This is a genomic window from Citrobacter sp. Cu231, from assembly GCF_030332265.1.
GTDB classification, from domain to species: Bacteria; Pseudomonadota; Gammaproteobacteria; order Enterobacterales; family Enterobacteriaceae; genus Citrobacter; species Citrobacter meridianamericanus.
This window is the reverse complement of record NZ_JAOWIE010000027.1, coordinates 1-114,613: the sequence shown is the minus strand read 5'-3', so window position 1 is coordinate 114,613 and position 114,613 is coordinate 1. Positions and strand designations below refer to the sequence as shown.

Below are 114,613 nucleotides of genomic sequence, written 5' to 3'. Positions count from 1 at the left end.
TACGCGCATTTTCCGTGATGACGTGGCGGACGCGTTTGGCGACAATCGGATCCAGCTCGTGGGCGACAGCGTTAAACGCTTCAAGACTGACATCACGCAGCGCCGGTTGCTGGAAGAAACGTGCGCCGGTTTCACACTGTTCGCGACGGGTGTTGTACTCGCTGCCGACCAACGTGCGTTTAAAGTTGCTATTGATGATCACCACCGCCACACCTTCCGGCATGGAGACAGCTTTGGTGCCCAACGTACGGCAGTCGATCAGTAGCGCATGATCTTTCTTGCCAAGCGCGGAGATCAGCTGATCCATAATGCCGCAGTTACAGCCGACAAACTGGTTTTCAGCTTCCTGGCCATTCAGGGCGATTTGTGCGCCGTCGAGCGGCAGGTGATAGAGCTGTTGGAATACCGTACCCACAGCGACTTCCAGCGAGGCGGAAGAGCTAAGACCTGCGCCTTGCGGGACATTACCGCTGATCACCAGATCCGCACCGCCAAAGGCGTTACTGCGTTTTTGTAGATGCTTCACCACGCCACGCACGTAGTTCGACCACTGCTGGCTGTCGTGGGCGATAATCGGCGCATCGAGAGAGAACTCATCAATCTGATTGTCGTAATCAGCGGCGATCACGCGAACTTTTCGATCGTCGCGCGCGGCACAACTGATGACGGTTTGATAGTCGATGGCGCAGGGCAGAACGAAGCCGTCATTATAATCGGTGTGTTCGCCGATCAGGTTTACGCGACCCGGTGCCTGAATAGTATGGGTGGCTGGGTAGCCAAACGTTTCTGCAAACAGAGATTGTGTTTTTTCTTTCAGACTCATTATTTAAACTCCGGATTCGCGAAAATGGATGTCGCTGACCGCACGCAGTCGCTCAGCCGCTTGTTCTGCCGTCAGGTCACGCTGGGTTTCCGCCAGCATTTCATAACCGACCATAAATTTACGCACGGTCGCGGAACGCAGCAGCGGCGGGTAAAAGTGCGCGTGTAACTGCCAGTGTTCGTTTTCTTCACCGTTGAACGGCGCGCCGTGCCAGCCCATAGAGTAGGGGAATGAGCACTGGAACAGGTTGTCGTAACGACTGGTCAGTTTTTTCAGCGCCAGCGCCAGGTCAGCACGCTGTTCATTGGTCAAATCAGTGATACGCAGCACATGCGCTTTCGGCAGCAGCAGCGTTTCGAACGGCCACGCGGCCCAGTAAGGCACAACCGCCAGCCAGTGCTCAGTTTCTACGACCGTACGACTGCCGTCCGCCAGTTCGCGCTGGACGTAATCAACGAGCATCGGTGCGCCCTGTTCAGCGAAGTACGCTTTCTGCAGGCGATCTTCACGTTCGGCTTCGTTGGGCAAAAAGCTGTTGGCCCAAATTTGACCGTGCGGGTGCGGGTTAGAGCAGCCCATCGCCGCGCCTTTATTCTCAAATACCTGCACCCAGGGATAGGTTTTTCCTAACTCTTCAGTCTGTTCCTGCCACGTCTGTACAATTTCTGTCAGCGCAGGGACGCTGAGTTCCGGCAGCGTTTTGCTGTGATCGGGCGAGAAGCAAATCACGCGACTGGTACCGCGTGCGCTCTGGCAACGCATCAACGGATCGTGACTGTCCGGCGCGTCCGGGGTATCTGACATGAGGGCCGCAAAGTCATTAGTGAAGACATAAGTCCCGGTGTAATCCGGGTTTTTGTCGCCGGTAACGCGCGTATTGCCAGCGCACAGAAAGCAGTCCGGGTCATGCGCAGGCAGTACCTGCTTAGAAGGAGTTTCCTGCGCCCCTTGCCACGGACGTTTGGCGCGATGCGGTGAAACAAGGATCCACTGCCCGGTGAGCGGGTTAAAACGGCGATGTGGGTGATCGACAGGATTGAATTGCGTCATGATTGGTCCTTAATCCGAATATCCCTGTGGGTGGCGTGACTGCCAGTGCCATGTGTCTTGTGCCATTTCATCCAGCGTGCGGGTCACGCGCCAGTTGAGCTCGCGATCGGCTTTGCTGGCATCAGCCCAGTAGGCCGGAAGATCGCCATCACGGCGCGGGGCGAAATGGTAATTAATCGGTTTACCGCAGGCTTTGCTGAAGGCATTGACCACGTCCAGCACGCTGCTGCCGATGCCTGCGCCAAGGTTGTAAATATGCACACCCTGTTTGTCCGCCAGTTTTTCCATTGCGACAACGTGACCGTCGGCGAGATCCATCACGTGGATGTAGTCGCGAACGCCGGTGCCATCTTCAGTAGGATAGTCGTTGCCAAATACGGCAAGGGACTCGCGGCGACCCACGGCAACCTGTGCGATGTAAGGCATCAGGTTGTTGGGAATACCCTGAGGATCTTCCCCCATATCCCCTGATGGATGCGCGCCAACCGGGTTAAAGTAGCGCAACAAAGCAATGCTCCAGTCGGGTTGGGCTTTTTGCAGATCGGTCAGGATCTGTTCCACCATCAGCTTACTTTTGCCGTACGGACTTTGCGGCGTGCCGGTGGGGAAGCTCTCAACATAAGGAATTTGCGGCTGATCGCCATAGACGGTCGCGGAGGAGCTGAAAATGAAGTTTTTCACGTTGGCGGCGCGCATGGCGTTTACCAGACGCAGAGTTCCATTGACGTTGTTGTCATAGTACTCCAGCGGCTTGGCCACGGATTCTCCAACGGCTTTTAACCCGGCAAAATGGATGACCGTGTCAATGGCATGATCGTGCAGAATTTCGGTTATCAGCGCTTCGTTACGGATATCTCCTTCCACAAAAGTCGGATGCTTACCACCTAAACGTTCAATGACGGGCAGAACGCTGCGCTTGCTGTTGCAGAGATTATCCAGGATCACCACCTCGTGACCGTTTTTCAACAACTGCACGCAAGTGTGGCTTCCGATGTAACCGCTACCACCTGTAACCAATACTCTCATAATTCGCTCCGTTAAGCCTATGGTATGCAATAACCATAGCATAACAAAGATGCGAAAAGTGTGACATGGAATAAAATAGTGGAATCGTTTACACACTGGTGTTTTCACATATTTGCAGTGGTTATTTTATTTTAAATCATTACGTTAGATTGTTATCTCAGCGTTTGTCTGAAAAAAAAGACAGAAAAAAGGGCGTATTCAAACGCCCTGGTATGAAAATTAACGCAGTGATGTTTGTTGATAGGTGTAGATATCGCCCTCGGGCACAAACTCCAGACGGTGGGTAATGCAGGCTGGGGCATCTTCGGCGTGATGAGAGACGAACAACAGCTGAGTTTCGCCTTGACCGATCAGCACATCTACAAAACGACGAATCAGTTGGCGATTGAGCGGATCTAACCCTTGCAAAGGCTCGTCAAGAATCAACAAGGTAGGGTGTTTAACCAGCGCGCGAACAATCAGCGCCAGCCGCTGTTGACCCCAGGAAAGACTATGGAATGGCGCATCCGCAGTACGTTTATCGATGCCAAGGATATCCAGCCACTGTTGTACCAGTTTGTGCTGCCTGTCGGAGACGGCCTGGTAAATGCCAATTGAATCAAAATAACCGGAGAGAATAACGTTGCGTACGGTCGTACTCACCCGATAATCCAGATGCAGACTGCTGCTGACGTAGCCGATGTGTTTTTTGATATCCCAGATAGTTTCACCGCTACCCCGACGGCGGCCAAACAGCGTCAGATCGTTACTGTAGCCCTGGGGATGATCGCCGGTGATTAAACTGAGCAGGGTTGATTTTCCCGCACCGTTGGGGCCGACGATTTGCCAGTGCTCGCCTGGGTTTACCTGCCAGCTCATATGATGAAGGATAGGGCGATCGTTATACGAGACGATGCCATTGTTAAGTACAATTCGTGGCTCGTTATCTGACAACGTGCGGCGCACCGAAGGCTCATCCGGCTCGGGTAACTGAATACCTTCCAGTCGTTCGCTATGGGCAAGTTGAGCGATTAATGCCTGTTGCAGAAGGTCGGCTTTCGCGCCGGTTTCTGTCAGCGTGCAATCGGCAAGCACGCCGGCAAACTGCACGAACTCGGGAATTTCATCAAAGCGGTTAAGCACCAATATCAACGTAAAGCCAGCCTGGTGCAGGTCAGCGAGCAGTTCTGCTAACTGGCAGCGGGATGCCACATCCAGCCCGTCAAAGGGCTCATCGAGGATCAGTAAATCCGGTGCGGACATTAACGCCTGGCAAAGCAGAGTTTTACGTGTTTCTCCGGTCGAAAGGTATTTGAAACGCCTGTTGAGAAGGGCAGAGATGCCAAACTGCTGAGCCAATGTAGCGCAGCGGGCGGGATCGCTGATCTCATCCTGAATGATTTCTGCGGTGGTGCGCCCGGTGTCATCTTCACTGGGGCTGAGAAGATCGGTGTTGTTTCGCTGCCACTCGTCGCTGACCAGCTTCTGGAGCTGTTCAAAGGAGAGTCGGGTGATACGCGTAAACTGACAGTGGCGCTCGCCTTTCAGCTGCGGTAATTCCCCTGCCAGCGCGCGGGCCAGCGCAGATTTCCCGCTACCGTTAGAGCCAACAAACGCCCAGCAATCACCCGCGTTTAACGTCAACGCATCTAACTGGAGCGTTTTTGTGTCGCTAAGACGAAACGTGCCTTGCGAAATTTGCAACGATGACATTTTGTATCCCATTATTTGCAGCGATTAATAACAGGGATACGTGTTCTTCAAGCTGATGTCAATCACTCAGCATAGTGTGGCGATAATCACCCTGTCAGCATTGAAAAAAGCAGTGACGTTCGCGCCTTCCTGCAGCGTCGCACTATTTTCTGTCGGAATGGTTGCACACAGTGTCTGGCCGTCTGGCAGCGTCATCAATACCTCGCACTGTTCTGCGCCGCGTTCGATATGGCTGATCGTACCCTGCAGCTGGTTGTCGGCAGCCTGAGCGATAGCGTCATCCTGGGTAATTCCGACCCACGGCGCTTTCAGCAGAATCAACACCTCTTTGCCTTCATCAAGGCCCAGACGCTCGCCGCTTTGTGCCGTGATCGCCACCTTCAGGCGCGTTTCGCCATCGGCCAGCAGGACGTCGACATGCTGCTGTACCAGGGAGTGATCGCGGGCGGTAATCGTGCCAAACCACTGGTTACGGGCGCTGGTTTGCAGTGAAAAGCGAGAAATTGCCGCCAGCAGGCTGTTAAGTGGCAGCGCATCATCATCACTCAAAACATCAAAGGCTTTTTGTTGGATTTGCGCCAGCAAATCGTACAGCTGGATTAAACGTTGGCCGTAGCGGGTTAACACCGCGCCGCCGCCGCCTTTACCGCCTGTGGCACGCTCAACCAGCGTCTGCTCGCTGAGCTGGTTCATTTCGTTAATTGCATCCCAGGCACTTTTGTAGCTGATGCCTGCATCCTTCGCGCCCTGACTGATGGAGCCGGAAAGCGCAATGTGCTTCAGCAGAGAAATGCGACGGGGATCGGCAAACAGTTTTTGCTGAAGTTTCAGCGTAAGAAGGATTTCGGCCTGCATCACAAGCTCCTGGCAAAAAAAGGTATTGTGACGGAAAACCGTGCCTGAGCAAAGCCGACCGCACAAAAGGGGAGTGCTTTTCTGCGTTATGGGGTTAGAATACAGCTAAGGACTATATCTGGAGTTGACCATGTTAGAGTTATTGAAAAGTCTGGTATTCGCCGTAATCATGGTACCTGTGGTAATGGCCATTATTCTGGGTCTGATTTACGGACTGGGTGAAGTGTTCAACATTTTCTCCGGTATCGGTCAGAAAGACCAGTCCAGACAGAATCATTGATTCCCCAAACGCCCGCTCAGTCGGGCGTTTCTATTTTTTCGCCTTTCTGTTTGTTTTCTCTGACTGCCGTTTCTCAAGATCCTGCTTTCCCTGCCGATATTTTCTTTGTGTAACCTCTAATTGGTATCAATAACCTCTGGGAAAATCCTGTTTTACTCGTTATATTTGCGACTACATAACGAAACGCAAAGGAGTTACAGATGGCACGTACATGGTTACCCTTGTTTGCAGGGGCAACACTTTCTCTTACCGTTGCCGGGCATGTGCTGGCGGATGAAGGAAAAATTACCGTTTTCGCAGCGGCATCATTGACCAACGCGATGCAGGATATTGCAACGCAATACAAAAAAGAGAAGAACGTTGACGTCGTCTCCTCTTTTGCTTCTTCTTCCACACTGGCGCGCCAGATTGAAGCCGGTGCACCAGCCGATCTATTTATTTCTGCCGATCAGAAGTGGATGGACTATGCGGTGGACAAAAAGTCGATTGATAGCGCAACGCGTGCAACGTTGTTGGGTAACAGCCTGGTGGTTGTGGCACCGAAAGCGAGTGAGCAGAAAGCGTTTGCCATCGACAGCAAAACCAACTGGACCAGTTTGTTGAACGGTGGACGTCTGGCCGTTGGCGATCCAGAACATGTTCCAGCAGGCATTTATGCCAAAGAAGCGCTGCAAAAACTGGGTGCATGGGATACCCTTTCCCCAAAACTGGCGCCTGCTGAAGACGTACGGGGTGCGTTGGCGCTGGTTGAACGTAACGAAGCGCCGCTGGGGATTGTCTATGGTTCCGATGCCGTCGCCAGCAAGGGCGTAAAAGTAGTTGCGACTTTCCCGGAAGATTCGCACAAAAAAGTGGAATACCCTATCGCGATTGTTGATGGCCACTCCAACGCAACGGTTAGCGCGTTCTATGATTACCTGAAAGGACCGCAGGCTGCTGAAATCTTTAAACGTTATGGATTTACGACCAAGTAATGATACTGACCGATCCTGAATGGCAGGCCGTTATATTGAGCCTGAAAGTTTCTTCCCTGGCCGTGTTGTTTAGTCTGCCATTTGGGATCTTCTTTGCCTGGTTACTGGTGCGATGCAAATTCCCGGGCAAAGCGCTGCTCGATAGCGTGCTGCATTTACCGCTGGTACTGCCGCCTGTGGTGGTGGGGTATCTGCTGTTGGTCTCTATGGGACGGCGTGGATTCATCGGCGAATGGCTGTATGACTGGTTTGGCATCACCTTTGCCTTTAGCTGGCGTGGTGCCGTGCTGGCCGCTGCGGTGATGTCCTTCCCGCTCATGGTGCGGGCTATTCGTCTGGCGCTGGAAGGTGTCGACGTCAAGCTGGAGCAGGCCGCTCGTACGCTGGGCGCCGGACGCTGGCGCGTCTTTATGACTATAACGCTACCGCTGATGCTACCCGGCATTATTGTTGGTACGGTGTTGGCGTTCGCCCGCTCGCTTGGCGAGTTCGGTGCAACAATTACCTTTGTTTCCAATATACCTGGCGAAACCCGCACTATCCCTTCGGCGATGTATACCCTGATCCAGACTCCGGGCGGCGAAAGCGCGGCGGCAAGATTATGTATCATATCCATTGTATTAGCGCTGATTTCGCTGCTGATTTCTGAATGGCTGGCGCGTATTAGCCGTGAGCGGACGGGGCGATAATCATGTTGGAACTTAATTTCACCCAGACGCTGGGGACGCACTGTCTGACGCTCAACGAAACGCTGCCCGCCAGTGGGATCACCGCGATTTTTGGCGTTTCAGGCGCGGGGAAAACCTCACTGATTAACGCCATCAGCGGTCTGACACAGCCGCAGTCCGGACGCATCGTGCTCAACGATCGGGTATTAAACGACGTTGAGAAGGGTATCTGCTTAACGCCTGAAAAACGCCGGGTGGGTTATGTTTTTCAGGATGCGCGTCTGTTCCCGCATTATAAGGTGCGCGGCAATCTGCGCTACGGCATGGCGAAAAGCATGGCCGGACAGTTTGATAAGCTGGTGGCGTTGTTGGGCATTGAACCGCTGCTTGATCGTCTGCCCGGCGGGCTTTCCGGTGGTGAAAAGCAGCGTGTCGCCATCGGTCGGGCGCTGCTGACCGCACCTGAGTTATTGCTGCTTGATGAGCCGCTCGCCTCGTTGGATATTCCGCGTAAGCGTGAACTGCTGCCTTATCTGCAACGTCTGGCACGCGAAATTAATATTCCGATGCTGTACGTCAGCCACTCGCTGGATGAAATTTTGCACCTGGCCGACAAAGTAATGGTGCTTGAAAGCGGGCAGGTCAAAGCGTTCGGTTCGCTGGAAGATGTCTGGGGCAGCAGCGTGATGCACCCGTGGCTGCCGAAGGAGCAGCAAAGCAGCATTCTGAAAGTCAGCGTACTGGAACATCATCCACACTACGCGATGACCGCGCTGGCGCTTGGCGATCAGCATTTGTGGGTCAATAAACTGGATCAACCACTGCAAACCGCGCTGCGTATTCGTATTCAGGCCTCTGATGTTTCGCTGGTGCTACAACCGCCGCAGCAGACCAGTATTCGTAACGTGCTGCGGGCGAAGGTCGCGCAGTGCTATGACGATAACGGTCAGGTGGAGGTTCAGCTTGAAGTGGGTGGTAAAACGTTGTGGGCGAGGATCAGCCCATGGGCCAGGGATGAACTGGGGATCAAACCCGGCCAGTGGCTGTATGCCCAAATTAAGAGCGTGTCGATTACTGCCTGATTACAGCAGGTGGGAATAGATAAATTTCGCGATGCTGTCGGTGGTGTTATCACCAATCACGATATTGGCGCGGGCTTTGACCGCGTCGTCCGCATTACCCATAGCCACGCCAGTGCCTGCGGCTTCCAGCATGCTGATATCGTTAAAGTTATCGCCAAAGGCAATGACGTTTTCCATTGACCCCCCCTGGGCTTCAATCCACTGGGTCAGGCGCCGTCCTTTGCTGTTGCCTTTACGGGCAATGTCGACCTGATCGTGCCAGGACCATTCACACTCCAGTCCCAGCTGTTGTTCAACATGCTTACCAAACTGTTGCAGTTTCGGAATATCTTCGTCGGTCAGGGCAAATTTCCAGACGGCGTTGACGTCATGCGCAGCCTTCGCCAGCGAAGGCACCTGGGTGAAGGTTGGGCGCTGCTCCGGCGGCAGGGTTTGCGCCCAGTGAGCGGTACGCACCACATGCCCGGTTGGGCGCTCATACAGCATGGCTTCATCCACATACATCAGCCCGTGGATCTGATGCTCATCCAGCATGTCGATCAGCTGTAATGCCTGGTCTACCGGGAGGGGATCGGATTCCAGTACCTTTTTTGCTTGATAATCATACAAGTAGGTGCCGTTGCAGCAAATTGCAGGTGTATCCAGCTCCAGTGCCTGATAAAAAGGATGAATAGCAACGTGATGGCGACCTGTGACAATGATAAGTTGGTAGCCTGCTTCTCTGGCGCGCGAGAGCGCTTCGAGAGAGGATGGCAGCAAGTTTTTTTTCGGGGTCAGCAACGTACCGTCTAAATCCAGGGCAATCACGCGTGCGGTCATAGGTTTTTCCAGATTAAGGTTGAGAATTTTGTCTGCTGGAATGGTACACCGAGACGGGAGCCGGACAAAATTCTGAGCCTTAATTAAGCATTCACCGTTAAAAGCGTCTACCTTAGGCGTGTGTCAGGCAATTGCTGCCACCTGCCAAAAAGCAAAGGAGTATTCATGAAGCAAACCGTTTATACCGCCAGCCCTGAAAGTCAGCAAATTCATGTCTGGAGCCTGAATCACGAGGGGGCGTTGACGCTGACGCAGGTGGTTGATGTGCCGGGTCAGGTACAACCGATGGTCGTCAGCCCGGATAAGCGCTATCTCTATGTTGGCGTGCGCCCGGAGTTTCGCGTGCTGGCTTATCGTATTGCGCCTGATGACGGTGCGCTAACCTTCGCGGCAGAGTCTGCGCTGCCGGGTAGCCCGACCCATATTTCTACCGATCATCAGGGGCGTTTCGTGTTTGTTGGCTCTTATAACGCGGGCAGCGTAAGTGTTACCCGCCTTGAGGATGGACTGCCGGTAGAGCTGGTTGATGTGGTTGAAGGTCTGGACGGTTGCCACTCGGCCAACATCTCACCGGATAACCGTACCCTGTGGGTTCCGGCGTTGAAACAGGATCGTATTTGCCTGTTTGACGTCAGCGATGATGGCCATCTGGTCGCGCAGGAACCGGCTGAAGTGACTACCGTGGAAGGCGCGGGCCCGCGTCATATGGCGTTCCATCCGAATAAGCAATATGCCTACTGTGTGAACGAGCTGAACAGCTCTGTTGATGTCTGGGAGCTGAAAGATCCGTACGGCAAGATTGAGTGCGTGCAGACGCTGGATATGATGCCTGCTGATTTCTCAGACACCCGTTGGGCGGCAGATATTCACATTACACCAAATGGTCGTCATCTGTACGCTTGCGATCGCACTGCCAGCCTGATTACGATCTTTAGCGTGTCAGAAGACGGTAGCGTGCTGACGAAAGAGGGTTTCCAGCCTACCGAAACTCAGCCGCGTGGTTTTAATATCGATCACAGCGGAAAATACCTGATTGCTGCCGGGCAAAAATCGCACCATATCGCGGTGTATGAGATTGCAGATGAACAAGGACTGTTGACAGAGAAAGGTCGCTACGCGGTAGGGCAAGGTCCAATGTGGGTGGTGATTAACGCGTACTAAAACGCGCTGGCGTTACAAACGATCCGCAATCTGGTAAAGGTTGCGGATTTTTTTTATTTAATGAGCGGTAGATTTTCCTGACATTCAGCAACGGATGTCCAAAGGCTATCTTTGTCATCTGACCATAAATTCAGCAGAAGGGAGAAAAATCGCTCAGCGGGAGGGGAGAGAATAGCGTCCTTACGGCGAATAATCCCCAGCGTACGTCTAATGACAGGCTCAACCAGGGGGATCCCTATCAGCGTTGGATGCGGCGTTTGCGGCATGGCAAGTCCTGGTAACGCGGAAACGCCCAATCCCGCCTCAACCAGGCCCAGCGAGGTGGACAGATGGCGGACCTCGTAAAACCAGTTCAACTTCCACGGTTTATCAGTTAAATATTGTTCAATCAATAATCGGTTACCGCTTGAGGAGCGAACGCCTATCAGTTTGTAATTCAGTAATTCTTGCCACTCCACCAACTGTTTATTGGCGAGTGGATGATCGCGCCGACAGGCCAGAACAAACGGTTCATTAACCAGTGGAGTGAACTCGATAGAGGAATTTGTGATGTTGTTCATGTTTATCCCAAAATCAGCCTCGTTGCAAAGTACGGATTCCATACAATTATTCGTACCTTGTTCAATAATTCGCACTTTGATATTGGGATACAGCTCATTAAATTTCCCGATTGCCAATGGTAAGAAATAGAACACGGCGGTAGGAATACAAGACAATGTCACTATGCCATGATGGTGAGCATTCATTTCACTAATGCTAAAAATGGTTTCATCTAAGGCTCTAATTAATTCTCTGGCTTCAGGTAATAATCTTTTCCCCGCTTTTGTTAATGTAACTTTGCGAGTTGTTCTTTCAAAGAGTTGAGTGTGTAAATACTCTTCCATCTTTTTAATCCTGCGTGTTAATGCAGGTTGCGTAATATTAAGTAACTTGGCGGCATTGTTAAAAGAATCGGACTCTGCCAGCGTGACAAACGCCTTCATGCTTGATAATTCGTGTTTCATTCTGACTCCGGACTAAATCGGGGAAGCCCCTTCCTATGATGAAAGCGTCCAGTGTATCTGCAATTCTTAAATTTCAATTAATAAAAATAAATCATTAATCTCCTAAACAAAGTCATTAGCCACCCTATTCATGACATGCAACCATGTACTCAGTGGAAATAATATTGAGAGCATAATCATGAAAAAAATACCTTGCGTTATGATGCGCGGAGGAACCTCCAGGGGCGCATTTTTATTAGCACAAGATCTACCGCAAGAAGAAAAACTGCGTGATGAAGTATTGATTAAAATTATGGGTTCTGGCAATGCGCTGGAAATAGACGGTATTGGCGGTGGCAATCCGTTAACCAGCAAAGTCGCGATTATTAGTCGTTCAAATGACCCGAAAGCTGATATCGATTATTTATTTGCGCAGGTATTGGTGCATGAGCAACGGGTCGATACCACGCCGAACTGCGGTAATATGCTTTCCGCCGTTGGCGCGTTTGCTATTGAAAAGGGACTAATTAATGCCGCAATGCCGACAACGCGCGTTCGTATTCGCAATGTAAACACCAACACGTTTATCGAAGCTGATATACAGACGCCGAACGGTGTTGTGGAGTATGAAGGAACATCAAAAATTGACGGTGTCCCGGGCACATCTGCCCCGATTGCGCTGACGTTCCTCAATGCCGCAGGTTCTAAAACTGGGCAAATCTTCCCGACAGGTCAGCAGATTGATTATATCGACTCGGTTCCCGTGACCTGTATGGATATGGCGACACCAGTGGTGATTATTCCTGCTGAATACCTGGGGAAAACGGGTTATGAATCCGCGCAAGATTTAGATGCAGACCGCGAATTATTGGCGCGCATCGAGTCTATTCGTTTACAGGCCGGTGAAGCTATGGGCCTGGGAAATGTCAGTAATAAGGTTATCCCTAAACCTATTCTCATCTCGGCACCCCAGCACGGTGGCGCAATTAATGTTCGTTATTTTATGCCGCACTCTTGCCATAAAGCACTGGCAATTACCGGGGCGATAGCGATCGCCAGCAGTTGTGTCATTAACGGTACTGTTACGCTTCAGGTAACACCAGGCACGCATGACGGGAATATCACTATAGAACATCCTGGTGGGGCCCTTGATATTCATTTAACTAATGAAGGGGATGAACCTGCAACCCTCAGAGCTTCGGTTATTCGTACCGCCAGGAAAATATTCACTGGTGACGTTTACCTTCCCTGACAGCATTGACCTCATTTTGCTGTGATTACGGAAAATCGAAAAGAATTCTGTACTTAATATACAGATTATCCAGGACTCAAAAATGAACGTTAAATCATTATGGAAGCTAATATTAATATTAGCCATCCCCTGTATTATCGGTTTCATTCCTGCTCCTGCGGGATTAAGTGAACTGGCATGGGTGCTTTTTGGTATTTATCTTGCTGCGATTGTCGGGCTGGTGATCAAACCGTTTCCTGAACCGGTGGTATTATTGATTGCCGTTGCCGCCTCAATGGTGGTTGTCGGAAATTTAGGCGGCGGCGTACTTAAAACCAGCAGCGTGCTGAGTGGCTATGCTTCCGGTACGACATGGCTGGTTTTCTCTGCGTTTACTTTAAGCGCTGCTTTTGTGACGACGGGGCTGGGTAAGCGCATTGCCTATATTCTGATCGGTAAAATAGGTAACACCACGCTTGGCCTGGGATACGTGGCTGTGTTCCTTGACCTGGTATTAGCCCCGGCAACACCGTCAAATACGGCGCGCGCGGGTGGCATTGTATTACCCATCATCAATAGTGTTGCGGTGGCGTTAGGCTCTGAGCCAGACAAGAGCCCACGTCGCGTCGGTCATTACCTGATGATGACGGTGTATATGGTCACTAAAACAACCAGCTATATGTTTTTTACTGCGATGGCCGGAAACATTCTGGCATTAAAGATGATCAACGATATCTGTCACTTGCAGCTGAGCTGGGGGGGATGGGCGCTCGCGGCTGCGCTGCCTGGATTAATCATGCTGTTATTGACGCCATTAGTTATTTATTTTATGTATCCACCTGAAATTAAAAAGGTAGATAACAAAACTATTGCTAAGGCCGGGCTTGAGGATTTAGGGCCAATGAAAGGGCGCGAAAAAATGCTGCTGGGCATTTTCGTCCTCGCGCTATTAGGATGGATCTTTAGTAAAACTCTCGGTGTTGATGAATCTACGGTAGCGATTGTCGTAATGGGAACAATGCTCTTATTTGGCGTAGTTACCTGGGATGATGTGGTTAAAAATAAGGGCGGTTGGAATACCTTAATCTGGTATGGCGGTATAATCGGTTTGAGTTCTCTGTTATCAAAAGTGAAGTTTTTTGACTGGTTAGCTGAACTTTTCAAAAATAACCTCGACTTTGGTAACCACGGGAATATTGCGTTCTTTGTGATTCTTTTTTTGAGCATTATTGTTCGTTATTTCTTTGCCTCTGGTAGCGCCTATATTGTGGCCATGATGCCGGTATTTGCCATGTTGGCGAATGTATCCGGGGCTCCACTGATGTTAACTGCATTGGCATTGCTCTTTTCTAACTCTTACGGCGGTATGGTTACCCATTATGGCGGTGCTGCGGGACCGGTTATTTTTGGCGTCGGGTATAACGACATCAAATCGTGGTGGTTGGTTGGCGCAATGCTGACGTTTTTGACGTTCCTCGTCCATATTACGCTGGGTCTTTGGTGGTGGAATATGTTGATTGGCTGGAACATGCTCTAACTAAATCACATCGTTCATTGGTTGTCTGTGCTCAGGTGAGAATACAGCAATGTGGAGTATCTAATGATTAAATTATATGAGAAAGGGATTTATCTCTCCGGTAATAATGAAATTATCGCTGAGGATGAGGTGTCTGAGTCTATCTGTAAAGAAGAGGCGAAAAAAGGAACTATCGCGTGGTCGATTCTCTCAGCGCATAATACGTCCGGTGACATGAATAAGCTTAAAATTAAGTTTGATTCATTAGCTTCACACGATATTACCTTTGTCGGGATTATTCAGACCGCTAAAGCATCAGGGATGGAGCGCTTTCCATTACCGTACGTTCTGACCAACTGCCATAACTCATTATGCGCGGTAGGGGGAACCATTAACGGTGACGATCATATGTTTGGCCTGTCGGCGGCACAACGATACGGCGGAATCTTTGTGCCGCCACATATTGCTGTCATCCATCAGTACATGCGCGAAATGATGGCTGGTGGCGGCAAAATGATCCTCGGTTCAGACAGCCATACGCGTTACGGCGCATTAGGTTCGATGGCGGTGGGGGAAGGGGGCGGTGAGCTGGTTAAACAGCTGTTAAACGATACCTGGGATATTGATTATCCTGGCGTTGTGGCCGTTTATCTGACCGGCAAGCCTGTAGCGGGCGTAGGTCCCCAGGATGTGGCCTTAGCTATCATTGGCGCGGTATTTAAAAATGGCTACGTCAAAAATAAGGTCATGGAGTTTGTCGGCCCTGGCATTCGGCATCTTTCAACGGATTTTCGCAACAGCGTTGATGTGATGACCACCGAAACTACCTGTCTAAGCTCCGTCTGGCAAACGGATGATGACACTCGCAGTTGGCTGGCATTACACGGTCGCGAACAGGATTATCGCCCGCTCAAACCGCAGCCGATGGCCTGGTACGATGGGTGCATTTATGTCGATCTGAGTGCGATTAAGCCGATGATTGCGCTGCCATTTCATCCAAGTAATGTCTATGAGATTGCTACACTCAATGAAAATCTGACGGATATTCTCCGGGAGATTGAAGTTGAATCTGCGCGAATCGCGCAAGGTAAAGCCAGCCTGGCGTTACTGGATAAAGTGGAGAATGGACGCTTAAAAGTGCAGCAAGGTATCATTGCCGGATGCTCGGGAGGCAACTATGAAAATGTGATTGCTGCGGCACAGGCATTACGTGGTCAATCCTGTGGCAATGATGCTTTCTCGCTGGCAATCTATCCCTCTTCACAACCAGTGTTTATGGATTTAGCGCAGAAAGGCGTCGTTGCGGATTTGCTGGGGGCGGGAGCCGTCATCAGAACCGCGTTCTGTGGCCCATGCTTTGGTGCGGGCGATACGCCAATCAACAATGGTCTTAGTATCCGCCATACCACGCGTAACTTCCCCAACCGCGAAGGTTCGAAGCCGGGCAACGGGCAAATGTCCGCCGTTGCGCTGATGGATGCACGTTCGATAGCGGCAACGGCCGCCAACGGGGGATACCTCACTGCTGCAACGGAGCTGGACTGCTGGGATGCGTTGCCAGACTATGCGTTTAACCCTGCGCCTTATAAGAGCCGCGTATACCAGGGCTTTGTCAAAGGGGCCACGCAGCAGCCGCTCATTTATGGCCCGAATATTAAAGACTGGCCGGAGCTGGGCGCATTAACGGAAAATATTCTGCTGAAAGTGGCCTCAAAAATCCTTGATGATGTGACAACGACGGATGAGCTTATTCCGTCCGGAGAAACCTCTTCGTATCGTTCCAATCCTTTGGGATTGGCTGAATTTACACTTTCCCGACGCGATCCCGGCTATGTTGGCAGAAGCAAGGCGGTCGCTGAACGGGAAAAACAACGTCAGGCGGGTGACGTTAGCGAACTGGCGTCCGTTTTCGCACGCATCCAGCAGATTACTGGTCAGGAAAATATGCAACCATTGGAGACTGAGATTGGCAGCATGATTTATGCCGTCAAGCCTGGAGATGGTTCTGCACGCGAGCAGGCGGCAAGCTGTCAGCGAGTGATCGGTGGATTGGCAAATATCGCCCAGGAATATGCCACCAAACGTTACCGTTCCAATGTGATCAACTGGGGTATGTTACCGCTACAAATGGCAGAGAAACCCTCTTTTGAGGTCGGGGACTATATCTATATTCCCGGTATTCGCCGTGCGCTGGATGCGTGCAGCCGCGAGATAAAAGCGTACGTTCTTCATGATGATGGCGCAGTGAGTGAAATCAGCTTGTATATGGAAAGCCTGACCGCCGAGGAGCGTGAAATTATTAAAGCGGGGAGTTTGATTAACTTTAATAAATCGCGTTTGGTGTAACACCATAAAAAAGGTCGCCAGCGTCAATATGGCGACCTTTTTTTATTCAGGCATTACTGTTTCGGCTCGGCAACCACTTTGCTACCGATGCCGCGGTTGTTGTATTCCCACATGCGGTTGAAGTTGGTGTCGTTCAGGTTGCGCTGGATTTCACCTTTGTCATTTTCCGCACCGGTATTACCAGCAAATGGACGCTTCGCGATAACACTGTCACCCCATGGTTTAGCCATGTTGAAACCTTCGTTGATCACGCTGTCGCGGATAACGACCTGACCATTAGTGTTCGAATCGACATCCAGCGAACGGCCTAACTGTGCCACGCCATCACCGCTCGCCGTAAAGCGGCTATTTGTACCGAGGAAACCGTAATAGATGTTTGACAGAGTAGCCGGTGCAAACACATAGGCTTCCTTCTGTGTGCGGGAGTTCACTACGCGGAAATCGGTGTTCTCGAACACCACTGCGCCGCGACCGGAAACAATATCCACATCACCTTCAATGTAGCTGTTGGTTACCAGCGTACGTGGTTGACGATCGTTTTCCAGACGGTTTTGTACACCGCTGTTGGTCACGAAAAACGTATTCTGGCGGCCAAGAATGTTGACCTTGTTGATCTGCACTTTATCGCCATCGGTACGCAACGCAACGGCCGGGTGGTTACCCGCATCAACGCTGTCACCCAGATTGTTTTCGATGGTCAGATTCTGCAATTGCAGGCCGTTATTCTGCGACCAGACGACAGCAGAACACATCACGCCAATATTCGCGCCGCGTTTGTTCTGGCAATTATCAAACATATACCACGCCGGTTTGCCTGGCATATATTTACCGCCCGGGTTCACCGTATGGCGCCAGTCTGCAGGACTCATGTCACCGTCAATGGCCAGGCCAATTTTCACATCCAGTGGTTTTTCGCCCATGCCGTACAGCGTCAGGCTACCCGTTGCAGCCGGGATATAAACCGTACCCTGATATTCACCTGGCAAAATCGCGATGTACTGACGTTTGTTAGTACGTTTGATGATTGCCGCATCCACTGCCGCCTGAATGCTGGTATGGGTGACGCCCTGAGTCCCTGCCGGGCCGACAACAAAGTCAGGTTGCGCAGGCAGAGAAATAGCAGAAGGGCTCCACGGCTGAGTATTTGGCGTCAGCGCGGAAAAATAGTGTGCAGCGACGAAATTTTTCGCTTCATTGGCCGACAGAATCGGGCGCGAGGAGGTACCTGGCGCGCTCTGATCGGAAGGAATTTGATCGGGCGGTGTAGAGCTACAGGCGGTCAGCGTCACGCCAAAAGCCATTGCCAGCGCCAGACGGGAAACTGATGAAATATTCACAGGTTGCTCCGGGCTTTGAAAGTTATCCATTGAAGCCTGCTTTTTTATACTAAGTTGAGCGAAACGGAAAGGCGAAAAGGTAAAAAGTTGTTTTTTATAGCAGCAATAGCGGATGTGGAGCGTTCTGAAGTCACAATTAAATAACATTTATCGCCCTTCAGGTTGACAACATCCGCAGGATCTCAATAAATGTCTATACAACCTATGACAAGTGGTGAGTGGAATGCAGCAATTTTTCCCTGATGATGCCATCTGGCGTAATGTCCGTCTGGCGACCATGGATCCTGAACGTAATACCCCGTATGGGCTGGTGGACGATCATGCGCTGATTATTCGTCAGGGCAAAATTCGCGCTATCGTGCCGGAATCCTCATTATACCGTACACATGACAATACCTTTGATATGCAGGGCAGATTGATTACGCCGGGTCTGATTGACTGCCATACGCATCTGGTGTTTGGTGGAAACCGCGCAGGCGAGTGGGAACAACGGCTCAACGGGGCCTCTTACCAGCAGATAAGCGCCCAGGGCGGGGGGATCAATGCCACCGTATCAGCGACTCGCAGCGCCACGGACGAACAACTTTTACACGTTGCCCATCAGCGGATGGACCATCTGATCAACGAAGGCGTTACGTTGCTGGAAATTAAATCCGGTTACGGTCTGGATTTGCAGACAGAAGAGAAGATTTTACGCGTGGCGGCGGGGCTGGCGGCGGAAAATATCGTGGAAATAAGTCCGACGCTGTTGGCTGCGCATGCGACTCCAGCGGAATTCAGGGATGATCCTGACGGCTATATTACGCTGGTGTGCGAGACCATTTTGCCGCAGCTGTGGGAACAAGGTTTGTTTGAGACCGTCGATCTGTTCTGTGAAAGCGTCGGATTTAACCTCGCGCAGAGTGAACGGGTATTTCAGGCCGCACAGGCGTTGGGCATTCCGGTTAAGGGTCACGTTGAACAGTTGTCGCTGCTCGGTGGCGCGCAGTTGGTCAGCCGCTATTACGGGTTATCCGCCGATCATATTGAATATCTGGATGAAGCGGGCGTCGCGGCGATGAGCCAAAGCGGCACGGTCGGCGTGCTGCTGCCCGGCGCGTTCTATTTCCTCAAAGAACAGCAGCGCCCGCCGGTAGAGCTGCTGCGTCAATATCAGGTCCCAATGGCGGTGGCGACGGATTTCAACCCCGGCACCAGCCCATTTATCAGCCTGCACTGGGCGATGAACATGGCCTGCGTCCAGTTTGGTTTAACGCCGGAAGAAGCATGGGCTGGCGTAACTCGCCATGCGGCCCGGGCGCTGGGGCGTCATGCCACTCACGGACAACTGAAGGCCGGGTTTGTGGCCGATTTTGTGGTGTGGGATGCGACTCTTCCTGTCGAGATCCTGTATGAGCCTGGGCGTAACCCACTCTACCAGCGCGTATTCCGAGGACAACCATCATGATGAACTGGCATCCCGCTTCTCCCGCGCTTTGGCAAGGTCGCGATGACCGCGCTGAATCGCCAACTGCGCTGCGCCTGTTTCAGACCATCACGCTCAGTGCAGCGTTTAGCCCTGAAAACTATCGCGAGAAGATAGCGCTATTGGGATTTGCCTGCGATGAAGGCGTGAAACGTAATCAGGGACGCACGGGCGCCGCCGGAGCCCCCGATGCACTGCGCAAAGCGCTGGCAAATTTAGCCAGTCACCACGGTCATGATCGGCTGGTGGATCTGGGTAATATTGTGGCGCAGGCTCCCGATCTCGAAGGCGCGCAGCAGGCGTTACGCCATGCTGTGCAACGCTGCCAGCAGGCTGAAATGCGCACCTTCGTGTTGGGTGGGGGGCATGAAACCGCCTTTGCCCACGGCGCGGGTGTGCTGGATGCTTTCTCGCGCTCAACCGTAGGTATCGTTAACCTCGATGCCCACCTGGATTTACGTCATGCTGACCAGGCGACTTCTGGTACGCCTTTTCGCCAGTTGGCTCAGCTCTGTGATGCACAGCAGCGTGAATTTCATTACGCCTGCTTTGGCGTTAACCGCGCCGCCAACACTCAGGCGTTGTGGGATGAAGCGCAGCAACGCAATGTTACCGTGGTGGAGGATCTGCACTGTCATAACGCGCAGGCGCAGATGGCGCAGTTCATATCAAGCGTCGACGTTATCTATCTGACTATCGATCTCGACGTTTTGCCGGTCTGGGAAATGCCTGCGGTGTCCGCTCCTGCCGCGCTGGGTGTACCGCTGTCTACATTGCTCAGGCTGATTGAGCCGCTTTGTCGCAGTGGTAAATTACAAGCGGTGGACATGGTTGAATTTAATCCCCGTTTTGACGATGATGGCAACGCGGCGCGCGTTGCGGCGCGGCTTGGCTGGCAAATCGCACACTGGTGGCACTGACGTGCCTGATAACGTTACGCTGCCATTTGGCAACTCTTATTCTCAGCTTAAGGAAGGCTTACGCATGCAACCATCCCGTTCTGCTCCGGCGCCTTTTTACGAAAAGGTCAAACAGGAGATCAGCGAAAAGATAGCCAGCGGTATCTGGCAAGCTCACGATCGCATTCCGTCTGAGGCAGAGCTGGTGGCGCAGTATGGTTTCAGCCGCATGACCATCAACCGGGCGCTGCGTGAGCTAACCGATGAAGGTTTACTGGTGCGTTTGCAGGGCGTAGGGACGTTTGTTGCCGAGCCAAAAGGGCAGTCCGCGCTGTTTGAAATTCGCAGCATCGCGGATGAAATCAACGCCCGTAAGCATCAGCACCGATGTGAGGTGCTGACCCTGGAGAGAACCTCGGCAAACGTGCAGCAGGCTTTGGAGTTAAACGTCAAAGAGGGCACCTCCATTTTTCACTCTGTCATGGTGCACTACGAGAACAACCTACCCGTGCAGATTGAAGATCGCTGCGTGAATGCCGAAATTGTGCCCGAGTATCTGGCGCAGGATTACAGCCAGACCACGCCGCACGCATACCTTTCACTGATAGCCCCCTTGACCGAAGGTGAGCATATCGTTGAGGCCGTTCGCGCCAGCGCCGAAGAGTGCGCGCTGCTGAACATCAAAGAACACGATCCCTGCCTGCTGATCCGCCGCAAGACCTGGTCCGCGTCATCCATTGTCTCTCATGCCCGTTTGCTGTTCCCGGGTTCCCGCTATCGTCTGCAGGGGCGTTTCATGTCCTGATCCAGGAGATGAAAACCGTGATTGCTGCCGCAGTATAATAAAATTGTATCTTAATTGTTAAATTTGACCTTGTGATAGCTTGTATAGACAAGTATATGTTACTTATCTGTCCGAACGTTCGCGAGGAGTGCTCTACCATGTCTCATAGCAAGTATCGTCAGCAGGATATTCGTGCCCCACGAGGCACCACCTTAACGGCCAAAAGCTGGCTGACCGAAGCGCCGCTGCGCATGTTAATGAACAATCTTGATCCCGATGTGGCAGAAAATCCGCATGAGCTGGTGGTTTACGGTGGGATCGGTCGTGCGGCGCGGGACTGGGAGTGCTATGACGCCATCGTCAACGCGTTGATCAAACTGGAGACCGATGAGACGCTGCTGGTCCAGTCCGGTAAACCGGTTGGCGTGTTCAAAACCCATGACAACGCGCCGCGCGTGCTGATTGCCAACTCCAACCTGGTGCCACATTGGGCTACCTGGGAACACTTCAACGAGCTGGATGCCAAAGGACTGGCGATGTACGGTCAGATGACCGCCGGGAGCTGGATCTACATCGGCAGCCAGGGCATCGTGCAGGGGACGTATGAAACCTTCGTTGAAGCAGGTCGTCAGCATTATCAGGGTAACCTGAACGGACGCTGGGTACTGACCGCCGGGCTTGGTGGCATGGGCGGGGCGCAACCGTTAGCCGCTACGCTTGCAGGGGCGTGTTCGCTGAACATTGAATGCCAGCAGAGCCGGATCGATTTCCGTCTGCGTACCCGTTACGTGGACGAGCAGGCGACATCACTGGACGATGCGCTGGCGCGTATCGATAAGTACACCCGCGAGGGTAAAGCAGTCTCTATTGCGCTGTGCGCGAACGCCGCCGACGTTGTGCCGGAACTGGTGAAACGTGGTGTGCGCCCGGATATGGTCACCGACCAGACCAGCGCCCACGATCCGCTGCATGGTTATCTGCCGTCCGGCTGGAGCTGGGAAGAGTATCAGGCGAAAGCGGTGTCCGATCCGCAGGGCACGGTGCAGGCGGCGAAACGCTCCATGGCAACACACGTCGAGGCGATGCTGGCGTTTAGCAAAATGGGCGTGCCGACGTTTGATTACGGCAATAACATTCGCCAGATGGCCAAAGAGATGGGCGTGGAAAGCGCTTTTGATTTCCCCGGCTTCGTACCAGCTTACATTCGACCGTTGTTCTGTCGCGGCATTGGCCCGTTCCGTTGGGTGGCGCTTTCCGGCGATCCGCAGGATATTTATAAAACCGATGCCAAAGTGAAAGAGATCGTGGCAGATGATACACATCTGCACCACTGGCTGGATATGGCGCGTGAGCGGATTAATTTTCAGGGTTTACCGGCGCGTATCTGCTGGGTCGGCCTGGAGTGGCGTCAGAAACTGGGGCTGGCGTTTAACGAGATGGTGCGTAGCGGTGAAGTGTCCGCGCCGATTGTTATTGGCCGTGACCATCTGGACTCAGGTTCTGTTGCCAGCCCAAACCGCGAAACTGAAGCCATGCGCGACGGTTCTGACGCGGTATCCGACTGGCCGTTGTTGAATGCACTGCTTAATACAGCCAGTGGCGCGACCTGGGTATCACTGCACCACGGTGGCGGGGTAGGAATGGGCTTCTCCCAGCATGCCGGGATGGTGATTGTGTGTGATGGTACCGATGAAGCCGCTGCGCGTATCGCCCGGGTCTTACACAACGATCCGGCGACCGGGGTGATGCGTCACGCCGACGCCGGGTATGACATTGCGGTGGAATGCGCCGTCGAAGAAGGGCTGAATTTGCCGATGATTGCTGCGACGCAGGAGAAACGCTGATATGAACACCATGACATTAACACCGGGTCATCTGAGCTTTGCGCAACTACGCGACATCTGGCAGCAGCCGGTCAAACTGAGCCTGGATGCTGCCGCGATTGATGCTATCAACGCCAGCGTCGCCTGCGTCAATAATATTGTCACTGAAGGCCGCACGGCGTATGGCATTAATACGGGGTTTGGCTTGCTGGCCCAGACCCGTATCGCCACGGAAGACTTGCAGAATTTGCAGCGCTCGCTGGTGCTTTCCCATGCGGCGGGCGTCGGCGATGCGCTCGATGACGCCATGGTTCGCCTGATTATGGTGTTGAAAATCAACAGTCTGGCGCGCGGTTTTTCCGGTATTCGTCTGAGCGTGATCGATGCGCTGATCGCACTGGTGAATGCCGAAGTGTATCCGCTTATCCCGGCGAAAGGCTCGGTGGGAGCATCGGGCGACCTGGCGCCGCTTGCGCATATGTCTCTGACGCTGCTGGGCGAAGGTAAAGCGCGCTGGCAGGGGGAATGGCTTCCGGCAACTGAAGCGCTGAAAAAGGCCGGGCTGGAGCCAATTACGCTGGAGGCGAAAGAAGGGCTGGCGTTGCTCAATGGTACTCAGGCTTCCACCGCCTTTGCGCTGCGCGGACTAATTGAAGCTCAGGAGCTGTTCGCATCTGCAACGGTGTGCGGGGCGCTGACCACCGAAGCCGTGCTGGGTTCTCGTCGTCCGTTTGATGCCCGTATTCATGCCGCGCGAGGACAGCGTGGGCAGATTGATGCTGCGACGCTGTACCGTTACGTATTGACCGACACCAGCGCACTTTCACAGTCGCATCATAACTGTGAAAAAGTGCAGGATCCGTATTCTCTGCGCTGTCAGCCACAGGTGATGGGGGCATGTCTGACGCAAATGCGCCAGGTGATGGATGTTCTGCTGGTGGAGGCCAATGCGGTTTCAGACAACCCGCTGGTATTTGCCGAAGAGGGGGATGTCATTTCTGGCGGCAACTTCCATGCTGAACCGGTGGCGATGGCGGCAGATAATCTGGCGCTGGCGATCGCGGAAATCGGGTCGTTATCAGAACGACGTATTGCGCTGATGATGGACAAACATATGTCGCAGTTGCCGCCGTTCCTGGTGAAAAACGGCGGGGTGAACTCCGGATTTATGATTGCTCAGGTAACCGCGGCCGCGCTGGCGAGCGAGAACAAAGCGCTGGCGCATCCGCACAGCGTGGACAGCCTGCCGACCTCCGCCAACCAGGAAGATCATGTCTCTATGGCGCCAGCGGCGGGCCGCAGACTATGGGAGATGGCGGCGAATACGCGCGGCGTGATTGCCGTAGAATGGCTGGCGGCGTGTCAGGGGATTGACCTGCGAGAAGGGTTAACCTCAAGCCCGCTGCTGGAGCAGGCGCGCCTGGCTTTGCGCGCGCAGGTTGCCCACTATACGCAGGATCGCTTTTTCGCCCCGGATATCGAGTGCGCGACCGAACTGCTAGCCCAGGGAACCTTGTTGAAACTGTTGCCTGAGTTTCTGTAACACAATGCCGGATACGCTGTCGCTTATCCGGCACAGAGGTTAACTAAACATCGCCGTAATCGAGGCGCTGGCGAGCGAGTGGAAATGGACATTAAATCCGACCATCGCGCCGCTGGCACCCTCATCGACATCAAGATGCTCCACATCCAGCGCATGAACCGTAAAGATATAACGATGGGTTTCACCTTTCGGCGGCGCGGCGCCACCATAACCTGCTTTACCAAAATCCGTGCGTGTTTGCAGTACGCCTTCCGGCAACGCAACCAGCCCTGAGCCGTACCCTTGCGGTAAAACCCGGGTATCTGCAGGCAGGTTAACCACCAGCCAGTGCCACCAGCCGGAGCCGGTTGGCGCATCAGGATCGTAGCAGGTTACGACAAAGCTTTTGGTCCCAGCGGGTACGTCATCCCAGGCCAGATGCGGGGAAATGTTATCCCCGTCATACCCCATGCCGTTAAAGACGTGGCGATGAGGAAGCTTTTCGCCATCGCGCAAATCATTACTGATTAGTTTCATGCTGACTCCTCTCGTTAGCCAAAAAGTGTAGTCAGAAACCGTAGAGCTTACCGCTGATTAATCGCTAAAAAATGTTGCATTGCGCACAGCCTCGTTGACGGCCTGGGTCAAGCGACGCAATTGTTCGGGCTTGATAATGTACGGCGGCATCAGATAAATGAGCTTACCAAACGGTCTTACCCACACGCCCTGTTCGACAAAGAATTTTTGCAACGCGGCCATATTCACCGGGTGCGTGGTTTCGATGACGCCGATGGCACCAAGCACGCGCACGTCGACGACCCAACCGGAGTCTGCCGCCGGGGCGAGTTCTGTCCGAAGCTGCGTTTCTATGGCCGCTACCTGCGAACGCCAATCGCCGGTTTCGAGTAACGACAGGCTGGCGGAGGCGACGGCGCAGGCCAGTGGATTACCCATGAAAGTTGGACCATGCATAAAACATCCGGCTTCACCGTTGCTGATGGTTTCTGCGACCTGACGCGTGGTCAGGGTAGCGGAAAGGGTCATGGTTCCGCCGGTTAACGCTTTGCCAAGGCACAAAATGTCCGGAGTGATATCGGCGTGCTCACAGGCAAACAGCTTGCCCGTGCGACCAAATCCGGTGGCGATTTCATCGGCAATCAGCAAAATGCCTTCCCGGTCACACATTTTACGGATGCGCTTTAACCACTCAGGATGGTACATGCGCATGCCGCCAGCACCCTGCACAATCGGCTCAAGGATCACCGCCGCAATTTCGTGGCGATGTGCGGCCATCAGACGGGCAAAAGGCACCATATCCAGTTCGTCCCATTCGCCGCCCATCCGGCTTTGCGGAGCGGGCGCAAACAGGTTCTCCGGCAGATAACCCTTCCACAGACTGTGCATTGAGTTTTCAGGATCGCAGACCGACATCGCGCCGAAAGTATCGCCGTGATAACCGTTACGAAATGTCAGGAAACGCTGACGGGATTCGCCTTTGGCCTGCCAGTATTGCAGTGCCATTTTCATCGCGACTTCCACGGCGACCGAACCTGAATCCGCGAGAAAAACGCATTCCAGCGCCTCTGGCGTCATCGCCACCAACTGGCGACACAGCGCAATGGCCGGGGCATGGGTAATGCCGCCAAACATCACGTGCGACATAGCATCAATCTGCGTTTTCATCGCGGCATTCAACTGTGGATGGTTGTAACCGTGGATCGCCGCCCACCAGGATGACATACCGTCAATCAGCCTCTCACCGTTGGCTAATATCAGTTCACAACCTTCGGCACGCGCCACCGGATAAACCGGCAGCGGGGAGGTCATGGAGGTGTAAGGGTGCCAGATATGGCGTTGGTCAAACGCAAGATCGTCCGTTGTCATAATCGACTTGTAAACCAAATTAAAAAGATTTAGGTTTACGAGTCTACACCAAACTGACAACGAAACGTATACCAATATGGCTCATTCTTCTCGCTGGACAATGTCGCAAGTCACCGAATTATTTGAAAAACCGCTGCTGGATCTGCTGTTTGAAGCGCAGCAGATTCATCGTCAGCACTTCGATCCGCAGCAGGTTCAGGTCAGTACATTGTTGTCGATAAAGACCGGTGCCTGCCCGGAAGATTGTAAATACTGCCCGCAAAGTTCCCGCTATAAAACCGGCCTGGAAACGGAACGTTTGATGGAAGTTGAACAGGTTCTGGACTCTGCACGTAAGGCGAAACAAGCCGGTTCAACGCGGTTTTGCATGGGTGCGGCGTGGAAGAATCCTCACGAACGCGATATGCCTTACCTGGAACAGATGGTTCAGGGCGTGAAAGAACTGGGGCTGGAAGCCTGTATGACGCTGGGCACGCTGGACGAATCTCAGGCCCAGCGCCTGGCCAATGCGGGTCTGGACTACTACAACCACAACCTCGACACCTCGCCGGAATTTTACGGCAATATCATTACCACCCGTTCGTATCAGGAGCGCCTGGATACGCTGGATAAAGTGCGTGAGGCGGGCATTAAAGTGTGCTCCGGCGGGATTGTGGGACTGGGGGAAACGGTCACCGATCGCGCGGGTCTGCTGCTGCAACTGGCGAACCTACCCACCCCGCCAGAAAGCGTCCCCATCAACATGCTGGTGAAAGTAAAGGGCACGCCGCTCGCCGATAACGACGATGTGGATGCGTTTGATTTTATTCGTACTATCGCCATTGCGCGCATCATGATGCCGACCTCGTACGTGCGTCTTTCTGCCGGACGCGAGCAGATGAACGAACAAACCCAGGCAATGTGCTTTATGGCCGGGGCCAACTCGATTTTCTACGGCTGCAAATTGCTGACCACCCCGAACCCGAACGAAGATAAAGACCTGTTGTTGTTCCGCAAACTTGGTCTGAATCCGCAACAAACGGCGGTGCTGGCGGGCGATAACGAACAGCAGCAACGTCTGGAACAGGCGCTGCGTACTCCGGATACCGACGATTACTACAACGCGGCAACCGTATGACCTGGCAGCAAAAAATAGACGATGCGCTCGCTTTGCGTCGTTCTGCCGATGCCCTGCGTCGGCGCTATGCGGTGACGCAGGGCGCCGGTCGTTGGCTGCAGGCAGACGATCGCCGGTATCTGAATTTCTCCAGCAACGACTACCTTGGCTTAAGCCACCACCCTCAGATTATCCGTGCCTGGCAGCAGGGGGCAGAGCGTTTTGGGGTCGGCAGCGGTGGCTCGGGTCATGTCAGCGGTTATTCGGTTGTGCATCAGGCGCTGGAAGAAGAACTGGCCCACTGGCTGGGCTATTCGCGGGCGCTGTTGTTCATCTCCGGTTTTGCGGCTAATCAGGCGGTCATTACCGCGCTGATGGGCAAAGAGGATCGGATTGTCGCCGACCGACTCAGCCATGCCTCGCTACTGGAGGCTGCGAGCCTTAGCCCCGCCGTGCTACGTCGCTTTACCCACAACGATGCGCAGCATCTGGAACGTCTGCTGGCTGCCTCCTGTCCGGGGCAGCAGTTGGTGGTGACCGAAGGCGTGTTCAGCATGGATGGCGACAGCGCGCCACTGGCTGAAATCCACGCGGCGGCTGAGCGGCAAAGCGCATGGCTGCTGGTGGATGATGCCCACGGTATAGGCGTTACCGGTGAGGAAGGGCGCGGTTCATGCTTCCATCAACAGGTGAAACCTGAGCTGTTAGTGGTGACCTTCGGGAAGGGATTTGGCGTCAGCGGCGCGGCAATCCTGTGTTCAGACAGCGTGGCCGATTATCTGCTGCAGTTTGCCCGTCATCTGATTTACAGCACCAGTATGCCTCCGGCGCAGGCTCAGGCTTTACGCGCTGCGCTGACAGTGATCCGCAGCCGTGAAGGTGACGAGCGCAGAGCAAAACTGACAATGCTTATCCGGCGTTTTCGCGCCGGCATGACGACCCCTGATTTAGTGCTGGCGCATTCAGACAGCGCTATTCAGCCGCTGATCGTTGGCGACAACCATAAAGCCTTGCAACTGGCGCAGGTATTACGGCAACAGGGATGCTGGGTGACGGCAATCCGTCCACCCACCGTGCCGGTCGGCACCGCCAGACTTCGTCTCACGCTAACCCAGGCGCATGAGCCCCAGGACATCGACCGCTTGCTGGAGGTGCTGCATGGCGCAGGTTGATAAGCAAGCCATTGCCGCCGCGTTTGGTCGCGCGGCTTCCCTCTACGAACAACACGCTGAACTCCAGCGCCAGAGCGCCGATGCGTTACTGGCACGACTGGAGGGTCGTCAGTTCGACCACGTGCTGGATGCGGGCTGTGGCCCGGGGCGTATGAGTCGTTACTGGCGGCAGCAGGGGAGCAAAGTCAGCGCCCTGGATCTGTCGGCGCAAATGTTGGCAGAAGCACAGCGTCACGATGTTGCTCATCACTATTTATTGGCGGATATCGAAGCTCTACCGCAGGCGAGCGCCACTTTTGACCTGGCCTGGAGCAATCTGGCCGTGCAGTGGTGTAGCGATTTACGCGGCGCGTTAAGCGAGTTGTACCGGGTGGTACGCCCGGGCGGGATAGTGGCGTTTAGTACCCTGGCACACGGCTCGATGCCAGAACTGCGTCAGGCGTGGCGAGCGGTTGATGACCGGGAGCATGCCAACCGTTTTTTGCCTGTGGAACAGCTGGAAAGCGCCCTGGATGGCTGGAATGTTGACTACCAGTCGCATACCATCACGCTGTGGTTTAACGACGCGCTAAGCGCCATGCGCTCGCTGAAAGGCATCGGCGCGACGCATTTGCATGATGGCCGCGAGCAGCGCTTACTTACCCGTTCACAGTTGCACCAGGTGCAGTTAGCCTGGCCCCAGCAGCAGGGGAAATATCCGCTGACCTATCATCTATTTTTGGGAGTGATTCAACGTGACTAGCACGTATTTTGTCACCGGGACAGACACCGAAGTGGGTAAAACTATTGCCAGCTGCGCGCTGCTCCAGGCGGCGGGGTTGTTGGGATTACGAACCGTCGGCTATAAACCCGTGGCGTCCGGTAGTGAAATAACGGCTGAAGGACTGCGCAACAGCGATGCGCTGGCTCTACAGCGCAATAGCGTTGTAGCCGTGGATTATGCAGCCATCAATCCGTATACCTTCGCGGAACCTACCTCACCGCATATCATCAGTGCTGACGAAGGGCGCCCCATTCAGGCCTCCGTGATGTCTGCGGGATTACGCACGCTGGAAGAGCAGGCTGAATGGGTACTGGTAGAAGGCGCGGGCGGATGGTTTACGCCGCTTTCGCCAACACTGAGTTTTTCTGACTGGGTAAAAGCGGAGCAACTGCCGGTGATTCTGGTGGTTGGCGTTAAGCTTGGTTGCATCAATCACGCCATGCTGACCGCTCAGGCGGTGCAGCAGGCCGGACTGACCCTTGCCGGATGGGTCGCCAATGATGTGACGCCGCCTGGAAAACGTCATGCAGAATATATGGCGACGCTCAGGCGTGTGCTTGCGGCACCGCTGCTGGGGGAAATTCCCTGGCTGGCAGAAAAGCCGGAGCAGGCATCAACAGGGCATTATATCGATCTTAGCGCTTTGTCTGCGTTGTCCCCCAGTCGTTAATTAGCGGGTCGCCGAACGGTGTTATTTGCCCCTGCGCTACGTTACGCCCACGGTGTAACAGGCAATAGCAATCGGCGACCCGTCGAATAAACGGCAGGCTCTGCTCCGCGAGCATAATGGCGATGCCAAGTTCCTGGCTTAGCTTGACAATCAGATTACCCAGCCTGTGGATATAAGCCTGACCACTTCCTCGCGTGGGTTCATCGAGGATCAGCAGGCGCGGGCGTGTGACCAGCGCGCTGGCGAGCGCAAGCTGGTGCTGATTTTCCTCCGACAATGCCACTCCTTTGACCTGACGCAGTTCGAAAAGCTGTGGAAACAGGTGGTAAATATCGCTGCTGTTCATCGTTTCGCTTTCTTCAACCGCCTGACGCGCAATATGCAGATTTTCCTCGACCGTTAGTTGTGAAAAAATCCGTCTCTCTTGTGAAACGTAGTTAATACCCAGCGCAATGCGATTTGCCGTCGGAATCGGACTCAGGTCGCGCGGCGGTGCGCCAGCCTGATGCCAGAACATGGTTCCGCTTTCAATCGGTAAATTGCCGATAATGCAATTGGCAAGCGTAGTCTTTCCCATCCCCGGAAGCCCCAGCACGCCGGTACATTTGCCGGGCAGCAGGTCGAGATCCACATCCCACAATGAGTGTTGATTGCCGTAATAGTGATTCACTGCGCGAAGACTCAACATAGATTTCTCCATCATGATGTTATCGGCCCCACTAACAGGTCGTCGGAAGAAACCTGCAATTCTCTTGCCAGAAGCGGGATTCGTGGTAGAAACAGCGTGATAGCATACTAAAAACGCAAAAAAGTCCGGTTCATCAGATGGGAAGGGCTGTTTTGTGCACATTGCCAGTGCCTGGCGGTATCGTGATGGTGCAGGCAGGAAAATGATGAAAATGCGAGCAAGATCCCGGCCATTCCAGGTTGCTTCGTTAGCTGATAAATATCAAAAAATAGCGATAATTTTTTTTTATGCCTGCGGAAAAGAGAGTCAGGGTGTTTTTGCCAGGCTACAGTCCATACGGGCTGGAGGCAGTTATCCACTATTCCTGTGGATAACCTTGTGTATTAGAGTTAGAAAACACAATGTAAGCGAGAGAAGACGCGGGTTGCGACTAAATTGATGCGAAAGACGGCTTGTGATAATAATCATTAAATTACAGAAAGTTAGATAAAAGCAATGGCTGTCGCCGAAGTGTCATGTGTTGCCACAAAACTTTCATCGGGTAGCTTGACAAATGTTAAAAAAGTCATTGCTTTGGGGATAACACGTTTTTACTGGTGTTTTATCTTGTCTCTGGCCAAATTTTAGCCTGTAGTCACGCTCGTTCAGATGGCGTATCAGAAATATTCTGGCGTGTTACTGTTTTTTCATCCAGTATTTTTTACTGGCAAAATATACCACTGCGAGTAAAATTACACACCTGCCCGCCCATTGCTTCAGGTAGCTGCTCATGAGTAAACCGTTCAAACTTAATTCCGCTTTTAAACCCTCTGGCGATCAGCCTGAGGCAATTCGCCGTCTGGAAGAAGGGCTGGAGGATGGTCTGGCGCATCAGACGCTACTGGGGGTGACGGGGTCTGGGAAAACATTCACCATCGCTAACGTGATTGCGGACTTGCAGCGTCCTACCATGGTGCTGGCCCCCAATAAGACGCTTGCTGCTCAGCTGTACGGTGAGATGAAAGAGTTCTTCCCGGATAACGCGGTGGAGTATTTCGTCTCTTACTACGACTATTATCAGCCGGAAGCCTACGTACCCAGTTCTGACACCTTCATCGAGAAAGATGCTTCGGTCAACGAACATATTGAGCAGATGCGCCTGTCGGCAACTAAAGCGCTGCTGGAGCGTCGGGATGTCGTCGTCGTGGCCTCCGTTTCCGCTATCTATGGTTTGGGCGATCCGGATCTGTACCTGAAGATGATGCTGCACCTGACGGTAGGGATGATTATCGATCAACGCGCGATCCTGCGCCGCCTTGCGGAACTGCAATACACCCGCAACGATCAGGCATTTCAGCGCGGGACCTTCCGTGTGCGCGGTGAAGTGATCGACATTTTCCCGGCTGAATCCGACGACATCGCGCTGCGTGTGGAACTGTTTGATGAAGAAGTTGAACGCTTATCGCTGTTTGACCCGCTCACCGGGCAGGTCGAATCCACGATTTCGCGCTACACCATCTATCCTAAAACGCACTACGTGACGCCGCGCGAACGTATCGTGCAGGCGATGGAAGAAATCAAAGTTGAGCTGGCAGAGCGGCGTAAAATTCTGTTGGCAAATAACAAATTGTTGGAAGAACAGCGGTTAAGCCAGCGTACACAGTTCGATTTGGAAATGATGAATGAGCTGGGTTACTGCTCGGGGATTGAAAACTACTCCCGCTATCTGTCCGGGCGTGGCCCCGGTGAGCCGCCGCCGACGCTGTTTGATTACCTGCCTGCCGACGGTCTGCTGGTGGTGGATGAATCCCACGTCACAATTCCACAAATTGGCGGCATGTATCGCGGAGACCGGGCGCGTAAAGAGACCCTGGTCGAATACGGATTCCGTCTGCCCTCGGCGCTGGATAACCGTCCGCTCAAATTTGAAGAGTTTGAGGCGTTGGCTCCACAAACCATCTACGTTTCAGCGACGCCGGGTAACTATGAGCTGGAGAAATCTGGTGATGAAGTGGTCGATCAGGTAGTACGACCGACCGGCCTGTTGGATCCGGTCATTGAGGTGCGTCCGGTGGCGACGCAGGTTGACGATCTGCTGTCGGAGATCCGCACCCGTGCGGCGATTAACGAACGTGTGCTGGTCACTACGCTCACCAAACGCATGGCGGAGGACCTCACCGAATATCTCGAAGAACACGGTGAGCGGGTGCGCTATCTGCACTCTGACATCGATACCGTGGAACGCATGGAAATCATTCGTGACCTGCGTCTGGGCGAGTTTGACGTGCTGGTGGGTATCAACCTGTTACGTGAGGGGCTGGACATGCCTGAAGTCTCGCTGGTGGCGATTCTGGACGCAGACAAAGAAGGGTTCCTGCGTTCTGAACGTTCGCTGATCCAGACCATTGGTCGTGCGGCGCGTAACATCAACGGTAAGGCTATTCTTTACGGCGACAAAATTACCGCCTCAATGGCCAAAGCGATTGGTGAAACTGAACGTCGTCGTGAGAAACAGCAGCTTTACAACGAAGAACACGGCATTACGCCGCAGGGGCTGAATAAGAAAGTGGTCGATATTCTGGCGCTGGGTCAGAATATTGCGAAGACCAAGGCGAAAGGCAAAGGGAAGTCACGCGCAGGTGCGAAGTCTGAGGTTGTCGAACTGGATATGACGCCAAAAGCGCTGCAGCAGAAGATTCACGAGCTGGAAGGACAAATGATGCAGCATGCGCAGAATCTTGAATTTGAAGAGGCCGCGACGATCCGCGACCAGTTGCATCAGTTGCGCGAGCTGTTTATCGCGGCGTCTTAACGCGATGTTGAAGGTGGGGGAGACCCGTCATCCGGCCTGGAAACGTCAAGGTTGTGTATGCCTGATAAGCGTCAGCGCCATCAGGCAAATTCGCTCAGCCTAACGCCTGTACCGCTTTTTCCAGCGCGCTATGCAATAGCTGGCGATCATGGCGGTAGGGAATATCGCTGGCTTCCAGCACTTCCTGAATGACAACGCGATTGGTAACGGTGGAAACATCCACTTTCGGGCCCACAACTACGGCATCAATCACTTTCTTGCCAACATACTGTTCAATGATTGCCAGCTTATCGTTGAGTGTCAGGCTGGCTGCTGGCAGGCTTAACTCGCGGCCGAGATTACCGATGTAGACCATCGGGGCCGGCGTGCGACGTAACGCCTGCGCCAGATCGTCGAGCAGCAGGATCGGCATCAGACTGGTGTAAAAACTGCCTGGCCCTATCAGAATCAAATCCGCTTCGGCGATAGCTTCAACCGCTTCCCGCGTGGTGGGGACTTTTGGCGACAGCATCAGCTCCTGAGGAGGGATAGTGAGCTGATCGATATTCACTTCGCCATAGACTTCATGCCCCTGATCGTCGATAGCCATCAGATCCACTGGCAGCTCCGACATCGGAATTAAATGCGCATCGACCTTCAGCAGGTTACGAATTAAATTGATGGCTTCTAAAGGCCGCACGCTGAGGTGATCGAGTGCCTTTAACATCAGATTTCCGAGGTTATGCCCGGAAAGTTCGCCATTTCCGCCAAAACGATACTCAAACATAGCGGATGCGACGCTGGGCTGGGTAATTAACTGGTTGAGACAGTTACGCATGTCTCCCCAGGCGATCCCGCCTTCAGAGCGACGAATACGGCCTGTCGAGCCGCCGTTATCGGTCGTGGTGACGATACCCGTCAGGCGTGAGCCTAAAGGGGAAAGTGAGGAAAGAACGCGTCCTAATCCATGCCCTCCGCCGAGAGCGACAACGCGGTCCAAATCTGCCAGGGTGCGAGTGCGCATAGAGTTTCCTGATATCAATTGATCGGCGCTACAGTACCGTAAATAGCGTGTTTTCAGCAATTATCCAGTTGGCATCTGGCGAAATTTATTATCTGCGATCTACCCCTTTCTGACGATATCGACCTGACGGCAAGATGATGTATATCAATGCAAAACTATGGTTTTTGCTTATTCTGTAGCGAAAATGCACGATCGTGTCGCTATATACATATTTATATAGCGAAAGTGTACATGGCAAAAGCGTCATTTACACGCTAGTATCGGCATAACCACAATGTACTCGAAGTATGACGAGTATAAACACTCTAGCCTCTGCACCTGGGTCAAATGATACGGTGCTTTGGCCGTGACAATACTTGAATAAGTTTGTCACCAGGGCGCAGGAAGAAATGACTACGTCTCCCGTATTTGGAAAGGTGTACATGGGCTCTCAACTTACCGATGCTTTCGCGCGTAAGTTTTACTACTTACGTTTGTCGATTACAGATGTGTGTAACTTTCGTTGCACCTACTGCCTGCCGGATGGCTATAAGCCCGGCGGGGTCACCAATAACGGCTTTTTAACCGTTGATGAAATTCGTCGTGTCACGCGTGCGTTCGCCAGTCTGGGAACGGAGAAAGTGCGTCTGACAGGTGGCGAACCTTCATTGCGTCGCGACTTTACCGACATCATCGCCGCCGTGCGTGAAAACGACGCCATCCGTCAGATTGCGGTGACCACCAATGGTTATCGTCTGGCGCGCGATGCCGCCGTCTGGCGCGATGCCGGGCTAACCGCGCTAAACGTCAGCGTCGACAGCCTGGATGCCCGTCAGTTTCATGCCATTACCGGGCAGGACAAGTTTCAGCAGGTGATGGCAGGTATTGACGCCGCCTTTGATGCGGGTTTTGAAAAAGTGAAAGTCAACACCGTGCTGATGCGCGACGTAAACCATCATCAGCTGGACACCTTCCTGGCCTGGATCCAACCACGGCCGATCCAACTGCGTTTTATTGAACTGATGGAAACAGGCGAGGGCAGCTCGCTCTTCCGTAAACACCATATCTCCGGCCAGGTACTGCGCGATGAGCTGCTGCGCCGCGGCTGGATTCATCAGATCCGACAGCGCAGCGACGGCCCGGCTCAGGTTTTCTGCCATCCTGACTATGTTGGCGAAATTGGTCTGATCATGCCTTATGAGAAAGACTTCTGCGCTACCTGCAACCGTCTACGCGTTTCCTCTGTCGGTAAGCTTCATCTGTGTTTATTCGGTGAAGGTGGCGTTAGCCTGCGTGATTTGCTGGAAGATGACGCTCAGCAGTCGGCGCTGGAAGAACGCATTTCAGCTGCGCTGCTGGAGAAAAAACAGACCCATTTCTTACATCAGAACAATACCGGTATTACGCAAAACTTATCTTACATTGGCGGCTGATCGCTAAAAGGAGTTTTTCATGAGTCAGGTAAGCGCTGAATTTATCCCGACACGCATTGCTATTCTTACTGTTTCCAATCGTCGTGGCGAAGAAGATGACACCTCCGGCCATTATCTGCGTGACTCGGCGCAAGAAGCGGGTCATCAAATAGTCGACAAGGCGATTGTCAAAGAGAACCGTTACGCCATCCGCGCCCAGGTTTCAGCCTGGATTGCCAGTGACGACGTGCAGGTTGTGCTCATCACCGGCGGCACCGGGTTAACCGAAGGGGACCAGGCGCCGGAAGCGCTGCAACCGTTGTTCGACAGAGAAGTTGAAGGGTTCGGCGAAGTCTTCCGTATGTTGTCGTTTGAAGAGATTGGCACCGCGACGCTGCAATCCCGGGCGATTGCCGGAGTCGCCAATAAAACGCTGATTTTCGCCATGCCGGGGTCGACCAAAGCGTGTCGTACCGCCTGGGAAAATATTATTGCGCCGCAGCTTGATGCCCGTACGCGTCCGTGTAATTTCCACCCACATTTGAAGAAATAAGTATGTCGCAACTGACTCATATTAACGCCGCTGGCGAAGCGCATATGGTGGATGTCTCCGCCAAAGCGGAAACGGTACGCGAGGCGCGTGCCGAAGCCTTTGTTACCATGCGTAGTGATACGCTGGCGATGATTATCGATGGCAGTCACCATAAGGGCGATGTATTCGCCACGGCGCGTATTGCGGGTATTCAGGCCGCCAAACGGACCTGGGATCTTATCCCGCTGTGTCATCCGCTGATGCTGAGCAAGGTGGAAGTCAATCTGCACGCCGAGCCTGAGCACAACCGCGTACGCATTGAAACGCTGTGTCGCCTGACCGGGAAAACCGGTGTCGAAATGGAAGCGTTAACGGCTGCCTCCGTAGCGGCGTTGACTATCTACGATATGTGTAAAGCGGTGCAAAAGGATATGGTGATTGGTCCGGTGCGTCTGCTGGCAAAAAGCGGCGGCAAATCCGGAGATTTTAAGGTGGATGCGCATGATTAAGGTTCTCTTCTTTGCTCAGGTACGCGAACTGGTAAATACCGATGCGTTAGAGGTCGCCGCCGAGTTTGCAACGGTAGAAGCGCTGCGTAAGCATCTTGCGGCAAAAAGCGATCGCTGGGCGTTGGCGCTGGAAGACGGTAAGCTGCTGGCGGCGGTAAACCAGACGCTGGTCGATTTTGACCATACCCTTAACGCGGGTGACGAAGTGGCTTTCTTCCCACCGGTAACCGGAGGCTAAGATGGCTGAAACGCGAATTGTTGTTGGCCCTGCGGCGTTTCGTGTCGGGGATGAATATCCCTGGCTGGCCGAACGTGACGAGGACGGCGCGGTGGTCACTTTCACCGGGAAAGTCCGCAACCACAATCTCGGCGATAGCGTGCAGGCGTTAACGCTGGAACACTATCCAGGGATGACCGAAAAAGCGCTGGCGGAGATTGTCGACGAAGCGCGTTCGCGCTGGCCGCTGGGACGAGTAACAGTGATTCATCGCATTGGCGAACTGTGGCCGGGTGACGAAATCGTTTTTGTTGGCGTGACCAGCGCGCATCGTAGCAGTGCGTTTGATGCCGGGCAGTTCATTATGGATTACCTGAAAACCCGCGCGCCGTTCTGGAAGCGCGAGGCCACGCCGGAAGGTGAACGTTGGGTTGATGCTCGCGACAGCGATAAGCAGGCGGCAAAACGCTGGTAGAGTAGTACACTTGTGTTAGGCTCATACTGATTCAGGAGATTGTCATGGACCGATTCCCACGATCCGATTCTATTGTGCAGGCGCGTTCCGGTCTGCAAACCTATATGGCGCAGGTCTATGGCTGGATGACTTGCGGGCTGTTGCTGACGGCGTTTATCGCCTGGTATGCGGCAAATACGCCTGCGGTGATGATGTTTGTTTTCTCCAGCAAAATCACCTTCTTTGGCCTGATCATCGCCCAACTGGCGCTGGTGTTTGTCCTGTCTGGCATGGTGCAAAAGCTTAGCGCGGGTGTGGCGACCACGCTATTTATGCTCTACTCGGCGTTAACCGGTCTGACGCTATCAAGCATTTTCATTGTCTATACCTATTCGTCTATCGCCAGTACCTTTGTGGTCACCGGCGGGATGTTCGGTATCATGAGTTTGTACGGCTACACCACCAAGCGCGATCTGAGCGGCTTCGGCAATATGCTGTTTATGGCGCTGATTGGTATTGTGCTGGCCTCGCTGGTTAACTTCTGGCTGAAGAGTGAAGCGTTGATGTGGGCGGTGACGTACATAGGGGTGATTGTGTTTGTCGGCCTGACCGCCTATGACACGCAGAAGCTGAAAAATATCGGTGAGCAGATCGATCTGCGCGACAGTTCCAACTTGCGTAAATACGCTATTCTTGGGGCGTTAACGCTGTATCTGGACTTCATTAACCTGTTCATGATGCTGCTGCGTATCTTCGGCAATCGTCGTTAATTTTCCGCTACCGGATGGCGTAAGCCGCCATCCGGTGAATTATTTCGCCATCGCCTTCTCGTTTTTTACCCGCAACTTTTTTGCCCGACTCTCCAGCAGCAAATAACACACCAGTGCCAGAAGTAGCGGAATAAAATAGTACAACACGCGATACGCCAGCAGAGCGGCAATAATCGTTCCCTGAGACGTTTTCTCTCCTGCCAGCAGCGCCATAAAGACCGCTTCCAGCACGCCGATCCCCGCCGGAATATGCACGATTACGCCGGCAATACTGCTCACCAGCAGCACGCCCAGCACGAAGAAATAATCGATATTCTGACCGAGCAACAACCAGATAATCGCCCCCATTACCATCCAGTTAGCACTGGATATCGCCATTTGCGCGAGGGCAAATTTCCAGGAGGGTAGCACCAGCTTTTGGCCCTTGATGGTGATGTGTCGATGCTTAGCGAAGGCGCAAAACCACAGATAAACGACAATAATCAGCAGCAGCGCTACGCCTAAAATACGCAGCGTACCTTCATCGATATACCAGTGTGCGGGCAGTTCAACGATGCCGAAGGTAAAAATAAAACCGCCCAGCAGAATATAGCCCAACCAGTTGGTGGTAATGCTCAGCGAAAAAATGCGGGTGATTGTGCTCCCCGGTAATCCGAGGCGAGAGTAGAGTCGATAGCGCATCCCAATACCGCCTACCCAGGTGCTTAACGTCAGGTTGAAGGCGTAACAGATAAACGACACCAGCATGACCTGACGTTTTGCCAGCTTATGGCCGCAATAATAGCGTCCGAGCAGGTCATAACAGCCGTAAAGCAAATAACTGACAATCACCAGCCCCACGGCGCTGAGCAGGGCAATCCGGTTGTAATCGCGGATGACCGTCCACACCTCCTGCCAGTTGACTTTGCTGGCATAAACCACCAGCAATACGATGACCGCAATAAAAAACAGCCATGTAAGGATCTTTTTCGCTAATCGCCAGCGTCGGTGGCTTTTTACCATCAGGATTTTCCTCCTGCATCCTCAGTTGGAATACGATCCTGCGTTTCCAGCGTGGGCTGTGCGGGCGGCTCTACCTCAGCCAGATGCGGGGTATGCGCCGGTAGCCAGCCGACCAGAGCCGGGAAGTGGCGTAAAAAGTGGAACGCCAGTACGCTTTTGGTCAGGTTCCACCAGGTGCGCTTGGGCAGCATGGATTCATCAACACGCTTGCAGTCCTGCGCAATGATAGGGTTCAGGTTGTCACGTAAAGTCTGGTTAAACGTGCGGTCATGAATAATCAGATTTGCCTCCAGATTGAGCGACAGGCTCAGGGGGTCGAGATTGCTGGAACCGACCGTTGCCCAGTGGTCATCCATCAGTGCCACTTTGCCGTGCAGAGGCCTACGCCGGTATTCATAAACATGGACGCCGCCTTTAACCAGATAGTTGTACAGCAGGCGGGCGCCAACTTTTACAATCGGCATATCCGGTTCACCCTGGACGATGAGTTTTACCCGCACGCCGCGTCTCGCTGCTTTACGCAGGGCATGCAGCAGGCGATAGCCCGGAAAGAAATAGGCATTGGCAATAATCACTTCCCGCCTTGCCTGGGTTAGCATTTTCAGATAGTGGCGTTCAATATCATCACGATGTTCTTCATTATCACGCCAGACAAACAGTGCCTGTGCTTCGCCGGGATGATGATTATCGACGGCCCGATGATGACGTCGCCACCAGCGTCGTACTGCGCTTTGCCCCGGTAAGTTCTCCAGCACGAATGTCAGGATATCAGCCACAACAGGGCCTTCAACGCGAACGGCGTAATCCTGCTTGGCCTCCGGGCCGTAATCAGACATATGTTCAGCGGAATAATTGATGCCGCCGACAAAAGCAACACGATCGTCAATGACCACTATTTTGCGATGCATTCGGCGAAAGAGATTGGTGCGCATACCGAACAGGCGCGGACGTGGATCGTAGTAGCGGAAGACAACGCCGGCTGTGGTCAGCTCTTCAACAAAACGGTCGCTAAGATCCGGCGAGCCGTAGCCATCCAGCAGCACCTCTGCTTTGATTCCTCGCCGGGCGGCTTCGAGCAACGCGGCATGCAGCTGTTTTCCTACCGCATCTTCAAACCAGATAAAGGTCTCAAGGATAATTTTTTGTTGCGCCTGTTTAATGGCGTCAAAAACGGCGGGGTAGAATTGATCGCCGTTTTCCAGCAGTTGAATTTGATTGCCTTCACGCCAGCCATATTTCATAAATGAATCTCCGCACTCAGAGGGGCATGATCGGACAAATGTCGCCAGTGACGCAGCGCTAGCGTCGTTGGGGTACTGGCATTCGCGTTTTTCACATAGATCCTGTCCAGACGCAGCAGGGGAAACTGCACCGGAAATGTGCGTGCTGGGCGACCGTGGGCGCGGGTAAAAATCTCGTCAAGTCCGGCTCTGGTTTTCAACGGGTGATTGGCCGTTTGCCGCCAGTCGTTGAAATCTCCAGCGATCACCACCGGTTCCGCGTCGGGCAGGGCATTGACCCAATCAGCCAGCATCGCAAGCTGGGCCTGGCGATGAGCTTCGCGTAAACCGAGATGCACACACATGACATGAATGGGGTGGGAGAGCATTGGTGGCGCGATACGGCAGTAAAGCACCCCGCGCTTTTCACTCGCGCCGACCGACACATCACGATTTTCATCATGTTCAATGGGATAACGCGATAGCACCGCATTACCGTGATGCCCCTGCGGGTACACAGCATTACGCCCATAGGCGAAGTCGCTCCACATTGTGTCCGCCAGAAATTCGTAGTGGGTGGTATCCGGCCAGTTCTCAATGCGCAATGAGTGAGCTTCGTGCGCACCCATCACTTCCTGCAGGCATACAATGTCCGCACCAACCGTTCTGACGGCTTCCCTTAGCTCAGGCAAAATAAAACGCCGATTGAAGGCGGTGAACCCTTTGTGAGTATTAATGGTGAGCACATTGAATGAAAATTGAACTCCCGATCCGCTCATGAGCCTCCCGTTGGCGTCACTTCCTAAATAAAATAGTGTAGTCATCGTCACAAAAAGATGCAGTGTTGCGGAATTTTCCGTAAAGTCCGGTACTCTGAACAATTAGTTGAAAATCCTTCAGGAGAAAAGCCATGAGGTGGCAACAACGTGTTCGTGTCGCAACGGGTCTAAGTTGCTGGCAGATTGTGTTGCATTTACTGGTAGTGGCGTTGCTGGTAATGGGCTGGATGAGCGGCACGCTGGTGCGCGTCGGCCTGGGATTATGCGTCGTTTACGGCGTAACAGTTTTATTAATGCTGGCCTTGCAACGTCACCATGAACAGCGCTGGCGCGACGTAGCGGATGTGCTGGAAGAACTCACCACCACGTGGTATTTCGGTGCTGCGATGATCGTGCTGTGGTTACTGTCACGCGTGCTGCAAAACAACGTTTTGCTGGCACTGGCGGGGCTGGTGATCCTGGCCGGACCCGCCGTGGTCTCGCTGCTGGCGAAAGACAAAAAGCTACATCACCTTGCGTCGAAACATCGCATACGCCGCTGAGCCGGTTGTGGCCGCTATCACCAACAGCGGCCACAAACTTCCCCAGACAATCTGCAGACTCGCATCCTTCAGGTAAATCTGTTTCGTAATGTCCGTAAAATGGCGGATTGGGTTAATCCACGTCAGATTCTGTAACCACACCGGCATATTTTCGACCGGCGAGACGTAACCTGAGAGCAAAATCGCCGGCATCATAAACACAAACACGCCGATAAACGCCTGCTGCTGTGTCGCGCACAGCGATGAAATCAGCAAACCAAAGCCGACCAACGACAGCCCGTAAATCACCATCGTGAAATAGAACAGCCCCAGTGAACCGGCAAACGGAATGTCATAAGCCCAAATGCCGATTGCCAGCACAATGGTGGCCTGAAAGGTTGCCACAATTAGCGCGGGAACCGCTTTGCCGATGAAAATCTGCCAGGTGGTAAGCGGAGAGACCAGCAGCTGATCCAGCGTGCCTTGTTCGCGCTCACGGGCAACCGACAGCGAGGTGACGATCATTACGCCGATAGTGGTGATCATCGCGATCAGCGACGGTACTACGAACCATTTGTAATCCAGATTCGGGTTATACCAGTTACGCACGACCAGCTCGCTATTGTTTGGTTTCGGCTTGCCGTCCATCAGCTCCTGCTGATACGTCTTAACGATCTGCTGCAGGTAGTTGGCGGCAATTTGCGCGCTGTTGGAGTTACGCCCATCGAGGATAATTTGCATGGGTGCCTGCTGGAAGGTGTCCAGATTGCGCGAAAAGTTGGCCGGGAAGCGCACCAGCAGCAGGGCTTTTTGCGTGTCGATAGTCGGCTTAATTTCCTGGGGACTTTTAAGCAGCAGAACATGGGTAAAGGCGCTGGCGCGGGCGAAGCGTTGGGTTAACTCCACCGAATGTTTACCGTTGTCTTCGTTATAGATAGCGATCGTGGCGTTGGTCACTTCCAGAGTCGCCGCAAACGGGAACAGGACCACCTGAATCAGTACCGGTAAAATCAGAATGGCTCGCGTCTGCGGTTCGCGTAACAGCGATTGCAGCTCTTTGCGAATTAACGTCCATAAGCGATGAAACATGCCCGTCCCCTTAATCCAGCCGACGTTTGGTTTTAAGCCACGTCAGGCCAATAAACATTACCGCCGAAGCGATTAAAAACAGCACGTTGATAATTAGCACCACAGGAATATTTCCCGCCAGAAACAGGCTTTGCAGGGTGCTGACGAAATAACGCGCCGGAATAATGTAGGTTACCGCCCGGATAATCGCGGGCATGCTGTCTATCTGGAAGATAAAACCTGACAGCATAATCGAGGGCAGGAAAGCGGCGTTCAGCGCCACCTGAGCGGCGTTAAACTGGTTGCGGGTAATAGTCGAAATCAACAGGCCCATGCCGAGCGTACTCAGCAGAAACAGGCTGGTAATGAAAAACAGGATTAGCAGCGAGCCGCGATAGGGCACGCCGAGAATAAATACCGACACCAGCATACACAGCAGCATCGCCAGCATGCCGAGAAAATAATAGGGGATCAGTTTACACAGCAGCAGCTCTACGCGGGTGACTTCGGTAGAAAGCAGCGCCTCCATGGTTCCGCGTTCCCATTCGCGCGCCACTACTAATGAGGTGAGGATCGCGCCAATGACCGTCATTATAATTGTTACCGCTCCGGGAATAATAAAATGCTGGCTGATGGCTGCCGGGTTAAACCAGTAGCGGGTCTGCACGTCGATCAAGGGCTTGAATGATTCTCCACGATCTTCCGCCCGCTGTTGTTGCCAGATCTGCCAAATACCTTCGACATAACCCTGCACAAAGTTGGCAGTATTGGGTTCGCTGCCGTCGGTGATCACCTGGATCGGCGCCACGTCGTTTGGTCGCGCCATCTGCTGGGCGAAATCCACTGGGATCACCACCAGCCCGCGAATGCGCCCGGCCTGCATTTTCTCAATCAATTCCTGACGGTTATCGCTGATAGTGGCGTCAATATACGGCGAGCCGGTCATGGTATGGGTAAAATCCAGCGCCTCTTCGCTTTGCTGTTCGAGCAAAATCCCTACCCGTAGCTTGCTGGAGTCGAGGTTGATCCCGTAGCCGAAAATAAACAGCAGCAGCAACGGGATCACCACCGCAATCAGCCAACTGCTGGGATCGCGGACGATCTGGCGGGTTTCTTTCACGCACAGCGCGCGTACGCGACGCCAGGAGAGAGCGGAATTACTCATGCGCGTGCTCCTTATCCCAGTCATTGATTAGCGTGATAAACGCCTGTTCCATCGTCGGATCCGGCGTGTCGTTGTCGGCAGCCTGAGCTTTCAGGTCGTCCGGCGTACCGCTGGCAATCAGTTTGCCGCGATACACCAGCCCGATGCGATCGCAGTACTCCGCCTCGTCCATAAAGTGGGTAGTCACCATTACCGTGACGCCTTTTTCCACCATGCTGTTGATATGCAGCCAGAACTCGCGGCGAGTGAGAGGATCGACCCCCGAAGTGGGTTCATCGAGGAACAAAATATCGGGTTCATGCATCAGCGAGCAGGCCAGCGCCAGGCGCTGCTTAAAGCCCAGCGGCAGTTCGTCGGTGGCGTGAGACGCGATGCTTTTCAGACCGAATGCCTCGCTCATACGATCGATTTTCTCCTTCTGTGCCCGACCGCGCAGGCCGTAGACGCCGGAGAAAAAGCGCAGGTTCTGCTCAACGGTCAGGTTGCCGTACAGCGAGAATTTTTGCGCCATATAACCCAGATGCTGGCGCGCTTTGCCGGAGCTGACCTTCAGGTCCATGTCCAGCACCAGCGCTTTGCCATACGTGGGAACCAGCAGGCCGCACATCATTTTAAAGGTCGTGGATTTGCCTGCGCCGTTGGGCCCTAGCAGGCCAAAAATCTCGCCGCGCTGCACGGCAAAGTCTACGTGGTCGGTCGCGGCAAAATCGCCAAATTTCTTGGTCAGCGCTTTGGCTTCGATCACCGTTTCGCCAGGCGTGCCTTCTACGGTATGCAGGATAGCGCCCAGTGGGGACTCCGATGTCCCGGCTCCGCCGAGTAAATCGATAAAAGCATCCTCGAAACGGGGGGCGGTTTCGTTGATGGTTACTTCCGGCATGCCGTCAGCGTGTTGAATCTGCTGAACTGTCACGTCCTTTTTCAGGATTAAACGGACGGATTTCCCCTGAATCATCCCGTCGCTGACCAGCGGCAGTTTTAACGCGCGTTGCAGCAGTCGGCGGTTATTTTCCTGCGGACTGCTCATCAGGAAGCTTCGACCCGCCATGGTTTGCGTCAGCTGAGTGGGATCGCCCTGGTACAACAGCTCACCTTCGTTCATCAGCAGTACATCACGACATTGCTCTGCTTCATCCAGGTACGACGTACTCCAGAGGATCAGCATACCGTCCCCGGCCAGCTCATGAACCATTTGCCACAATTCGCGACGGGATATAGGGTCGACACCGACGCCAGGCTCATCCAGCAGCAGCACTTTGGGTTCGCCGACCAGCGTACAGGCCAGCCCGAGCTTTTGTTTCATGCCGCCGGAAAGTTTGCCGGCCAGTCGTCCGGTAAATGGCCCCAGCGAGGTAAATTCCAGTAACCGGGCAAAGGTTTTTTCTCGCGTTTCACCGGTGACGCTGCGCAAATCGGCATAGAGATTGAGGTTCTCCATGACGGTCAAATCTTCATACAGACCAAATTTCTGCGGCATATAGCCCAGCACCGCATGCAGCGCGCTGTCGTCCTTGATGGGATCAAAACCAATCACCGCAGCACTTCCTGCATCGGGTTTTAACAATCCTGCCAGCATGCGCATCAGCGTGGTTTTCCCCGCGCCGTCCGGTCCGACAAGTCCGGTCACGTAGCCCGCATGCACGGTACAGTCGAGCGGGGCGACGGCGGGTTTTTCCATTCCGGCAAAGTTTTTTGTCAGCCCTTTGAGCGTAATAACGGCATCATTCATGCCGTGCCTCGTCACTAAATTTGATCGTTACCGGCATTCCCTGGCGCAGCGCATCGTCCGCGTCGGTCACCACAATACGCAGGCGATAAACCAGATCGGTGCGCAGGTCAGGAGTTTCAACTGTTTTCGGCGTAAACTCGGCAGTAGGCGACACGAAGCCGATTTTACCGTGATACGGTTTGTCCGGACGGCCATCGGTGTAGAGCAGGATTTCGCGTCCCGGTTGGGCCTGGCTCAGATTCCGCTCATCTACGTAGGCGCGAACCCAAACCGGACGCGTAAGCGACAACGTCAGTACCGTGCCCCCTTCGTTCAGCATGCTACCAGGTTCCACCGCACGGGTGAGTAGTGTGCCGTCAGACGGGGAGATTAGCGTGGTGTCGTGTAAATTGAGCTCTGCCTGCGCAAGCTGGGCCTGAGCTTGTTCGAGCGTGGCTTTCGCCTGTTCAATGTCCTGTACACGATTACCGCTGCGATACTGGGTAAGTTTGTCCTGCGCAGATTTCAGCGAAGCCTGCGCCTGATCGCGTGATGAACGGGCATTTTCCAGATCGTTGGCGGAGATGGTGCGGCTTTTCCACAATCCTACCTGCCGATTATAAAAGTTCTGCGCGTAATCATAGGCGGCCTGCGCCTGTTTGACGGCCGCTGCTGCCTGAGCAATCTCTTCTGTGCGATACCCGGCCAGCATCAGATCGTATTGCGCCTGGGCGGCGGCAACATTGGCTTTCGCCTGCATTAACGCGTTTTCATATGGGGCGTGATCCAGTTCACCCAGCACCTGACCGGCTGTAATAGCATCGCCTTCGTCAACCGCCAGTGAGGCCAGCCTGCCGCCAACGCGAAAACTCAGGTTGACGCTACGGATATCGACATTGCCGTACAACGTCAGGCCGTTATCTTGCCGACTTTGATACCACCACGTTCCACCGGCAATCACGGCAACGAGGGCCGCGATAACCAGCCCGAGCACGACAGGTTTTTTCATGACTCCAGACTCCTTTGCGTTAAACCTTGCAGAATAAGATCGATGTGACAGGTGATCGTTTGGTCAATCAGCGCGCTTTTATCTTCATCAAATTGTGACCAACCTGTACGCAACAGAATGGTTTCTTTCCCAAGACGAAAGGCCAGCACCTCGCCGAGGATGGCGTGGGTGTGCAGAATCATTTGGGTATCGTTGGCATCGCCGCCTGTATAAGCAGCAATCAGGCGTGTTAAGTGTGTATGCAGCGGATTGATAACCTGGTCGTGCACCAGTTGATAAGCCGCGGTGGGTGAAAGCTGTTCGCGCGAGATAAATTTGCTCAGATTTACGGTGTCTTCCTGGGTGAGCAGCGTGATCATATTTTTGCAGGCGCGCAGGATCAATTCGCGCATTGCGCCACGATCCGGCTTTGGCTGGGCAAACAAACGCTCAGCTTCTTCAGCGTGCGGGCGAAACTGTGAGCCGATAAAATCCGCAATCCACTGGGCACAGGCGAGATACAAATCCTCTTTTGAGCCAAAATAGTAGGTGATAGCCGCAATATTTTGCCCGGCTTGCGCGGCGATATCGCGCGTGGTGGCATGCAGACCATACTCGCCAAACTGTGCCAACGCGGCGGCAATAAGCTGATTTTTTGCCTGTTCACCTTTGGTTGTCATGGTGGGTGTATTCATGGCACGACTCTGATCTTAATCAATCGATTGATTAAGATTATGACTGATGTGCAACCTTGTCCAGTCCGGGGCGTTATTTTCCTCAGCAGGGATAATTTATGCGGCACATCACAAAAACTGCTACACTCCGCCCCTTCATGACATTGTGGTTTTTGTCATCTCTATTGTATGTATCTCCCTGAAAACGACACCGGTAACGGTCAGGGCGGTTCGGAGTTGTTATGTCTTTTGATTCCCTTGGTTTAAACCCTGATATTTTACGTGCCGTTGCCGAACAGGGTTACCGTGAACCTACCCCTATTCAGCAGCAGGCAATCCCTGCCGTGCTGGAAGGCCGCGATCTGATGGCCAGCGCCCAGACCGGTACGGGGAAAACGGCAGGTTTTACCCTGCCGCTGTTGCAGCACCTGATTACTCATCAGCCGCATGGTAAAAGTCGTCGTCCGGTGCGTGCGCTGATCCTCACGCCAACCCGCGAACTGGCGGCTCAGATTGGCGAAAACGTACGTGATTACAGTAAGTATCTGAACATCCGCTCGCTGGTGGTCTTTGGCGGCGTTAGTATCAACCCGCAGATGATGAAGCTGCGCGGCGGCGTGGATGTGCTGATTGCCACGCCTGGCCGTTTGCTCGATCTGGAACACCAGAATGCGGTGAAACTGGATCATGTTGAGATCCTGGTACTCGATGAAGCTGACCGCATGCTGGATATGGGCTTCATTCACGACATTCGTCGTGTTCTGGCGAAGCTGCCGGCAAAACGCCAGAACCTGCTGTTCTCTGCAACGTTCTCTGACGATATTAAATCGCTGGCCGAAAAGCTGCTGCATAACCCGCTGGAAATTGAAGTGGCGCGTCGTAATACCGCGTCAGAGCAGGTGACTCAGCATGTGCATTTCGTGGATAAAAAACGCAAACGTGAACTGTTGTCGCAGATGATTGGTCAGGGCAACTGGCAGCAGGTGCTGGTATTTACCCGTACCAAACACGGTGCGAACCATCTGGCGGAACAGCTAAATAAAGACGGTATTCGCAGCGCGGCGATCCACGGTAACAAATCTCAGGGGGCGCGTACACGTGCGCTGGCTGATTTCAAATCCGGTGATATTCGCGTGCTGGTGGCGACGGATATCGCCGCGCGTGGCCTGGACATTGAAGAGTTGCCGCACGTAGTGAACTACGAGCTGCCAAACGTCCCGGAAGATTATGTGCACCGTATTGGTCGTACCGGTCGTGCTGCCGCCACTGGCGAAGCGCTGTCTCTGGTGTGCGTCGATGAACACAAGCTGCTGCGTGACATTGAGAAGCTGCTGAAAAAAGAGATCCCGCGTATTGCGACGCCAGGCTACGAGCCGGACCCATCCATCAAAGCCGAGCCGATCCAGAACGGTCGTCAGCAGCGTGGCGGTGGCGGTCGCGGTCAGGGTGGAGCCGGGCGTGGCCAGCAGCCGCGTCGTCAGGATGGCGGTGCGCCAAAAGCGAAACCGCGTAGCGGCGAAGGCAAACCGGCGGGCGATAAGCCTCGTCCACCGCGCCGTCCGCGCAAACCGTCTTCCGCGCAGTAATTGCGAGCCCGGCCGAAAGGTCGGGCTTTTCTTTTTGCGACACGTACCAGAAAGTGCCACAATAGTGGCTGTTTATACAGTATTTCAGGTTTTCTCATGGCACTAACGGCCGCGTTAAAAGCGCAAATCGCCGCCTGGTATAAGGCGCTTCAGGAACAGATCCCCGACTTTATCCCCCGTGCGCCGCAACGGCAGATGATTGCCGACGTCGCGAAAACGCTGGCAGGTGAAGAAGGGCGGCATCTGGCGATTGAAGCGCCGACCGGAGTGGGGAAAACCCTGTCGTACCTGCTCCCCGGTATTGCCATCGCGCGTGAAGAACAAAAAACGCTGGTGGTCAGTACCGCCAATGTTGCTTTGCAGGATCAGATCTACAGCAAAGATTTACCGCTGTTGCGCAAAATTATCCCTGACCTACGTTTTACCGCCGCGTTTGGTCGCGGACGCTATGTTTGCCCGCGTAATTTAGCGGCGCTGGCCAGTACCGAACCCAATCAGCAGGATCTGCTGGCCTTTCTCGACGATGACCTGACGCCCAATAACCAGGAAGAACAAAAGCGCTGCGCCAGGCTAAAAGGCGATCTCGACAGTTACAAGTGGGACGGGCTGCGCGATCACACGGATATCGCCATCGATGACGGACTCTGGCAACGCCTGAGCACCGATAAAGCCAGCTGTCTGAATCGTAACTGTCACTACTATCGTGAGTGCCCCTTTTTTGTCGCCCGCCGCGAGATTCAGGAGGCTGAAGTGGTGGTGGCCAACCACGCGCTGGTGATGGCGGCTATGGAAAGCGAAGCTGTGTTGCCGGAGCCGAAAAATCTGCTGCTGGTCCTTGATGAAGGCCACCACCTGCCGGACGTCGCGCGTGATGCGCTGGAGATGAGCGCAGAAATCAGCGCCCCCTGGTATCGGCTCCAGCTGGATCTGTTCTGCAAATTAGTGGCGACCTGCCTGGAACAGTTTCGCCCGAAAACTACGCCGCCGCTGGCGAACGCCGAGCGTCTGAACGCTCACTGTGAAGAGTTGTATGAACTGATTTCATCGCTTAATAGCATTCTTAATCTGTATATGCCCGCTACTCAGGAGGCGGAACACCGCTTTGCGATGGGCGAACTGCCTGCAGAAGTGATGGAGATTTGTCAGCGTCTGGCAAAGCTTACTGAAATGCTGCGCGGGCTGGCGGAACTGTTCCTCAACGATCTCAGCGAAAAAACTGGCACGCACGATGTTGTGCGTCTGCATCGGGTTATTTTGCAGATGAACCGGGCGCTGGGCATGTTTGAGTCGCAAAGCAAACTGTGGCGGCTGGCATCGATCGCGCAGTCGTCAGGCGCGCCGGTGAGTAAATGGGCGACGCGCGAGGTGCGTGACGGGCAAATCCACGTCTGGTTCCACTGCGTGGGGATCCGTGTGAGCGATCAGCTTGAACGCCTGCTGTGGCGTAGCGTCCCGCATATTATTGTCACTTCCGCAACGCTGCGCTCGCTCAACAGCTTCTCGCGTTTGCAGGAGATGAGTGGGCTGAAGGAAAAAGCAGGGGATCGGTTTGTCGCGCTGGATTCACCGTTTAATCACGTTGAACAGGGCAAAATCGTCATTCCGCAGATGCGCTACGAACCGTTAATTGATAACGAAGAGCAACATATCGCGGAAATGGCCGCCTATTTCCGCGAACAGTTAGAAAGCAAAAAGCATCAGGGGATGCTGGTGCTGTTTGCCAGCGGTCGGGCGATGCAGCGTTTTCTTGAGCACGTCACCGATCTGCGTCTGCTGTTGTTGGTGCAGGGCGATCAGCCGCGCTATCGACTGGTAGAGTTGCACCGCAAACGGGTGACCAACGGCGAGCGCAGCGTGCTGGTTGGGCTGCAATCTTTTGCTGAAGGTCTGGACTTGAAAGGCGACCTGCTGACCCAGGTGCATATTCACAAAATTGCATTTCCGCCGATCGATAGCCCGGTGGTGATCACCGAGGGCGAGTGGTTGAAAAGCCTGAATCGCTATCCTTTCGAGGTTCAAAGCCTGCCTGCGGCGTCATTCAATTTGATCCAGCAGGTTGGGCGACTCATTCGTAGCCACGGCTGCTGGGGAGAAGTGGTTATTTATGACAAACGTTTATTGACCAAAAATTATGGCAAGCGTTTACTGAACGCGTTACCCATATTTCCGATAGAGCAACCTGCTGTGCCAGACGTTATAGTAAAACCAAAAGAAAAAACGAAACCTACGCGTCGCCGTCGGCGTTAACGATGCGAGCAACAGGCAAGGAGTTATCGATGGATTACCGCAAAATCATAAAAGAGATTGGGCGAGGAAAAAATCACGCGCGTGACCTGGATAAGGATACTGCTCGCGGACTGTATACCCATATGTTGAACGGCGACGTACCGGAGCTTGAAATGGGCGGCGTACTGATTGCGCTACGTATTAAAGGCGAAGGCGAAGCGGAGATGCTGGGCTTTTACGAAGCAATGCAAAACCACATCCTTCGCCTGACCCCGCCGGTTGCCAAACCCATGCCGATTGTCATTCCCAGCTACAACGGCGCGCGCAAGCAGGCGAATTTGACGCCGCTGTTGGCGATTTTACTGCATAAGCTGGGCTTCCCGGTGGTGGTGCACGGCGTCAGCGAGGATCCTACCCGCGTGCTGACAGAAACCATTTTCGAGCTGATGGGGATTGCGCCGACGCGGCATGCCGGGCAGGCACAGGCAAAGCTGGATGGTCATCAGCCGGTGTTTATCCCGGTGAGAGCGCTGTGTCCTCCGCTGGAAAAACAGCTGGCGATGCGTTGGCGAATGGGGGTGCGCAACAGTGCGCACACGTTGGCCAAATTAGCGACACCGTTTGCTGAAGACGCCGCGCTGCGTCTTTCCAGCGTGTCACACCCGGAATACGTCTCGCGTGTGGCAAAATTCTTCAGCGATATCGGTGGACGTGGCCTGTTGATGCACGGTACCGAAGGCGAGGTGTACGCCAACCCGCAGCGCTGCCCGCAGATAAGCCTGATCGATTCGTCCGGTGTGCGAGTGCTACAGGACCGACAGAGCGAGATGCCTGACGAGCCGGTACCGCTGCCGGTGGCAAAAGATCCGGAAACCACTGCGCGCTGGATTGAGCGTTGTCTGGCCGGCAGTGAGCCGGTTCCGGCATCGTTGAAAATCCAGATGGCCTGCTGCCTGGTGGCAACCGGTGAATCCGCGACGCTGGCTGAAGGACTTGCTCGCGTCGAACAAAACTTCTGATTTTTTATTCCCCGACGGGCCATTTTCCAGGCCTGTCGGTTCTCTCTTTTCGCCAACGTGAAATTTCTGCACGTTTATTGACCTCCTGAGCGCCGTGGCGCAGCATAGTTTGTTGAAAAATAAGAAACACAATCAACACGCGACACAACAGGAGATAACAATGAACAGTGGACATCGCTTCCCTGCGCCAACGCTGCACGCATTTACCCAGGCCGTTTTTCAGCAGATGGGAAGCAATGAACAGGAGGCGCGACTGGTGGCCGATCATCTGATAGCCTCTAACCTCGCCGGTCATGACTCCCACGGCATCGGCATGATCCCCAGCTATATTCGCTCATTCTCGCAGGGACATCTGCAGATCAATCGTCATGCCAAAGTGGTTAAAGATGCGGGGGCGGTGATTACGCTTGATGGCGATTGTGCCTTTGGTCAGGTGGCGGCGCATGAAGCCATCACGCTGGGGATTGAAAAAGCGCGTCAGCACGGTATTGCCGCCGTGGCATTACATAATTCGCATCATATTGGACGTATTGGCTACTGGGCGGAGCAATGTGCGGCGGCAGGTTTTGTCTCAGTGCATTTTGTGAGTGTGGTCGGGATCCCGATGGTTGCACCGTTTCATGGCCGCGATAGTCGTTTTGGCACTAACCCCTTCTGCGTTGTTTTTCCGCGTAAAAATACCTTCCCGCTGTTGCTGGACTATGCAACCAGTGCCATCGCGTTTGGCAAAACCCGTGTGGCATGGCACAAGGGGGAGCCGGTGGCTCCGGGATGCCTGATTGATACAAACGGGGTGCCTACAACCGATCCTGCGGTAATGCAGGTTTCTCCGCTGGGATCGTTGCTCACGTTTGCCCAACACAAAGGTTATGCGCTGGCCGCGATGTGTGAAATTATGGGTGGTGCGCTTTCAGGGGGTAAAACCACACATGAAGAGAGCCTGCAGACCAGCCCGGACGCCATCATCAACTGTATGACCACTATTATTATGAATCCGGAACTGTTTAGCGCGCCGGACTGTGACAACCAGGTTGCGGCATTTGCCGAATGGGTGAAAGCGTCCCCGCATGCTGAAGATGCCCCGATCCTGTTGCCTGGGGAGTGGGAGGTGAATACTCGCGAGGAACGGCTGGAACACGGTATTCCGCTGGATGCCGGAAGCTGGCAAGCGATTTGTGAGGCGGCACTGCAAATGGGCATGCCAGACGCCGTGTTGCAGGAATTCCGTCAACGACTGGAACACTAAGCAAAAAAAAGCCCGTCCAGTGGCGGACGGGCAAACAAAGGGTAACAAACAGGGTCAATGAGGGTTGGAGCATTGGGTCGTACAGGTAATCTTTCGGTTATTTATAGATAACCGCGGTGCCGCTCATTTTGTCTTTACCGACAGCGGAAGTGATGCTGTAACCAGATGCACCAGCAGCAGCCGCTTTCTCAGCCAGTTTGGCTTCCAGGCCATCCAGTGTGGTGGCCCCATCAGCAGAAACTACACCAATTTTATTCATGCTTTGTGCCTGAGTGGAGGAAACCGGCTCGGCAGCGAAAACGCCAAATGACAGGGTAGACAGGGCGATAGCAGCAACAGCATATTTAATGTTTTTCATGATTAATCTCTCGCAGGTTTGTTCTGTTAGTTAGTGTTCTGTTAAGAAGACGTTGTTTCGTCGATGTGATAAGTATCACGTTTTTTTTGGCGAGAGAAAATCGAATAGAATTGACGACATCAATCAAAAAAATTGAATGACAAATAACTTATTGAATATTAATAAATTCAGATGAGGGATTTACAGTTCTTGTCACTACGCTTTACAGAGAAACCAACAACGGCACATTTTGCCACACAGAGTGCAAAAAAGCGTGCTCGTAAAGGAAATCGTATGCGCTGAAACTTTTGGTAAAGATGAGTCAACGTAGCTGGCTATCTTTCGAACCTCTGCGATTATATCCTGAAAATGCTGCATTATGTGAATCTTTATCCTGTTGGCATGTGATGCACAAGCGTACGCCAGGTACTGCCTCACGCCTGGCCTGTGGGATAGGATTGCCGCATTCTTCGCATTCATACAGACTTTCCCCCGTCGGTAACTCACCACGGGCGCGGGCAACAGCATCTTCAATAGTATTGTTGATCTGTTCGTTAACTGCGTCGTCATTTGCCCATCCGGATGCCATATGTACCTCCTGCTGATGTCTACAGAATAAGTATAGCGAATGTGATGGGCGAAAAACGACCACGCATCAGCGGTATCAGATTTCAGACCATTCGCGCAGCAGGTTATGGTAGAGATTGAGTAACGACAGGATCTCGCTACTTTCCCCATGACGCGCCTTCAGGGACTGAATGTTTTTATCCAGTTCAAAAAGCATGGCGCGATTTTTGTCATCTCGGATCATCGACTGGATCCACATAAAGGATGCCACACGAACCCCACGGGTTACCGGCGTAACGCAGTGCAAGCTGCTGGAAGGGTAAAGCACCAGATCGCCCGCTGGAAGTTTTACCGCGTGCTGGCCGTAGGTATCATTGACCAGCAGTTCTCCTCCCGCATAATCGTCGGGATTACTGAGGAATAAGGTGGCGGAAAGGTCTGTGCGCATCCAGCCGTTTTCCGGATGACTACGTACCGCGCCGTCAACGTGGAAACCGTAGGTTTCATGGTCCTGGTAGCGATTAAACAGCGGTGTGGAGAGCGTTTTCGGTAATGCTGCGGCGAAGAAAAGCGGGCTGTTATTCACCGCAGTTTGTACCGCTTGTTGCAAAACGCCGTAACGCTCGCTTTGCGTATCCACCTGCTGGTTGTTTTTTACCTGCGCGCCCTGGGCGCCGGTGGTTGCTCGGCCATCAATCCAGTCGGCAGCGTCCAGTTGTTCGCGAAACCAGGCGACATCCTGCGCCGACAGAACGCCGGGAATGTGGTACATCATCAGTGTTTCTCCTGAAAGTGGGGCTTTCGCCCCACGAGATGGATCAGAAATGCATATTGGCGGTGAGCAGGAAGGTTCTTGGCTCGCCCGGATGGTAACGGTATCCGCTCTTGTTGATGGAGGATACATAATCGGTGTCGAACAGGTTATAGACGTTCAGCTGGAAATCGAGATTGCGATTCACGCGATAACCCAGCCTGGCGTCGGCGACCCAGTAACCTTCAGTATAAGATGGCGTACCCACTGCGCCGTCCGAACCGCGATGCATGCTGCCCACGTAGCGTGCGCCCGCGCCAACGGAAATATCATCGGTAGCCTGATACTGGCTCCACAGCGTGAAGGCATGTTCTGGCGTATAGGGCAGGGAAGAAGAACCATCCTGAGCAATGTTTTTGCCGCTGTGGATCGTGGCGCGTTGCTGGGTGTATCCTCCAATAACCTGCCATGCGGGGGTGATGTTGCCAGCTACGGAGAGTTCGTAGCCTTCAACGCGTTTCTCCCCGTACTGGGAATATGTTCCGTCGTCGTTCTGCTCTACTTCATTCTCAATATCTGTGCGGAAAATCGCGGCGGTTAACAGCAGGCGCTTATCCAGCACCTCCCATTTGGTGCCGATCTCGCTGGTTTTCGCTTTCTGTGGTTTGAAGTCGGTACGGTTTGCGCTGTTACCGGTTCCTCCCTGCGCAAGGGCAAAGTTGCTGCCGCCCGGCGGTTGCTGAGAAACGGCATAGTTAATGTAGACATTGCCGTTATCGGTCAGGTGATACAGCGCGCCCGCTTTCCAGTTCACCAGATTGCCTGATTTGGCAGTATCCACAGTGGTGACCGGGGAACCTTTGGCGACGCCTGTCGGACATGCAATTGCACCACGGCCGGAAGCGCCGCAAGCGGTGGCGCTGTCATATTCAGTGCGGTAATTGTCGAGGCGAATACCGCCGTTTAGCTCAAACTCACGGGTAATTTGTAGCGTATCAAAAGCGTATACGCCAAAGGTATCGGTTTGCCCGTTAGCGTTGGCACCGCTACGCGATAATCCGCCGATATTCACGTCGCTGTTGGGATGATAAATATTAACCGGCGGCGGGGTGAGCGGGGCTACACCATAGTTGGTTTGTGTTTCGCGCGCCAGTTCCACACCGGTACTGATATCGTGGCCGATGGATCCGGTGTAAAATTTTGAGGTCAGGTTAGTCTGGTTGGTCAGGATTTTGTTACTGACATCTTTGGTATTTGCCAGGCGTGACCATGTCCAGGTGTCGACGCTGCTGGTGGGTTGCGTAATGTTAGACGCACCGCCCATCACCGCCGTCATCAGATAATCCTGTTTAATACGCGACCAGCGGGTGGTGTTGCGAATCGTGGTGCTGTCGCTCAGGTCATGTTCAAAACGCATTGTCGCGGTATCGGTCGTCGAATCGTCGTAATCCGAGTTGGTACCGTAGAAGTTATGCGTATCGACTTTTCCTGAATGATTCAGTGCAGACGTTCCTGCGGAAGGCGCAGAGTAACCCGGCAGGCCGATAGTGGGGATGCCTCCATCCGGCGTGTTGTGCTGAGTCACGTGCAGATAGTTCAGATACAGTCGGTTCTCGGTGCCTAAGCCAAAAGCGAGAGAGGGGGCCACACCGTAACGTTCATTCTTTACGTTGTCGCGACCGGCATCATGTGTTTTTTCGCCCATCAGATTTAAACGTGCGGCTGTGGTGTCGCCGATAGCCTGGTTAATGTCCAGCGTACCACGGCGGAACCAGGCGCTGCCGACGCTGGCCGACGCATCGATCCCGGAGTCGGTGCGCGGCTGTTTACTGATCATATTGATGGAACCTGTCGGTGCGCTACGCCCATAGTCGGTGCCGGAAGGGCCTTTGATCACTTCGACCTGTTCGGTATTGAAGGTATCGCGCGTGACGCTGCCAATATCACGAATACCGTCGATATAAATACTGTTTGAGGTATCCGCACCACGCATATAAACCGCATCACCGGTAGTGGAATTGCCGTTTTCGCCAGCGAAAAACGCGCCAACGCCCGGTACGTTTTTCAGCGCATCGGTCAGATTTGTTGCGCCTTGATCCTTAATCACTTGTTCAGAAATCACCGTCATGGTGCGGGTGGTATCCGCTACCGGGCGGGAGAATTTAGGGTCGGCAGACTGTGTTGGGGCATATAGCGAAGGTTTGGTTGCTTCAACGACCAATGTATCTTCTTGTTTTTTATCCTGATCGCCTGCAGCGACAGCCTGGGCTACCGGAGACAGGCCAATGCACAGACCAGCAAAAAAAGTCAGTGAATGAAAACTACTGGACGGCAAGTTGCGATTTTTATCCATGTTAATAAGTGACTTATTATTTTTGAGTAGACGGTTTCACTCACGCTAAGGGACATCTCTGTGGATGTTGTACCCTGCAGGTCTCGCGAAAATGAATGTGTAATTGATAATGATTTTGATAATCATTTCTAATCAGTGAGGAGTTTTAGCATTCATTAATTCAAAAATAAATACATTTATTTACATTGGATTCAAAATTCCAACATGATGATTACGATTTGAGCTGTGTGTGGCGTGATGAGAGCGCAAAAAACTGCATTCGGGTCGAATGCAGTTGGGATGAGGTGGGGGCTACTTATAAATAGTTGCGGTACCGTACATCTGGTTTTTACCGCCCGCAGAGTTAACAACAAAGCCTTTTGCGCCTTGTTCTTTCGCTTTTTCTGCCAGCTTGTCTTCGAGATCGCTCAGGTTAGTTGCACCGGTAGCAGATACTGTGCCGGAAGCGTGTAACTGACCGGTGGCTGGGCTGGTGTAGGGCTGTGCAGCAAATGACGCAAAGGTCATGCCGGCCAGTACGGTAGCGGCAAGTAATGTGAGGCATTTCTTCATGGTGATATCCTCTGAAAAACAACAGGTGTGCCTGATAAGTTTAGGTCGCCAGCAGATGACATTTACCGCAAAAAATCGATGATGAACCGTCTGTTTTTTGAACAAAGAAATCGGTATGAAGCAGGCATAAAAAAATCAAATTTCCACGAAGTGCGTGTTTACCCCGTGACGTTATGCGGGTATCTTACGCCGCTGTTAAAAGGAGAATGCTATGCCCCCCCAGAAACCGGGATTACACCCACGCAATCGCCACAATGGCCGTTATGATCTTGCGACTTTATGCCAGGTTACCCCAGAGCTGACGCAATTTCTCACCCTCACGCCAGGCGGTGAACAGAGTGTTGATTTCGCCAATCCGCAAGCCGTCAAGGCGCTCAATAAGTCACTGTTGGCGCATTTTTATGCGGTGAAAAACTGGGATATTCCAGACGGTTTTTTGTGTCCTCCTGTTCCTGGCCGCGCTGATTACATTCACCACCTGGCCGACCTGTTGGGGGAAACCAACGGCACCATTCCGGCAAATGCGAGCATCCTGGACATCGGCGTAGGGGCAAACTGTATTTATCCGTTGATCGGCGTGCACGAATACGGCTGGCGATTCACGGGCAGTGAGACCAGTAGCGAAGCGTTTAACAGCGCTCAGGCGATCGTAAACGGCAATCCGGGGTTAACCCGTGCTATTCGTCTGCGTCGCCAGAAAGATGCTACGGCAATCTTCAACGGTATCATTCACAAAAATGAGCAGTATGAAGCCACATTGTGTAACCCGCCATTCCATGATTCTGCGGCCTCAGCCCGCGCAGGAAGCGAGCGTAAACGTCGTAATCTGGGGCAAGATAAAGATGATGCGCTGAACTTTGGCGGACAGCAGCAGGAGCTGTGGTGTGAAGGCGGTGAAGTGGCGTTCATTAAAAAAATGATCGCTGAAAGCCAGGCCTTTGGTCGCCAGGTGATGTGGTTCACCACGCTGGTTTCGCGCGGCGAGAATTTGCCTCCGCTGTATCACGCGTTGACGGACGCGGGCGCGGTGAAAGTGGTCAAGAAAGAGATGGCCCAGGGGCAAAAGCAGAGCCGCTTTATTGCCTGGACCTTTATGGATAACGATCAGCGTCGCCGTTTTATGGCGCGTCAACGTTAAAGCGTTGGCTCGGCTGGCGGCAGCGGTTCGCTTGCCGCAGGCGTTGGGCCATGCACCGGTGCAGGCAAGACCTGATATGTCTGTACCGGCGCGCGTATGTTCGCCAGATCGAAGTATTTCTTCACCTGGCTGTCGAGCGCAAAACGTACCGTCCACTGCTTCAGCGGCAAGGTGGTAAACGAAACCCGCAGCGTGAAGGCCGTATTGGTTAACCCTACAATCCCCGCAAACGACGGCTCGCCGATAATAAGCCCACGGATGTCTTCTTTTTCCATCACCGCAGCAACCGCGTCTTTCAACGCCTGATTCGCTTTATCCGCATCCTCATGGCGGTCTACATCGTAATTGGCGACGACCGATCCTATTCCACGCACAAAGTTGGCGAAGGTCGTTATCGATGACCAGGGAATGATATGGTACGCCCCGGTGTCCTGACGCACGCCCACAGAGCGGATAGACATCCGTTCTACCGTACCGGTGAGAGGACCGATGGTAACCAGGTCGCCGGTGTTCATGCCATTTTCGAACTGAATAAAGATCCCGGTAATAATATCTTTTACCAGCGTTTGCGAACCAAAAGAGATCGCCAACCCCAACGCCCCGGCCCCAGCCAGTAAGGGGGCGATATTGACGCCAATTTCTGACAGCACAATCATGATGGTGATCGTGCTGATGATCACCGCCAGCGCGTTGCGAAACAACGTCAACAGGGTGCGGGTACGCGCGCTGGGTAGCGGGCGGCCGTGAATATCGGAAGCCAGACGATTTTCAATCAGGCTGGCGAGAATCGTCCAACCGATGGCGGAGAAGAATAAAATCAGCGCGATACGGATCAGGATATCCACCGTTTTTTCTCCTGCGCCGTAATGCAGCCAGTTCCAGAAGTCGAACAGTCCCCAGGCATTCAGTAGCAGCATGACCGCGACACACACCGTCAGGATCCTGGCGACGCTTAACGCCGTCGACAACCAACCATTCAGCCGCTTTTGGAGTTCCGGATAGCTGCGCTGGGTATGTGGTGAAAGAGTAATGGTTTTGGCTATCCAGCGGGAAAGCATACCGGAAACAAACGCGGCGATCCCGACGATCACCAGGCTGCGCAGCGTGGCACCCATCATGAATTTCAGGCTGTTGCCTGGATCAAACAGCGAGAAGAAAAACAGCACAATGAAGTAGGCGCTGGCCAGCCAATGCCATACCAACGCAAAAGCGCGAATAAACAGACTGAAAAAAGCGAGGGATCTTTCCGCCAGATTCAACAAATGCTGAGTAATTTCTTTCTTGTTTCTGAAAATCAGGTACAGCGCCCATAGTGTGATACACAACATGATGATGACGTTTGCCATCGCGCCGACCTGCACGTTGACCTGATTCGAGATAATGGGTACGGCAACAATAAGCCCGTAGCCAATCAGGCTGCTCAATGAACTCAATCGGCGATTCCAGTAGCGCGCGCCAGCATCCGGAATGTTAAACGGGCGCAGCTCGGCCACCGTAGGGCAAAATATCAGGCGCAAAATGGCCTTGAAGAACTCAATCAGGGCGAAAGCATTGAGAAACAAACTTTGCTGAAAAGCGATCGTGCGACTGCCGGCGTTCATTTTGTCGCTCAGTATCTGCCCGACAAACAATGTCAGCGCCAGCAGAAGCAAATCGATAACGAATGCGCCAACGATCATCGCCGGAAGCTGGAGCCAGTTGCTGCGCTCGCGGTTTTTGCGCCGTGCCCATTGTCCCATTTTGCGATACAGCGGCAGCGCGCACAGACGAACCAACCAGAAAAAACCGAACACCGACACCGCCAGCATTAAAAAATGCGTCAGGGCATTGGTGAACGTTTGCGAGTTAAAGGTTTTGTGCGGGGCATCGGTAATATTGCGATAAAGCTGGGCAAAGCGGCTGGAGAGGGCTTCACCGTAGTGGCGGGTGACATTCGTGACGTTTTCCAGTACCGTTTTTTCCTCCGTTAGCGTGGGCGGGACAATGGTCGGCACCGGCTGGGCAGGAGGGGCAGTGGCCACTTTGCGTAACTGGCCGATCAGCTCCTGACGCGAGGCGTCATTTTCCAGCACATCGGCCAGTGCGCCGTAAGCCGCTTTTTTCTGTTCAATATCCGGCTCTTTCGCCGGTGTGGTTTGCGCGTTGGTTGACGTTGGCGTGGTAACGCCAGGAATCGTCACCGCCTGGGTCGGAAGACTCAACAGACAAACAATGATGAACAGGATCCCGCGCATGACTCCTCCCATGAGAAAATAAATTCAAAAGGATAAGTATAGATGTCAGGGCGGGAGAGAATTGAAATGAGAGGATTCTGGTGAAAAACCTCCCTTCGGATGAAGGGAGGCAGAGCTATCAGGAAACGTGCTGCAAGAATTCCTGTAAGCGTTGGCTGGGCGGATTTTCAATCAGGGCCTGCGGATTACCGTCCTCGGCAATACGGCCCTTATCAATGAAAATCAGGCGTGAAGCCACTTTTTCGGCAAAACCGATTTCGTGGGTCACAATCACCATGGTCATCCCTTCTTCCGCGAGATCCTGCATTACTTTCAGAACTTCGTGGCGCAGTTCCGGATCCAGCGCTGAGGTTGGCTCATCAAACAACATCATTTTCGGCTTCACCGCCAGCGCACGGGCGATAGCCACACGCTGTTGTTGACCGCCGGACAGCTCAGAAGGGTAGTGGTGGGCGCGCTCGGCCAGTCCCACTTTCGCCAGCAGTTCTTTCGCCAGTTTCTCGGCCTGTTCTTTATTCGCCCCGCGTACGCGCTGCGGCCCGAACATGACGTTTTCCAGCGCCGTCAGATGCGGGAACAGATAGAACTGTTGAAACACCATCCCGGCTTCCTGGCGGATTAACCGCTCGTCTACCTTCGGATCGTTCACTTTCAGACCGTCGACGATCAGATCGCCAGAGGTTATCTCTTCCAGTTTGTTAATGCAGCGCAGCAGGGTAGATTTACCGGATCCGGAGGGTCCGATAATGACCACCACTTCACCCTGTTCAATGTTCAGATCAATATTGTGCAGCACTTGAGTTGGACCAAAGTGCTTAGAAACGTTTTTAAATTCAATCACAGGATTTTCATCCTTCTTTCCAGACGACGCAGAATGAAGCTCAGCACCAGCGTAATGATCAGATAGAACACCGCAACGGCGCTCCAGATTTCCAGTGCGCGGAAGTTACCGGCAATGATTTCCTGGCCCTGACGGGTCAGTTCGGCGACGCCAATGACAATAAACAGCGAGGTATCTTTAATGCTGATGATCCACTGGTTGCCCAGCGGCGGCAGCATACGACGCAGTGCGAGAGGTAAAATTACGTGGCGGATGGTCTCTGTGCGTGAAAGCCCAAGCGCCAACCCTGCCTCGCTGAAGCCTTTATGGATTGAGAGCACCGCGCCGCGGGTGATTTCCGCAATATAGGCCCCGGAGTTGATCATGATGGTGACAACGGCGGCGCTAAAGGGGTCAATGCGTAAATCGTTAAATGCCATTGGCAGGGCGAAGTAAATAAACATCACCTGCACAACGATTGGCGTACCGCGAATAACTTCGATAAACACCAGCGCTACGTGGTTGGCTATCCAACCGCCGAAGGTGCGCGCAAACCCTGCTGCAAGTCCGATTACCAGACCGCCAGCCAGACCGAGGACCGAGATCCACAGGGTCATTTTGGCGCCTTCAATCAAAAGCGGGATGGCGGGCCAGATGGCACTCCAGTCAAACTGCATATGTCGTTCCTGTTACCGTGGTGAGAAAAACAATGAGCCATAACATGATGACTCAAAATTGCAGACCCGGCGGCGCTGGCGCTACCGGGCGTTACAGAACGTTCTTGTTATTTAGGCTCAGTACCGAACCATTTTTTGTAGATTTCGTTGTACGTGCCGTTTTCTTTCAGCGTTTTCAGCGCGCCGTTCACTTTCTCGCGCAGTTCATCGCTACCTTTCGGGAAGGCGATACCGTACTGCTGAGCTTCAAGGGACTCACCTACGGCTTTGAACTGGCCGTTACCCGCGGTTTTAATGAAGTAAAGAATGTTTGGCGTGTCGTGCAGCACGGCGTCTGCGCGGTTGGTGCCCAGTTCCATATACGCGTTATCGATGTTCGGGAACTGACGCAGGTCTTTAGTTTTGATGTTAGCTTTCGCGTAATCAACGGAACCGGTGCCGCTCTTCACTGCGACAACTTTACCATCGAGATCTTTCACGCTTTTCACGTCGTTATTATTTGCTTTGACCATCACCAACAGACCGCTTTTATAGTAGCCGTCAGAGAAGTCGATCGCTTTTTTACGCTCATCAGTGATGGTGATACCCGCCAGTGCCAGGTCGATATTTTTGGTTTGCAGAGCCGGGATGATGCCACTGAAATCCATTGGTTTCAGTTCATAATCCAGCTTCAGTTCTTTGGCCACGGCAGCCCACAGATCCACATCAAAACCAACGTATTTGTCACCCTGCTTGAATTCAAACGGTACAAACGCAGTGTCGGTTGCGACAACCAGTTTCTTATCTGCGGCATGGGAGGACACCGCAAAAGCCAGGGTAAGTGCAGCCAGTGAAACTTTTAATACAGACTTCATAGGATTTCCTTTTATATCCACGGGGCGATCCCCTGCGAGAACATATGGCTTAATGAAATAATCGTGCCAATTTTGCAACTCATTGTTTTAACAAGAGGGTGTCTTGTTTTTCTGCACAATGAATAGGGCAAAGAAGGCGGTATGCACTGTTTTGGGGCACTCATTTGGTGCGTACCTGGCACGGTGCAAACGGTATCACTATTTAGCGTAAAAAATGTTGATAAAACAATCTTTCGTTAACGATTGTGTGAAGTGATTATTACAAATAATTTACTTTGAAGGGGGGAATGATCAATGCTGTGCACCATAGATGTGCAAAACCCCCGCCGGGGCGAGGGTTATATAGGTAATTCTTATGTCTGTTGTTATTCAATGTTGGCTTCGATAAACCACAGGAATTTGTCGAGGTCGCGTGAAGCGGCGGTGAAGATATCTGCGGTATCTTCGTCTTTTGCTTCGCCAATGGCTTTACGGACGCTGTTAGCGACGACGGCATAGCGGTCAGCCAGTTCTTTCAGGTGATCCTGTACGCTATGGATATCCAGTGGATAGCTTTTCAGAGGCGTTTTGCTGTTAATAACCTGAGTTGTACCCAATGCCACACCACCTAGCTGTACGGCTCGTTCAGCCATCGTGTCGAGGTGATCGGTCAGGGCAGTACGGAAACCATCCAGCATTTCATGTACGGCAATGAAGTTCGCGCCGCGCATATTCCAGTGGGCCTGTTTGGTGATCAACGACAGGTCGATGAATTGGATCACTTGCTGATTCAGCAGCTCAACAGTCGCTTTCTTTTCGCTGTCTGTCACATCGTTGCGGGTATAAAGGAGGGCAGATGCTTTTGTTTTTACCAATTTTGCGGTACTCATATTTTCATATCCTCTTGATGTTTATGTCCCAACTCTTCAACGAAAATAAGTATAGCGCTAAATTTGGATTTATCTTCCCGGTGTTACCTATTACTTTAATAGTGAAGAGACGATGAATATAAAATAGTTGATAAAATCAGTATCTTATGGTGGTTTTGGATGGGGTGATGTTATTTTTATGTTAATGTAAAAAATGAATCAAATATGCGAATGAGAAAAATCTATTTATTAGAATAATTATTACGCAAATTTACAATTGGATATTCTGCATGATTATGCAAACCATGCAGAATATTAAGGGGTTAATTTACGTCAACTTGTTTTATTTGTGGTTCTTTGCGAATAGTGAGCGTAGAACCCATCGATGCGACAATAATGGCGCCCAGCGCAAGCGTCTGAATTAGTGTCAGCGTTTCACCGAGGAAGATCATTCCGGAAACCGCCGCCAGCGCCGGTTCCATGCTCATCAACGTCCCAAAAGTACGCGTTGGCAGTCGCGTCAGCGCAATCATCTCCAGCGAATAGGGAAGCGCAGTAGAGAGGACCGCAACGGCCAGGCCTAATGGCAGAATGGACCAGTGCCACAGGGCATCGCCGACCTGGAGCACACCGATAGGGACAAAAATCAACGCCGCAATTAATGACCCTACCGCAACGGTAGCTGGGCCGTGTTCCGCGCCGGCACGTTGCCCGGTAAGAATATAGATTGCCCAGCAGGCACCAGCCCCCAGCGCCAGCGCAGCACCGGTTAAATCGACGTGAGAAACGTCCTGACCTAATGGCAGCAGGAACCACAGTCCGAGTACAGCCAGTGCAACCCAAATGAAATCCACCGGACGTCGGGATGAAAATAGCGCTACCGCGAGCGGGCCGGTGAACTCCAGCGCCACGGCAATTCCCAGCGGTACGGTCTGAATTGACAGGTAGAAGAGGTAGTTCATCCCGCCCAGCGACAGGCCGTAAAACAATAGAGGAAGACGCTGCTCTTTGGCGAATCGTAAACGCCAGGGTTTAAAGAAGGCGATAAGGATGAGGGTGCCCAGTGCAAGGCGCAGTGCAGTCACCCCCGGCGCGCCAACGAGAGGGAACAGCGATTTTGCCAGAGATGCTCCACTTTGAATGGAGGACATAGCAATCAGCAAAACCAAAATAGGCAACCAGACTGGCGCTTTACGTAACGACCCCGGCATCCTTTCTCCTGTCTAAATATGTCAATAGAAGTAAAACAGCGAGTGTAATGGAAATACACTCATGTGGTTGAGTATTCGTTGAAAAAAAATTGCTCAGTTCCGTACAATGGGATGAAATTGATGGATTAATAATCTGTGTGATTAGGAATAATCTGGATGAATGTGCCATATTGTGCGCGCAATAATGGCAGTTTACGTTAGAAAAGTGATGTTAATTGAAAGAGATAGCGGGTTTCTGAAATGTTCTGTTACATGAAAGACCCCGTTAGACATCGCTAATCGCAAAGAGTTTCCCATTAATTTTTGGTATATTTAAAACTTAAGATTTACTTGAAGCACATTTGAGGTGGTTATGAAAAAAATTGCATGTCTTTCAGCACTGGCCGCTGTTCTGGCTTTCTCCGCAGGTACTGCTGTAGCTGCTACTTCTACCGTTACCGGTGGTTACGCTCAGAGCGATGCTCAGGGCGCAGCGAACAAAATGAACGGTTTTAACCTGAAGTATCGTTACGAGCAGGACAACAACCCGCTGGGTGTTATCGGTTCCTTCACTTACACTGAAAAAGATCGTACCGATGCTTCTGGCGACTACAACAAAACCCAGTACTACGGCATCACTGCTGGCCCGGCTTACCGTCTGAACGACTGGGCGAGCATTTACGGCGTAGTGGGTGTTGGTTACGGTAAATTCCAGAACGCAGCATCCCCGGCTGACAACCACACCACCAGTGACTACGGTTTCTCCTACGGTGCTGGTCTGCAGTTCAACCCGATCGAAAACGTTGCTCTGGACTTCTCCTACGAGCAGAGCCGTATTCGTAGCGTTGACGTTGGCACCTGGATCGCTGGCGTGGGTTACCGCTTCTAATCACTTCGGTGATATAAAAAATCCGCCTCTCGGGGCGGATTTTTTTTGCCTGCAATTTGAGCTGTTAGCGAGATTTGGTCTCGAAGATGTCGGTACCAAGGTGGTTGTAATCCACCTTCTGCAGCTTAAAGTTGGTGATATACACCGGACCGGCCTTTTTCTCTGAGATAAAGCGGTAGCTGTTGGTAATTTCTTTTGCGCTGATCCCCGTCCACTGCGAGAAAAAGCTCAAGAAATCATTCGCTGAGCGACGGGCTTTTATCACCCGATGCGCTTTATCATCGCTCGACAGCACCATGAAAGGCACTTGGAAATTCTGCTGGAACTGATCGTCATGCGCCAGGTACTGCACCTCTTTTCCACGCTCTTTAAAGGCGAGGCCATGATCGGAGAAATAGACCATCGAGAAGCTATTGCCGCTGTTACGTAACTGTTCGTAAAGCTGGCGCAGCAGGTCATCCGTCTGCGTCATGGTGTACAGGTAACAGGAGGTCTCTTTTGACTGGACAAAAGTTTCGTATTTTCCTTGCGTACGGTCGCAGGCCTGCGGATGCGAGCCCATTAAATGCAGTACGATCAGCTGCGGCTGCGTGCGCTCGGTTGCCAGCACCTGGGCGGTCATCTTCAACAGCGCTTCGTCGCGGGTGTTTTTGTCTGCTTCGAAATCACCGTTTTTGAGGAACTGAACTTCATCTGCTCGCTTCGCAATACTGGCAATAGCCGTATCGTATTCACCAATCTGTCCCTGATTGGAAAACCACCACGTCTGGAATCCTGCGCGGTTGGCCAGAGTAACAAAGTTGTCCTGGAACTGGGGCTTATTATCAACTACCCGATTCAGGGTTAAGCCGAGTGATTTTTGCGTAGAACCACTGGCGGCAATGTAATCCGCGAAGATATAGCCGTTAACCGAGCTGGCAAACGGGGTGTTATCCCAGTGGCCGCCAAACGCGCCTAACGCATCGCGGCGGGCGCTTTCACCGATCACCACCACGTAGGTGTGATACTTCGGCTTCACAGCGGTTACCGTCCAGCTGTCTTTGACGCTCGACAGCTTCGCCATACGCTCCTGCTCGTCGAGCACTTCGTTGTTATTGACGATCACGTCCTTGGCAAATCGGAAAACCGGATAGCCGGTATCTTTCAGCTTGAACACGCCACCCCAGGCCAGGTTTTGCACCGGGTTAACAAAGAACGCGACAATGCTGAATAACAAACAAACGCTGTCGAACTTATTCCAGCCGCGCTTTTGTTCATCTTTTTTACGACGTACGGCGATAACACCAAGGGCGAAAATAAACATGCCAACCAGATAGCTGTACCACGGGAAGATGGTCAGAATTTCGGTGGACTCTTCCATATTGGTAGAGTGTAGGGCCAGTAGCGTGTTGAAGTTCGGCGAACCGTATGCCTGGCCGAACGGAAAATACATTGCCGCAATCAGCGAGCAAATGCCAATCAGCGCTTTCTGCGCGCGCGGCGCACTGCGCCACATCAGCATTAATATACAGGTGAAAGCAACGCTATAGAGCAGGCTAAGCGGATAGCCCAGCGCAAGATTGATCAGCAGAGACTGTAAGAAATAGAGGCCAGTCCACGGACTAATCGCCCGGCTGCGAGCAATGATTGAATCTTTGAGGGTTAAATTCATATGCCACTGTTACAAAAACGCCATGTGCTTACCCTGGCGCTAAGGGTCATTGCCTGCCTGAGAGAGCGAGAAGAGGGATAGGGTCCGCATCCGCGAGCCGCAATATACGCAGGGCTGCGAAAAGATAGAGTGTGTGCAAGAGAAGGTCAACTACTACAAAGAAATTGTTTTGCGAGGGACGTGGCAAAACTGACAAAAAGAAGGGTTATTGGCACAAAAACGATCGCTGTATTCGGGTGACCGCAGGAAAAAGAAGCGGCGTACCGCAACGCCGCATTATTTTTCTGAAGGTTTATCCTGCTCTGGTTTGCTGTTAATCATGTCGCACAGCATAGAGATCAGCATTAACCGTACTTTAAAGGGAGAGTGGCTAAACACGCGTATACACCTCTTAAATTCATTCATATAAACCTCCTGACTTCACGATCCCATCAGTCCGTGAGGGATGTCTTTATTATATACAGATATAGCACAGGCTATATTATATAGCTATTGCTAAAACGTTAATTTTTTGTGCCCACGCAACTCTGGTTTACAATGAGCCTTCTCTAATCAGATGCCGTTAACGCGTCACAGTAACGAGGAAGCAGAATGAGTCGTCGCGCAGGTACGCCAACAACAAAAAAAGTGACGCAATTGGTGAATGTCGAAGAACACGTTGAAGGGTTTCGTCAGGTTCGGGAGGCGCATCGCCGCGAGCTGATTGATGACTACGTAGAGCTGATTTCCGATCTCATTATTGAGGTGGGGGAGGCGCGCCAGGTTGATATGGCCGCGCGGCTTGGGGTTTCCCAGCCGACGGTTGCTAAAATGCTTAAGCGCCTGGCTTCCGTCGGGTTGATTGAAATGATCCCCTGGCGGGGCGTGTTTTTAACCGCAGAAGGAGAACGGCTGGCTCAGGAGAGTCGGGAGCGTCATCAGATCGTAGAGAATTTCCTGTTGATTTTAGGCATCAGCCCGGAAATTGCCCGTCGTGACGCGGAAGGAATGGAGCATCACGTCAGTAAGGAAACGCTGGAGGCTTTTAGCCGGTTTACGCAACAGCAAGGAACAGGCTCTGAATGAGTTTCCCTTTACTACGCGCCTTGCAGCGCGATCGCTTTTTCCAGCTGTTAATCATCGTCGGGGTTGCACTGAGCCTGTTCACGCCATTTGCGCCCCGGCTGTGGCCAGGTGCCATTGACTGGCACACGATTATTACGCTTAGCGGCCTGATGTTACTGACCAAAGGGGTCGAGCTCAGCGGCTATTTTGATGTGTTAGGGCGCAAAATGACCCGCCGCTTCAACACAGAACGCCAGGTGGGAATATTTATGGTGCTGGCGGCGGCGCTGCTGTCGACGTTTCTGACCAATGATGTGGCGTTGTTTATTGTTGTTCCGCTGACGATCACCCTGAAAAAATTATGCGCTATTCCGGTGAATCGCCTGATTATCTTTGAGGCGCTGGCGGTTAACGCCGGATCGTTGCTCACGCCAATAGGTAACCCGCAAAACATTCTGATGTGGGGGCCTCTGGCTTGTCATTTGCCGCATTTACCTGGCAAATGGCGCCGCTTGCGGGGGCCATGATGCTGACGCTGGTGGTGCTGTGCTGGTTCAGTTTCCCGAATAAAGCATTGCATTATCACACCGGTACGTCCGCGCCTGACTGGCAACCGCGTCTGGTGTGGAGCTGTCTGGCATTGTATATCGTCTTCCTGGCGGCGTTGGAGTTAAAACAAGAGCTGTGGGGGCTGGCAATCGTCGCTGCAGGGTTCATGGTGCTGGCTCGCCGCGTGATCCTCAGCGTTGACTGGACGTTGCTGTTAGTGTTTATGGCGATGTTTATTGATGTGCACTTGCTGACGCAACTCCCGGCCTTGCAGGGGATCACCCACCAGATTGGCACGCTTTCAGCGCCGGGGCTGTGGTTGACGGCCATTGGCCTGTCGCAGTTTATCAGTAATGTTCCTAGTACAATTTTGCTGCTGAACTACGTCCCGCCGACGCTATTGCTGGCCTGGGCGGTCAATGTGGGCGGCTTTGGGCTGTTGCCGGGATCGCTGGCGAATCTTATTGCTTTGCGCATGGCAAACGACCGCCGGATCTGGTGGCGTTTTCATTGGTATTCGATGCCGATGCTGATATGGGCGGCGCTGGTGGGGTATGGTTTGTTGCTGATGCTGTCATAGCGGCGCAGAGACAATAAAAAAGGCGGATGATTCATCCGCCTTTTTCGTATCAGGTATGTGCTTAGTTCAGACGAACCGGCATACCAGAACGGTTCTGTACCGCCTGCTCAACGACGGCCTGATCGACGTCAGGCTGACCGGTGATGCTGGTAATGCTCTTATTCAGCGTAATTGGTACGATTTCCCCGCCTTCGAACTGTGCTTCAGTGGTAGACAGTGGGTTGTGTACCTCAATGTAACGGCTGCCGTCTGGTTCGGTAGTGGCTTTTACCGGCTCATCGATAAACTGTACGCGGGTGCCGACCGGCACATTTTCAAACAGGAACTTGATGTCGTCGTTACGCAGACGCACGCAACCATGGCTGACGCGTAAGCCGACGCCGAAGTTAGCATTGGTGCCGTGGATAGCGTACAGGCGACCGATATACAGCGCGTACAGCCCCATCGGGTTATCCGGACCTGCCGGAACAACGGCTGGCAGCGGTTCGCCCGCTGCGCGGTATTCCGCATGCATTTTCGCCGTAGGCGTCCAGGTTGGACCCGCTTTTTTACGTTCTACTTTGGTGGTCCAGTTGATTGGCGTGTCTTTGCCCAACTGACCGATACCGATCGGCAGAACAATGACGGTGTTAGTGCCTTTCGGGTAGTAGTACAGACGCATTTCAGCGCTGTTAATCACAATACCTTCATGCACGGTATCCGGCAGGATCAACTGCTGAGGGATGTTCAGCACGGTACCGCCTTTCGGCAGGAAGGTATCCACGCCCGGGTTAGCTTCCAGCATGTTAGACAGACCCATCTGATACTCTGCCGCAAAATATTCCAGCGGTTGGGTGTTGCCTTCAGGAATCGTGATGACCTGGTTTTGGCCAATCAAACGGCTGCCATCGGTAGGCAGCGGGTACGTGACGGCAGAGGCGGTGTTACAAAAACCAACTATTGCGAGTGCCGCCGCGAAAAGCGTTGTTAATTTCATATTCATGTTCATGTATGCGAGATTCAGTGCCAGGCAGGCTAGTGGGTTGAGATTTATGTAGTGTTGGGCACGCATTATATGTGCAATCTGAGCAACAAGGAATTCGGATGTGTACTAAATCACATTTTTTTCCTCACGCTTTCACTTTACCCCTTCAGCATCAAGGCGCGATCTTATCGCAGACTTATGGCATAATAAGCGGTTTGTCACATATTTCTTTCTCTTTCAGGATACGCCAGTGTTAGTTTCCAGCAACGTCACCATGCAGTTCGGCAGTAAGCCGCTGTTTGAAAATATTTCCGTCAAATTTGGCGGCGGCAACCGTTACGGCCTGATTGGCGCGAACGGTAGCGGTAAATCCACTTTTATGAAAATTCTCGGCGGCGACCTCGAACCGACGCTGGGCAACGTTTCCCTCGATCCGAACGAGCGCATCGGTAAGCTACGTCAGGATCAGTTCGCCTTTGAAGAATTCACCGTGCTTGACACTGTCATCATGGGTCACGGTGAACTGTGGGAAGTGAAGCAGGAGCGCGATCGCATTTATGCGCTGGCCGAGATGAGCGAAGAAGACGGCTATAAAGTTGCTGACCTCGAAGTTCAGTATGGCGAAATGGACGGCTATTCTGCGGAAGCGCGTGCGGGTGAACTGCTGCTGGGCGTCGGTATTCCGGTAGAGCAGCATTATGGCCCGATGAGCGAAGTCGCGCCCGGCTGGAAACTGCGTGTGCTTCTGGCACAGGCGCTGTTCTCTAACCCGGACATTCTGCTGCTCGACGAACCAACGAACAACCTGGATATCGACACCATTCGCTGGCTGGAGCAGACACTCAACGAGCGTGACAGCACCATGATCATCATTTCGCACGACCGTCACTTCCTGAACATGGTCTGTACGCACATGGCGGATCTGGACTACGGCGAACTGCGTGTTTATCCGGGTAACTACGACGAATACATGACGGCGGCAACTCAGGCGCGTGAACGTCTGCTGGCCGATAACGCCAAGAAGAAAGCACAGATTGCCGATCTGCAATCCTTCGTCAGTCGCTTTAGCGCCAACGCGTCTAAATCTCGTCAGGCAACCTCTCGTGCGCGCCAGATTGATAAGATTAAGCTTGACGAAGTGAAAGCGTCCAGCCGTCAGAACCCGTTCATCCGCTTCGAACAGGATAAGAAACTGTTCCGTAACGCGCTGGAAGTGGAAGCGCTGGCGAAAGGTTTTGATGAAGGCCCGCTGTTTAAAAACTTTAACCTGCTGCTGGAAGTGGGAGAGAAGGTTGCCATCATTGGTGCCAACGGCGTGGGTAAATCCACCATGCTGAAAACGTTGGTTGGCGATTTGCAGCCAGACAACGGTACCGTGAAGTGGTCTGAGAACGCCCAGGTTGGTTACTACGCGCAGGATCATGAATACGAGTTTGAAAACGATCTGACCGTTTTCGAATGGATGAGCCAGTGGAAACAAGAAGGCGATGATGAGCAGGTTGTGCGCAGCTTCCTTGGTCGTCTGCTGTTCAGCCAGGACGATATCAAGAAACCTGCAAAAGTGCTCTCCGGTGGTGAAAAAGGACGCATGCTGTTCGGTAAGCTGATGATGCAGAAACCGAATATCCTGGTGATGGATGAACCGACCAACCACCTGGATATGGAATCTATCGAGTCGCTGAACATGGCGCTGGAAATGTATCAGGGCACGCTTATCTTCGTTTCTCACGACCGTGAGTTCGTCAGTTCCCTGGCGACCCGCGTGATTGAGATTACGCCGGAACGTGTGATCGACTTCACCGGCAACTACGAAGATTACCTGCGTAGTAAAGGTATTGACGGTTAATTTACCCGTCGTCTTTCGTGTTACAGGTGTGTTGGCTGCACCTGTTCACCCCGGTCACTTACTTATGTAAGCTCCCGGGGATTTACAGGCTGACCGCCTTCCTGTAACGCGAAATACTTAGGGAAAATTGTGTAAGCTACATATTAAATAATCCCCAGCGCGCGTTTACCGTGGATATTCAAATCCTCCAGTGTGAAGCGTCCTTCCCAATGAGTTTCATAATCCTCTCGAGGGAAATCACCTGGCGATGCGCCTTTTTCCAGCGCGGCTTTTACTTTGTGAGCGTAGGCCAGATTCTTTTCGCACATCGGTGCGGCAGGGATATACATCACGTTGCCCCAACCTTGTTGATTTTCTACCGGCGCGACGGAGTGAATAACATCACAATGCCACCAGACGGAATCTCCGGCTTCCAGTTGTGGAATGCTGGTTAGCGCTTCAATCAGCAGCGGATGCCATTGCGCGGAAATCGGCAGGACTCTGCCGGGCGCTACGCCGCAAAGTTCATCTTCCGGCACATCGTCAAGCAATGGGCGTAACAGCACATACGCCATCGCTTCAGGAATAGGGACCACATGCAACAATCCCTGACCGGGCAGCATATCGGATAATGCAGTCCAGCCCTGGAAGGTACGGAATACTGAACATTTGGTGGTGTTATCCACGGTGTACTCTTCTACTTCGGTGCGATGCGCAGCCTGCCACGGATCGTACTCTTCCAGTTTACCATTGAAAACATTCGCAAAAACCTGCTGATATGCCGGCAGAAGCCAACGTTCCAGCGCGCCGGAATCCGTATGCGCGCCCAACCCTTTGGACGTTGTTCCCGGCGGACGACGACGTATGCGGTCAGGGTAGATAACGCTGACATCCGGGTTAAACCATTGTTTCCCTTCGCTTGTAAACGTCCACAGGCGATTAAGGAATGACTGTGCATTGGCCATTTCTTCGCTCTGGCGGGCCTGCATCTGCGCCTGGGACCAGTAGATGGGGTAGATCTCCGGGCGGGATGCGCTGAGGGTGCCAAAAAAGTTATCACCGGGGCCTTTGTAGACCTCATCAAAATGGTTGCGATCCAGGTAATCGAGCATCGACTGATCCCATGCCAGCGCCTGTTCGCGGGGGAAATGCCCCTTAATAACCGCGCATCCGCGACGCTTAATTTCTTCACGCTGCTCTGCACTCACGCGACCCGCTTTGATATCCGCATAGGACAACACAGGCCATACCGGGGTGCCTTGCGCTTTGAGGGCGTTGATTTCCGCCACGCGGGTGGCAATGGCATCGCTCAGCTGGTTGAAGATCAACTGAACATCCCCAAGCTGTGCCCGCAGTTGCTGTTTCATCTGACGGATTGCCGCTTTGTGATCGGCAGGCAACGTGTCGCTGGTAAAAGTAAAAGCCATAACCACCTCGCATTAACTTTCATTCGAAACTAAATTTGATTGCAAGTGATAATATAAGTTAAAAATTAGTTAATGCAAGTTTAAAAATATGCTGGTGTGCGCAAAGTGAGAATAGAGTGAAAGCCGGGGCGAGCGCCCCGGTTATGGGATCAGCTGTTAAAAGGGGAGGTGTTGTCCAGCACCGCCTGAATCACGTTCAGCGCGCCTTGATGGTTATTGTCATCGGTCTGATAGCGGGCAATCGATTTGATGCTCTCTGCCGCATTGGCCATGGCGAAAGAGTAGTGCGCCATCTTCAACATTTCCGCGTCGTTACCGCTATCGCCAATGGCGACTACGTTTTGCGGTGACAGGTTCCAGCGTTTTAACAAACGGCTGATTCCGTTAGCTTTATGTAAGCCGGGAATTATCAGGTCGATAAACCCAAAGCCGCTGGTGACAGGCTTCATGATGCCATCAAGAGCAGTATGCAGGTGATCGATAACCAACGGGATTTGTTGGTCGGGTAAATTCAGCGAGAACTTGAACAGCACATCGTTGATGTCCTGATAATCCTTTACGGGTTTCAGGCGATGGTAGTGTTTTGCCATCAACGCGACAAAGGACTCTGGGGCATTTTCGCTCACGTAGGCGCTTTGCAGTCCACAGGCCACAAAGTTGAGCTGCTTATCTTTGAGCAGTTCGCCAATGACAATGCGTGATTCGTGGCGGGTAAGCTCACCGTGAAACAGCTGTTTGCCGTGTTCAAACACCAGTGCCCCGTTCTCGGCGACAAAAGAGATCTCATCTTTGAGCTCCGGGAAGAAGGATATTAGCTGGTAATACTGGTTGCCGCTGGCCACGACAAATTCAATATCTCGTTTTTTCAGTTCCTGATACTGCGCCATAAAGCGTACGCGATCGTAATGCTTGGCGTCGTCGAGAAAAGTTCCGTCCATGTCTGTGACGATAACTTTGATGGTCATACTTGCTCCTGGCTCATAACTGCGACCTGAAACATTTTAATAACAATGTGAGCTAAAGCACAAATTTAATTTCGAATGAAAGAGGGAGAGGGGCGATTGAGTGGGCCGGATAAGCAACTGCGCCATCCGGCAGTGGTGAGGGATGAGAACCGGATGTCGGTACGAGTACCTAATCCGGCTCACTGACCTTGCTTATAACATATGTTCAGTACGGGCGATGATATCGTCCTGCGCATCCGGAGACAGCGCGGTGAAGAAGGCGGAATAACCCGCTACACGCACCACCAGATCACGGTACTGATCCGGGTGTTTTTTGGCTTCAAGCAGCGTTTCACGAGAAACGATGTTGTACTGAATATGCCAACCTTTGTGCTCTTCAAAGAAGGTACGCAGCAAAATCATCAGCTTCTGTTTATCAGACTCATTTTCCAGCGTGGCCGGGTTCAGCTTCTGATTTAACAGCACGCCACCGAGGATTGAACCAGTAGGCAGTTTACCCACCGAGCCAATTACCGCCGTTGGACCGAGATGGTCCGTACCGGAGGCCGGGCTTGCGCCTTCTGCCAGCGGGGTGTGCGCTTTACGGCCATCCGGCGTTGCCATGGTTGCCGCGCCGAACGGTACGTTTGCAGAGATAGACGAGGTCCCGGCGTAGTAGTTGCCGCCAACCGGACCACGGCCGTAACGCGGGTTGTGATACAGCTTCAGTTCGTCAATGTAAGTCTGATAAGCGCGGGCCAGCAGCGCATCAACGCTATCGTCATCGTTGCCGTACTTTGGCGCACCGTTGATCAGGCGTTGGCGCAACTGCTCGTGGGTCAGACCATCAAAATCATCGGCCAGCGCGGCGGCCAGCTGTTGTTGGCCGATAGCCCCCTGCTCGAAGACCAGTTTTTTCACTGCAGCCAGGCTGTTGCCGAGGTTGGCGATACCCACCTGCAGGCCGGATACCCAGTCATACTTCGCGCCACCTTGCTTAATACTTTTCGCACGTTCAATACAGTCATCTACCAGCGCGGAGCACAGAATATCGTGTACGTTTTCTTCCAGCATGGTGTCGACGACATACTCTATTTCGATGGATTTGCGCGTGTAATAGCGGATCTGCGTATCCCAGGCGTCCATCACTTCATCGAAATTATTAAAGTTGCCAGCTGAGAGCGCTTTCTCTTGCGGCAGGAATACTTTGCCGCTGGTGGCATCGCGTCCGCCTTCCAGCGCCGCCAGCATTACGCGGGCAAAGTTTATAAAACTCATGCCGGTGCAGCGGTAGCCCCATTTGCCGCCAACGGCGGTTTCGATGCAACCAATAGCCGCGTAGTCATAGGCGTCCTGCGGTTCAATGCCCAGCTTAATGAATTCCGGAATGACGATTTCGTCGTTGTTAAAGGCTGGCATCCCGAAGCCGCAACGGATCACCTGTACGCAGGCATCCAGGAAGTCATTACTCATCCCCGCATGATAACGCACGCTGAGATTCGGCTGAGTGGAACGCAGTCTGCCACAGGACTCCAGAATGGCGTAGGAGAGCGGGTTGACGGCATCCATCGCCTGACCGTTGACCAGGTTCTGGCCACCAATGGTCACGTTCTGATACAGCGGGCTGCCCGCCGAGGCTTTCGAGTGGGAGCCGGAGCGGATTTTGTTCACTTCCAGCAGCTTCAGCCAGCAGCTGTGCAACAGCTCAATGGCGTGCTCACGATCGAGACTCTGGTTCAGTTCTACGTCACGACGATAGAACGGATAGAGGTACTGATCCATACGACCAAATGATACCGAGTGACCGTTCGATTCAATTTGCAGGATTAGCTGGATGAAGTAGCACAACTGTAGCGCCTGCCAGAACGTTTTTGGCGGTTCATGGGCGATGACATCGCAGTTTTCCGCCATGGTCAGCAATTCATCACGGCGGCTGGTGCGCGTTTCTGTGGACGCCATTTTACGTGCCAGTGCGGCAAAGCGCTCAATGTGCAGACTGACGGCTTCCAGCACAATATCAATCGCTTTCAGGAACTGATCGCCATGGAGGTCTTGCAGACAAGTCAGATTGATGCGGGAACGACGTTCATCGACTTTATGGCGCAGGCCGTCGAGACCTTTTTCCAGCAATAGCGGGAAGTTCACCGCCAGGTGCGCGTCACCGGAGGTCATATTACCTTCAGCTTTGATAATGCCTGTTTCCAGCAGCCCTTTTTGTTCGTCAGTAAACATGCCGTAGCAGCGATCCTGTACGGTCTGACCGCGCCACCACGGACACACTTCGTGCAATGCGCGCTTGTTCTCTTCACTTACCGCGAAACCTGCGCCAGGCCTGTCGGCAAGATCGTCGATCTCTTTTTCAATCCAGGAGACGGTGTATTCCGGGAAGATTGGCGCGGCGCGTACTTCGCTTGCCTGGTTACCGATGATTAGCTCGTCATGCTTGATCCAGATAGTGCGTTCCGCCAGGTGATGAGCCAGTGCCAGCGCGCGGCGAACCGGGATGGGTTTATCCAGATGCTGCTGATACATCTCGGTATAGTGCTGGGCGCGCTCGGTACAAACCGGTGGTTTCACAATGTGGATCAGGGCCGTTTTATGCGCTTTGATACGGTCGCTAAGTGTGTCCAGTTTCAGAGTGGTCATGGCGATTATCCTCGTAGGGTCGCGGTTAAACCTTTAAGGCTGGCGTACTGCTGGGCAAATTCGAGCAGCGCAGGCGCATCAAGCGGTTTATCCGGGGCATTGTAGGGTTGATTGAGTAAGTGGTATTTGTTGATGCCCAGCGTGTGGTAGGGCAAAAAATGGATCTCTCCGACGTGGAGTTCGTCGGCGGCAAAATCGGTAATGGCCTGAATAGCCGCTTCGTCAGCATTGAATCCCTGAATCAGCGGGACGCGGATAATTATTTTTTTACCGGCGGCGGCCAGTTTTTTCAGGTTTTCCAGCACGCGAGAGGCGCTGCCATCAGTCCACTGTTTAAACGGCGCATCGGCGACATGTTTTAAATCGGCCAGGAACAGATCAACGTAAGGTAACGAAGGTTCGATATACTTCCATGGAACATGCAGACAAGTCTCTACCGCAGTATGAATGCCCGCCTCGTGGCTGGCCTGGAATAATTTAGCCGCCAGCTCTGGCTGCATAAACGGTTCGCCACCGGAAAGAGTGAGCCCCCCACCGCTGCGATCGTAAAACGGTTTATCACGTAATACGGTCGCCATGATGTCATCCACGCTTTTTACCTCTCCACAGACGGTCAGCGCCTGGGTAGGGCAGCAGTGGGTCAGCGCCGTCAGAGCATTATCGGTCAGTTTTTCGCGATGAATCAGCAACCCGCTCAGCGCCCGCTCAATCACTGCCGGTGCTGCCTTAGCACAAAGATCGCAACCATCGAGGCACAGACGTGCGTCATAAAGCAGATCCTGCGTCCGGGCGCGACTTTCCGGATTCTGACACCACCGACAGCCCAGGGAACATCCCTTAAAAAACACCACGGTGCGGATACCGGGACCATCATGAGTGGAATAGCGCTGGATATTAAAAATCATAAGCGGCCTCTTTTCTTTCATATAAAGATTAAATTACTTTCGAATGAAAGTTATATTGACGTGCGTCAACTAACCGTGAGGTTTCGCCGTGCTACCTTTTATTCATGCTAATTATTCGTTTGAGGAAAGGTTATGGAACTCTATTTAGATACGTCTGACGTTGCCGCAGTTAAAACGCTGGCGCGTGTTTTTCCGCTGGCAGGGGTGACCACTAACCCAAGCATTGTGGCGGCAGGTAAGCAAACGCTGGATGTGTTACTGCCGCAACTGCAGGACGCAATGGGCGGGCAAGGACGTCTGTTTGCTCAGGTAATGGCGACCACCGCCGAAGGGATGGTCAGCGATGCGCGTAAACTGCGGGCAATCATCGCGGATATCGTCGTGAAAGTGCCGGTTACGGCAGAAGGTCTGACGGCGATTAAGTTGCTGAAAGAAGAAGGTATCCCGACGCTGGGTACTGCGGTTTACGGTGCTGCTCAGGGGCTTTTAGCTGCGCTTGCGGGGGCGGAATATGTCGCGCCATACGTTAACCGCGTGGATGCTCAGGGGGGAGATGGCATTCAAACGGTGACCGATCTGCAGGCCTTATTGAAAATGCATGCCCCACACGCCAAAGTGCTGGCCGCCAGTTTCAAAACGCCGCGTCAGGCGCTGGATTGCCTGCTGGTGGGCTGTGAGTCCATCACGCTGCCGTTGGATGTCGCTCAACAGATGATAAGCTCTCCGGCTGTTGATGCTGCCGTAGCCAAGTTCGAGCATGACTGGCAGAGCGCATTTGGCCGTACTTCTATTTAAGCCAGAGTGCCGGGACTCCTCCCGGCATTATTGCCCGCAGACCTCACACCCTGGATTACGCATCAGTTTCATTTCACGAAACTGGCAGGTCATGGCGTCGTACATGACGATTTTTCCAGATGCCGGTTTACCGTAGTTTGCCAGCAGCTTAATGGCTTCCATCGCCTGTAACGATCCGATTACCCCGATCAGGGGAGCCATTACGCCGGCCTCTACGCAGGTCAGGGCGTTTTCACCGAACAGGCGGCTCAGACAACGGTAGCAGGGCTCGCCTTCCTGATACGTAAAGACGGTAATTTGTCCTTCCATGCGGATTGCCGCACCAGAAACCAGCGGAATCTTCGCGACATAGCATCCGGCATTCAGCTGATTACGAATGCTGACGTTATCCGTACAGTCCAGCACCAAATCGTGTTCGGCGATAAGTCTGTGAATCTCACTATCGTCCAGTAGCGCATTCACTGGCGTAGTGGCGACATAGGGGTTAATCCGCGCCAGGGCGTCGCGGGCGGATAGCACTTTCGGCTGTCCAACGGTTGCATCGCTGTGCAGCGTCTGACGTTGGAGATTTGACACGGAGACCGTGTCAAAGTCGAGCAGGGTTAAATTTCCGACGCCTGCGCCCGCAAGATACTGAGTTGCCGCGCATCCCAGTCCGCCCAGACCAACGACCAGTACCCGAGCCTCCTTGAGCGCTTCCTGACCTTCGAAATCGAAGCCGCGTAGAATGATTTGCCGGTTATAGCGCATCATCTCCTGGTCGCTGAGTTCTGCCATTACAGGCCTCCAAACAGTGCGTTAAACGGCTCGACCTCAACCCATTCTCCGGCTTCGACGTTACCACGATCGCGTTCCAGCACGATAAAACAGTTGCCCATGCTAAAGGAGCTAAAAATATGTGAGCCCTGATGTCCGGTGGTGGTGACTTCCAGTTCACCTTCTGCATTGCGCTGCAATACACCGCGCTGAAAATCCAGACGGCCAGGCGTTTTCTTCAGGCGTGATGCGGTGCGCACGCGCTGGCGTGGAGGCAGTCCACAGGCGGTGTTACCGCTGAGTTTTGCCAGTAGCGGTTGGACCAGTTGATAAAAGGTGAGGGCCGCAGACACCGGGTTACCCGGCAGGCCGCAAAACCAGCTATTGCTCAGTTTGCCAAAGGCGAACGGTTTGCCCGGTTTGATGGCCAGCTTCCAGAAGGCGATTTCTCCCAGCTCTTCCAGAATAGTTTTGGTGTAATCCGCTTCGCCAACTGAAACACCACCGGAGCTGATAACGACGTCAGCCTGGCTGTCGGCTTCGATAAAAGCGGCGCGCAACGCGTTGGGATCGTCGCGAATAATTCCTAAGTTGATCACCTCGCAGCCTAACTGCTGCAGCATAAGGTGAACGGTCAGACGGTTAGTGTCATAAATCTGTCCGTCCTCCAGCGGCTGACCAGGCAATTGCAGTTCATCGCCGGTGGAAAACAGCGCCACGCGGACTTTGCGCACAACGGGGGCATCGGCAATACCGAGCGAAGCCAGCACAGGAAGCTCGGCAGTTGTCAGGCGAGTCCCGGCGGGAAACACCACCGCGCCGTTTGCAATATCTTCACCGCGCAGACGTATATTTTGCCCACTGCGGACTTTGGCGGTAAAGCGCACACCGTCGTCCGTTTGTTCCGTTTGTTCCTGCATCACTACTGCTTCGCAACCGGCAGGAACCGGGGCACCGGTCATAATGCGGATGCAGGTTCCCGCAGGCCATTCGCCATGGAAAGGCTGACCAGCAAAGGCATTACCCGCTACCGCAAGAGGCTGCTCAGTGTGTAAATCGGCTAATCGCACCGCATAGCCATCCATTGCCGAGTTATCGAATCCCGGGACATCAATCGGGGAGACGATGTCGGTGGCCAGAATGCGGCCAAAGCATTCAACCAGTGGTAGCGTTTCGACGGCGGTGAGCGGGGTGATACGCGAAAGCATCTGAGAGAGAGCCGTTTCAAGCGGCATCAGTCCGGCGGTAAATTCCATGAGAAGACTCCTGCGAGGCAAAATCGAATCCGCTTATTATGTCAGAAAATGGACGCGGACAGTATGCCACCTCAGACTTAGGATCAGATATGCTCCAGGTTTTATGCCAGAAGTAGCGTGACAGAAAAAATGCAGTATAGACTCACTATTTCCGCTCTTTTTCCCCTGGGGGCTAGATGACTAATATTATCCCGAACGCAATTCGACGACAGGTGGATGCCGCCAGTACGCTCATCCGCCAGATTTTCGAAGGCAATCTTGTCGCCATTCATTTGTATGGTTCTGCTGTTGAAGGCGGCTTAAAACCCCAAAGCGATATAGATTTGTTGGTCACCTTACGTAAACCAATGGATGCCTGGCAAAGAAAAAAAGTGATGCAGGATTTGTTGAACATCTCTGCACCTCCCGGCACCTCAGAGCAATATCGCGCGCTGGAAGTCACCATCATTCTCTACTCGCAGGTTGTACCCTGGCGATTCCCACCTGCGAGGGAGATGCAGTTTGGCGAATGGTTGCGTGATGATATCTGCGCTGGCGTGTTTGAACCGGCGCAGGAAGATCCCGATCTTTCTATTCTGCTGGCCCAGGCCCGGCGCGCCAGCATACCGTTATTCGGCGAACCCGCTGAGACGTTATTCAACGTAATTCCTTTTACCGATGTCGTGCAAACATTCCGACATATTCTTGAGATGTGGCAGACACCGGACGATTTAATAGGGGACGAGCGTAATATCATCCTTGCTCTGGCACGCATCTGGTATAGCGTGGTTACGGGCAATATTGTCGCTAAAGATGAGGCTGCGTCCTGGCTCATACCGCAATTACCCGTTGAGCACGCTGGTACGCTGCAAGCTGCGCGTGCGGAATACCTGGGGTTAACCAAACAGAACTGGGCTGCGTGTATGCCGTCTGTTGAACGCTTTGTGTTTTATGCAAAAAAACAGATTACCGATCGCTTGAATTAATTTATTCAATAACGTCGAGGAATCTTTTTTCTGTTGAACACCGCTGCATGACCTGATGCGATGGGGTGTGCGGGGCGGGCCTTTACCTTTACATGACGTCTGCATCTTTCTATATTCAAAAATCGAATCAATATGCTACAGAAATTCTGATATTTATAACCCCGGAACGAGCCACCTTATGGACGAATAAAATGGGTAAAGCAGTCATTGCAATTCACGGCGGCGCAGGGGCTATCACCCGCGCGCAGCTGAGCCAGGAGCAAGAGTTGCGTTATATACAGGCGCTGTCGGATATCGTTGAAACCGGCCAGCGGATGCTTGAAGACGGTCGTAGCGCACTGGATGTGGTTACCGAAGCCGTACGTTTGCTGGAAGAGTGTCCGTTGTTTAACGCCGGAATTGGCGCGGTGTATACCCGTGATGAAACCCATGAGCTGGACGCCTGCGTGATGGACGGTAATACGCTGAACGCTGGTGCCGTCGCCGGGGTAAGCCATTTGCGAAACCCGATTCTCGCAGCGCGCCTGGTGATGGAACGCAGCCCCCACGTCATGATGATTGGTGAAGGGGCAGAAAATTTTGCCATTGCGCAGGGTATGGCGCGTGTTTCGGCGGATATTTTCTCGACGCCAGAACGCTACGCACAGCTGCTGGCAGCGCAAGCGGTGGGGGATACGGTGCTGGATCACAGCGCGACTCCGCTGGATGAAAACAACAAAATGGGTACCGTGGGTGCGGTTGCGCTGGATATGTTTGGCAATCTGGCGGCGGCAACTTCGACCGGCGGGATGACCAACAAATTACCGGGGCGGGTGGGTGATAGTCCGCTGGTCGGCGCAGGCTGTTATGCCAATAACGCAAGTGTGGCTGTCTCCTGCACCGGAACCGGTGAAGTTTTTATTCGTGCGCTGGCGGCCTATGACATTGCGGCGTTGATGGATTATGGCGGTTTGAGTTTATCAGAGGCGTGTGAGCGCGTAGTGATGGAAAAATTACCGGCACTCGGTGGTAGCGGCGGTTTAATTGCCATCGATCATGAGGGCAATGTTGCTTTGCCGTTTAACAGCGAAGGCATGTACCGCGCCTGGGGATACGCAGGCGATACGCCCACTACCGGTATTTATCGGGAAAAAGGAGATACCGTTGCCACACAGTGATGAGCTTGATGCCAGTGATGTGCTGTCCGTCAGCAACCTGAATATTGCCTTTGAACAGGAGCAGCAGCGCATTAGCGCGGTGCGCAATCTGTCGTTTCGCCTGAAGCGTGGCGAAACGCTGGCGATAGTGGGCGAGTCTGGTTCAGGAAAGTCGGTCACGGCCTTGTCGCTGATGCGTCTGATTGAACAGTCAGGCGGTGAGGTGAGCTGCGATGAAATGCTTCTTCGACGCCGTAATCGACAGGTTATTGAGCTGGGTGAACAGAGCGCATCGCAGATGCGTCACGTACGGGGCGCGGATATTGCCATGATCTTCCAGGAGCCCATGACATCGCTCAATCCGGTATTTACCGTGGGTGAGCAAATTGCCGAGTCAATCCGCTTGCATCAGGGAGCCAGCCACGAAGAGGCGATGGTGGAAGCTAAACGGATGCTCGACCAGGTGCGTATCCCTGAGGCGAAGGCGATTTTGTCGCGCTATCCGCACCAGCTTTCCGGCGGCATGCGTCAGCGGGTGATGATCGCCATGGCGCTGTCGTGCCGCCCTGCGGTTTTGATTGCCGATGAACCTACCACCGCGCTGGACGTGACGATTCAGGCGCAGATCCTGCAACTGATAAAAGTGTTGCAGCAGGATATGTCGATGGGGGTGATTTTTATTACCCATGACATGGGCGTGGTGGCGGATATTGCCGACCGTGTGCTGGTGATGTATCAGGGCGAGGCGGTAGAAACCGGCAGCGTAGAGCAGATTTTTCATGCTCCCCAACATCCTTACACCAAAGCACTGCTGGCAGCCGTGCCGCAGCTTGGGGCGATGAGCGGACAAGCCTATCCGCGCCGGTTTCCGCTCATTTCGTTACACGATCCCAGTCATATAGAGCCCCAGACTGAACAGGATACCGTGGTTGAAGGCGAGCCAATTCTACAGGTACGTAACCTGGTGACGCGATTTCCTCTGCGTAGCGGCATTTTTAATCGGGTCACTCGCGAGGTGCATGCGGTAGAAAACGTCAGCTTTGACCTGTGGCCCGGAGAAACGCTCTCGTTGGTGGGCGAGTCGGGATGTGGGAAATCCACCACCGGGCGCGCGCTGCTGCGCCTTGTCGAGTCTCAGCGCGGAGAAATCATTTTTAATGGACAGCGTATTGATACTCTGGCCGCCAGTAAATTACAGCCGTTGCGTCGGGATATTCAGTTTATTTTTCAGGACCCGTATGCTTCACTCGATCCACGTCAGACGGTGGGATATTCCATTTTAGAGCCGCTACGGGTCCATGGATTACTGCAAGGTGATGCGGCGGCAAAACGGGTTGCATGGCTGCTGGAACGCGTAGGATTGCTCCCTGAGCATGCCTGGCGCTATCCGCACGAGTTTTCCGGTGGTCAGCGTCAGCGTATCTGCATTGCCCGGGCGCTGGCGCTCAATCCCAAAGTGATTATTGCCGATGAGTCCGTCTCGGCGCTGGATGTCTCAATTCGTGGGCAAATTATCAACCTGTTGCTCGACCTGCAGCGGGAAATGGGGATCGCGTACCTGTTTATTTCCCACGACATGGCGGTGGTGGAGCGCATTAGTCATCGTGTGGCGGTGATGTATCTTGGACAAATCGTTGAGATTGGCCCCCGACGCGCGGTGTTTGAAAATCCGCAGCACCCGTACACCCGCAAACTGATGGCGGCAGTCCCGGTCGCCGATCCATCGCATCACCGACCGCAGCGTGTGCTGTTGTCGGATGATATCCCCAGCAATATTCGCAAACGCGGTGAAGATATTTCCCCCGTTTCACTCCAGTTAGTGGGCCCGGGGCATTATGTTGCGCGCGGGCAGCCAGACAATGCGCTTTCGCGTTTATAACAGGCAGGCAGGGTTTAAGGAGAATAACATGACAAAAATTGTTGCTCGGAAATGGCTGGTTGCTGTGGGAGTGGCCTCTGCGCTGGCCGCATCGCCTGGCTGGGCCGCCAAAGACGTAGTGGTGGCGGTAGGATCCAATTTCACCACGCTCGACCCCTATGACGCGAACGACACGTTGTCGCAGGCAGTAGCGAAGTCGTTTTATCAGGGACTGTTTGGCCTTGATAAAGAGATGAAGCTGAAAAATGTGCTGGCGGAGAGCTATACGGTTTCTGATGATGGCCTGACTTACACTCTTAAGCTGCGTCAGGGCGTGAAATTTCAGGATGGCACCGACTTCAACGCCGAGGCAGTTAAAGCTAACCTCGACCGGGCCAGCAATCCGGAGAATCGTCTGAAACGCTACAACCTGTATAAGAATATCGATAAAACCGAGGTTGTCGATCCGTCAACGGTGAAGATTACGCTGAAGCAGCCGTTCTCTGCATTTATCAATATCCTGGCGCACCCGGCAACGGCGATGATTTCTCCCGCCGCGTTGGAGAAATATGGCAAGGAGATTGGTTTCCACCCTGTCGGCACCGGGCCATATCAACTTGATACCTGGAATCAGACGGATTTTGTGAGGGTTAAGAAGTTCGCGGGTTACTGGCAGCAAGGGCTGCCAAAGCTGGACACGATTACCTGGCGTCCGGTGACCGACAACAACACGCGCGCGGCCATGCTACAGACCGGGGAAGCCCAGTTTGCCTTCCCGATCCCTTACGAGCAGGCGGCGTTACTGGCGAAGAACAAAAACCTGGAACTGGTGGCGAGTCCGTCTATCATGCAGCGTTATATCAGCATGAACGTCACGCAAAAACCGTTCGATAACCCGAAGGTGCGTGAGGCGCTGAATTATGCCATCAACCGTCAGGCGCTGGTGAAAGTGGCGTTTGCCGGTTACGCGACGCCGGCAACGGGCGTTCTTCCGCCATCGATAGCTTACGCGCAAAGTTATACGCCATGGCCATACGATCCGGCGAAAGCGCGCGAGCTGCTGAAAGAAGCGGGTTATCCGAACGGTTTTACTACCACGCTGTGGTCTTCGCATAACCACAGTACCGCGCAGAAAGTACTGCAATTTACCCAGCAGCAGCTGGCGCAGGTGGGTATTAAGGCACAGGTGACGGCGATGGATGCTGGTCAGCGCGCCGCGGAAGTCGAGGGTAAAGCGCAGAAAGAGAGCGGGGTGCGGATGTTCTACACCGGCTGGTCTGCCTCTACCGGGGAAGCGGACTGGGCGCTGTCACCGCTGTTTGCATCACAAAACTGGCCGCCAACGTTGTTTAATACGGCGTTCTACAGCAATAAGCAGGTGGACAGTGATTTAGCGGCGGCATTGCAAACCAACGATCCGGCGCAGAAAGCGAAGCTGTACAAGGATGCGCAGGATATCATCTGGAAAGAGTCGCCGTGGATCCCGCTGGTTGTGGAAAAACTGATTTCGGCGCACAGCACCAGACTGACCGGGTTCTGGATCATGCCGGATACCGGATTTAGCTTTGATGATGCGGATTTAAAATAAGCGATTCATTCGGCCCCGCAAACCAGGGGCCGGCGAAGGGAGCGTGATGCTTAACTATGTTTTCAAGCGCCTGCTGGGGTTGATTCCAACGCTGTTGATTGTTGCGGTGCTGGTGTTTTTATTTGTTCACCTGCTACCCGGCGATCCGGCACGGTTGATTGCCGGACCGGAAGCCGACGCCGAGGTGATCGAACTGGTGCGTACGCAGTTGGGTCTGGACCAGCCGCTGCATATTCAGTTCTGGCATTACATGACCAACGTGTTGCAAGGTGACTTCGGGATCTCGATGGTTTCTCGTCGCCCGGTTGCAGAAGAGATAGCCAGTCGTTTTATGCCGTCGCTATGGCTGACCATTGCCAGTATGGCGTGGGCGGTGTTATTTGGCATGACGGCAGGGATTATCGCTGCGGTATGGCGCAATCGCTGGCCGGACAGATTGAGTATGACGCTGGCGGTCACCGGGATCTCTTTTCCGGCTTTTGCGCTCGGTATGCTGCTCATGCAGATATTCTCCGTTGAGCTTGGGTGGTTGCCAACCGTTGGCGCTGACACCTGGCTGCACTATATCCTTCCGTCAATTACGCTGGGTGCGGCGGTGGCCGCGGTGTTAGCCCGGTTTACTCGCGCATCGTTCGTCGATGTGCTCGGTGAAGACTATATGCGTACCGCGCGGGCCAAAGGGGTGAGTGAAACCTGGGTAGTATTAAAACATGGTTTGCGTAATGCGATGATCCCAGTGGTCACCATGATGGGGCTACAGTTTGGCTTTTTGCTTGGCGGTTCTATTGTGGTTGAGAAGGTGTTCAACTGGCCTGGTCTTGGGCGACTGTTGGTGGACTCAGTCGAAATGCGTGACTACCCGGTGATTCAGGCCGAGGTGTTGTTGTTTTCTCTGGAGTTTATTCTTATTAACTTAGTGGTGGATGTGCTTTACGCCGCCATTAATCCGGCTATCAGGTACAAGTAAGGATGCGATTTTTTAACTGGCGCCGACAGGCGATTTTAAATGCAATGCCTCTTGTTAAGCCAGAGCAGATACGCACGCCGTGGCATGAGTTCTGGCGTCGTTTTCGCCGTCAGCGCATGGCGATGATTGCGGGTGTATTTGTCCTGGTCCTGATCGCGGTGGCGGTTTTTGCTCGCTGGTTGACGCCATTCGATGCCGAGAACTACTTCGATTATGACCGATTAAATGATGGCCCCTCAATGCTGCATTGGTTTGGCGTTGACTCGCTGGGGCGGGATATTTTTAGCCGCGTGCTGGTTGGCGCGCAAATCTCGCTGGCGGCGGGGGTCTTTGCCGTATTTATTGGCGCGGCGATTGGCACGGTGCTGGGTCTGCTGGCGGGATACTACGAGGGCTGGTGGGATCGGCTGATTATGCGTATCTGCGATGTGCTGTTCGCCTTTCCCGGCATTCTGCTGGCGATAGCCGTGGTCGCCGTGCTGGGCAGCGGCATTGCGAACGTGATTATTGCCGTGGCCATTTTCTCCATTCCTGCCTTCGCGCGCCTGGTGCGCGGAAATACGCTGGTGCTGAAGCAGCAGACGTTTATTGAATCTGCGCGCAGTATTGGTGCCAGCGATGCGACCATCATTTTTAACCATATCTTGCCGGGGACGGTTTCATCGATCGTGGTCTTTTTTACCATGCGAATCGGCACGTCGATTATTTCTGCCGCAAGCCTGTCATTTCTGGGATTGGGCGCACAGCCGCCGACCCCGGAGTGGGGGGCTATGCTCAATGAAGCACGGGCGGATATGGTGATCGCGCCGCACGTGGCGATTTTTCCGGCGGTGGCGATATTTCTGACGGTGCTGGCGTTTAATTTGTTGGGCGATGGCCTTCGCGACGCGCTGGACCCGAAGATAAAAGGATAAATTCAGGCCTGATAAGACGCGCTAGCGTCGTCATCAGGCGTTGCCGGATGCGGCGTAACGCCTTATCCGGCCTACGGTTGAGTTACGCTTATTAAACGCGTGAACCCCACAGATCGTATTCATCTGCGTTTTCGACTTTCACGCGAACGATATCGCCAGGCTTCACCCTTGTTTCGCCATTCAGGTATACCGCGCCGTCGATTTCCGGGGCATCAGCCATGCTGCGACCAATCGCGCCTTCTTCGTCAACTTCGTCCACGATGACCAGAATTTCGCGGCCCACTTTCTCCTGCAAACGCTCAGCAGAGATCTGCTGTTGCAACTGCATAAAGCGGTTCCAGCGTTCTTCTTTCACCTCTTCCGGGACTTGATCCGGCAGCTCATTGGCTCCTGCACCCTCTACCGGACTGTATTTAAAGCAGCCCACGCGGTCCAGACGCGCTTCCTTCAGGAAGTCGAGCAGCATCTGGAAGTCCTCTTCCGTTTCGCCCGGGAAGCCGACAATAAAGGTTGAACGCAACGTCAGCTCAGGACAGATTTCACGCCACTGTTTGATGCGCGCCAGCTGTCTGTCCACGGAGCCTGGGCGTTTCATCAGCTTGAGAATACGCGGGCTGGCATGCTGCAGCGGGATGTCCAGATACGGCAGGATTTTCCCTTGCGCCATCAGTGGGATCACATCATCAACGTGTGGGTACGGGTAAACATAATGCAGACGCGTCCAGATCCCCAGTTTTGATAACTGCTCGCAAAGATCAACCATGCTGGTTTTGACCGGCTCGCCGTTATGGAAACCGGTACGATGCTTCACATCCACACCGTAAGCGGAGGTATCCTGAGAAATCACTAAAATTTCTTTAACGCCCGCATCGACCAGACGTTTAGCTTCGCTGAGAACATCGCCAATCGGACGACTCACCAGATCGCCACGCATCGACGGAATAATGCAGAAGGTGCAGCGGTGGTTACAGCCTTCAGATATCTTCAGATAGGCATAATGGCGCGGTGTTAGCTTGACGCCCTGTTCAGGAACCAGGCTCAGGAACGGATTATGCTTTGGTTTGGGCACGTAATGGTGTACGTGCTCCAGAACCTGCTCGTAGCTATGCGGCCCGGTGATTTCCAGCACCTTCGGGTGGACTTCACGGATCTGATCGACTTTTGCGCCCAGACAGCCGGTGACGATCACCTTGCCGTTTTCGTTCAGCGCTTCGCCAATCGCTTCCAGAGACTCCTGGACTGCGCTGTCGATAAAGCCGCAGGTGTTAACGATGACCATATCCGCGTCGTCGTAGCTTGGCACGACATCATAGCCTTCGGTACGAAGTTCGGTCAGGATGCGCTCAGAATCGACAAGGTTTTTCGGGCAGCCGAGGGAGACAAAGCCGATTTTCGGCTGGTGGGTTACATTGCTCATAGCGTAAAAAGTGTTCAGTTATTGGAATATTCAGGGCAGGGATTCTACAGAGTTCTGAACAAAAATTGTATCGCAATCTCATTCCATCAGCGGCCTGCCCGGCCTGGAATTAAAGATTATTTGTAAATTATGTTAATTTTAAGTGATGGATTGATCCTGGACACGACTTTGTTCAAAAATTAACCATACTATTAAGTTGCACCATAGTTGGAAAGAGGAGGAACAAAGTATGGTTGTTGACAGACTGAGAACCGATCTTCTCAACAAATTGATAAATGCCCGTATCGAACTTGCCGCTTATCTGCTGTTGAGAAAAGCGAAAGGCTACATGTCAGTCAGCGAGAGCGATCGTCTGCGTGATAATTTTTTTGCACTGAATCGCGAATTGCACGAGCAATCACAGCTTCACGGTATGCATCTTGATCAGGAAGAGTGGAATGCCCTTCATCGTGCTGAAGGGGCGTTAGCCGCCGCTGCTGTTTGTCTGATGAGTGGACATCACGATTGTCCAACGTTTATCGCCGTTAACGCAGAGAAACTGGAAAACTGCCTGACAACGCTGACGCTGAGTATCCAGAGTTTAGAATCTTACCCAACGCTGGAACTCGTCTGAATCAGGGGGAGGGCGCTCCCCCTTTTCGTTAAGATTATGTAAATATGACGGGGTAATTCCCCTTGCTGGCTACGCTTTATGCAGAGCCATTAAGGAGGTGTTATGCGTCGACTCTTGCTCTGTGCTATTCCACTTGCGCTGTTTTCCTCTTATGCCGCCGCGGTAAAAGTGGAAGTGCTGCAAACCAAACTCGATCACCCGTGGTCGCTGGCTTTTTTACCCGATAATCGCGGTATGCTCATTACGCTTAAAGGCGGTCAGCTTCGACTCTGGCAGTCTGGGAAGGGGCTTTCCGACCCGCTGACTGGTGTCCCCAAAGTCTGGGCGAAGGGGCAGGGGGGACTGCTTGATGTGGCGTTGGCCCCGGATTTTACCCAATCCCGCCGGGTGTGGCTAAGCTTCGCGGAAGCCGATAGTGAAGGTAAAGCCGGCACGGCGGTAGGTTTCGCAAGACTGAGCGACGATCTCAAACATCTGCAAGGGTTTCAGACCGTTTTTCGCCAACAGCCAAAGCTCTCTACCGGAAACCATTTTGGTGGACGTATGGTGTTTGATGGCAACGGCTATCTGTTTATTGGCCTCGGTGAGAATAACCAACGTTCAACTGCTCAGGATTTGGATAAGCTGCAGGGCAAGGTCGTACGGCTGACCGATGAGGGCAAAATTCCACCGGATAATCCGTTTGTGAATATGGCGGGAGCGCGGGCAGAGATTTGGTCGTATGGCATCCGCAACCCGCAGGGGATGGCGATGAACCCGTGGAGTGATGTGTTGTGGCTCAATGAGCATGGTCCACGCGGAGGCGATGAAATCAATATCCCGGAGAAAGGGAAAAACTACGGCTGGCCGCTCGCGACCTGGGGCGTTAACTACAGTGGGCTTAAAATTCCTGAAGCAAAAGGCCAAATTGTTGCGGGTACGGAGCAACCTATCTTTTACTGGGAAAAGTCACCTGCGGTCAGCGGAATGGCTTTTTATAATAGCGATACTTTCCCGCAATGGCGGCAGAAGTTGTTCGTCGGTGCGTTGAAAGAGAAAGCGGTGATCGTACTGAGCGTTAAAGGGAATACCGTCGCCGAAGAGGAGCGTCTGTTGCAGGAAAGGGGGCAAAGGATCCGTGATGTGCGCGTCGGACCAGACGGTTATTTGTACGTGTTAACCGACGAGTCCGACGGGGAATTACTAAAAGTGAGTCCCTGATTGAGTTAGCTGACCGGGATCATCACGATTTTTTGAAACGCCGGGCGCTCGGTCAGTTGTTGATACCAGCGTTCCAGATGCGGGCGCGGGGTCCAGCTCAGGCCAACGTTGTACAGATTATAGATGAACGGCGCAACGGCGATATCGGCAGTGCCAAATTCAGCTCCGGAGAACCATGGCTGGTCCGCCAGCGCGTTGTCCAGTATGGCAAACAGGTTATCGCATACCTTCGTTCCGGCCTCAATGGCCGCCATGTCGCGTTTCTCCGCCGGCGTTCTGACCAGACCAAATAAGATAACCCGATGCGCAGGACTCAGCGTCTGGTTCGCCCAGTCCATCCATTTTTCACCGACGGCGCGCGTGGCCGGGGCGTCAATCCACAAACGATTTTGTCCATACTGAGCCGCCAGATAGCGAACAATGGTATTGGATTCCCACAATACAACATCCGTTTCATCATCGCGTAGCAGCGGGACCAGTCCGTTTGGGTTCAGAGCCAGATAGTCGGCATCGTGGTTACCGCCATGCTGTCCACCCGCCAGAATTTGGTTATACGGCAGTTCCAGTTCTTCGAGCGTCCACAATACTTTTTTTACGTTGGTCGAGTTATTGCGACCCCACAATGTAATCATAGTAACCCCGCAAATAAATTGAGCAGCTTTATGGCTGCAAATGTCGTCTGGCTCGCTCACATGGTGGGGTAAACCTAATATTTACGCAACAAAGTCTAAAAAAATCGTGCCAGAGGCAGCGCAGCGCGGCGATATTGCATAAACTTTAAAAACTTTACCAACTTACGGTTTCTTTAAGCTCGTTAGTGCGTTATTACTCACCGCACTTATTGTTACACGTCATCCATCAGTCCTTTTCTGCATGGGTTGGCCGAGGTCGCTTGGTCGGTTTTGTGTAAACACGGTGTGGTATGACGTGGTTTTTTTGGAATGGATACTCGGGTGGCATTTATGACGCAATACTTCTCTTCACTTCGCAGCCTGGCTGCAGGTTCTGCACTCTTAATCCTTTTGGCACCGACCGTACAGGCGGCGGAGCAACCAACGGCCCCACCGAGCGTGGATGCGCGAGCCTGGATCCTGATGGATTACGCCAGCGGTAAGGTGCTGGCGGAAGGTAATGCTGATGAGAAACTGGATCCTGCCAGTCTGACCAAAATCATGACCAGCTATGTAGTCGGTCAGGCGCTGAAGGCTGGGAAAATTAACCTCAACGATATGGTCACTGTGGGTAAAGACGCCTGGGCGACCGGTAATCCGGCGCTGCGCGGTTCTTCGGTCATGTTCCTTAAACCCGGCGATCAGGTTGCGGTGTCCGATCTAAACAAAGGCGTTATCATTCAGTCTGGTAACGATGCCTGTATCGCACTGGCTGATTATGTTGCCGGCAGTCAGGAATCGTTCATCGGTCTGATGAACGGCTACGCGAAAAAACTGGGGCTGACCAACACCACTTTCCAGACGGTGCATGGCCTGGATGCGGCAGGACAATTCAGTACCGCACGTGATATGGCGCTGCTCGGGAAGGCGTTAATCCACGATGTACCGGAAGAATATGCTATCCACAAAGAGAAAGAATTCACCTTTAATAAAATCCGCCAGCCGAACCGTAACCGTCTGTTGTGGAGCACCAACCTGAATGTGGACGGTATGAAAACGGGTACTACGGCCGGGGCGGGGTACAACCTGGTCGCTTCCGCGACTCAAGGCGATATGCGCCTGATCTCCGTGGTGTTGGGGGCGAAAACTGACCGCATCCGATTTAATGAGTCAGAAAAGCTGCTGACCTGGGGTTTCCGCTTCTTTGAAACCGTCACGCCGATTAAGCCGGATGCCACTTTCGTGACTCAGCGCGTCTGGTTTGGTGACAAGAGCGAAGTGAATTTGGGCGCAGGGGAAGGTGGTTCAGTGACCATCCCGCGTGGTCAGCTCAAAAACCTGAAGGCCAGCTTTACCCTGACCGAACCCCAGTTAACTGCGCCGCTGAAGAAAGGCCAGGTTGTGGGGACTATCGACTTCCAGTTGAACGGGAAATCCATCGAGCAGCGCCCGTTGATGGTGATGGAAGATGTGCAAGAGGGCGGTTTCTTTAGCCGTATGTGGGATTTTGTGATGATGAAATTCCACCAGTGGTTTGGCGGCTGGTTCTCTTAATCACACCGATTGCCGGATGACGCTATCGCCATCCGGCATTATCTTTTAATACATCAGCTTTATACGTTGCGCTTTAGCGTACTCAACAAAGTCATCATCAGGGCGGCTGTCGCTGATGATGGTATCGAAACGTTTTACCTCACCCATCCTCGCCGGACGCACCTTACCAAACTTACTGTGATCGACCACCAGAACGTGATGCTGCGCCATCGACATCGCCCAATGTTTCACCGGCAGCTCTTCCAGGTTAAAACAGGTCGCGCCTTTCTCAATGTGAACGCCCGCAGCGGAATAAAAAGCGATATCCGGACACAGGTTATTTAGCGTTTCCTGGAAATCAAGCGGTTTAAAAATGGCGTTGCTGGCATGGAATTCGCCACCACACAGAATGACGCGGCACTGCGGCTTTTCCTGCAGCACCAGAAATGTATTTAGCGAGTAGCAGATTGCGGTAAAAGGCAATTCATTGTCGATAGCTTCAATGATCCACGGCGTGGTGGTACCACAGTCGAAAAAGAGGGTCTGGTGCGCCTGCACGAGGCTTGCGGCCAACTGAGCGGCGCGGCGTTTTTCATCAACCAGCCGGGATTTTTGATCGCTGATTAAATAGTGATTTGCGCTGCGGGGTTCCAGAACAATATAGCCCCCGAGTAGTACGACGGGAGCGTCGTTATTATTCAGATCGCGACGAATGGTCATCTCAGATACGCCCAGCAGCGTCGCGGCTTCTTTTAGATGTAGTTTATCGCTGCGTTTCAGCGCCTGCAGTAATTGACCAATACGCTCGTCGCGTCGAGTTTCCATAGTTCCCCTGGAGAGTAGAATAAGTGCTCAGTGCCGCGCTTAATACTACTCTTTTTACCGTGGGTTAGTCACGCACCCAGCCTTTACGGATAGGTAACGCGAAACAGATGCGATAGCAATTCTGCAAACCGAGGTACAGGGTTTCGCCAAACCGTTGCCAGATCATCTGGGCGCTCAGGCAACCGATCAGTCCGGCAAGTAAGCCTCCCAGCATATCCAGCGGCCAGTGTACGCCAAGGTAAACTCGCGACCAGGCAATCGCCACGGCAACGACCATCAGCAGAGCGCCCGTCCACAGGCGATGCCAGAACAGGAAAGCCAGTGCAAAAGTAAAGATAACCGTACCATGATCGCTCGGGAAAGAGTCATCTGCCGCATGATGCAGGAAGTTGTAACCGATGTGGTTTACAAACGGGCGATCGTGAGGGAACAGATGTCCCATCAGCCAGGAAATAGTCAGGCCGACCGCCAGCGCAATCGCCATTTTTATGACCAACTGGCGCTGGAGGGTAACCTGGGCGCGAGGCCCCCAAAGCCAGAGCACAACGGCTAACAGCGGTACGATGTTAATCAGATCTTTGGCAATGAAAATGGCAAGCGATATCATCCATTGCGCAGAGTCCGGCGTGGCATTGATGAGATAAAAAAGTGAGTTGTTCAGATTTTCCAGCATAACGTCCAGACTCAGCGTAATGGTTAAAAAGACCCATGGGAGCGAGAGCATAAAATTGCTTTCACGGGATAAAAAGCGGTCTTGTCTTATTTGTCTGCTAAATGACTATTTTTGAGACAATTAATGAGACTTATTGAGCATGATAGCGACCACAACTTAAATTAACCTTAAAGCAAAATCTTCTTGAGCAAATGAATGTAAAAATGTGCGCTTTTTGCTTTCAAATCACATAATTCACTATCACCAGTACGGCGCATTTATTACACTTTGCGCGATTTTTCTATAGCTAAGAGACTGCATGCAGAACCGTTTATCTTCAGGCGCCCGTTTGGGGCGTCAGGCATTACTTTTCCCTCTCTGTCTGGTGCTTTACGAATTCTCTACTTATATCGGCAACGATATGATCCAGCCTGGAATGTTGGCGGTGGTGGAGCAATACAATGCAGGATTAGATTGGGTACCCACATCCATGACCGCCTATCTGGCTGGCGGCATGTTTTTACAGTGGCTGTTAGGACCGCTATCGGATCGTGTTGGGCGTCGTCCGGTGATGCTAACCGGCGTGTTCTGGTTCATTGTGACCTGCCTTGCGACCCTGCTTGCGCAGAATATTGAACAGTTTACTTTCCTGCGTTTTTTACAAGGGATAAGCCTGTGCTTCATTGGCGCAGTGGGCTACGCCGCCATACAGGAGTCGTTTGAAGAAGCGGTCTGCATAAAAATTACCGCGCTGATGGCAAACGTGGCGCTAATTGCACCGCTGCTGGGACCATTAGTTGGCGCAGCCTGGGTGCATGTTCTGCCGTGGGAAGGCATGTTTATCTTGTTTGCAGCTCTTGCGGCCATCTCCTTTTTTGGTTTGCAACGTGCGATGCCGGAAACAGCAACCCGGATGGGCGAAAAGCTGTCCATTAAAGAGCTGGGTAAAGATTATAAACTGGTGCTCAGAAACGTACGTTTTGTTGCAGGTGCGCTGGCACTGGGTTTTGTCAGTCTGCCGTTATTGGCCTGGATTGCGCAATCCCCAATTATTATCATTAGCGGTGAACACCTCAGCAGTTACGAATATGGTCTGTTGCAGGTGCCGATTTTTGGTGCGCTGATTGCCGGTAACCTGGTGCTGGCTCGTTTGACCTCGCGAAAAACGGTGCGTTCGCTGATTATTATGGGTGGCTGGCCAATCGCTGTCGGGCTGATTATTGCCGCTGCGGCCACGGTGGTGTCATCCCATGCATATCTTTGGATGACGGCGGGTTTGAGCATCTATGCATTTGGTATTGGCGTGGCGAATGCGGGGCTGGTCCGTCTGACGTTGTTTGCCAGTGAAATGAGTAAAGGAACAGTTTCTGCCGCCATGGGCATGCTGCAGATGCTGATTTTTACCGTCGGTATTGAACTAAGTAAACACGCTTATCTGTTGGGAGGCAACGGCTTGTTCAGCCTGTTCAATCTGGCAAGCGGCGTGCTATGGCTGATTCTGATGGTTATCTTCCTGAAAGATAAATGGGTAGGGGATTCCCGGGAAGGCTAAAGCCCGGTTGTCCGGGCCTGGCAGAAACTTAGTGGTGATCGTCAATCTGATGTTCGATGATCATGCCATCATTTTGTTGCCGTCTGTGCTGAGGTGTTAATGCGTAAATGGTGCTTCATTGTTTAACACGCGGTCGATAATATCCAGGACGCCCTCTTCGTTGTTCGATCCCGCGCGATATTTCGCCGCCTGGATAACCGGTTCATGGGCGTTCGCCATTGCAAAACTAAACCCTGCCTGGCGCAGCATCTCGATATCATTTCCGCCATCGCCAAACACGACAACCTCATCGTCGGTAATATTCCAGCGTTGTTGCAGCAGACGCAGACCGTTTGCTTTATGCACGCCGGGAATAATTAAATCGATGCTGCCGTAGCCGGTATGTACCGGAACCATAATATCGCCAATCGCCTCATGAAGATCTGCCTGCACCTGTGGAATGCGATCGTCGGAGATATTCAGGCCAAATTTGAAGAATACATCGTTGATGTTGTCGAAGTTATCGACAAATTCAAGACGATGATAGTACATGGCGGAAACAGCCTTATGTTCATCGCTGTACTGCTTCAGCGTATAAGCGCTGCTTTTACCGCAGGCGATAATATCAATGTCCGTACGTGTCAGCAGATGTTCCACGATGGCCTGAAAATCGTCTTTTGCCAGTTCGCCGTTAAAGACATCTTCCCCTTCACTGACCACCCAACCGCCGTTTTCGGCAACAAAGGAGATTTCACTGGCCAGCTCGGGGAAAAAGGAGATGAGCTGGTAATACTGGTTGCCGCTGGCGACCACAAAGCGGATGCCTTGTTCTTTCATCTGGCGGTATTGCGCCATAAACCGTTCACGATTATAGGTTTTTTGATCGCTTAAAAATGTGCCGTCCATGTCGACCGCAATTAACTTAATAGCCATTAGCTGTTCTCCATCACAGTGGTATTTTTGAGATCGGGTTTCGCCACCGCTTTTGCGACGATGGCGGCAACAAGCACCAGCGTCAGCACCACCAACATAGCGCTGCGCAGGCCGTAGTGTTCACCAAGGTATCCCAGCAGCGGCGGTCCAACCAGGAACGCCAGATAGCCGGTGGTTGCGACAACGCTGACGCGGGTTGGCGCATCAGGGCCAGTGTCGCTGGCAGCCGAAATGGTCAGTGGGAAGCCGAGCGACGCGCCGAGCCCCCACAGAATAACGGAAACTCCGGCCACCCATGTACTGTCGACAAAAATAATCAGGCTAATCCCGAGTGCGCCCATTAGCGCACTGGCGCGTACCACCGTGACGCGACTGTAACGGTCGATGAACCAGCCGCCGGTAAATCGGCCAACGGTCATGCCCAGCGTAAATCCGGCATAAATAAGCGAGCCTGATGTCGGGCTAAACCCGTGTCCGTCCACCATCAGCAGTGGAAGCCAGTCGTTGGCGGAACCTTCAGCAAATGCCATTGCGAGCACCACGACGCCAATCAGCAATAACTGGATATCGCGATAAAAAGGCAGCCCTTTTTCGCTGGAGTGAGAGCCGTCAGCGGCATTTTTACCCGTGCCGTCAGGAATCGCTTTGATGGCGATGAAGATAGGAGTGATAGCTACCAGCGCCGCCAGCAGAATATGCGCGGTTGCCGGGACGCTGAAGGCGGTAAGCATCATCCCGACTCCTGCGCCCGCCAGCGTTCCGAGGCTGTAAAAACCATGCATCATCGGCAGCACGGTTTTATTCATTTCGCGTTCAACCGCCGCACCTTCGACGTTGATAGCCACTTCTGCTGCGCCAAAGCTGGCGCCAAACACGGCCAGACCAAATGCGAAAAGCCATGCCGAATTCAGCCAGAGTGCCACGCTGAGGATAGTCATTCCGATAACTGCACACGACATGGTGGTGCGGATCACTTTCCGCGTGCCAAATCGTTTCACCAGCCAGGCCGAACAAAGAATGCCACTCATCGAACCAATAGAGAGTCCAAACAGCACCGCGCCCATTTCGGCGGTAGAGATGGAGAGAATATCTCTGATGGCAGGGGTACGCGTTGCCCAGGAGGCCATTAATAATCCTGGTAAAAAGAAGAACGTGAACAGCGCCCAGGTGCGACGTCTTAAGGCTTTGCGTGATGAGATGCCAGTCATGAATTCGAGCCAAAGAAAAGAGGAAAGAAGACAACATTAGCAAGGTTGTGTACATTTGTACACAAACGCAAGAAGAGGTAATGCAGTGCGACGTGCGAACGATCCGCAGCGGCGGGAAAAAATAGTTCAGGCCACCCTTAAAGCGGTAGTAATCCATGGTATTCATGGGGTTACACACCGTAAAATCGCTATGATTGCCGAGGTGCCTCTGGGCTCAATGACCTATTATTTTGCGGGAATAGATGAGCTGCTGATGGAGGCATTCAGCTGTTTTACGCATACTATGTCTCATCAGTATCAAGCTTTTTTTGCCGATGTCGTTGATGCGCAGGCGGCCTGCCATGCCATTACCGATATGATTTACAGTTCCCAGGTCACAACGCCCGATAATATGGAACTCATGTACCAACTGTACGCATTTGCCTGTCGTAAACCGGCACTGAAAACGGTGATGCAAAACTGGATGCTGCGCAGCCAACAAACGCTGGAGCAGTGGTTCGAACCGATTACCGCGCGGGCGCTGGATGCGTTTATCGAGGGGATGACGCTGCATTTTGTCACGGACAAAAAACCGCTGCAGCGAGAAGATATTCTGATGATGGTGGAGCGTATTGCCGAATTGCCGCAGAGATAAAATCCTCAAAATGGTTTGTCGAGGCGGGTAACGGCCTGACGTAAAAAATCAATGACTTTTACCGCCTCTGGCGTCAACGGTCGGGCGGCTTTTTTTACCGTCCCGATATCCATATAAGTAATAAAATCATCAATCGTGCTGTGCATGACGCGCAGACCATCCAGTGACCACGGGCGATACACCTGGTCGGATAAAATGGTTATCCCTCTGCCTTTTGCAACCAGGCTTCTTATTGCTTCAAAAGAGTTGCTGTGAAAACTGATATTGGGCGTATAGCCACGCTGCTGCCAGTAATCGATAGCAGCGCATGGCGTGAAAAGCGGGTAAATTAGCTTACGGTGGCGCCCCCGGTAATATTCACCACTGTGGCGGTCATGGCGCTGGCATGGTCTGAAGCGAGAAAGGTTGTAACCTCAGCGATTTGTGCAAGCGTAGGCAGGCGCGCGAGCATAGTACTTTGCGCCGCCCCCCTAACCATTGATCGACGGTTAACCCCATTGACTGTGCTTTAGCGGTGAAAATTTCTCCGGTATAGGAGCCTGCCGCTACAGCATCCACAATCGCATGCGAGCGCACGCCGACGACACGAATGTTTATTGGTCCTGTCTCGCTGGCGAGCGCCTTAATAAAAGCCTCAGTTCCTGCACAGCCGACGATATGGCCGAGATGCCCGGGCATCGCCATCGGGGCTGCGGGCGCAACGATGGTGAGAATAACGCCCGCTCGATTGCCGCCCATGTGCGGCGTTACGGCTTTTGCGATATTGAACTGCGCCGCAAGAAAAGGGGTGATACCGCTCATAAACTCAGAGAGGGATAATGCATCGATGCGCTTGCCCTGTTCGTCCATAAATCCCGTTGCGTTAACCACCACATCTATTCCACCGGTTTGCTGCGCAAGTTGAGTAATTTGTTTTGATGCGTCGTGTTCGTCGAGTACATCGGTGATAAAGGTATCGACGGTACCGCCTGCTGTTCGGATGCTGCTGGCGGCCCAATCCAGCTTTTCCTGACGGCGCGCGCCCAGATACACATGGGCGCCTTCGCGCGTCATCGCCTGCGCAACCGCATTACCAATCGCGCCGCTGCCACCGAAGATCACTGCGACTTTGCCTGAGAGTAACATAGCAACCCCATCACCATTTAGCACCGAGTAAAGTATGTGCCATAACGGGCATGCTGCAAATTTAGTCTCAGATAGCTGAACTTAGAATTTATACTACAGAATCCTGATATAACTATTTTAAATTAAAGTATCTCATGATGAATGAGATAACTAAGGCTAGAAAACCTACACCTGCCACTGGTCCTTTTTCAGTATTTAACAGGAAAGTTGTGGTGATTCTGAATATACCGCCTAAGCCCAGAGGGGTAATGATTTTTACAAATACACCTAAAGGATAATTAAAGCCGATACAAAAAATTGTTAAAGTTCCTGGATTTAAAAGTAAGAAAAATCAAGTGGATAGAATATGGTTTTTGATGCCAGTACGCATTAGGATTACGCCGATGACAACCATCGATAATGATAGCAGGATAGGTCTTATACCAACGATAATGTATTCAACAGTCTTCCCGATATCGTTATCAACATTACTCTGCACACCTGAAAAATACTCTCTTAACTTCCTGTTTAGAAGTTTTCTATGAGACTTAGGCATGAAGTAATCCCACCCCATAAAAATTGCTGCTGTGATCTGGCAAGCCAAAATAGTTTCGTTACTGAAAGTCATCAAACTGTCCTGAGTCACTTTTATATTTATGTACGAAAGACTATACAACGACATAAGAGGACACAACACCTAAAAAGAATCTATGTAGAGATCTTTAAAATTAGGCCCAAGCATCCAACTAAAGAAACAATGCAATACGCGCTGCAAAATTTGCGCGGGAATCGTTGCCTCGTGGCGCTCGCAGAGAGAGAAGTCGACAAATGTCAGCAAATATGGACCAACTGATCGTACAGATTGGGCTATGACTCCCCTGAGGCAGTACGGTAACAGTCATTCATTAGATGGGTTTGAATTTCAGGCAACAAAAAACCCATCAACCTTGAACCAAAACGGCGGGGTTGATGGGCTCCACAAATTGGGGACATCAAAGAAAAGCAGTGGCAATAGTTATGACTGACGCCTTGAAGAAAAGTTCTGCTTAACTGCAAAAATTTTTCGTTTAAGGGTAAATTTCAGCGCTAACCAAGGCCGGGCCAGACAATGACGATCAGCGTCCCCGCTAATGTCAGCAGCACGTTGGCGATTGCGTAGGTCCCGGCATAACCTAATGCGGGGATATTGCTGCGTGCCGTATCGCTGATGATTTCCATTGCCGGAGCGCAGGTTCGTGCCCCCATCATGGCGCCAAACAACAGAGCGCGGTTCATACGTAATACGTAAGCACCGAACAAGAAACAGATGACAACCGGCACCAGGCTGACAACCAGACCGGCAATCAACATTTGGCCACCGACGACACCAAGGCCATTGCCAATGCCGCTGCCCGCGCTTAAACCGACACCTGCCATAAAGACCATCAGGCCAAACTCTTTCACCATGTTCAGCGCACCCTGTGGGATGTAGCCAAACGTTGGGTGGTTGGCACGCAGGAAGCCCAGCATGATCCCCGCGAACAGCAGTCCAGCCGCATTCCCGATGCCGAAGCTGAAATTACTGAACTGGAAGGTGATCATCCCGATCATCAGACCGATGATAAAGAAAGCGCAGAAGGCCAGCAGATCGGTCACCTGACTGTGAATCGAAATGAAGCCGATACGATCGGCAATGGTTTTCACGCGGCGAGCATCTCCGCTGACCTGCAATACGTCACCTTTATTGAGCACGACGTTGTCATCAATCGGCATTTCAATCTGGCTACGGATCACGCGGTTGAGGAAACAACCGTGATCGGTCAATTTCAACTGGGCCAGGCGACGACCAACGGCATTATGGTTTTTCACCACAATTTCCTCAGTGACGATGCGCATATCGAGCAGATCGCGATCGAACACCTCTTTACCGTTACGGAAGCTGGGATCGAGGCGGGCATGCGCGTCCGGATAACCCACCAGGGCTATCTCATCGCCCATTTGCAGCACTGCATCACCATCCGGATTCGCCAGGATGCCGTTGCGACGGATACGTTCAATGTAACAACCGGTCTGACGATAAATACCCAGTTCGCGCAGATTTTTACCATCGGCCCATGCCACCAGCTCCGGGCCTACGCGATAGGCGCGAATGACCGGCAGATAAACCTTACGCGTGGCGTCGGTGTCCAGACCGCGTTCGCGTGCGATTTGTTGGGCGCTGGTTTGTAGATCCTGATGCTGAAGTTTTGGCAGGTAGCGGGCGCCGACAATCAGGCTGACCAGACCAATCAAATAGGTGAGCGCATAACCGAGACTTAGGTTGTCGAGAGCGGTCGACAGTTGTGTTCCTGTCATCCCCGAGTGGCGCAAGGTGTCACCTGCGCCGACCAGCACTGGCGTTGAGGTCATTGAGCCGGCCAGCATACCTGCCGTCAGGCCGATGTCCCAGCCAAATAGCTTACCCAGCCCCAGGGCGATCAGCATTGCGCTGCCGACCATCACCAGAGCAAGCATTAGATAATTTTTCCCATCGCGAAAAAAAATCGAAAAAAAGTTGGGGCCGGCTTCGACGCCGACACAAAAAATAAACAGCATAAAGCCGAGATTTAATGCATCGGTGTTAATACTAAAGTGCTGCTGGCCTAATAATAGGGACACCACTAAAACGCCAATGGAATTACCGAGTTGGACTGAACCCAGGCGCAATTTACCCAGACATAAGCCCAGAGCCAGGACCACAAATAATAACAGGATGTAATTCCCATTTAACAAATCTGCGACGTTTATATTCACGGAGGCTAACTTCTTGTTTACTAGTAAGCTATTGAAAGAAATGGCAATTTACGCTAATGTTTTTGCCAGAAATTAAGGGGGCGACAGCGTCATACACAGCCCCGAATAATGCAGCGTAACAATATATGCGGCTAGTTTAATCTCATTACGTATCAACGGCTATAAGAATCGTGTGAGTGTGTTTTTGGCATGGAATGCCAGGTTACTTTATCTGACTGGACGCCTGTAGGCGAAAAGAGTGTTCGATAGAGAATGTGTCAGGAGGAACGATTGAAACATAAGCGAAGTTGGGCGGGTGCGGTCTGTTGCTTTGTGCTCTTTATTGTAGTGTGTCTTTCGTTAACGCTGAACGTGAAAGGGGCATTCAGAGCGGCAGGGCATCCTGAGGTCGGATTATTATTTTTCATCCTGCCTGGTGCTGCAGCAAGCTTTTTCTCCCATCGTCGGGAGGTGCTCAAACCCCTTCTTGGTGCAATGTTGGCGGCGCCGTGCTGTCTGTTACTGATGCGGTTCGTTTTTATGCCGACGCGTTCATTGTGGCAAGAGCTGGCGTGGTTGTTTAGTGCAGTGTTTTGGTGCGCGCTTGGCGCATTATGTTTTTTGTTTATCAGCAGCTTGTTCACTCAGCATCAACGACGGAAAAAGAACTGATAACGCCCTCCAGCGGAGGGCGTAGAAACAGCTATCAGGCGAACAGATTCATGTTCTCTTTTGCCCACGCTTCAAAATCCGTGCAGCCGCCGATGTGTTTTTGATCAACAAAAATCTGCGGTACGGTTTCAACTGGCTTACCTACCGTCTTTTCCAGATCGGCCTTCGTAATACCTTCGGCATGGATATCAATGTAGCGGAAGTTAAAATCGTCATGCTCATTGCTTAATTTTTCTGCTAATTCTTTTGCGCGCACGCAATATGGGCACCCCGGACGACCAAAAATAACGGCAAACATCTCTCTCTCCTCGAACTTATCAGGCCGGATGGCAATACTTGTTATGATGCCGCGATTTGTGACGGATGGAAAGCAGGTTCAGCCTGTTGCTTTGATATCCTCAAGCTATAACTGTTAAACACGACAAGGTGGAACGTTTTATAATGAAAGCCATTTCGCCGGGAGGCCGCTTATGCGCACAATTGGTGTATTACCCAAAAGCGTATTGATGCTGGAAATAATAGGGATGGTTTTGTTATCGCTGGCGCTGCTATCGCTTAACGATTACCTCTCCTTACCCGCACCGCTTAACAGCCCGTTAGCCTGTGTGGTAATGATATTTCTGGGCGTGCTGCTGATGCTTCCCGCCGCGGTGGGATTAACGTGGCGTATTGCTAAGATGCTGGCGCCGCAGCTGATGTCACAAGCCCCCGGCGATTCTTCCCGTTCAGACAGAGATAAAAGAGATGACGCCAACCATTGATTTATTACGCAGCCACCGTTCCATTCGCCATTTCACCGATGATGCTATTTCGGATGCACAGCGAGAGGCGATCATTGCCGCCGCTCAGGGGACGTCAAGCTCGAGTTTTTTGCAGTGCACGACCATCGTTCGCATCACGGACAAAGCCCTGCGCGAATCACTGGCTACCTTATCCGGCGGACAAAAACATGTGGCGCGGGCTGCGGAGTTCTGGGTGTTTTGCGCTGATTTTAATCGGCATCTGCAGATTTGTCCTGACGCGCAACTTGGGCTGGCGGAACAACTGCTGCTGGGTGTGGTTGATACTGCGATGATGGCGCAAAATGCGTTAACAGCGGCAGAATCGTTGGGACTTGGCGGTGTGTTTATTGGCGGTTTGCGTAACAATATTGAACCGGTTACCGAACTGCTGAAGCTTCCGCAACACGTTCTGCCGTTGTTTGGCTTGTGCCTGGGCTGGCCTGCGGATAACCCGGATATCAAGCCGCGTCTGCCGGCGTCGCTGGTGGTGCACGAAAACCAGTATCAGCCACTCAACAGCGAGGTTTTGTCGCAATATGATGAGCAGCTTGCGCAGTATTATCTGACTCGTGCTAGCAATGCGCGTCGCGATACCTGGAGCGATCATATTCGCCGTACCATTATCAAAGAAAGTCGCCCCTTTATCCTGGAATATTTGCATAAACAGGGATGGGCCACGCGCTAAAGATTTTAACCCAGTGTATGATATGCCAGCTTCAACCAGGTCATTCAGAGAGGTACAGGGTGAAAATTGCCATTTTGTCCCGGGACGGAACGCTCTATTCTTGTAAGCGCCTGCGCGAAGCGGCGATGCAGCGCGGTCACCTGGTAGAAATTATCGATCCCCTTTCTTGCTATATGAACATTAGCCCGGCGGCGTCCTCAATTCATTACAAGGGCCGTCAGCTTCCCCATTTCGACGCGGTGATCCCAAGGATTGGTTCGGCGATTACCTTTTATGGTACGGCGGCGTTGCGCCAGTTTGAGATGTTAGGTAGCTATCCGCTGAATGAGTCGGTAGCGATTACGCGGGCGCGCGATAAGCTGCGTTCGCTGCAGTTGCTGGCGCGTCAGGGGATTGATTTGCCCATCACCGGAATAGCTCACTCTCCGGATGATACCAGCGACATGATTGACATGGTTGGTGGTGCGCCGCTGGTGGTGAAACTCGTTGAAGGCACGCAGGGGATTGGCGTGGTCCTGGCGGAAACTCGGCAGGCCGCAGAAAGCGTAGTGGATGCTTTTCGTGGGTTGAATGCCCATATCCTGGTTCAGGAATATATCAAAGAAGCGAAAGGACGAGATATTCGCTGTTTTGTGGTGGGTGACGAGGTGGTGGCCGCCATTGAACGCCGGGCGAAAGAGGGCGATTTTCGGTCTAATCTCCATCGTGGCGGGGTCGCCACGATTGCGAATATCACGCCTCGTGAAAGAGAAATTGCGCTCAAAGCCGCGCAGACTATGGGTCTGGACGTTGCAGGCGTTGATATTCTGCGCGCTGAACGTGGGCCGCTGGTCATGGAAGTCAACGCGTCTCCTGGACTGGAAGGGGTGGAGAAAACTACCGGAATAGACATTGCCTGCAAGATGATCCAGTGGATCGAGCGTCACGCTACTCCTGAATTTTGCCTTAAAATCGGCGGCTAAGCACAATATCGATTGCTGTCGTAGTATGACACGCGCTTTTTGCGTAAGCTGTGCCGGTATTTTTTTCATCAATTGAGGTCGCACATTATTATGACATCACTGGTCGTTCCCACTCTGGATACGTTGCGTCAATGGCTCGACGACCTGGGCATGAGTTTTTTTGAATGCGATACCTGTCAGGCACTGCATTTACCGCACATGCAGAATTTTGACGGCATCTTTGATGCAAAAGTTGATTTGGTTGATAACGTCATTCTGTTTTCCGCGATGGCAGAAGTCAGACCTTCTGCTCTGCTGCCCCTGGCCGCCGATCTGTCCGCGATTAACGCCAGTTCACTAACGGTGAAAGCCTTTCTGGATATGCAGGATGATAATCTGCCAAAGCTGGTGGTTTGCCAGTCTTTATCCGTTATGCCGGGCGTGACGTTTGAGCAGTTTGAATATTTTATTCACCAGAGCGAAGAACAAATATCGATGGTGATCCTCGAAGCTGGCGCGCATCAACTGTTATTTAACGCTGAAGAAGATGGGCAAAACAGCAGCGCTGAAGTTCATTTCCTCCATTAATTCTTCCTGCATCAGGACATATATTGCGCAGCCGCTGCCAGAGCGGTTGCGTATTGCCATTTTTTATTCTGTATTTAACCTTTCGTTAAAGAATTATTCACCTGTGTTCGACGCCTTCCGCTTTACGTCATAGACAATTCCTGCATAAAAAATTGATAAAAGACGTTTTTTAATCTGGGCTATATCCACAAATCCTGGCTAAAGTTATTCTTGCAAAGCGTATCAACCCCCTCATTCAAACAGCCCCTTGTGACCTGACCTACGGGCGCAATGCATGTTGAATGCATGGGCAGATACCAGCGCGCAATGGCGGCGTGAGGAGAGGCCTCTCTTTTCATAGGTGCCGCATGAAAGAATATGCACGTTTCTTGCATATCATTAGAGTGTGACATTTTTGTTCGTTTGTTAACGAACTTTCAGAAGGAAAGAGATTATGACCGCCTTAAATAAAAAATGGTTATCAGGCCTGGTTGCGGGTGCTCTGATGGCCATCTCTGCCGGCACGCTCGCTGCTGAACAAAAAACGCTGCATATTTATAACTGGTCTGATTATATTGCCCCGGATACGGTGGCTAATTTCGAAAAAGAGACCGGAATTAAAGTTATCTATGACGTATTTGATTCTAATGAAGTACTGGAAGGTAAGCTCATGGCTGGCAGCACCGGCTTTGATCTTGTCGTTCCATCCGCCAGTTTCCTTGAGCGTCAACTGACCGCAGGCGTCTTCCAGCCGCTGGATAAGAGCAAATTGCCGGGCTGGAAAAACCTCGATCCAGAACTGCTGAAGCTGGTGGGCAAACACGATCCGGACAACAAGTTCGCGATGCCGTATATGTGGGCAACCACCGGCATTGGTTATAACGTCGATAAAGTCAAAGAGGTGCTGGGGCCGGATGCGCCGGTCAATAGCTGGGATTTGATCCTCAAACCAGAAAACCTGGAAAAACTCAAAAGCTGCGGTGTCTCCTTTCTCGATGCCCCCGAGGAAGTGTTTGCCACCGTGCTGAATTATTTGGGCAAAGATCCAAACAGTACTAAAGCGGATGATTACACCGGACCAGCAACAGAGCTGCTGTTGAAACTGCGTCCGAATATTCGCTACTTCCACTCTTCACAGTACATTAACGACCTGGCAAACGGTGATACCTGTGTGGCGATTGGTTGGGCGGGTGACGTATGGCAGGCGGCAAACCGTGCGAAAGAAGCGAAAAATGGCGTCAATATTTCTTTCTCAATTCCGAAGGAAGGTGCGATGGCCTTCTTTGACGTGTTCGCGATGCCAGCCGATGCGAAAAACAAAGACGAAGCCTATCAGTTCCTCAACTACCTGTTGCGTCCTGATGTGATTGCGCATATTTCCGACCACGTGTTCTATGCCAATGCCAACAAAGAAGCGACAGCACTGGTTAGCCAGGAAGTTCGCGACAATCCTGGTATTTACCCGCCTGCGGATGTCCGCGACAAGCTGTTCACGTTGAAAGTTCAGGATCCGAAGATCGATCGTGTCCGTACTCGCGCCTGGACGAAGGTAAAAAGCGGGAAATAACCCGATGTACGGGACGTGACCTGGCAGGATTTACGCCTGCCGGGCAGTGCCGATCCCGGACACACAAAACCCGGCAATACGCACCACCGTGGTGCGTTATTTGCACCGTTTATTTGTTTTATGCCGGAGAGCACCAGAGTGAATGATGCAACCCCACGCCCACAGGCGAAAATCCGCAAGGCGCTGACCCCGCTGCTCGAAATTCGCAACCTGACCAAGTCATTTGACGGTCAGCATGCCGTCGATGACGTCAATCTTACTATCTATAAAGGTGAAATATTTGCGCTGCTCGGTGCGTCCGGCTGTGGTAAATCGACCCTGCTGCGGATGCTGGCGGGATTTGAGCTGCCGACAACCGGGCAAATTATGCTTGATGGCGTCGATTTAGCGCATGTCCCGCCTTATCTGCGCCCGATTAATATGATGTTTCAGTCTTATGCCTTGTTTCCGCACATGACGGTAGAACAGAACATTGCCTTTGGCCTCAAGCAGGACAAACTGCCAAAGGCTGAAATCGCCAGTCGGGTGAATGAGATGTTGGGCCTGGTGCATATGCAAGAGTTTGCCAAACGTAAGCCGCATCAGCTTTCTGGCGGTCAACGCCAGCGTGTGGCGTTGGCGCGTAGCCTGGCGAAACGCCCGAAACTGCTGCTGTTGGATGAACCGATGGGAGCGCTGGATAAAAAGCTCCGTGACCGCATGCAACTGGAAGTGGTGGATATCCTTGAGCGCGTCGGCGTGACCTGCGTGATGGTGACGCACGATCAGGAAGAAGCCATGACCATGGCAGGGCGCATTGCGATCATGAACCGTGGAAAATTTGTGCAGATCGGCGAGCCGGAAGAGATCTACGAGCACCCGACCACGCGTTACAGCGCAGAATTTATCGGTTCGGTGAACGTCTTTGAGGGGTTGCTGAAAGAACGTCAGGAAGATGGTTTGATTATTGAGTCTCTAGGCCTGATGCATCCGCTGAAAGTGGACGCCGATGCTTCTGTTGTCGATAACGTTCCGGTGTATGTTGCGCTGCGTCCGGAAAAAATCATGCTCTGCGAAGCCACTCCGCCAGAAGGATACAACTTCGCGGTAGGTGAAGTGGCGCACATTGCCTATCTGGGCGATTTGTCGGTGTACCACGTGCGTTTGAAAAGCGGCCAGATGCTGAGCGCCCAGCTACAAAATGAACATCGTTATCGTAAAGGCTTACCCACCTGGGGTGACGAAGTCCGTTTATGTTGGGATGCGGACAGCTGTGTGGTGTTGACGGTTTAAGGAGCGAAGATGAGTACACTTGAACCTCCGGCTCGCGTGGATAAAGCGGGGCGATTCACGCTGTTTATGTCGCGGCTGCAAATGAAGCACGGGCGCAAGCTGGTGATCGCGCTGCCGTATGTGTGGCTATTGCTGCTGTTTCTGCTGCCGTTTTTGATCGTCTTCAAAATCAGTTTGGCTGAAATGGCACGTGCTATTCCGCCGTATACCGACCTCGTTTCATGGGCTGACGATCAGCTATCCATCACGCTCAACTTAGGTAATTTCCTGCAACTGACGGACGATCCGCTCTATTTTGATGCGTACCTGCAATCTTTGCAGGTGGCGGGGATTTCGACGCTATTTTGCCTGCTACTGGGATATCCGCTGGCATGGGCGGTGGCGCACAGCAAACCCTCAACGCGTAATATCCTGTTGCTGCTGGTGATCCTACCGTCCTGGACCTCGTTTTTGATTCGCGTGTACGCCTGGATGGGGATCCTGAAAAATAACGGCGTACTGAACAACTTCCTGCTGTGGCTGGGGGTTATCGATCAACCATTGACGATTCTGCACACCAATCTGGCGGTCTATATCGGAATTGTTTACGCCTATTTGCCTTTTATGGTGCTGCCGATTTATACCGCGTTGACGCGGATCGATTATTCGCTGGTGGAAGCGGCGCTGGATTTAGGTGCCCGGCCGTTGAAAACCTTCTTTAGCGTGATCGTGCCGTTGACTAAGGGCGGGATTATTGCCGGATCAATGCTGGTGTTTATTCCGGCTGTTGGGGAGTTCGTGATCCCTGAACTGTTGGGTGGCCCGGACAGCATCATGATTGGTCGTGTACTTTGGCAGGAGTTTTTCAATAACCGCGACTGGCCGGTGGCTTCTGCTGTCGCCATTATTATGCTGCTGTTACTGATTGTGCCGATCATGTGGTTCCACAAATATCAGCAAAAAAGCGTAGGGGAACACGGATGAATAACTTACCTGTCGTTCGCTCACCGTGGCGTATCTTTATTCTGGTGCTGGGTTTTACCTTTCTGTACGCGCCGATGTTGATGTTGGTTATCTATTCGTTTAACAGCTCCAAGCTGGTGACGGTGTGGGCGGGATGGTCAACGCGTTGGTATGGTGAACTTTTCCACGATAGCGCGATGATAAGCGCCGTCGGGATGAGCTTAACGATTGCTGCTGGTGCTGCGACGATGGCAGCAATCCTCGGCACCATAGCTGCCGTAGTGATGGTGCGCTTTGGTCGTTTTCGCGGTTCCAATGGCTTCGCCTTTATGATCACCGCGCCGCTGGTTATGCCGGATGTCATTACCGGTTTGTCGCTGTTGCTGCTGTTTGTGGCTTTGGCGCACGCCATCGGCTGGCCAGCGGATCGCGGTATGTTGACCATCTGGTTGGCGCACGTCACTTTCTGTACAGCGTACGTGGCGGTCGTTATCTCTTCACGTTTGCGCGAACTGGATCATTCCATTGAGGAAGCGGCGATGGATCTTGGCGCCACGCCGCTGAAGGTCTTTTTCGTCATCACGCTACCGATGATTATGCCAGCAGTGATCTCCGGGTGGTTACTGGCCTTTACGCTGTCGCTCGATGACCTGGTTATTGCCAGCTTTGTCTCTGGTCCCGGTGCTACAACATTACCCATGCTGGTGTTTTCCAGCGTACGTATGGGGGTTAATCCGGAGATCAACGCACTGGCGACGCTGATACTTGGCGTGGTAGGAATTATCGGATTTATCGCGTGGTATCTGATGGCGCGAACAGAAAAACAACGGATTCGCGATATCCAACGTGCAAGACGTGGCTGAAAAAACTAAAATCTGCCAACCTGTCTATTCGGCGCAGCTGTGGTGGCTGCGCCGTTTTCATGGAAGACGACGCGTTGGGATTTTTTAAGAAATCATCCATATCACATGCCCGCTTAAACGTCCCTGCTTTGGTGCAGGTGGCGGCGCTGGCTATTATTATGATCCGCTGTCTCGATCTGTTGATGATTTTTAATACGCTCGGGTTGCGTGGAACCAGTGAGTTTATTCATCGTAGCGTACAGACCTGGAATTTAACGCTGGTGTTTCTGGCTAGCCTGGTGATGCTGTTTATCGAAATTTACTGCGCATTTTCGTTGGTAAAAGGTCGGAACTGGGCACGCTGGATTTATCTGCTGACCCAGATTATCGCCAGTGTCTATCTGTGGGCAGCCTCGTTGGGCTACGGATATCCGGAACTGTTCAGTATTGCGGGAGAGTCTAAACGTGAAATCCTGCATACCCTGGTGATGCAAAAACTGCCCGATATGTTGGTGTTGCTGCTGCTTTTTGTTCCTGCATCCAGCAGGCGGTTCTTCCGCTTGCAATAACGTGTATAATTTTGGCCCCCGGTTAATTTGTAGGTTTTTGTATGCAGTGCGCACTTTATGACGCCGAACGCTGTCGCTCCTGTCAGTGGATAACACAGCCAGTCGCCGATCAACTCTTCGCCAAAACAGCCGATCTGCAAAATCTGCTGGCCGATAATCCGGTCGGTGAATGGTGCGCGCCAGTCAGCGGCCCGGAAAGCGCTTTTCGTAATAAAGCAAAAATGGTGGTTAGCGGCAGCGTAGAGAAACCGCTGTTGGGAATGCTGCATCGTGACGGTATACCTGAGGATTTGTGCGACTGTCCGCTTTATCCTGAGTCTTTTGCGCCCGTGTTTGCCACACTCAAACCGTTTATCGCCCGTGCGGGATTAACGCCCTATAACGTGGCGCGAAAACGCGGGGAGCTGAAGTATCTGCTGTTAACAGAAAGCCGGTTCGATGGCGGCATGATGCTGCGTTTTGTCCTGCGTTCCGACGCGAAACTGGCACAACTGCGCGCGGCGCTACCATGGCTGCAGGCACAGCTTCCGCAGTTAAAAGTGATCACTGCCAATATACAGCCTGTGCATATGGCAATTATGGAAGGGGAGAGTGAAATCTACCTGACGGAACAACAGGCGCTGGCGGAGCGTTTTAACGATGTACCGTTGTGGATTCGCCCGCAGAGCTTCTTCCAGACCAACCCGGTAGTGGCGGGGCAGCTATATGCCACGGCACGCGACTGGGTACGCCAGCTTCCGGTTAATCACATGTGGGATCTGTTTTGCGGTGTTGGGGGCTTTGGTCTGCACTGCGCCACGCCGCAGATGAAACTGACGGGGATTGAAATCGCGCCAGAGGCGATTGCCTGTGCGAAACAGTCTGCGCAGGAGCTTGGGTTACAAAATCTGCATTTTCAGGCCCTGGATTCGACTCAGTTTGCCACCGCCCAGGGCGAAGTACCGGACCTGGTGCTGGTGAATCCGCCGCGTCGGGGAATTGGCAAACCGCTGTGTGATTTTCTTTCTCACATGGCACCGCGTTTTATCATTTATTCCAGCTGTAATGCGCAAACCATGGCGAAGGATATTCGTGAGTTACCAGGGTATCGCATTGAGCGCGTCCAGCTTTTCGATATGTTCCCACACACCGCGCATTATGAGGTTTTAACGCTGCTCAGCCGACAATAACGACCATGCCTGATGGCGCTTCGCTTAACAGGCCTACGCGCCTGCATCAGGCAAATGCATTATGCGAAAAAAAAAGCCCGTACTTGCGTACGAGCTCTTCTTTAAATATGGCGGTGAGGCGGGGATTGACTCGCT

Annotated in this window: 106 protein-coding genes, 2 pseudogenes and 1 riboswitch (1 of these 109 cut by a window edge); of the genes and pseudogenes, 57 read left to right on the top strand and 51 right to left on the bottom strand. The window is 52.8% G+C overall.

Annotated features, from left to right (window positions below; translation table 11 throughout):
- The 5 genes from galK to modE form a co-directional block, all read right to left on the bottom strand.
- Positions 1 to 823 carry the 5' portion of a galactokinase gene (galK, locus tag OGY15_RS02375; RefSeq protein WP_151219572.1) on the bottom strand. The gene continues 326 nt to the left of window position 1, outside the view, so the window shows 823 of its 1,149 coding nt (coding positions 1–823); it begins with the start codon at positions 821 to 823; its stop codon lies beyond the left edge, outside the window.
- A gap of 3 nt (positions 824 to 826) precedes the next feature.
- The gene (gene galT, locus OGY15_RS02370) at positions 827 to 1,873 is read right to left on the bottom strand and encodes a galactose-1-phosphate uridylyltransferase (protein WP_151219573.1); all 1,047 of its coding nucleotides are present in this window, start codon (positions 1,871 to 1,873) and stop codon (positions 827 to 829) included.
- 9 nt (positions 1,874 to 1,882) lie between these two features.
- Entirely contained in the window at positions 1,883 to 2,899 is a 1,017-nt protein-coding gene (gene galE, locus OGY15_RS02365) for a UDP-glucose 4-epimerase GalE (RefSeq protein WP_151219574.1), read from the bottom strand.
- 219 nt (positions 2,900 to 3,118) lie between these two features.
- The gene (gene modF, locus OGY15_RS02360; protein ID WP_286538026.1) at positions 3,119 to 4,591 is read right to left on the bottom strand and encodes a molybdate ABC transporter ATP-binding protein ModF; all 1,473 of its coding nucleotides are present in this window, start codon (positions 4,589 to 4,591) and stop codon (positions 3,119 to 3,121) included.
- Positions 4,592 to 4,657: 66 nt separating this feature from the next.
- A complete protein-coding gene (gene modE / locus OGY15_RS02355) occupies positions 4,658 to 5,446 on the bottom strand; it encodes a molybdenum-dependent transcriptional regulator (RefSeq protein ID WP_151219576.1) in 789 nt (262 codons plus the stop codon).
- 130 nt (positions 5,447 to 5,576) lie between these two features.
- Between modE and OGY15_RS02350 the strand changes: the two genes are divergently transcribed.
- From OGY15_RS02350 to modC, 4 genes are all read left to right on the top strand, one after another.
- Positions 5,577 to 5,726, top strand: coding sequence for an AcrZ family multidrug efflux pump-associated protein (locus OGY15_RS02350; RefSeq protein ID WP_003023026.1), 150 nt, complete (start codon positions 5,577 to 5,579; stop codon positions 5,724 to 5,726).
- Between the two features lie 200 nt (positions 5,727 to 5,926).
- A complete protein-coding gene (modA, locus tag OGY15_RS02345; protein ID WP_187259455.1) occupies positions 5,927 to 6,700 on the top strand; it encodes a molybdate ABC transporter substrate-binding protein in 774 nt (257 codons plus the stop codon).
- Complete coding sequence (modB, locus tag OGY15_RS02340; RefSeq protein ID WP_003023032.1) at positions 6,700 to 7,389, top strand: molybdate ABC transporter permease subunit; 690 nt, start codon at positions 6,700 to 6,702, stop codon at positions 7,387 to 7,389. Before modA ends, modB begins: the two co-directional genes overlap by 1 nt.
- Before the next feature lie 2 nt (positions 7,390 to 7,391).
- Entirely contained in the window at positions 7,392 to 8,450 is a 1,059-nt protein-coding gene (gene modC / locus OGY15_RS02335) for a molybdenum ABC transporter ATP-binding protein ModC (RefSeq protein ID WP_151219577.1), read from the top strand.
- Here the strand turns inward: modC and OGY15_RS02330 are convergent, their stop codons facing one another.
- Positions 8,451 to 9,269, bottom strand: coding sequence for a pyridoxal phosphatase (locus OGY15_RS02330; RefSeq protein WP_286538017.1), 819 nt, complete (start codon positions 9,267 to 9,269; stop codon positions 8,451 to 8,453).
- Positions 9,270 to 9,434: 165 nt separating this feature from the next.
- On the opposite strand from OGY15_RS02330, the gene pgl reads away from it, so the two are divergent.
- Entirely contained in the window at positions 9,435 to 10,430 is a 996-nt protein-coding gene (pgl, locus tag OGY15_RS02325) for a 6-phosphogluconolactonase (RefSeq protein WP_286538013.1), read from the top strand.
- 53 nt (positions 10,431 to 10,483) lie between these two features.
- Here pgl and OGY15_RS02320 read toward each other — a convergent pair whose 3' ends face one another.
- On the bottom strand, positions 10,484 to 11,434 hold the full coding sequence (locus OGY15_RS02320; protein ID WP_187252773.1) for a LysR family transcriptional regulator: 951 nt from the start codon (positions 11,432 to 11,434) through the stop codon (positions 10,484 to 10,486).
- Positions 11,435 to 11,612: 178 nt separating this feature from the next.
- Here OGY15_RS02320 and OGY15_RS02315 point away from each other — a divergent pair, with 178 nt between their 5' ends.
- The 3 genes from OGY15_RS02315 (at position 11,613) to OGY15_RS02305 (ending at position 16,506) form a co-directional block, all read left to right on the top strand.
- Positions 11,613 to 12,665, top strand: coding sequence for a 4-oxalomesaconate tautomerase (locus OGY15_RS02315; RefSeq protein WP_286538007.1), 1,053 nt, complete (start codon positions 11,613 to 11,615; stop codon positions 12,663 to 12,665).
- 82 nt (positions 12,666 to 12,747) lie between these two features.
- Complete coding sequence (locus tag OGY15_RS02310; RefSeq protein ID WP_286538004.1) at positions 12,748 to 14,181, top strand: anion permease; 1,434 nt, start codon at positions 12,748 to 12,750, stop codon at positions 14,179 to 14,181.
- Positions 14,182 to 14,244: 63 nt separating this feature from the next.
- Entirely contained in the window at positions 14,245 to 16,506 is a 2,262-nt protein-coding gene (locus OGY15_RS02305; protein WP_151219582.1) for a hydratase, read from the top strand.
- Between the two features lie 53 nt (positions 16,507 to 16,559).
- On the opposite strand, the gene OGY15_RS02300 is transcribed toward OGY15_RS02305, so the two are convergent.
- Positions 16,560 to 17,843 carry a putative acyl-CoA thioester hydrolase gene (locus OGY15_RS02300; RefSeq protein ID WP_286538001.1) on the bottom strand — a complete coding sequence of 428 codons (1,284 nt, stop codon included), beginning with the start codon at positions 17,841 to 17,843 and terminating at the stop codon, positions 16,560 to 16,562.
- A gap of 223 nt (positions 17,844 to 18,066) precedes the next feature.
- Here OGY15_RS02300 and hutI point away from each other — a divergent pair, with 223 nt between their 5' ends.
- The 5 genes from hutI to hutH all read left to right on the top strand — a co-directional run bounded on the left by hutI (position 18,067) and on the right by hutH (position 24,357).
- Positions 18,067 to 19,290 carry an imidazolonepropionase gene (gene hutI / locus OGY15_RS02295; protein ID WP_151219584.1) on the top strand — a complete coding sequence of 408 codons (1,224 nt, stop codon included), beginning with the start codon at positions 18,067 to 18,069 and terminating at the stop codon, positions 19,288 to 19,290.
- The gene (gene hutG, locus OGY15_RS02290; protein ID WP_286537998.1) at positions 19,287 to 20,228 is read left to right on the top strand and encodes a formimidoylglutamase; all 942 of its coding nucleotides are present in this window, start codon (positions 19,287 to 19,289) and stop codon (positions 20,226 to 20,228) included. Before hutI ends, hutG begins: the two co-directional genes overlap by 4 nt.
- A gap of 64 nt (positions 20,229 to 20,292) precedes the next feature.
- A complete protein-coding gene (locus tag OGY15_RS02285) occupies positions 20,293 to 21,012 on the top strand; it encodes a histidine utilization repressor (RefSeq protein WP_286537996.1) in 720 nt (239 codons plus the stop codon).
- Positions 21,013 to 21,149: 137 nt separating this feature from the next.
- Positions 21,150 to 22,835 (top strand): urocanate hydratase, encoded by a 1,686-nt coding sequence (gene hutU, locus OGY15_RS02280; protein WP_286537994.1) that lies wholly within the window; start codon positions 21,150 to 21,152, stop codon positions 22,833 to 22,835.
- A 1-nt stretch (position 22,836) separates the two neighbouring features.
- On the top strand, positions 22,837 to 24,357 hold the full coding sequence (gene hutH / locus OGY15_RS02275) for a histidine ammonia-lyase (protein ID WP_286537993.1): 1,521 nt from the start codon (positions 22,837 to 22,839) through the stop codon (positions 24,355 to 24,357).
- Positions 24,358 to 24,396: 39 nt separating this feature from the next.
- Here hutH and OGY15_RS02270 read toward each other — a convergent pair whose 3' ends face one another.
- Positions 24,397 to 24,873, bottom strand: a complete 477-nt coding sequence (locus OGY15_RS02270; protein WP_286537991.1) for a kinase inhibitor — start codon at positions 24,871 to 24,873, stop codon at positions 24,397 to 24,399.
- A gap of 57 nt (positions 24,874 to 24,930) precedes the next feature.
- Positions 24,931 to 26,220 (bottom strand): adenosylmethionine--8-amino-7-oxononanoate transaminase, encoded by a 1,290-nt coding sequence (gene bioA / locus OGY15_RS02265; protein ID WP_151224981.1) that lies wholly within the window; start codon positions 26,218 to 26,220, stop codon positions 24,931 to 24,933.
- Positions 26,221 to 26,296: 76 nt separating this feature from the next.
- Here bioA and bioB point away from each other — a divergent pair, with 76 nt between their 5' ends.
- The 4 genes from bioB to bioD are packed head-to-tail and all read left to right on the top strand — an operon-like array spanning position 26,297 to position 29,921.
- A complete protein-coding gene (bioB, locus tag OGY15_RS02260) occupies positions 26,297 to 27,337 on the top strand; it encodes a biotin synthase BioB (protein WP_187252763.1) in 1,041 nt (346 codons plus the stop codon).
- The gene (bioF, locus tag OGY15_RS02255) at positions 27,334 to 28,488 is read left to right on the top strand and encodes an 8-amino-7-oxononanoate synthase (RefSeq protein ID WP_187260177.1); all 1,155 of its coding nucleotides are present in this window, start codon (positions 27,334 to 27,336) and stop codon (positions 28,486 to 28,488) included. The genes bioB and bioF overlap by 4 nt, the downstream gene beginning before the upstream one ends.
- Positions 28,475 to 29,230 (top strand): malonyl-ACP O-methyltransferase BioC, encoded by a 756-nt coding sequence (gene bioC / locus OGY15_RS02250; RefSeq protein ID WP_286537984.1) that lies wholly within the window; start codon positions 28,475 to 28,477, stop codon positions 29,228 to 29,230. Before bioF ends, bioC begins: the two co-directional genes overlap by 14 nt.
- Positions 29,223 to 29,921 (top strand): dethiobiotin synthase, encoded by a 699-nt coding sequence (bioD, locus tag OGY15_RS02245; RefSeq protein ID WP_151219593.1) that lies wholly within the window; start codon positions 29,223 to 29,225, stop codon positions 29,919 to 29,921. Before bioC ends, bioD begins: the two co-directional genes overlap by 8 nt.
- On the opposite strand, the gene OGY15_RS02240 is transcribed toward bioD, so the two are convergent.
- A complete protein-coding gene (locus OGY15_RS02240; RefSeq protein WP_187252761.1) occupies positions 29,887 to 30,609 on the bottom strand; it encodes an ABC transporter ATP-binding protein in 723 nt (240 codons plus the stop codon). The two genes, bioD and OGY15_RS02240, sit on opposite strands and share 35 nt — an antisense overlap.
- Before the next feature lie 769 nt (positions 30,610 to 31,378).
- On the opposite strand from OGY15_RS02240, the gene uvrB reads away from it, so the two are divergent.
- On the top strand, positions 31,379 to 33,400 hold the full coding sequence (gene uvrB / locus OGY15_RS02235; protein ID WP_103768867.1) for an excinuclease ABC subunit UvrB: 2,022 nt from the start codon (positions 31,379 to 31,381) through the stop codon (positions 33,398 to 33,400).
- 94 nt (positions 33,401 to 33,494) lie between these two features.
- Here uvrB and yvcK read toward each other — a convergent pair whose 3' ends face one another.
- A complete protein-coding gene (gene yvcK, locus OGY15_RS02230; protein ID WP_151219595.1) occupies positions 33,495 to 34,403 on the bottom strand; it encodes a uridine diphosphate-N-acetylglucosamine-binding protein YvcK in 909 nt (302 codons plus the stop codon).
- A 289-nt stretch (positions 34,404 to 34,692) separates the two neighbouring features.
- A riboswitch (molybdenum cofactor riboswitch) is annotated at positions 34,693 to 34,838 on the top strand.
- On the opposite strand from yvcK, the gene moaA reads away from it, so the two are divergent.
- The 6 genes from moaA (at position 34,826) to OGY15_RS02200 (ending at position 38,276) form a co-directional block, all read left to right on the top strand.
- Positions 34,826 to 35,815 (top strand): GTP 3',8-cyclase MoaA, encoded by a 990-nt coding sequence (gene moaA / locus OGY15_RS02225; RefSeq protein ID WP_151219596.1) that lies wholly within the window; start codon positions 34,826 to 34,828, stop codon positions 35,813 to 35,815. (Overlaps the previous riboswitch by 13 nt.)
- Before the next feature lie 19 nt (positions 35,816 to 35,834).
- The gene (moaB, locus tag OGY15_RS02220; RefSeq protein WP_003035187.1) at positions 35,835 to 36,347 is read left to right on the top strand and encodes a molybdenum cofactor biosynthesis protein B; all 513 of its coding nucleotides are present in this window, start codon (positions 35,835 to 35,837) and stop codon (positions 36,345 to 36,347) included.
- A gap of 2 nt (positions 36,348 to 36,349) precedes the next feature.
- Positions 36,350 to 36,835, top strand: coding sequence for a cyclic pyranopterin monophosphate synthase MoaC (gene moaC / locus OGY15_RS02215; protein ID WP_151219597.1), 486 nt, complete (start codon positions 36,350 to 36,352; stop codon positions 36,833 to 36,835).
- On the top strand, positions 36,828 to 37,073 hold the full coding sequence (gene moaD / locus OGY15_RS02210; protein ID WP_151219598.1) for a molybdopterin synthase sulfur carrier subunit: 246 nt from the start codon (positions 36,828 to 36,830) through the stop codon (positions 37,071 to 37,073). Before moaC ends, moaD begins: the two co-directional genes overlap by 8 nt.
- A 1-nt stretch (position 37,074) precedes the next feature.
- A complete protein-coding gene (gene moaE / locus OGY15_RS02205) occupies positions 37,075 to 37,527 on the top strand; it encodes a molybdopterin synthase catalytic subunit MoaE (protein ID WP_187260183.1) in 453 nt (150 codons plus the stop codon).
- 44 nt (positions 37,528 to 37,571) lie between these two features.
- Positions 37,572 to 38,276, top strand: a complete 705-nt coding sequence (locus OGY15_RS02200) for a Bax inhibitor-1/YccA family protein (protein WP_286537978.1) — start codon at positions 37,572 to 37,574, stop codon at positions 38,274 to 38,276.
- A 39-nt stretch (positions 38,277 to 38,315) separates the two neighbouring features.
- On the opposite strand, the gene OGY15_RS02195 is transcribed toward OGY15_RS02200, so the two are convergent.
- Genes OGY15_RS02195 through OGY15_RS02185 form a run of 3 tightly spaced genes read right to left on the bottom strand, consistent with a single transcriptional unit; the run spans position 38,316 to position 41,277 of the window.
- The gene (locus tag OGY15_RS02195) at positions 38,316 to 39,278 is read right to left on the bottom strand and encodes a lysylphosphatidylglycerol synthase domain-containing protein (RefSeq protein ID WP_278238552.1); all 963 of its coding nucleotides are present in this window, start codon (positions 39,276 to 39,278) and stop codon (positions 38,316 to 38,318) included.
- Entirely contained in the window at positions 39,278 to 40,519 is a 1,242-nt protein-coding gene (gene clsB / locus OGY15_RS02190) for a cardiolipin synthase ClsB (protein ID WP_151219600.1), read from the bottom strand. The genes OGY15_RS02195 and clsB overlap by 1 nt, the downstream gene beginning before the upstream one ends.
- The gene (locus OGY15_RS02185) at positions 40,516 to 41,277 is read right to left on the bottom strand and encodes an endonuclease/exonuclease/phosphatase family protein (protein ID WP_210904860.1); all 762 of its coding nucleotides are present in this window, start codon (positions 41,275 to 41,277) and stop codon (positions 40,516 to 40,518) included. Before OGY15_RS02185 ends, clsB begins: the two co-directional genes overlap by 4 nt.
- Positions 41,278 to 41,408: 131 nt before the next feature.
- Here OGY15_RS02185 and OGY15_RS02180 point away from each other — a divergent pair, with 131 nt between their 5' ends.
- Positions 41,409 to 41,819, top strand: coding sequence for a YbhQ family protein (locus tag OGY15_RS02180; RefSeq protein WP_016152353.1), 411 nt, complete (start codon positions 41,409 to 41,411; stop codon positions 41,817 to 41,819).
- On the opposite strand, the gene OGY15_RS02175 is transcribed toward OGY15_RS02180, so the two are convergent.
- Genes OGY15_RS02175 through cecR form a run of 5 tightly spaced genes read right to left on the bottom strand, consistent with a single transcriptional unit; the run spans position 41,781 to position 47,422 of the window.
- Complete coding sequence (locus tag OGY15_RS02175) at positions 41,781 to 42,887, bottom strand: ABC transporter permease (protein WP_286537971.1); 1,107 nt, start codon at positions 42,885 to 42,887, stop codon at positions 41,781 to 41,783. The genes OGY15_RS02180 and OGY15_RS02175 overlap by 39 nt on opposite strands.
- A 10-nt stretch (positions 42,888 to 42,897) precedes the next feature.
- Positions 42,898 to 44,031, bottom strand: coding sequence for an ABC transporter permease (locus tag OGY15_RS02170; protein ID WP_003831545.1), 1,134 nt, complete (start codon positions 44,029 to 44,031; stop codon positions 42,898 to 42,900).
- Positions 44,024 to 45,760: an ATP-binding cassette domain-containing protein gene (locus OGY15_RS02165; protein ID WP_151219601.1), complete on the bottom strand. Its 1,737-nt coding sequence runs from the start codon at positions 45,758 to 45,760 to the stop codon at positions 44,024 to 44,026. Before OGY15_RS02165 ends, OGY15_RS02170 begins: the two co-directional genes overlap by 8 nt.
- Entirely contained in the window at positions 45,753 to 46,748 is a 996-nt protein-coding gene (gene hlyD, locus OGY15_RS02160; protein ID WP_151224986.1) for a secretion protein HlyD, read from the bottom strand. The genes OGY15_RS02165 and hlyD overlap by 8 nt, the downstream gene beginning before the upstream one ends.
- Entirely contained in the window at positions 46,745 to 47,422 is a 678-nt protein-coding gene (cecR, locus tag OGY15_RS02155; protein WP_151219603.1) for a transcriptional regulator CecR, read from the bottom strand. The genes hlyD and cecR overlap by 4 nt, the downstream gene beginning before the upstream one ends.
- Positions 47,423 to 47,643: 221 nt before the next feature.
- On the opposite strand from cecR, the gene rhlE reads away from it, so the two are divergent.
- The 4 genes from rhlE (at position 47,644) to OGY15_RS02135 (ending at position 53,478) form a co-directional block, all read left to right on the top strand.
- Positions 47,644 to 48,987, top strand: coding sequence for an ATP-dependent RNA helicase RhlE (rhlE, locus tag OGY15_RS02150; RefSeq protein WP_151219604.1), 1,344 nt, complete (start codon positions 47,644 to 47,646; stop codon positions 48,985 to 48,987).
- Between the two features lie 96 nt (positions 48,988 to 49,083).
- On the top strand, positions 49,084 to 51,234 hold the full coding sequence (dinG, locus tag OGY15_RS02145; protein ID WP_286537963.1) for an ATP-dependent DNA helicase DinG: 2,151 nt from the start codon (positions 49,084 to 49,086) through the stop codon (positions 51,232 to 51,234).
- A 29-nt stretch (positions 51,235 to 51,263) separates the two neighbouring features.
- A complete protein-coding gene (gene ybiB, locus OGY15_RS02140) occupies positions 51,264 to 52,232 on the top strand; it encodes a DNA-binding protein YbiB (protein WP_286537959.1) in 969 nt (322 codons plus the stop codon).
- Positions 52,233 to 52,392: 160 nt separating this feature from the next.
- Positions 52,393 to 53,478: a malate/lactate/ureidoglycolate dehydrogenase gene (locus OGY15_RS02135; protein WP_286537956.1), complete on the top strand. Its 1,086-nt coding sequence runs from the start codon at positions 52,393 to 52,395 to the stop codon at positions 53,476 to 53,478.
- 97 nt (positions 53,479 to 53,575) lie between these two features.
- Here the strand turns inward: OGY15_RS02135 and ybiJ are convergent, their stop codons facing one another.
- The 5 genes from ybiJ to mcbA all read right to left on the bottom strand — a co-directional run bounded on the left by ybiJ (position 53,576) and on the right by mcbA (position 58,038).
- Positions 53,576 to 53,836 (bottom strand): DUF1471 family protein YbiJ, encoded by a 261-nt coding sequence (gene ybiJ, locus OGY15_RS02130; protein ID WP_079936844.1) that lies wholly within the window; start codon positions 53,834 to 53,836, stop codon positions 53,576 to 53,578.
- Positions 53,837 to 54,137: 301 nt separating this feature from the next.
- Positions 54,138 to 54,404 (bottom strand): DksA/TraR family C4-type zinc finger protein, encoded by a 267-nt coding sequence (locus OGY15_RS02125; protein WP_142417726.1) that lies wholly within the window; start codon positions 54,402 to 54,404, stop codon positions 54,138 to 54,140.
- Between the two features lie 75 nt (positions 54,405 to 54,479).
- Entirely contained in the window at positions 54,480 to 55,157 is a 678-nt protein-coding gene (ybiX, locus tag OGY15_RS02120; protein ID WP_151219607.1) for a PKHD-type hydroxylase YbiX, read from the bottom strand.
- A gap of 43 nt (positions 55,158 to 55,200) precedes the next feature.
- Positions 55,201 to 57,486, bottom strand: a complete 2,286-nt coding sequence (locus OGY15_RS02115; RefSeq protein WP_151219608.1) for a catecholate siderophore receptor Fiu — start codon at positions 57,484 to 57,486, stop codon at positions 55,201 to 55,203.
- Between the two features lie 291 nt (positions 57,487 to 57,777).
- Positions 57,778 to 58,038 carry a DUF1471 family periplasmic protein McbA gene (gene mcbA / locus OGY15_RS02110; RefSeq protein ID WP_151219609.1) on the bottom strand — a complete coding sequence of 87 codons (261 nt, stop codon included), beginning with the start codon at positions 58,036 to 58,038 and terminating at the stop codon, positions 57,778 to 57,780.
- Between the two features lie 211 nt (positions 58,039 to 58,249).
- Between mcbA and rlmF the strand changes: the two genes are divergently transcribed.
- Positions 58,250 to 59,176 (top strand): 23S rRNA (adenine(1618)-N(6))-methyltransferase RlmF, encoded by a 927-nt coding sequence (gene rlmF, locus OGY15_RS02105; RefSeq protein WP_187252750.1) that lies wholly within the window; start codon positions 58,250 to 58,252, stop codon positions 59,174 to 59,176.
- On the opposite strand, the gene ybiO is transcribed toward rlmF, so the two are convergent.
- The 6 genes from ybiO to rhtA form a co-directional block, all read right to left on the bottom strand.
- Positions 59,173 to 61,410 carry a mechanosensitive channel protein gene (gene ybiO, locus OGY15_RS02100; RefSeq protein ID WP_286537941.1) on the bottom strand — a complete coding sequence of 746 codons (2,238 nt, stop codon included), beginning with the start codon at positions 61,408 to 61,410 and terminating at the stop codon, positions 59,173 to 59,175. The genes rlmF and ybiO overlap by 4 nt on opposite strands.
- Positions 61,411 to 61,528: 118 nt before the next feature.
- Complete coding sequence (glnQ, locus tag OGY15_RS02095) at positions 61,529 to 62,251, bottom strand: glutamine ABC transporter ATP-binding protein GlnQ (protein ID WP_048226011.1); 723 nt, start codon at positions 62,249 to 62,251, stop codon at positions 61,529 to 61,531.
- Positions 62,248 to 62,907, bottom strand: a complete 660-nt coding sequence (gene glnP, locus OGY15_RS02090) for a glutamine ABC transporter permease GlnP (RefSeq protein ID WP_043015695.1) — start codon at positions 62,905 to 62,907, stop codon at positions 62,248 to 62,250. The genes glnQ and glnP overlap by 4 nt, the downstream gene beginning before the upstream one ends.
- Positions 62,908 to 63,014: 107 nt before the next feature.
- Entirely contained in the window at positions 63,015 to 63,761 is a 747-nt protein-coding gene (glnH, locus tag OGY15_RS02085; protein ID WP_016152370.1) for a glutamine ABC transporter substrate-binding protein GlnH, read from the bottom strand.
- Positions 63,762 to 64,126: 365 nt separating this feature from the next.
- A complete protein-coding gene (dps, locus tag OGY15_RS02080) occupies positions 64,127 to 64,630 on the bottom strand; it encodes a DNA starvation/stationary phase protection protein Dps (RefSeq protein ID WP_151219612.1) in 504 nt (167 codons plus the stop codon).
- Positions 64,631 to 64,932: 302 nt separating this feature from the next.
- Entirely contained in the window at positions 64,933 to 65,820 is an 888-nt protein-coding gene (rhtA, locus tag OGY15_RS02075) for a threonine/homoserine exporter RhtA (protein ID WP_286537936.1), read from the bottom strand.
- Positions 65,821 to 66,172: 352 nt separating this feature from the next.
- Between rhtA and ompX the strand changes: the two genes are divergently transcribed.
- A complete protein-coding gene (gene ompX / locus OGY15_RS02070) occupies positions 66,173 to 66,688 on the top strand; it encodes an outer membrane protein OmpX (RefSeq protein ID WP_003035257.1) in 516 nt (171 codons plus the stop codon).
- A gap of 64 nt (positions 66,689 to 66,752) precedes the next feature.
- Here the strand turns inward: ompX and OGY15_RS02065 are convergent, their stop codons facing one another.
- Positions 66,753 to 68,339 carry a phosphoethanolamine transferase gene (locus OGY15_RS02065; protein WP_151219614.1) on the bottom strand — a complete coding sequence of 529 codons (1,587 nt, stop codon included), beginning with the start codon at positions 68,337 to 68,339 and terminating at the stop codon, positions 66,753 to 66,755.
- A 276-nt stretch (positions 68,340 to 68,615) separates the two neighbouring features.
- A complete protein-coding gene (gene mntS / locus OGY15_RS02060) occupies positions 68,616 to 68,744 on the bottom strand; it encodes a manganase accumulation protein MntS (RefSeq protein ID WP_003831584.1) in 129 nt (42 codons plus the stop codon).
- Between the two features lie 186 nt (positions 68,745 to 68,930).
- Here mntS and mntR point away from each other — a divergent pair, with 186 nt between their 5' ends.
- Together mntR and OGY15_RS02050 are read left to right on the top strand one after the other, a co-directional pair.
- On the top strand, positions 68,931 to 69,404 hold the full coding sequence (gene mntR, locus OGY15_RS02055; RefSeq protein ID WP_187252747.1) for a manganese-binding transcriptional regulator MntR: 474 nt from the start codon (positions 68,931 to 68,933) through the stop codon (positions 69,402 to 69,404).
- Positions 69,401 to 70,512, top strand: a pseudogene (locus OGY15_RS02050) (anion transporter). Before mntR ends, OGY15_RS02050 begins: the two are co-directional and overlap by 4 nt.
- A 61-nt stretch (positions 70,513 to 70,573) precedes the next feature.
- Here the strand turns inward: OGY15_RS02050 and ldtB are convergent.
- Positions 70,574 to 71,494 (bottom strand): L,D-transpeptidase, encoded by a 921-nt coding sequence (gene ldtB / locus OGY15_RS02045; protein ID WP_048233825.1) that lies wholly within the window; start codon positions 71,492 to 71,494, stop codon positions 70,574 to 70,576.
- A gap of 232 nt (positions 71,495 to 71,726) precedes the next feature.
- Between ldtB and OGY15_RS02040 the strand changes: the two genes are divergently transcribed.
- Entirely contained in the window at positions 71,727 to 73,322 is a 1,596-nt protein-coding gene (locus tag OGY15_RS02040; protein WP_103768890.1) for an ABC-F family ATPase, read from the top strand.
- Positions 73,323 to 73,465: 143 nt separating this feature from the next.
- Here OGY15_RS02040 and OGY15_RS02035 read toward each other — a convergent pair whose 3' ends face one another.
- From OGY15_RS02035 to OGY15_RS02020, 4 genes are all read right to left on the bottom strand, one after another.
- The gene (locus OGY15_RS02035) at positions 73,466 to 74,728 is read right to left on the bottom strand and encodes a DUF1479 domain-containing protein (protein ID WP_286537928.1); all 1,263 of its coding nucleotides are present in this window, start codon (positions 74,726 to 74,728) and stop codon (positions 73,466 to 73,468) included.
- Positions 74,729 to 74,877: 149 nt separating this feature from the next.
- Positions 74,878 to 75,693 (bottom strand): Cof-type HAD-IIB family hydrolase, encoded by an 816-nt coding sequence (locus tag OGY15_RS02030; protein ID WP_151224996.1) that lies wholly within the window; start codon positions 75,691 to 75,693, stop codon positions 74,878 to 74,880.
- A gap of 192 nt (positions 75,694 to 75,885) precedes the next feature.
- Positions 75,886 to 78,318, bottom strand: a complete 2,433-nt coding sequence (locus OGY15_RS02025; protein ID WP_286537924.1) for a glycyl radical protein — start codon at positions 78,316 to 78,318, stop codon at positions 75,886 to 75,888.
- Positions 78,319 to 78,323: 5 nt separating this feature from the next.
- Complete coding sequence (locus OGY15_RS02020; protein ID WP_151219618.1) at positions 78,324 to 79,223, bottom strand: glycyl-radical enzyme activating protein; 900 nt, start codon at positions 79,221 to 79,223, stop codon at positions 78,324 to 78,326.
- A 132-nt stretch (positions 79,224 to 79,355) separates the two neighbouring features.
- On the opposite strand from OGY15_RS02020, the gene fsa reads away from it, so the two are divergent.
- Positions 79,356 to 80,018 carry a fructose-6-phosphate aldolase gene (gene fsa, locus OGY15_RS02015; protein ID WP_151219619.1) on the top strand — a complete coding sequence of 221 codons (663 nt, stop codon included), beginning with the start codon at positions 79,356 to 79,358 and terminating at the stop codon, positions 80,016 to 80,018.
- Between the two features lie 27 nt (positions 80,019 to 80,045).
- Here fsa and moeB read toward each other — a convergent pair whose 3' ends face one another.
- Both moeB and moeA read right to left on the bottom strand, forming a co-directional pair.
- Positions 80,046 to 80,795, bottom strand: a complete 750-nt coding sequence (gene moeB / locus OGY15_RS02010) for a molybdopterin-synthase adenylyltransferase MoeB (RefSeq protein ID WP_210904866.1) — start codon at positions 80,793 to 80,795, stop codon at positions 80,046 to 80,048.
- Positions 80,795 to 82,030 (bottom strand): molybdopterin molybdotransferase MoeA, encoded by a 1,236-nt coding sequence (gene moeA, locus OGY15_RS02005; RefSeq protein ID WP_286537918.1) that lies wholly within the window; start codon positions 82,028 to 82,030, stop codon positions 80,795 to 80,797. The genes moeB and moeA overlap by 1 nt, the downstream gene beginning before the upstream one ends.
- Positions 82,031 to 82,206: 176 nt before the next feature.
- Here moeA and OGY15_RS02000 point away from each other — a divergent pair, with 176 nt between their 5' ends.
- The 6 genes from OGY15_RS02000 (at position 82,207) to gsiD (ending at position 89,458) form a co-directional block, all read left to right on the top strand.
- Positions 82,207 to 82,995, top strand: a complete 789-nt coding sequence (locus tag OGY15_RS02000; protein ID WP_151219622.1) for an aminoglycoside adenylyltransferase family protein — start codon at positions 82,207 to 82,209, stop codon at positions 82,993 to 82,995.
- Between the two features lie 191 nt (positions 82,996 to 83,186).
- A complete protein-coding gene (iaaA, locus tag OGY15_RS01995) occupies positions 83,187 to 84,152 on the top strand; it encodes a beta-aspartyl-peptidase (protein WP_151224999.1) in 966 nt (321 codons plus the stop codon).
- Positions 84,139 to 86,010, top strand: coding sequence for a glutathione ABC transporter ATP-binding protein GsiA (gene gsiA, locus OGY15_RS01990; RefSeq protein ID WP_210904868.1), 1,872 nt, complete (start codon positions 84,139 to 84,141; stop codon positions 86,008 to 86,010). Before iaaA ends, gsiA begins: the two co-directional genes overlap by 14 nt.
- Positions 86,011 to 86,038: 28 nt before the next feature.
- Positions 86,039 to 87,577 (top strand): glutathione ABC transporter substrate-binding protein GsiB, encoded by a 1,539-nt coding sequence (gsiB, locus tag OGY15_RS01985; RefSeq protein ID WP_151225001.1) that lies wholly within the window; start codon positions 86,039 to 86,041, stop codon positions 87,575 to 87,577.
- Between the two features lie 46 nt (positions 87,578 to 87,623).
- The gene (gene gsiC, locus OGY15_RS01980; protein WP_151219626.1) at positions 87,624 to 88,544 is read left to right on the top strand and encodes a glutathione ABC transporter permease GsiC; all 921 of its coding nucleotides are present in this window, start codon (positions 87,624 to 87,626) and stop codon (positions 88,542 to 88,544) included.
- A 2-nt stretch (positions 88,545 to 88,546) separates the two neighbouring features.
- Positions 88,547 to 89,458 (top strand): glutathione ABC transporter permease GsiD, encoded by a 912-nt coding sequence (gene gsiD, locus OGY15_RS01975; protein ID WP_151219627.1) that lies wholly within the window; start codon positions 88,547 to 88,549, stop codon positions 89,456 to 89,458.
- 91 nt (positions 89,459 to 89,549) lie between these two features.
- Here the strand turns inward: gsiD and rimO are convergent, their stop codons facing one another.
- Positions 89,550 to 90,875 (bottom strand): 30S ribosomal protein S12 methylthiotransferase RimO, encoded by a 1,326-nt coding sequence (rimO, locus tag OGY15_RS01970; protein ID WP_151219628.1) that lies wholly within the window; start codon positions 90,873 to 90,875, stop codon positions 89,550 to 89,552.
- Positions 90,876 to 91,104: 229 nt separating this feature from the next.
- On the opposite strand from rimO, the gene bssR reads away from it, so the two are divergent.
- Together bssR and OGY15_RS01960 are read left to right on the top strand one after the other, a co-directional pair.
- On the top strand, positions 91,105 to 91,488 hold the full coding sequence (gene bssR, locus OGY15_RS01965) for a biofilm formation regulator BssR (protein WP_151219629.1): 384 nt from the start codon (positions 91,105 to 91,107) through the stop codon (positions 91,486 to 91,488).
- A gap of 102 nt (positions 91,489 to 91,590) precedes the next feature.
- Positions 91,591 to 92,688 carry a PQQ-dependent sugar dehydrogenase gene (locus OGY15_RS01960; protein ID WP_286537906.1) on the top strand — a complete coding sequence of 366 codons (1,098 nt, stop codon included), beginning with the start codon at positions 91,591 to 91,593 and terminating at the stop codon, positions 92,686 to 92,688.
- 5 nt (positions 92,689 to 92,693) lie between these two features.
- Here OGY15_RS01960 and OGY15_RS01955 read toward each other — a convergent pair whose 3' ends face one another.
- Positions 92,694 to 93,320: a glutathione S-transferase family protein gene (locus OGY15_RS01955; RefSeq protein ID WP_187260203.1), complete on the bottom strand. Its 627-nt coding sequence runs from the start codon at positions 93,318 to 93,320 to the stop codon at positions 92,694 to 92,696.
- Positions 93,321 to 93,650: 330 nt separating this feature from the next.
- Here OGY15_RS01955 and dacC point away from each other — a divergent pair, with 330 nt between their 5' ends.
- Entirely contained in the window at positions 93,651 to 94,853 is a 1,203-nt protein-coding gene (dacC, locus tag OGY15_RS01950) for a serine-type D-Ala-D-Ala carboxypeptidase (RefSeq protein ID WP_151219632.1), read from the top strand.
- A gap of 45 nt (positions 94,854 to 94,898) precedes the next feature.
- On the opposite strand, the gene deoR is transcribed toward dacC, so the two are convergent.
- Both deoR and ybjG read right to left on the bottom strand, forming a co-directional pair.
- Positions 94,899 to 95,657, bottom strand: coding sequence for a DNA-binding transcriptional repressor DeoR (deoR, locus tag OGY15_RS01945; protein ID WP_151225005.1), 759 nt, complete (start codon positions 95,655 to 95,657; stop codon positions 94,899 to 94,901).
- A gap of 64 nt (positions 95,658 to 95,721) precedes the next feature.
- On the bottom strand, positions 95,722 to 96,330 hold the full coding sequence (gene ybjG, locus OGY15_RS01940) for an undecaprenyl-diphosphate phosphatase (protein ID WP_187253026.1): 609 nt from the start codon (positions 96,328 to 96,330) through the stop codon (positions 95,722 to 95,724).
- Positions 96,331 to 96,628: 298 nt separating this feature from the next.
- On the opposite strand from ybjG, the gene OGY15_RS01935 reads away from it, so the two are divergent.
- A complete protein-coding gene (locus OGY15_RS01935) occupies positions 96,629 to 97,861 on the top strand; it encodes an MFS transporter (RefSeq protein WP_286537901.1) in 1,233 nt (410 codons plus the stop codon).
- Between the two features lie 96 nt (positions 97,862 to 97,957).
- On the opposite strand, the gene OGY15_RS01930 is transcribed toward OGY15_RS01935, so the two are convergent.
- Together OGY15_RS01930 and OGY15_RS01925 are read right to left on the bottom strand one after the other, a co-directional pair.
- Positions 97,958 to 98,773 (bottom strand): Cof-type HAD-IIB family hydrolase, encoded by an 816-nt coding sequence (locus OGY15_RS01930; protein WP_151225006.1) that lies wholly within the window; start codon positions 98,771 to 98,773, stop codon positions 97,958 to 97,960.
- On the bottom strand, positions 98,773 to 99,981 hold the full coding sequence (locus OGY15_RS01925; RefSeq protein WP_151225008.1) for an MFS transporter: 1,209 nt from the start codon (positions 99,979 to 99,981) through the stop codon (positions 98,773 to 98,775). Before OGY15_RS01925 ends, OGY15_RS01930 begins: the two co-directional genes overlap by 1 nt.
- 85 nt (positions 99,982 to 100,066) lie before the next feature.
- On the opposite strand from OGY15_RS01925, the gene OGY15_RS01920 reads away from it, so the two are divergent.
- The gene (locus OGY15_RS01920) at positions 100,067 to 100,615 is read left to right on the top strand and encodes a TetR/AcrR family transcriptional regulator (RefSeq protein ID WP_187252733.1); all 549 of its coding nucleotides are present in this window, start codon (positions 100,067 to 100,069) and stop codon (positions 100,613 to 100,615) included.
- A gap of 5 nt (positions 100,616 to 100,620) precedes the next feature.
- Here OGY15_RS01920 and OGY15_RS01915 read toward each other — a convergent pair whose 3' ends face one another.
- The 4 genes and pseudogenes from OGY15_RS01915 to OGY15_RS01900 form a co-directional block, all read right to left on the bottom strand.
- Positions 100,621 to 100,878 (bottom strand): LysR substrate-binding domain-containing protein, encoded by a 258-nt coding sequence (locus OGY15_RS01915; protein ID WP_414078354.1) that lies wholly within the window; start codon positions 100,876 to 100,878, stop codon positions 100,621 to 100,623.
- A 65-nt stretch (positions 100,879 to 100,943) separates the two neighbouring features.
- A pseudogene (locus OGY15_RS01910) lies at positions 100,944 to 101,740 on the bottom strand (SDR family NAD(P)-dependent oxidoreductase).
- Positions 101,741 to 102,071: 331 nt separating this feature from the next.
- Positions 102,072 to 102,347: a hypothetical protein gene (locus OGY15_RS01905; protein WP_187260381.1), complete on the bottom strand. Its 276-nt coding sequence runs from the start codon at positions 102,345 to 102,347 to the stop codon at positions 102,072 to 102,074.
- Between the two features lie 458 nt (positions 102,348 to 102,805).
- Positions 102,806 to 104,491 carry an aspartate:alanine antiporter gene (locus OGY15_RS01900; RefSeq protein WP_187252731.1) on the bottom strand — a complete coding sequence of 562 codons (1,686 nt, stop codon included), beginning with the start codon at positions 104,489 to 104,491 and terminating at the stop codon, positions 102,806 to 102,808.
- A gap of 270 nt (positions 104,492 to 104,761) precedes the next feature.
- On the opposite strand from OGY15_RS01900, the gene OGY15_RS01895 reads away from it, so the two are divergent.
- Positions 104,762 to 105,142, top strand: coding sequence for an inner membrane protein YbjM (locus tag OGY15_RS01895; protein WP_286537881.1), 381 nt, complete (start codon positions 104,762 to 104,764; stop codon positions 105,140 to 105,142).
- 34 nt (positions 105,143 to 105,176) lie between these two features.
- On the opposite strand, the gene OGY15_RS01890 is transcribed toward OGY15_RS01895, so the two are convergent.
- Entirely contained in the window at positions 105,177 to 105,440 is a 264-nt protein-coding gene (locus OGY15_RS01890) for a GrxA family glutaredoxin (RefSeq protein WP_016152408.1), read from the bottom strand.
- A gap of 172 nt (positions 105,441 to 105,612) precedes the next feature.
- On the opposite strand from OGY15_RS01890, the gene OGY15_RS01885 reads away from it, so the two are divergent.
- From OGY15_RS01885 to rlmC, 10 genes are all read left to right on the top strand, one after another.
- Positions 105,613 to 105,903: a YbjC family protein gene (locus OGY15_RS01885; protein ID WP_151219646.1), complete on the top strand. Its 291-nt coding sequence runs from the start codon at positions 105,613 to 105,615 to the stop codon at positions 105,901 to 105,903.
- A complete protein-coding gene (gene nfsA, locus OGY15_RS01880; RefSeq protein ID WP_151219647.1) occupies positions 105,887 to 106,609 on the top strand; it encodes a nitroreductase NfsA in 723 nt (240 codons plus the stop codon). The genes OGY15_RS01885 and nfsA overlap by 17 nt, the downstream gene beginning before the upstream one ends.
- A gap of 59 nt (positions 106,610 to 106,668) precedes the next feature.
- Entirely contained in the window at positions 106,669 to 107,571 is a 903-nt protein-coding gene (gene rimK, locus OGY15_RS01875) for a 30S ribosomal protein S6--L-glutamate ligase (RefSeq protein ID WP_151219648.1), read from the top strand.
- A 90-nt stretch (positions 107,572 to 107,661) separates the two neighbouring features.
- A complete protein-coding gene (locus OGY15_RS01870; RefSeq protein ID WP_286537874.1) occupies positions 107,662 to 108,138 on the top strand; it encodes a type III secretion system chaperone family protein in 477 nt (158 codons plus the stop codon).
- Between the two features lie 433 nt (positions 108,139 to 108,571).
- Positions 108,572 to 109,684: a spermidine/putrescine ABC transporter substrate-binding protein PotF gene (gene potF, locus OGY15_RS01865; protein ID WP_210904878.1), complete on the top strand. Its 1,113-nt coding sequence runs from the start codon at positions 108,572 to 108,574 to the stop codon at positions 109,682 to 109,684.
- Between the two features lie 138 nt (positions 109,685 to 109,822).
- Positions 109,823 to 110,956, top strand: coding sequence for a putrescine ABC transporter ATP-binding subunit PotG (gene potG, locus OGY15_RS01860; RefSeq protein WP_286538149.1), 1,134 nt, complete (start codon positions 109,823 to 109,825; stop codon positions 110,954 to 110,956).
- Positions 110,957 to 110,965: 9 nt separating this feature from the next.
- A complete protein-coding gene (gene potH / locus OGY15_RS01855) occupies positions 110,966 to 111,919 on the top strand; it encodes a putrescine ABC transporter permease PotH (protein WP_151219651.1) in 954 nt (317 codons plus the stop codon).
- A complete protein-coding gene (gene potI, locus OGY15_RS01850) occupies positions 111,916 to 112,761 on the top strand; it encodes a putrescine ABC transporter permease PotI (RefSeq protein WP_003831669.1) in 846 nt (281 codons plus the stop codon). Before potH ends, potI begins: the two co-directional genes overlap by 4 nt.
- Before the next feature lie 59 nt (positions 112,762 to 112,820).
- A complete protein-coding gene (locus OGY15_RS01845; RefSeq protein WP_187252730.1) occupies positions 112,821 to 113,309 on the top strand; it encodes a YbjO family protein in 489 nt (162 codons plus the stop codon).
- Positions 113,310 to 113,350: 41 nt separating this feature from the next.
- Positions 113,351 to 114,478: a 23S rRNA (uracil(747)-C(5))-methyltransferase RlmC gene (gene rlmC, locus OGY15_RS01840; RefSeq protein ID WP_187260378.1), complete on the top strand. Its 1,128-nt coding sequence runs from the start codon at positions 113,351 to 113,353 to the stop codon at positions 114,476 to 114,478.
- The last annotated feature ends 135 nt before the right edge of the window (positions 114,479 to 114,613 follow it).

What these genes read in the sequence shown, in the direction of transcription:
- OGY15_RS01885 (WP_151219646.1), top strand. Translation starts at nt 105,613, where the DNA reads ATGCGCACAATTGGTGTATTACCCAAAAGCGTATTGATGCTGGAAATA.
- OGY15_RS01925 (WP_151225008.1), bottom strand. Translation starts at nt 99,981, where the DNA reads ATGACTGGCATCTCATCACGCAAAGCCTTAAGACGTCGCACCTGGGCG.
- OGY15_RS02035 (WP_286537928.1), bottom strand. Translation starts at nt 74,728, where the DNA reads ATGGCTTTTACTTTTACCAGCGACACGTTGCCTGCCGATCACAAAGCG.
- moaA (WP_151219596.1), top strand. Translation starts at nt 34,826, where the DNA reads ATGGGCTCTCAACTTACCGATGCTTTCGCGCGTAAGTTTTACTACTTA.
- OGY15_RS02135 (WP_286537956.1), top strand. Translation starts at nt 52,393, where the DNA reads ATGAACAGTGGACATCGCTTCCCTGCGCCAACGCTGCACGCATTTACC.
- rimO (WP_151219628.1), bottom strand. Translation starts at nt 90,875, where the DNA reads ATGAGCAATGTAACCCACCAGCCGAAAATCGGCTTTGTCTCCCTCGGC.
- ybjG (WP_187253026.1), bottom strand. Translation starts at nt 96,330, where the DNA reads ATGCTGGAAAATCTGAACAACTCACTTTTTTATCTCATCAATGCCACG.
- OGY15_RS01870 (WP_286537874.1), top strand. Translation starts at nt 107,662, where the DNA reads ATGACATCACTGGTCGTTCCCACTCTGGATACGTTGCGTCAATGGCTC.
- glnP (WP_043015695.1), bottom strand. Translation starts at nt 62,907, where the DNA reads ATGCAGTTTGACTGGAGTGCCATCTGGCCCGCCATCCCGCTTTTGATT.
- OGY15_RS02165 (WP_151219601.1), bottom strand. Translation starts at nt 45,760, where the DNA reads ATGAATGATGCCGTTATTACGCTCAAAGGGCTGACAAAAAACTTTGCC.
- potH (WP_151219651.1), top strand. Translation starts at nt 110,966, where the DNA reads ATGAGTACACTTGAACCTCCGGCTCGCGTGGATAAAGCGGGGCGATTC.
- dps (WP_151219612.1), bottom strand. Translation starts at nt 64,630, where the DNA reads ATGAGTACCGCAAAATTGGTAAAAACAAAAGCATCTGCCCTCCTTTAT.
- moaD (WP_151219598.1), top strand. Translation starts at nt 36,828, where the DNA reads ATGATTAAGGTTCTCTTCTTTGCTCAGGTACGCGAACTGGTAAATACC.
- nfsA (WP_151219647.1), top strand. Translation starts at nt 105,887, where the DNA reads ATGACGCCAACCATTGATTTATTACGCAGCCACCGTTCCATTCGCCAT.
- deoR (WP_151225005.1), bottom strand. Translation starts at nt 95,657, where the DNA reads ATGGAAACTCGACGCGACGAGCGTATTGGTCAATTACTGCAGGCGCTG.
- OGY15_RS02305 (WP_151219582.1), top strand. Translation starts at nt 14,245, where the DNA reads ATGATTAAATTATATGAGAAAGGGATTTATCTCTCCGGTAATAATGAA.
- modF (WP_286538026.1), bottom strand. Translation starts at nt 4,591, where the DNA reads ATGTCATCGTTGCAAATTTCGCAAGGCACGTTTCGTCTTAGCGACACA.
- fsa (WP_151219619.1), top strand. Translation starts at nt 79,356, where the DNA reads ATGGAACTCTATTTAGATACGTCTGACGTTGCCGCAGTTAAAACGCTG.
- OGY15_RS01845 (WP_187252730.1), top strand. Translation starts at nt 112,821, where the DNA reads ATGGAAGACGACGCGTTGGGATTTTTTAAGAAATCATCCATATCACAT.
- galE (WP_151219574.1), bottom strand. Translation starts at nt 2,899, where the DNA reads ATGAGAGTATTGGTTACAGGTGGTAGCGGTTACATCGGAAGCCACACT.
- hutU (WP_286537994.1), top strand. Translation starts at nt 21,150, where the DNA reads ATGTCTCATAGCAAGTATCGTCAGCAGGATATTCGTGCCCCACGAGGC.
- dinG (WP_286537963.1), top strand. Translation starts at nt 49,084, where the DNA reads ATGGCACTAACGGCCGCGTTAAAAGCGCAAATCGCCGCCTGGTATAAG.
- OGY15_RS02170 (WP_003831545.1), bottom strand. Translation starts at nt 44,031, where the DNA reads ATGAGTAATTCCGCTCTCTCCTGGCGTCGCGTACGCGCGCTGTGCGTG.
- ompX (WP_003035257.1), top strand. Translation starts at nt 66,173, where the DNA reads ATGAAAAAAATTGCATGTCTTTCAGCACTGGCCGCTGTTCTGGCTTTC.
- modA (WP_187259455.1), top strand. Translation starts at nt 5,927, where the DNA reads ATGGCACGTACATGGTTACCCTTGTTTGCAGGGGCAACACTTTCTCTT.
- OGY15_RS02320 (WP_187252773.1), bottom strand. Translation starts at nt 11,434, where the DNA reads ATGAAACACGAATTATCAAGCATGAAGGCGTTTGTCACGCTGGCAGAG.
- bioC (WP_286537984.1), top strand. Translation starts at nt 28,475, where the DNA reads ATGGCGCAGGTTGATAAGCAAGCCATTGCCGCCGCGTTTGGTCGCGCG.
- OGY15_RS01890 (WP_016152408.1), bottom strand. Translation starts at nt 105,440, where the DNA reads ATGTTTGCCGTTATTTTTGGTCGTCCGGGGTGCCCATATTGCGTGCGC.
- bioF (WP_187260177.1), top strand. Translation starts at nt 27,334, where the DNA reads ATGACCTGGCAGCAAAAAATAGACGATGCGCTCGCTTTGCGTCGTTCT.
- modC (WP_151219577.1), top strand. Translation starts at nt 7,392, where the DNA reads ATGTTGGAACTTAATTTCACCCAGACGCTGGGGACGCACTGTCTGACG.
- OGY15_RS02330 (WP_286538017.1), bottom strand. Translation starts at nt 9,269, where the DNA reads ATGACCGCACGCGTGATTGCCCTGGATTTAGACGGTACGTTGCTGACC.
- OGY15_RS02175 (WP_286537971.1), bottom strand. Translation starts at nt 42,887, where the DNA reads ATGTTTCATCGCTTATGGACGTTAATTCGCAAAGAGCTGCAATCGCTG.
- OGY15_RS02350 (WP_003023026.1), top strand. Translation starts at nt 5,577, where the DNA reads ATGTTAGAGTTATTGAAAAGTCTGGTATTCGCCGTAATCATGGTACCT.
- ybiB (WP_286537959.1), top strand. Translation starts at nt 51,264, where the DNA reads ATGGATTACCGCAAAATCATAAAAGAGATTGGGCGAGGAAAAAATCAC.
- ldtB (WP_048233825.1), bottom strand. Translation starts at nt 71,494, where the DNA reads ATGAATATGAAATTAACAACGCTTTTCGCGGCGGCACTCGCAATAGTT.
- moeA (WP_286537918.1), bottom strand. Translation starts at nt 82,030, where the DNA reads ATGGAATTTACCGCCGGACTGATGCCGCTTGAAACGGCTCTCTCTCAG.
- OGY15_RS02200 (WP_286537978.1), top strand. Translation starts at nt 37,572, where the DNA reads ATGGACCGATTCCCACGATCCGATTCTATTGTGCAGGCGCGTTCCGGT.
- OGY15_RS01930 (WP_151225006.1), bottom strand. Translation starts at nt 98,773, where the DNA reads ATGGCTATTAAGTTAATTGCGGTCGACATGGACGGCACATTTTTAAGC.
- hutI (WP_151219584.1), top strand. Translation starts at nt 18,067, where the DNA reads ATGCAGCAATTTTTCCCTGATGATGCCATCTGGCGTAATGTCCGTCTG.
- moaE (WP_187260183.1), top strand. Translation starts at nt 37,075, where the DNA reads ATGGCTGAAACGCGAATTGTTGTTGGCCCTGCGGCGTTTCGTGTCGGG.
- modB (WP_003023032.1), top strand. Translation starts at nt 6,700, where the DNA reads ATGATACTGACCGATCCTGAATGGCAGGCCGTTATATTGAGCCTGAAA.
- OGY15_RS02025 (WP_286537924.1), bottom strand. Translation starts at nt 78,318, where the DNA reads ATGACCACTCTGAAACTGGACACACTTAGCGACCGTATCAAAGCGCAT.
- bioA (WP_151224981.1), bottom strand. Translation starts at nt 26,220, where the DNA reads ATGACAACGGACGATCTTGCGTTTGACCAACGCCATATCTGGCACCCT.
- gsiC (WP_151219626.1), top strand. Translation starts at nt 87,624, where the DNA reads ATGCTTAACTATGTTTTCAAGCGCCTGCTGGGGTTGATTCCAACGCTG.
- moeB (WP_210904866.1), bottom strand. Translation starts at nt 80,795, where the DNA reads ATGGCAGAACTCAGCGACCAGGAGATGATGCGCTATAACCGGCAAATC.
- OGY15_RS02310 (WP_286538004.1), top strand. Translation starts at nt 12,748, where the DNA reads ATGAACGTTAAATCATTATGGAAGCTAATATTAATATTAGCCATCCCC.
- galT (WP_151219573.1), bottom strand. Translation starts at nt 1,873, where the DNA reads ATGACGCAATTCAATCCTGTCGATCACCCACATCGCCGTTTTAACCCG.
- mntR (WP_187252747.1), top strand. Translation starts at nt 68,931, where the DNA reads ATGAGTCGTCGCGCAGGTACGCCAACAACAAAAAAAGTGACGCAATTG.
- bioB (WP_187252763.1), top strand. Translation starts at nt 26,297, where the DNA reads ATGGCTCATTCTTCTCGCTGGACAATGTCGCAAGTCACCGAATTATTT.
- OGY15_RS02020 (WP_151219618.1), bottom strand. Translation starts at nt 79,223, where the DNA reads ATGATTTTTAATATCCAGCGCTATTCCACTCATGATGGTCCCGGTATC.
- modE (WP_151219576.1), bottom strand. Translation starts at nt 5,446, where the DNA reads ATGCAGGCCGAAATCCTTCTTACGCTGAAACTTCAGCAAAAACTGTTT.
- uvrB (WP_103768867.1), top strand. Translation starts at nt 31,379, where the DNA reads ATGAGTAAACCGTTCAAACTTAATTCCGCTTTTAAACCCTCTGGCGAT.
- OGY15_RS01935 (WP_286537901.1), top strand. Translation starts at nt 96,629, where the DNA reads ATGCAGAACCGTTTATCTTCAGGCGCCCGTTTGGGGCGTCAGGCATTA.
- clsB (WP_151219600.1), bottom strand. Translation starts at nt 40,519, where the DNA reads ATGAAATATGGCTGGCGTGAAGGCAATCAAATTCAACTGCTGGAAAAC.
- ybiO (WP_286537941.1), bottom strand. Translation starts at nt 61,410, where the DNA reads ATGCGCGGGATCCTGTTCATCATTGTTTGTCTGTTGAGTCTTCCGACC.
- OGY15_RS01955 (WP_187260203.1), bottom strand. Translation starts at nt 93,320, where the DNA reads ATGATTACATTGTGGGGTCGCAATAACTCGACCAACGTAAAAAAAGTA.
- OGY15_RS02000 (WP_151219622.1), top strand. Translation starts at nt 82,207, where the DNA reads ATGACTAATATTATCCCGAACGCAATTCGACGACAGGTGGATGCCGCC.
- moaB (WP_003035187.1), top strand. Translation starts at nt 35,835, where the DNA reads ATGAGTCAGGTAAGCGCTGAATTTATCCCGACACGCATTGCTATTCTT.
- pgl (WP_286538013.1), top strand. Translation starts at nt 9,435, where the DNA reads ATGAAGCAAACCGTTTATACCGCCAGCCCTGAAAGTCAGCAAATTCAT.
- OGY15_RS02185 (WP_210904860.1), bottom strand. Translation starts at nt 41,277, where the DNA reads ATGAGCGGATCGGGAGTTCAATTTTCATTCAATGTGCTCACCATTAAT.
- cecR (WP_151219603.1), bottom strand. Translation starts at nt 47,422, where the DNA reads ATGAATACACCCACCATGACAACCAAAGGTGAACAGGCAAAAAATCAG.
- OGY15_RS02270 (WP_286537991.1), bottom strand. Translation starts at nt 24,873, where the DNA reads ATGAAACTAATCAGTAATGATTTGCGCGATGGCGAAAAGCTTCCTCAT.
- rlmF (WP_187252750.1), top strand. Translation starts at nt 58,250, where the DNA reads ATGCCCCCCCAGAAACCGGGATTACACCCACGCAATCGCCACAATGGC.
- OGY15_RS02125 (WP_142417726.1), bottom strand. Translation starts at nt 54,404, where the DNA reads ATGGCATCCGGATGGGCAAATGACGACGCAGTTAACGAACAGATCAAC.
- moaC (WP_151219597.1), top strand. Translation starts at nt 36,350, where the DNA reads ATGTCGCAACTGACTCATATTAACGCCGCTGGCGAAGCGCATATGGTG.
- gsiB (WP_151225001.1), top strand. Translation starts at nt 86,039, where the DNA reads ATGACAAAAATTGTTGCTCGGAAATGGCTGGTTGCTGTGGGAGTGGCC.
- hlyD (WP_151224986.1), bottom strand. Translation starts at nt 46,748, where the DNA reads ATGAAAAAACCTGTCGTGCTCGGGCTGGTTATCGCGGCCCTCGTTGCC.
- gsiD (WP_151219627.1), top strand. Translation starts at nt 88,547, where the DNA reads ATGCGATTTTTTAACTGGCGCCGACAGGCGATTTTAAATGCAATGCCT.
- yvcK (WP_151219595.1), bottom strand. Translation starts at nt 34,403, where the DNA reads ATGCGCACTCGCACCCTGGCAGATTTGGACCGCGTTGTCGCTCTCGGC.
- OGY15_RS02240 (WP_187252761.1), bottom strand. Translation starts at nt 30,609, where the DNA reads ATGTTGAGTCTTCGCGCAGTGAATCACTATTACGGCAATCAACACTCA.
- glnH (WP_016152370.1), bottom strand. Translation starts at nt 63,761, where the DNA reads ATGAAGTCTGTATTAAAAGTTTCACTGGCTGCACTTACCCTGGCTTTT.
- potF (WP_210904878.1), top strand. Translation starts at nt 108,572, where the DNA reads ATGACCGCCTTAAATAAAAAATGGTTATCAGGCCTGGTTGCGGGTGCT.
- OGY15_RS02030 (WP_151224996.1), bottom strand. Translation starts at nt 75,693, where the DNA reads ATGACCATCAAAGTTATCGTCACAGACATGGACGGAACTTTTCTCGAC.
- ybiJ (WP_079936844.1), bottom strand. Translation starts at nt 53,836, where the DNA reads ATGAAAAACATTAAATATGCTGTTGCTGCTATCGCCCTGTCTACCCTG.
- rlmC (WP_187260378.1), top strand. Translation starts at nt 113,351, where the DNA reads ATGCAGTGCGCACTTTATGACGCCGAACGCTGTCGCTCCTGTCAGTGG.
- OGY15_RS01960 (WP_286537906.1), top strand. Translation starts at nt 91,591, where the DNA reads ATGCGTCGACTCTTGCTCTGTGCTATTCCACTTGCGCTGTTTTCCTCT.
- rhlE (WP_151219604.1), top strand. Translation starts at nt 47,644, where the DNA reads ATGTCTTTTGATTCCCTTGGTTTAAACCCTGATATTTTACGTGCCGTT.
- mntS (WP_003831584.1), bottom strand. Translation starts at nt 68,744, where the DNA reads ATGAATGAATTTAAGAGGTGTATACGCGTGTTTAGCCACTCTCCCTTT.
- mcbA (WP_151219609.1), bottom strand. Translation starts at nt 58,038, where the DNA reads ATGAAGAAATGCCTCACATTACTTGCCGCTACCGTACTGGCCGGCATG.
- hutH (WP_286537993.1), top strand. Translation starts at nt 22,837, where the DNA reads ATGAACACCATGACATTAACACCGGGTCATCTGAGCTTTGCGCAACTA.
- hutG (WP_286537998.1), top strand. Translation starts at nt 19,287, where the DNA reads ATGATGAACTGGCATCCCGCTTCTCCCGCGCTTTGGCAAGGTCGCGAT.
- ybiX (WP_151219607.1), bottom strand. Translation starts at nt 55,157, where the DNA reads ATGATGTACCACATTCCCGGCGTTCTGTCGGCGCAGGATGTCGCCTGG.
- potI (WP_003831669.1), top strand. Translation starts at nt 111,916, where the DNA reads ATGAATAACTTACCTGTCGTTCGCTCACCGTGGCGTATCTTTATTCTG.
- OGY15_RS02065 (WP_151219614.1), bottom strand. Translation starts at nt 68,339, where the DNA reads ATGAATTTAACCCTCAAAGATTCAATCATTGCTCGCAGCCGGGCGATT.
- OGY15_RS01905 (WP_187260381.1), bottom strand. Translation starts at nt 102,347, where the DNA reads ATGACTTTCAGTAACGAAACTATTTTGGCTTGCCAGATCACAGCAGCA.
- bssR (WP_151219629.1), top strand. Translation starts at nt 91,105, where the DNA reads ATGGTTGTTGACAGACTGAGAACCGATCTTCTCAACAAATTGATAAAT.
- iaaA (WP_151224999.1), top strand. Translation starts at nt 83,187, where the DNA reads ATGGGTAAAGCAGTCATTGCAATTCACGGCGGCGCAGGGGCTATCACC.
- dacC (WP_151219632.1), top strand. Translation starts at nt 93,651, where the DNA reads ATGACGCAATACTTCTCTTCACTTCGCAGCCTGGCTGCAGGTTCTGCA.
- OGY15_RS02180 (WP_016152353.1), top strand. Translation starts at nt 41,409, where the DNA reads ATGAGGTGGCAACAACGTGTTCGTGTCGCAACGGGTCTAAGTTGCTGG.
- OGY15_RS02315 (WP_286538007.1), top strand. Translation starts at nt 11,613, where the DNA reads ATGAAAAAAATACCTTGCGTTATGATGCGCGGAGGAACCTCCAGGGGC.
- OGY15_RS02195 (WP_278238552.1), bottom strand. Translation starts at nt 39,278, where the DNA reads ATGGTAAAAAGCCACCGACGCTGGCGATTAGCGAAAAAGATCCTTACA.
- rhtA (WP_286537936.1), bottom strand. Translation starts at nt 65,820, where the DNA reads ATGCCGGGGTCGTTACGTAAAGCGCCAGTCTGGTTGCCTATTTTGGTT.
- OGY15_RS02285 (WP_286537996.1), top strand. Translation starts at nt 20,293, where the DNA reads ATGCAACCATCCCGTTCTGCTCCGGCGCCTTTTTACGAAAAGGTCAAA.
- OGY15_RS02115 (WP_151219608.1), bottom strand. Translation starts at nt 57,486, where the DNA reads ATGGATAAAAATCGCAACTTGCCGTCCAGTAGTTTTCATTCACTGACT.